Annotated in this window: 70 protein-coding genes (1 of these 70 running past the window's edge); 41 read left to right on the top strand and 29 right to left on the bottom strand. The window is 55.8% G+C overall.

The features are described from left to right. Positions 1-257 precede the first annotated feature (257 nt). The 3 genes from AO242_RS06205 to AO242_RS06195 form a co-directional block, all read right to left on the bottom strand. Positions 258-1,094 carry a 23S rRNA (adenine(2030)-N(6))-methyltransferase RlmJ gene (locus AO242_RS06205; protein ID WP_099268081.1) on the bottom strand — a complete coding sequence of 279 codons (837 nt, stop codon included), beginning with the start codon at positions 1,092-1,094 and terminating at the stop codon, positions 258-260. A gap of 75 nt (positions 1,095-1,169) precedes the next feature. Beyond that, positions 1,170-2,162 (bottom strand): hypothetical protein, encoded by a 993-nt coding sequence (locus AO242_RS06200; protein ID WP_099268080.1) that lies wholly within the window; start codon positions 2,160-2,162, stop codon positions 1,170-1,172. A 245-nt stretch (positions 2,163-2,407) separates the two neighbouring features. Next, a complete protein-coding gene (locus tag AO242_RS06195; RefSeq protein WP_099268079.1) occupies positions 2,408-2,755 on the bottom strand; it encodes a hypothetical protein in 348 nt (115 codons plus the stop codon). A 586-nt stretch (positions 2,756-3,341) separates the two neighbouring features. On the opposite strand from AO242_RS06195, the gene AO242_RS06190 reads away from it, so the two are divergent. Next, positions 3,342-3,854 carry a BRO-N domain-containing protein gene (locus AO242_RS06190; RefSeq protein WP_099268078.1) on the top strand — a complete coding sequence of 171 codons (513 nt, stop codon included), beginning with the start codon at positions 3,342-3,344 and terminating at the stop codon, positions 3,852-3,854. Positions 3,855-3,922: 68 nt separating this feature from the next. Here AO242_RS06190 and AO242_RS06185 read toward each other — a convergent pair whose 3' ends face one another. The 9 genes from AO242_RS06185 to AO242_RS06145 all read right to left on the bottom strand — a co-directional run bounded on the left by AO242_RS06185 (position 3,923) and on the right by AO242_RS06145 (position 16,874). Continuing rightward, positions 3,923-4,687, bottom strand: a complete 765-nt coding sequence (locus tag AO242_RS06185; protein WP_099268077.1) for a hypothetical protein — start codon at positions 4,685-4,687, stop codon at positions 3,923-3,925. A gap of 468 nt (positions 4,688-5,155) precedes the next feature. Further along, a complete protein-coding gene (locus AO242_RS06180; RefSeq protein ID WP_141562189.1) occupies positions 5,156-6,484 on the bottom strand; it encodes a hypothetical protein in 1,329 nt (442 codons plus the stop codon). 364 nt (positions 6,485-6,848) lie between these two features. Further along, the gene (locus AO242_RS06175) at positions 6,849-7,817 is read right to left on the bottom strand and encodes a hypothetical protein (protein ID WP_099268075.1); all 969 of its coding nucleotides are present in this window, start codon (positions 7,815-7,817) and stop codon (positions 6,849-6,851) included. Between the two features lie 251 nt (positions 7,818-8,068). Further along, on the bottom strand, positions 8,069-9,127 hold the full coding sequence (locus AO242_RS06170) for a hypothetical protein (RefSeq protein WP_099268074.1): 1,059 nt from the start codon (positions 9,125-9,127) through the stop codon (positions 8,069-8,071). 389 nt (positions 9,128-9,516) lie between these two features. Next, positions 9,517-10,218: a hypothetical protein gene (locus AO242_RS06165; protein ID WP_099268073.1), complete on the bottom strand. Its 702-nt coding sequence runs from the start codon at positions 10,216-10,218 to the stop codon at positions 9,517-9,519. A gap of 50 nt (positions 10,219-10,268) precedes the next feature. Beyond that, positions 10,269-11,240 (bottom strand): hypothetical protein, encoded by a 972-nt coding sequence (locus tag AO242_RS06160; RefSeq protein WP_099268072.1) that lies wholly within the window; start codon positions 11,238-11,240, stop codon positions 10,269-10,271. Positions 11,241-11,319: 79 nt separating this feature from the next. Then, positions 11,320-11,958 carry a hypothetical protein gene (locus AO242_RS06155; RefSeq protein WP_099268071.1) on the bottom strand — a complete coding sequence of 213 codons (639 nt, stop codon included), beginning with the start codon at positions 11,956-11,958 and terminating at the stop codon, positions 11,320-11,322. Between the two features lie 146 nt (positions 11,959-12,104). After that, positions 12,105-14,813 (bottom strand): hypothetical protein, encoded by a 2,709-nt coding sequence (locus AO242_RS06150; protein ID WP_099268070.1) that lies wholly within the window; start codon positions 14,811-14,813, stop codon positions 12,105-12,107. 105 nt (positions 14,814-14,918) lie between these two features. Beyond that, positions 14,919-16,874, bottom strand: coding sequence for a hypothetical protein (locus AO242_RS06145; protein ID WP_099268069.1), 1,956 nt, complete (start codon positions 16,872-16,874; stop codon positions 14,919-14,921). A gap of 642 nt (positions 16,875-17,516) precedes the next feature. Here AO242_RS06145 and AO242_RS06140 point away from each other — a divergent pair. From AO242_RS06140 to AO242_RS06120, 5 genes are all read left to right on the top strand, one after another. Beyond that, entirely contained in the window at positions 17,517-20,261 is a 2,745-nt protein-coding gene (locus tag AO242_RS06140; RefSeq protein WP_099268068.1) for an autotransporter outer membrane beta-barrel domain-containing protein, read from the top strand. Between the two features lie 704 nt (positions 20,262-20,965). Further along, on the top strand, positions 20,966-22,945 hold the full coding sequence (locus AO242_RS06135; RefSeq protein ID WP_176560577.1) for an autotransporter outer membrane beta-barrel domain-containing protein: 1,980 nt from the start codon (positions 20,966-20,968) through the stop codon (positions 22,943-22,945). A gap of 331 nt (positions 22,946-23,276) precedes the next feature. Then, positions 23,277-24,839, top strand: coding sequence for a hypothetical protein (locus tag AO242_RS06130; RefSeq protein WP_099268066.1), 1,563 nt, complete (start codon positions 23,277-23,279; stop codon positions 24,837-24,839). An 89-nt stretch (positions 24,840-24,928) separates the two neighbouring features. After that, on the top strand, positions 24,929-26,461 hold the full coding sequence (locus tag AO242_RS06125) for a hypothetical protein (RefSeq protein ID WP_141562188.1): 1,533 nt from the start codon (positions 24,929-24,931) through the stop codon (positions 26,459-26,461). A 120-nt stretch (positions 26,462-26,581) separates the two neighbouring features. Beyond that, a complete protein-coding gene (locus AO242_RS06120; RefSeq protein WP_099268064.1) occupies positions 26,582-26,842 on the top strand; it encodes a hypothetical protein in 261 nt (86 codons plus the stop codon). Positions 26,843-26,951: 109 nt separating this feature from the next. On the opposite strand, the gene AO242_RS06115 is transcribed toward AO242_RS06120, so the two are convergent. Together AO242_RS06115 and AO242_RS06110 are read right to left on the bottom strand one after the other, a co-directional pair. Next, positions 26,952-27,383: a hypothetical protein gene (locus tag AO242_RS06115; protein WP_099268063.1), complete on the bottom strand. Its 432-nt coding sequence runs from the start codon at positions 27,381-27,383 to the stop codon at positions 26,952-26,954. 241 nt (positions 27,384-27,624) lie between these two features. Further along, entirely contained in the window at positions 27,625-28,728 is a 1,104-nt protein-coding gene (locus AO242_RS06110; RefSeq protein ID WP_027899603.1) for a GlxA family transcriptional regulator, read from the bottom strand. A gap of 1,005 nt (positions 28,729-29,733) precedes the next feature. On the opposite strand from AO242_RS06110, the gene AO242_RS06105 reads away from it, so the two are divergent. The 12 genes from AO242_RS06105 (at position 29,734) to yccS (ending at position 47,183) form a co-directional block, all read left to right on the top strand. After that, positions 29,734-30,681, top strand: coding sequence for a choline ABC transporter substrate-binding protein (locus AO242_RS06105; protein WP_027899604.1), 948 nt, complete (start codon positions 29,734-29,736; stop codon positions 30,679-30,681). A gap of 67 nt (positions 30,682-30,748) precedes the next feature. Then, entirely contained in the window at positions 30,749-31,594 is an 846-nt protein-coding gene (choW, locus tag AO242_RS06100) for a choline ABC transporter permease subunit (protein WP_027899605.1), read from the top strand. Further along, positions 31,591-32,769: a choline ABC transporter ATP-binding protein gene (gene choV, locus AO242_RS06095; RefSeq protein ID WP_027899606.1), complete on the top strand. Its 1,179-nt coding sequence runs from the start codon at positions 31,591-31,593 to the stop codon at positions 32,767-32,769. The genes choW and choV overlap by 4 nt, the downstream gene beginning before the upstream one ends. 213 nt (positions 32,770-32,982) lie before the next feature. Next, the gene (gene betI, locus AO242_RS06090) at positions 32,983-33,576 is read left to right on the top strand and encodes a transcriptional regulator BetI (protein WP_027898231.1); all 594 of its coding nucleotides are present in this window, start codon (positions 32,983-32,985) and stop codon (positions 33,574-33,576) included. A 114-nt stretch (positions 33,577-33,690) separates the two neighbouring features. Further along, positions 33,691-35,163, top strand: a complete 1,473-nt coding sequence (betB, locus tag AO242_RS06085) for a betaine-aldehyde dehydrogenase (protein WP_099268062.1) — start codon at positions 33,691-33,693, stop codon at positions 35,161-35,163. Between the two features lie 195 nt (positions 35,164-35,358). Beyond that, positions 35,359-37,062: a choline dehydrogenase gene (gene betA, locus AO242_RS06080; RefSeq protein ID WP_099268061.1), complete on the top strand. Its 1,704-nt coding sequence runs from the start codon at positions 35,359-35,361 to the stop codon at positions 37,060-37,062. Positions 37,063-37,424: 362 nt separating this feature from the next. Next, complete coding sequence (locus AO242_RS06075; RefSeq protein ID WP_099268060.1) at positions 37,425-38,867, top strand: TldD/PmbA family protein; 1,443 nt, start codon at positions 37,425-37,427, stop codon at positions 38,865-38,867. Continuing rightward, positions 38,867-40,192: a TldD/PmbA family protein gene (locus AO242_RS06070; RefSeq protein ID WP_099268059.1), complete on the top strand. Its 1,326-nt coding sequence runs from the start codon at positions 38,867-38,869 to the stop codon at positions 40,190-40,192. The genes AO242_RS06075 and AO242_RS06070 overlap by 1 nt, the downstream gene beginning before the upstream one ends. Before the next feature lie 213 nt (positions 40,193-40,405). Further along, positions 40,406-41,824, top strand: a complete 1,419-nt coding sequence (gene mdtD, locus AO242_RS06065; protein WP_099268058.1) for a multidrug transporter subunit MdtD — start codon at positions 40,406-40,408, stop codon at positions 41,822-41,824. A gap of 164 nt (positions 41,825-41,988) precedes the next feature. Further along, entirely contained in the window at positions 41,989-43,368 is a 1,380-nt protein-coding gene (dbpA, locus tag AO242_RS06060) for an ATP-dependent RNA helicase DbpA (RefSeq protein ID WP_099268057.1), read from the top strand. Positions 43,369-43,474: 106 nt separating this feature from the next. Further along, entirely contained in the window at positions 43,475-44,653 is a 1,179-nt protein-coding gene (locus AO242_RS06055) for an NAD(P)/FAD-dependent oxidoreductase (RefSeq protein ID WP_099268056.1), read from the top strand. Positions 44,654-44,981: 328 nt separating this feature from the next. Further along, entirely contained in the window at positions 44,982-47,183 is a 2,202-nt protein-coding gene (gene yccS / locus AO242_RS06045) for a YccS family putative transporter (RefSeq protein WP_099268055.1), read from the top strand. Here the strand turns inward: yccS and AO242_RS06040 are convergent. Beyond that, the gene (locus AO242_RS06040) at positions 47,164-47,901 is read right to left on the bottom strand and encodes a substrate-binding periplasmic protein (RefSeq protein WP_099268089.1); all 738 of its coding nucleotides are present in this window, start codon (positions 47,899-47,901) and stop codon (positions 47,164-47,166) included. The two genes, yccS and AO242_RS06040, sit on opposite strands and share 20 nt — an antisense overlap. A gap of 267 nt (positions 47,902-48,168) precedes the next feature. Here AO242_RS06040 and AO242_RS06035 point away from each other — a divergent pair, with 267 nt between their 5' ends. Continuing rightward, positions 48,169-48,627 (top strand): GNAT family N-acetyltransferase, encoded by a 459-nt coding sequence (locus tag AO242_RS06035; protein ID WP_095092431.1) that lies wholly within the window; start codon positions 48,169-48,171, stop codon positions 48,625-48,627. Between the two features lie 3 nt (positions 48,628-48,630). Here the strand turns inward: AO242_RS06035 and AO242_RS06030 are convergent, their stop codons facing one another. The 3 genes from AO242_RS06030 to AO242_RS06020 all read right to left on the bottom strand — a co-directional run bounded on the left by AO242_RS06030 (position 48,631) and on the right by AO242_RS06020 (position 51,751). Continuing rightward, the gene (locus tag AO242_RS06030) at positions 48,631-48,927 is read right to left on the bottom strand and encodes a winged helix-turn-helix domain-containing protein (protein ID WP_099268054.1); all 297 of its coding nucleotides are present in this window, start codon (positions 48,925-48,927) and stop codon (positions 48,631-48,633) included. Between the two features lie 148 nt (positions 48,928-49,075). Beyond that, a complete protein-coding gene (locus AO242_RS06025) occupies positions 49,076-49,570 on the bottom strand; it encodes a M48 metallopeptidase family protein (protein WP_231666288.1) in 495 nt (164 codons plus the stop codon). A gap of 51 nt (positions 49,571-49,621) precedes the next feature. Beyond that, the gene (locus AO242_RS06020) at positions 49,622-51,751 is read right to left on the bottom strand and encodes a putative bifunctional diguanylate cyclase/phosphodiesterase (RefSeq protein WP_176560576.1); all 2,130 of its coding nucleotides are present in this window, start codon (positions 51,749-51,751) and stop codon (positions 49,622-49,624) included. Positions 51,752-52,063: 312 nt separating this feature from the next. On the opposite strand from AO242_RS06020, the gene AO242_RS06015 reads away from it, so the two are divergent. After that, positions 52,064-52,735 (top strand): polysaccharide lyase family 7 protein, encoded by a 672-nt coding sequence (locus AO242_RS06015; protein WP_099268051.1) that lies wholly within the window; start codon positions 52,064-52,066, stop codon positions 52,733-52,735. A 127-nt stretch (positions 52,736-52,862) separates the two neighbouring features. Here AO242_RS06015 and putP read toward each other — a convergent pair whose 3' ends face one another. Further along, the gene (putP, locus tag AO242_RS06010; protein ID WP_099268050.1) at positions 52,863-54,353 is read right to left on the bottom strand and encodes a sodium/proline symporter PutP; all 1,491 of its coding nucleotides are present in this window, start codon (positions 54,351-54,353) and stop codon (positions 52,863-52,865) included. A gap of 454 nt (positions 54,354-54,807) precedes the next feature. Here putP and putA point away from each other — a divergent pair, with 454 nt between their 5' ends. Both putA and AO242_RS06000 read left to right on the top strand, forming a co-directional pair. After that, on the top strand, positions 54,808-58,761 hold the full coding sequence (gene putA, locus AO242_RS06005; RefSeq protein WP_099268049.1) for a trifunctional transcriptional regulator/proline dehydrogenase/L-glutamate gamma-semialdehyde dehydrogenase: 3,954 nt from the start codon (positions 54,808-54,810) through the stop codon (positions 58,759-58,761). 270 nt (positions 58,762-59,031) lie between these two features. Next, positions 59,032-60,183 carry a hypothetical protein gene (locus AO242_RS06000; protein ID WP_099268048.1) on the top strand — a complete coding sequence of 384 codons (1,152 nt, stop codon included), beginning with the start codon at positions 59,032-59,034 and terminating at the stop codon, positions 60,181-60,183. 218 nt (positions 60,184-60,401) lie between these two features. Here AO242_RS06000 and AO242_RS05995 read toward each other — a convergent pair whose 3' ends face one another. Continuing rightward, a complete protein-coding gene (locus AO242_RS05995; protein WP_099268047.1) occupies positions 60,402-60,710 on the bottom strand; it encodes a hypothetical protein in 309 nt (102 codons plus the stop codon). 769 nt (positions 60,711-61,479) lie between these two features. Between AO242_RS05995 and AO242_RS05990 the strand changes: the two genes are divergently transcribed. Next, a complete protein-coding gene (locus AO242_RS05990) occupies positions 61,480-61,692 on the top strand; it encodes a DUF6124 family protein (protein ID WP_027901446.1) in 213 nt (70 codons plus the stop codon). Between the two features lie 309 nt (positions 61,693-62,001). Next, a complete protein-coding gene (locus tag AO242_RS05985; RefSeq protein WP_099268046.1) occupies positions 62,002-63,804 on the top strand; it encodes an acyl-CoA dehydrogenase in 1,803 nt (600 codons plus the stop codon). A 1-nt stretch (position 63,805) separates the two neighbouring features. On the opposite strand, the gene AO242_RS05980 is transcribed toward AO242_RS05985, so the two are convergent. Both AO242_RS05980 and AO242_RS05975 read right to left on the bottom strand, forming a co-directional pair. Further along, complete coding sequence (locus AO242_RS05980) at positions 63,806-66,472, bottom strand: dermonecrotic toxin domain-containing protein (protein ID WP_099268045.1); 2,667 nt, start codon at positions 66,470-66,472, stop codon at positions 63,806-63,808. Positions 66,473-66,640: 168 nt separating this feature from the next. After that, on the bottom strand, positions 66,641-67,093 hold the full coding sequence (locus AO242_RS05975; protein ID WP_099268044.1) for a hypothetical protein: 453 nt from the start codon (positions 67,091-67,093) through the stop codon (positions 66,641-66,643). A gap of 179 nt (positions 67,094-67,272) precedes the next feature. Between AO242_RS05975 and AO242_RS05970 the strand changes: the two genes are divergently transcribed. The 3 genes from AO242_RS05970 (at position 67,273) to AO242_RS05960 (ending at position 68,793) form a co-directional block, all read left to right on the top strand. Next, positions 67,273-67,896, top strand: a complete 624-nt coding sequence (locus AO242_RS05970) for an Imm43 family immunity protein (RefSeq protein ID WP_141562187.1) — start codon at positions 67,273-67,275, stop codon at positions 67,894-67,896. Further along, positions 67,874-68,236, top strand: coding sequence for a DUF7716 domain-containing protein (locus AO242_RS05965; protein WP_231666280.1), 363 nt, complete (start codon positions 67,874-67,876; stop codon positions 68,234-68,236). The genes AO242_RS05970 and AO242_RS05965 overlap by 23 nt, the downstream gene beginning before the upstream one ends. A 95-nt stretch (positions 68,237-68,331) precedes the next feature. After that, on the top strand, positions 68,332-68,793 hold the full coding sequence (locus AO242_RS05960) for a hypothetical protein (RefSeq protein WP_099268042.1): 462 nt from the start codon (positions 68,332-68,334) through the stop codon (positions 68,791-68,793). A 156-nt stretch (positions 68,794-68,949) separates the two neighbouring features. Here the strand turns inward: AO242_RS05960 and AO242_RS05955 are convergent, their stop codons facing one another. Then, on the bottom strand, positions 68,950-71,604 hold the full coding sequence (locus AO242_RS05955; RefSeq protein WP_257153382.1) for a dermonecrotic toxin domain-containing protein: 2,655 nt from the start codon (positions 71,602-71,604) through the stop codon (positions 68,950-68,952). Positions 71,605-72,186: 582 nt separating this feature from the next. On the opposite strand from AO242_RS05955, the gene AO242_RS05950 reads away from it, so the two are divergent. The 3 genes from AO242_RS05950 (at position 72,187) to selO (ending at position 78,979) form a co-directional block, all read left to right on the top strand. After that, on the top strand, positions 72,187-73,929 hold the full coding sequence (locus AO242_RS05950; protein WP_099268041.1) for a potassium/proton antiporter: 1,743 nt from the start codon (positions 72,187-72,189) through the stop codon (positions 73,927-73,929). A 35-nt stretch (positions 73,930-73,964) separates the two neighbouring features. Further along, positions 73,965-77,342, top strand: a complete 3,378-nt coding sequence (gene mscK / locus AO242_RS05945) for a mechanosensitive channel MscK (RefSeq protein ID WP_099268040.1) — start codon at positions 73,965-73,967, stop codon at positions 77,340-77,342. A gap of 173 nt (positions 77,343-77,515) precedes the next feature. Continuing rightward, complete coding sequence (selO, locus tag AO242_RS05940) at positions 77,516-78,979, top strand: protein adenylyltransferase SelO (protein WP_099268039.1); 1,464 nt, start codon at positions 77,516-77,518, stop codon at positions 78,977-78,979. Here selO and AO242_RS05935 read toward each other — a convergent pair. The 5 genes from AO242_RS05935 to AO242_RS05915 all read right to left on the bottom strand — a co-directional run bounded on the left by AO242_RS05935 (position 78,963) and on the right by AO242_RS05915 (position 82,667). Further along, positions 78,963-79,814, bottom strand: coding sequence for a hypothetical protein (locus AO242_RS05935; RefSeq protein ID WP_141562186.1), 852 nt, complete (start codon positions 79,812-79,814; stop codon positions 78,963-78,965). The genes selO and AO242_RS05935 overlap by 17 nt on opposite strands. A 33-nt stretch (positions 79,815-79,847) precedes the next feature. Beyond that, a complete protein-coding gene (locus tag AO242_RS05930; protein WP_099268037.1) occupies positions 79,848-80,711 on the bottom strand; it encodes a hypothetical protein in 864 nt (287 codons plus the stop codon). A gap of 483 nt (positions 80,712-81,194) precedes the next feature. Next, a complete protein-coding gene (locus AO242_RS05925) occupies positions 81,195-81,596 on the bottom strand; it encodes a helix-turn-helix domain-containing protein (protein ID WP_099268036.1) in 402 nt (133 codons plus the stop codon). 2 nt (positions 81,597-81,598) lie between these two features. After that, entirely contained in the window at positions 81,599-81,886 is a 288-nt protein-coding gene (locus AO242_RS05920; protein ID WP_099268035.1) for a type II toxin-antitoxin system HigB family toxin, read from the bottom strand. Positions 81,887-81,971: 85 nt separating this feature from the next. After that, entirely contained in the window at positions 81,972-82,667 is a 696-nt protein-coding gene (locus AO242_RS05915) for an aspartate/glutamate racemase family protein (RefSeq protein WP_099268034.1), read from the bottom strand. Positions 82,668-82,786: 119 nt separating this feature from the next. Here AO242_RS05915 and trxC point away from each other — a divergent pair, with 119 nt between their 5' ends. Next, positions 82,787-83,221 (top strand): thioredoxin TrxC, encoded by a 435-nt coding sequence (gene trxC / locus AO242_RS05910; protein WP_099268033.1) that lies wholly within the window; start codon positions 82,787-82,789, stop codon positions 83,219-83,221. 134 nt (positions 83,222-83,355) lie between these two features. Next, on the top strand, positions 83,356-83,754 hold the full coding sequence (locus AO242_RS05905) for a PAAR domain-containing protein (RefSeq protein WP_099268032.1): 399 nt from the start codon (positions 83,356-83,358) through the stop codon (positions 83,752-83,754). Between the two features lie 127 nt (positions 83,755-83,881). On the opposite strand, the gene AO242_RS05900 is transcribed toward AO242_RS05905, so the two are convergent. Then, positions 83,882-84,655, bottom strand: a complete 774-nt coding sequence (locus AO242_RS05900) for a ParA family protein (protein ID WP_099268031.1) — start codon at positions 84,653-84,655, stop codon at positions 83,882-83,884. A gap of 273 nt (positions 84,656-84,928) precedes the next feature. On the opposite strand from AO242_RS05900, the gene AO242_RS05895 reads away from it, so the two are divergent. From AO242_RS05895 to AO242_RS05850, 9 genes are all read left to right on the top strand, one after another. Then, on the top strand, positions 84,929-85,651 hold the full coding sequence (locus AO242_RS05895; RefSeq protein WP_099268030.1) for a beta-ketoacyl synthase chain length factor: 723 nt from the start codon (positions 84,929-84,931) through the stop codon (positions 85,649-85,651). Next, the gene (locus tag AO242_RS05890) at positions 85,627-86,439 is read left to right on the top strand and encodes a lysophospholipid acyltransferase family protein (protein ID WP_027901953.1); all 813 of its coding nucleotides are present in this window, start codon (positions 85,627-85,629) and stop codon (positions 86,437-86,439) included. Before AO242_RS05895 ends, AO242_RS05890 begins: the two co-directional genes overlap by 25 nt. After that, a complete protein-coding gene (locus AO242_RS05885; RefSeq protein WP_027901954.1) occupies positions 86,414-86,674 on the top strand; it encodes a phosphopantetheine-binding protein in 261 nt (86 codons plus the stop codon). The genes AO242_RS05890 and AO242_RS05885 overlap by 26 nt, the downstream gene beginning before the upstream one ends. Positions 86,675-86,683: 9 nt before the next feature. Beyond that, positions 86,684-86,938 carry an acyl carrier protein gene (locus tag AO242_RS05880; RefSeq protein WP_027901955.1) on the top strand — a complete coding sequence of 85 codons (255 nt, stop codon included), beginning with the start codon at positions 86,684-86,686 and terminating at the stop codon, positions 86,936-86,938. Beyond that, a complete protein-coding gene (locus AO242_RS05875) occupies positions 86,935-87,480 on the top strand; it encodes a hypothetical protein (RefSeq protein WP_099268029.1) in 546 nt (181 codons plus the stop codon). The genes AO242_RS05880 and AO242_RS05875 overlap by 4 nt, the downstream gene beginning before the upstream one ends. Before the next feature lie 19 nt (positions 87,481-87,499). Next, on the top strand, positions 87,500-89,185 hold the full coding sequence (locus AO242_RS05870) for an AMP-binding protein (RefSeq protein WP_373562197.1): 1,686 nt from the start codon (positions 87,500-87,502) through the stop codon (positions 89,183-89,185). A 197-nt stretch (positions 89,186-89,382) separates the two neighbouring features. Next, positions 89,383-90,117: a glycosyltransferase family 2 protein gene (locus tag AO242_RS05860; protein WP_027901958.1), complete on the top strand. Its 735-nt coding sequence runs from the start codon at positions 89,383-89,385 to the stop codon at positions 90,115-90,117. Positions 90,118-90,238: 121 nt separating this feature from the next. Next, positions 90,239-91,177, top strand: a complete 939-nt coding sequence (locus AO242_RS05855) for an LpxL/LpxP family acyltransferase (RefSeq protein WP_373562195.1) — start codon at positions 90,239-90,241, stop codon at positions 91,175-91,177. Next, positions 91,158-91,792: the 5' end (the start) of an HAL/PAL/TAL family ammonia-lyase gene (locus AO242_RS05850; protein WP_099268026.1), read on the top strand. 913 nt of this gene lie beyond the right edge of the window; 635 of the gene's 1,548 nt are visible here — the first part of the coding sequence; it begins with the start codon at positions 91,158-91,160; its stop codon lies off the right edge, out of view. The genes AO242_RS05855 and AO242_RS05850 overlap by 20 nt, the downstream gene beginning before the upstream one ends.

Genomic DNA, 91,792 nt, shown 5'->3' with positions numbered 1-91,792 from the left:
GGTGGTGTTGCAACGGACGCCCTCCCGGCTGAAGCCGGTCCTACGGATTTGTGATGTAAGCGGTCTTGCGGATGCCTGGTGTTCGCCGCCTCTCGTCGTAGGAGCGGCTTTAGCCGCGAGCAGCNGCAACGGACGCCCTCCCGGCTGAAGCCGGTCCTACGGATTTGTGATGTAAGCGGTCTTGCGGATGCCTGGTGTTCGCCGCCTCTCGTCGTAGGAGCGGCTTTAGCCGCGAGCAGCACCACTCAGATGCCCGATCACTCCGCAATCAACCAATCCATTTTCCAGTCACCCTTGGTCTGCCCCAGCTTTTGCGCCAGGTACGGCAGCAACTCGCGCAGTTCTTCTTCCAGACCCCAAGGCGGGTTGGCGATGGCCAGGCCTGAGCCGTTGAGGCTGGCGGGGGTGTCCAGCGGGTGGACGTACAACTCGACGCGCAACAACTTCGGCGCACCGGTCTCCGCGAGATCCTGATAAAAGCGCTTGAGCAGACGCTGATCCTTGATCGGATACCAGATGGCCGCCACCGTCTGGCGCATACGGCCGATGGTTTCCTTCAAGGCCACAGCGCAGCGCTTCATTTCATCGAGCTGTTCGAAAGGCGGATCGATCAGCAGCACCGCCCGTTTCTCGGCGACCGGCAACAACGCACGCGGCACATGCCAACCTTCGCCCAGATGCACCGCCACACGACGATCACCCTTCATGTTCTCTTTCAGCAAACGCCCGTCTTCCGGATGCTTCTCGTTGAGCAGCACACGGTCGTTGGCTCGGGTCGAGCGGCGGGCGATTTCCGGGGAGCCAGGGTAATAACGCAGCTCGCCGTTGGGGTTCATGTCGTGCAGCAGTTGCACGTAATCGGCCGCCAACGCAGGCAAGTCCGGCGCATCCCACAGGCGTGCAATGCCTTCCAGGTATTCGCCGGTGCGGCTGGCCTGATCGCCCTTGAGGTCATAAAGCCCCAGCCCGGCGTGGCTGTCGATATAGGCGAACGGCTGCTCCTTGCGCGCCATCAGGGCAAACAAGCGAGTCATGATCAGGTGTTTGAGCACATCGGCGTGGTTGCCGGCATGGAAGGCGTGGCGGTAATTCATGGCAGCTCCTCGAAGGCTGCGCAGTTTAGCAAAAGCCAGTGGTACAGATCAGGTCAAACGCTTCGGATGGAACAATCAGAAGAAACTGAAGTTATCCACATGGAACGCGGTTGTTCTCACATGCACCGTAAGCACCAGCGATGTAATCCTGCGATCGGGACTGACAACCTCATCCCAGACGGCATAATCCTCTCCGAAATACAGCTTACGTTCGAATATCAGTGCCTGGCTTTCATCGAAACATGACAGGTAAGGAGGTTCGACGCCAAAACCATCCGCCATGGCAAAAGCACCGAAGGTGATTTTGTTGACCGGTGATTTCAAATCAAAACGTACCACGCTGTCCTCAGCAATGGAGATAGCCTTCCCCGTCACAAAAGGCGCTGCAACGGAATCGTCTATCAAGCTGGCGTCTTTGTTGGGTGTGACGAACATCGCGGGGAATTCCAGTGCAATATTCGCGGGAATGGCACCCAGTGCGCCGGTTTCAAAATCCTCCCCCCGATAAATAACATTAAAAGCTCTTACGTCTGATTCCGGGATGCTGCCGTACAGACCTCGCGCCTTGAGGCTATAGCCTTTAAACGCCAGCAATGGCAGGTCAACCGCCCATCGCCCTCCCGTCGCCAGTACGCTGGCAATGATTTCTGCCCTGTCCAGAATCTCCACCCATTGATCAGCGGCCGCAGTACCTTCGAGGGTCACACGCTGATCAAAGGTGCTGCCGCCATCGACAACCTCGCCCTGAGAATCGCGCACGCTGATGATAGTCGGGGCCTGCGCAGCCATGACCACCGTCACCACCCAGGCATCGTCGGAGAAACGAACGGTGTAACTGTGCCTGCCTTCCTGCGCCGCCACTGACTTCATCCACTCGCCGTTTTCATTTACCAGAGCCAGCGCGATAGGGGTGTCGTTGTCAGCAATGATGACTCCGATATTGACCGTACCCACCCCCAAAAGGGTCAGCACCGTATCTTCGGTCGTTCCGTTATTGGGAATGGGATGATCTTCACTGTCCACAACGCCGGTAATGGCTGGCACCGCAGAAGTCTCATGGGTATGCATGGCACTTACCTTTAATCGATGCAGCCATTGAATGTAGCTACCGCGCAGTAAATAAACTTCATGCCCCAGACAGTACCGAGATCATTCAACCGACACACCTGACAGAAATGACAGTGTTTAAACCGATCGGCAATTAAGGGCTGCACTTCTATTCCGGCAACTGCGTCCCCCTGTAGGAGTGAATTTATTCACGAAGAGGGCCGATGCAACTCTGAATATTTGCAGTCAGGAACATCACTTCCCGGCTAAACCCGGTCCCACATGATCCCGTAATACTTCGGGGTCGACGCTACGACGGTGATATCCCAGGAAGGAGATACCGCTCCACTGCTGGTGCACACACTAAAGCAATGACTGCCCGTTTCGGCAGCAAGCCTTATCAGCCACGCGCCTCCAGAAGTAATCTCGGTAGTCTCCTGCAGTACGCCGTCGTCCAGAAAAAACATTTTGGCGTTGGTCGGCCCTCGCCCAAACACAACCAGATTGGGGTGAGTCGCCTTGCCGGGGTTTTCGAGGGAGTTGCACCTGTCGTCAACAACACGGGTGATCTCAAGCGCTGTAGAAATGGAAATCGGTTGGGAGTGAATGTCCATTGTGCACCTTGCATTTTTCTTATGTCAGCCTTCCTGACAACTGCATTATGTCAGCGCGAATATTGATAGGAAGTATCGCCAATGGAACGCTACTTCGCGACTCACAGATACGATATGGTTAGATTTATCGGCGATTAGCCGTGAACAAAGCGTTATCTTATGTTATCGCAAGCCTTCGATGACACCTCGTGAGACCGGCTTCAGCCGGAAAGAGGCCGGAATAGCTGCAACACCTCATCGCTAGAAACATCACCTTCCAGGCTAATGCCGACACCGCTGGCCAACCCGACTTCACCCCGGTCACATCCGCACACACGTGCCAGCATTTACGATGAAAACCGTCTGCCCAATCATGCGCGCCCTGAGCCTAAGAACTCTATCAAGCGTTACCCGCCACGACAGGAAGCGGTTTTTTTGTGCCCGCGATAAATTCGTTTATCGCGGGCGCATAATGCCTTCGCATGTCTGTTATGTCGGGAGTCGGCTAATACAAGACCCTTCGGGGGAATATGCCGGCACTTCTTGATGGTGTTCTTAGCTCCCGACGCCTTTGGTCCCTCAATAAAGCCAATACGGACAGACCGCAATGGAACAGCCTTTCGAACCCATGGTGTTCAACCGCCATAAATACCAACTGCACGCCCTGCTCATCGACCGTCAGGCGTGGTTTTGCGCCCGGGATCTGGGTCGCATGATGGGCCTGTTCCTTGAAGAACGCTTCACCCGCAAACTCGCCCCCGACCAACGCCGCAACGTGCTGATGAGCTATTACGGCCAAGCGAAAGAAACCCTGATGGTCAGCGAATCCGCCGTCTACGCCCTGCTCGTCTACCACCCCAACCCCGCCAACCTGCCCCTGCGCAAATGGCTGACCTACAGCGTGCTGCCAAGATTGCGCTACAGCACGGACGTGGAAGATCACAACAGCCCGACGCCGGGTGTTTTGGAGTGGCAGACGGGGGAGCTCAATGTTATGCATTGGCAGGATGAACCGTGGATACGGTTGCGGGATATGCCGTGTTTGTTGCCCAGGCGGGATGAGGTGGGGGGTGCAAGTGTTGGTGGGTGGTTGAGGAAAGGGTTGCAGCGGATACTTTAAGGGGGCCGAAATAGAAAAGCGGAGTTTGCGCATGCAAACTCCGCTAAAGCTGGATTACGGACGTGTTTTTATAGATACCAGGTTATTTTCCCAATGTGAATGCTCGAGGGTACTGGCGGATCTACCTCCAGTGACACAATCGCTGGCCCCGAAGGCGCGGTAAATGTTGCCTTCTGCACTGTAAAACTCCCCCCTGGCATTGGTAGCGTCTGCACTCCAACGACGCCCCCACTACCATCTGAATAAGTGACTTTGGCCTGCGTCGACGACGCGAACTGATACGCCCAGTCAAAATCCACTCGGCTAGCAGCTGACGGCAGCCTCATAATCACCTTTGGCTGAGTACCCGAAGGGCTATGAATAGTTACATCTATACGTCCTTTAAGAGGATTTATATCTGCATCACTTTTCCCGAAGTACACACCAAAATCCCCTGTCGGCGTTAAAATCAGCCCGGAGCGGCAGGTGTGCGGTTGCCCAGGCTCCAAAGGACCACGTGGTTCCTCTTCAAAATTCTCGACAAGCTGTGTTGAGCTTCCGCCAACCGTAAACTCAAAAACCTCAGATTCCAGCTGCCCGCCAACGTTAGCCGCTTTAATAAAATGCTTCGTCTCCGTCAATCCCGATAGCAACAATGTCCAGCTCCCATCACTTAGCGTCCGCACGGTTTCAACAGGATAAGAGTCGTCCAATATATCCAACTCAACTCCCGGACCTGCCGTTCCGAAAAATGTCAATAAGTTGTCTGGGGTTACGTCTCCGTTCTCGACATCGCCATTGGCGCCCGCCACTCTCGAGATGACAGGTCGCACTTCTGCAGCCTTTATATCCATTTTGATTCACCTTTTTGGTATGAATAACGAAACCAGTTCAACGCAACGTCAGAAAGCACTTCTGCAGAAGCGAATTCGTTCATGAAAGTAGCGCGTACGAACAACAGTTAGCGCGAGCACGCTTTCTTCGAGATCAAATTCGATCTGATTTTTTTCACTGCACTACTGCGCAATAGCGCGGAGCACGACTGTGGCGCCACCAACAACGCAGGATTGAATATGCTTTCTTATCGCCTCAGGAAAAGTATTGACCCCTTGCGCACCACTGGCAACTGTCAGAAGTAGCAGTATTGATACTCATTAGAAGCTTAAGCAGCATTTGAAATAGCGAAATCTGCAAGTACAGTCAGGCATGTCTCCTGCGAAGCGCAAGACAGTACAACAGAGACAAAACGTATTGAAAAATACTGACTAACAACTCAGTCGAAGGAGGCTTACTATCGAACGACCTTCAGACATCAACTGGAGCTAAAGTATCGCTCGTATACCAAAGGCATCCCCCGGTGACTCCCAAGGTATCAATTGCTCCTGACCCGTCGAAGGTACAAAGGCCCAACAGTTAGTCAGGTTCGGCCCGGGTGCCTGATCTCTAGACCAGCAATTAAGCGGTGTTAACTGTCCGGCTTCACTTCCATACGCGGCATAAAATAGACGCCACTCCGCCATTGAGGGCAGGTAGCCACCTAAATCCCTGACAGCCCAAGACGCCGAGGTGTGATTGGTGCGAAGTCCAGAACCAAAAAACTGGTACACATTCGACACTATGACTGTGAAGCTTGCGGTACTCCCCACACTATCGGCGACAACAATGGTGGTAAGCCCATTACCAGCTGAAACTACGCGCCCACTTTCATCCACCGTGGCGATAGCGGTGTCGCTAGAGGTGTAGCGATACGGTGGCCTCCCACCGCTGGCTGGCCTGTCCGTATACGTGCCTGCAGGCGGGAAAGGAGGTGCCGTCCAGGCGTGATACAGCAACCCGTTCAGGATGGCGGGTGATGTATCGATTATAAGACTCTCGACTACGTAACTAATTGTCCAGGGATAGGAAACGGCCTGACTGGCCAGGTCCTTCGCGACGAATACATGCCTTCCCGCGTGTAAATTCAGCGTCTTGTTCCAAAGGCCACTGATTGCGGGCGCTGTGCCCCAAGACGCGCCCTCACTTTCCACCTCAATGACTGCCCCAGGCTCGGCGGCTCCTGACAAAGTGATGCGAGGATCGAACGTGATGCCATCAGGAGCGATTGGCGCACCGAGTGAATCGACGACTGATTCAATATTCGGCAGTGCCGCCCCTGCGCTAACGATAAAGATCCTCGGATCCGATACCAGTACTCCACCTGCATTCTTCGCAGTAATCCGATGCTCAGCTTCCGTAAGCCCAGATAATGCCAACTTCCAGCTCCCGTCACTTTCCACGACAACTGTTTCAACGGGATAAGCGCCATCAAATACATCCAGCGTCAGGCCAACGCCCGCGGTTCCGGATATTGTCAATACGTTGTCGGGGGTTACCCCTCCGTCCTCGACATCGCCACTGGCGCCTGTCACTTTCAATATGCGAGGTTTAACTTCTGCGCTATCCGCCGTCACCGTCAGGTCGAGAATGATCGATAAACCAGGAGCGCCATTGCGCGCCACTGCATAAATAACCGGGATGGTGCGGCCAATGGCGGCATTTACTGCGGAGGCCGGGACGATGAAATCAACGGTACCGCTTGAGTTGCCATTTTGCTGGGGCACCAGATCATCACGGTTGTCCCACGCCAGGCCGATGATATCGGTGTCCTGCATGGCATACGTCACGCGCACAGTCGCACCGTTCACTGCGTCTTGAGGGTCGAGTACGCCACCTGGGGCTTCAACGACAGTGGGTTGTGGATAGTTTGCGTTCATTAGAATCACCTTCTCATCAGTAAAACTTCACTATCAGAATTGGAATGAACCCCAGGCAGGACACATGTTTACCGCACAATAAAGCAGTACCGCAAATATAGAACGACCGACGATAAAACTATTTTTCGACTGCCTAAAGGACATTATTTATCAATAGCGAATCATTGACCACTGTCAGAAATAACAGTGGTCATACGTATTAGAAGCTTCATTATTTTTTAATAGCGAAACCTTAGTATTCAGGCTATTAATGCGCATTCACTCACGGATAAGTGACCTGATCAGAAACGACATATTGAAATCGGCTGGTTGCTGCCGCGGTGAAATCCAGCCGAAGTATGGGTACGCGTTTGCCGGTATTCGCCATCTTCTGCTGAAAAATCCTGGCGTTCGCCAGACCTCCGGACTTTCGAACGTCATAGAAAAATGCCGTTACCCAGCTACGTAGGTAAGGGCTCGATTGAACTGTCACGCGTTCCAGGACTTCATTCCATGACTGCTCGTCGCTGAAATTTCTGCGGGACTCAATCATATTTCGCCAACCTTGAGGATTATCGGCCCCCCACGAACACTGTCTGTAGTTGACCTGTCCCTCTGAACTGAAATGGGTATTCCACTGAGCAACAGTAGAATATCCAAGCTTATTCTCACAGCTCCCCCACGAGCCATGTAGACCGGTCAGCCCGGTGCCTTCAAAATCACATCCGCCATGACTTCGATCCATTGTTCGGGTGGTCCACGCGTCAAAGGGGTATACGCATATCGCCTCGTCCACCGCTACAATCCCGGGCACATAGCTGTACATCGAGGCTTCAGGGCTCAACACTATAAAACCAGCAGGATGATAGAGATTGTTAATCCCCACATCATGCCTGATCCAGGAAAATGAAAGCCCCTTTAAGGTTAACGCGGCGGGGCTGGGTTCCCATGGATTGAAGCTACCATTATCCACCGCTCTCAAGAGTACACCGCTACAAAAATAGTGCCCTCGCGCTTGCCCGGTGACAGGCTGAGTGCAGGAAACATCCGAATCGTTATATTCGCTATTAAACCATCTCGCGAGCCCCGGACCATCGCTCAAATCTACCTTTATTGATGACGACCCAGCCTTTAGTTTCTCAAACCGCTGGACGGGGCTAGTGCGCTCCTGATTTAGACCGTCCGTACCAAGGGTAGAGCATCCCGCCAGAACATTTATTAAAAAAGCCAATATGTAAATTTGATTTTTCATTTTATAGAACCTTTCAGCGATCACTGCTGAAAACGTTGAAAAAAGGAACATTCGAGTGTTAAAACTTGAGCAGCAAAGCGTCGGGGAAATCGAGGCCAATCAGCGTAAAATTATCGACAGACCTGACACCGCCGCGATCAAACTCAGACCTACAGAAAAACACTCTAACTCAGGCCGTCATTTGATAATTGATGAGCGGCTTTAGCCAAGGCAATGCCCATCACAGGGATAGGCCTTGCCACACCCCCCTATCACTCTGACCAGTAAATGCTGTCTAACGCCAACTCACCCGTGAGCACATCATTTCCAAACTGTATAGAACTTATATAGTTACCCGACGGCGCATCGACTTTCACCAATTCGTCTCTATCCCGGCCAACAGGTACTATAAGAGTAGCAAAGCGAACGCCATCCCTGCCATGAAGGTACATATGTAAGTCCAAACCGTCACTTACAAATCTAGCGGCCCACGTTGTAAACTTAACGGTCGTTGGTGTTCCGGGGAACCGTAATGTACCGCCGTCGGCCATTGGGATGAAAAGATACTGGAAGCCGTGCTCGCCATGCTGGCTCGTTGCACGAACGATTGATGGCTCAGTTTTACTATGCCGGACTGTGCTTAATCTTAAACCTGAAGGAAAGTCTATATAGTCCGGGTCTCGAGGAACGGTGCCTGGCGCAATGGTCTCGAAATCTTCAAATCCGGAAGTGCTATTCATCACGGTGAAAGACCACGGATCAGATACCAACTGTCCTCTCACATTACCCACCGTAATAATATGCTCACTTTCCGTCAGCCCAGATAATGTTAATCTCCAGCTACCATCACTTTCTGCCAGAATAGTTTCGACAGGATAGTCCTTGTCAAAAACGTCCAGCGTGACGCCAGAGCCAGCCATTCCAGAAAGGGACAACAAACTGTCGCGGGTTATTTCTCCCTTATCTACAGGGCCACTGCCCCCCACCACTTTCAGAATGTGAGGCCTGACTTCTGCCCTCATCGCCTCTACCGTCAGGTCGAGGGCTGTCGATGGTTCAGCAGCACCCGAACGCATTACCGTATAGAAGACCTCAATGCTCTTGCCCGCCGCGTCGCTAACCGCAGCAAGAGGCACTAGAAAATCTATCGTTCCACTTGGACTGCCGTACTTGGGGGCGACTAAATCACCTCGATCATTCCAGGACAAAAGAATGAGATCACCCTCTTCCATGGTATAGGTCACGCGCACGGTCGCGCCGTTCACTGTGTTTGGGTCGAGTACACCACTGGGGGCTTCTACAACAGTGGGTTGTGAATAATTTGCGTTCATTAGAATCACCTTCTCATCAGTAAAACTTCACCATCAGAATTGGAATGAAATCCACCGGTAGGAGCGAATTTATTCGCGAGGGTTTATTACTAACAAGCACTTGGGCCTGACACACCGCCTCGCGAATGAAGCGGGCCCCTACAGGAGGGTATTTACTTCCGATATTACAGAAAGCAGCTTAGCCTCCCACTGACCACCGTCAGAAATGACAGTTTCATGCCCACTCTAAGCATCAACGCGCTTTTAAAGCTAAAACCCCTACACCTTGAATGTCGACAATGCAGCTTCGGCCGAGTGAGTTCTGAATAAGATTACTTAATTCAAGGTGCCGTTCCCCACGTCACGTTATCAACAAAAAAAGTCACTATAAACGCGCCAGTTACATCCACCTAAAACCACGCAACGGTTTCTCCCGGCGGCGCAGTGAAACTCGTCTTAACAACCTCAGCATCAGGCAACGGTAGAAGCTCATGCCCAATAGATCCGATAAGACGCGCTGCCGAGTTGTAATAGTTAATCAAGCACAGGCCGCCGCTTAGCACCGGTCGATAGGACCAGTCAAAGCTTGTATAAAGAGCAGCATTGGGCAAGTTGATTTGCACTACTTCCAGCTCCCCGCTAGACGTGAACTCAAGGCTGCGTCCCGACGGGAATGGCGTTGTGTTTGAACTTAATTTCAGGGACATCTCTGTCAAGGGAGTCACTATCACGCCGGATTTACACGTGTATGACGCCTCAATCAATCTGTCGCTCGGCTCCCCCTCAAAATCTTCGCTAGAGCCCTTTGTATTCCCCCTGACTTCAAACGGCCATGGATCTGAGATCAGCTGCCCTCCGACGTTCATCGCCGTAATGCTGTGCAACGTTGGAGCTAACCCGGTCAACTGAACTTCCCAAGCGCTCAGGCTTGTTGCCCGGGCTTTAGCGACAGACAGTAAGCCGTCCCAGATATCAAGCTCCGCGCCTGGCGCGGCATTGCCGATGACTTTAAGTGTTGTGTCAGTAGTTAGTGCATCGACAGGGACCGGACCGCTAGCACCGGTTACGGTGGTGATGTGGGGTTTTACTTCAGTGATGCTATTTTTGTTCATTTCAGACCACCTGCTTTTTTAACGAATACGACATTGAGAACAGTGCCCGGCTACTGCGGCACCACCTGATCCGCCGGATCATAAGCAAACCGACTGGCATCAGGCGCAAGAAAACTCAGTTTCAGAATAGGGACGACATAACCAGCGGCATTAAGCTTTCTTTGAAACGTCTGAGCAATCAACTTACCCGCCGGCAAACTGACATCATAAAAAAATGCGGCAATGTACTTCGGCAACCCGGCCCCGTTATCTGCTGGGTTATTCAACATAATTTCATTCCATACGGACGTATGGGTTGTGTACTTGGCATGTGAAGCGATCATGGCGGTCCAGCCTGCCTGGCTGTCGACGTTCCATGAGCACTGTCTCCCCCGGTTTTGCGCAACGCTCTCAAAATGTGCGTCCCACTGAGCGACGGTGATGATCCCCGAGGTCTCACAGGACCCCCACGCGTAGGCACTGTTGTTATGCCTTGGGTTATTTGTGGGGAAAGACACCCGGAGCGCCCTACGACCACAACCCTGATGCGTCTGGTCGGTCGCTGTACCCGCGTCAAAGGGGTAAAGACAGATAAATCCCGTCTCCAGTCCCGGCAAATTGCCCGCTATGGCCTCCGCTTTGTTACGCAATATGAAACCCGCTGGGTGATACAGACGGGTATTACGCACATCTTTTCGCATCCAGGCGTAAGAAGTTGCGCCGATGGCGATTGCATTAGGGCTGCTCATCCAGGGATCGAACGCGCCGTCATTCACCGTGCGCACTAATACACCGCTGCAGTAATAATGCCCTCTGGGCAGGTTGCTGCCACGCTCCAGACAGTTGTTTTGATTTTCGTTATAGTTGCGATTCATTGCTGCCAGAACCACGTCCGGGGGCTGTACCGCTTTGTTGGTATTATGCCCTTCCGTAACGGCCATTTCGCTGAGCGAAGGCATAGGCGGTTCAACGGAAAGAGGCTGGTTGACACAAGCCACGAGCAGCAAACTTGTCAGACAAATAAATAATTTATTCGCACGCATGGCTTATGCACTCCTCCACGGAGATTTTCACCCTGTCAGTCCATACCTGAAAGCGGCTCTTTAAGCCTCGCTTGACAAGTTAGGGGATATTCCTTCTGAGTATTTGCGAAAACTTCAATGCCGCGCCCCCTCGTCCGACGCTGTAGTTGATGAGTACCTCTCGCCCCCTGTTTTCCGTTACCCAGGCCGGTGGAATGCTGAACGTAATAACGCCCCCACCCGCCGGTGGAGTTTTAATCTCGGTGAAGTACTCAGAGCGGCCCTTCCAGCGTACCGCGACGGTATCGATGCTTTGACTGGTATAATTCACATAAACGGTTTGGTGATTGGCGGCAATTGTCGGCTCCAGCAAATTGGGCTCCTGCGGCTCGACGGTGAGCACCAATGCTTTTGACGGCAGGAGCGGGCTGTGCGGATCAACAACAACTGAATAATTCACATTGACGGCCACACCGATTGAGTCAATAACTTCGTCACGTGGAATAATGAAATCCATCGGACCGATAAGCGTGACAGGTTTAATATCGGTAACGTACTCCACTCGCCCCACCCAGCGGCCTCTTACTGTATGGCCGGGCTTCATATCTTTGTAGTAGACCCGCATGATAAGGTCTGTCCCCGCTGCCATTCGATAAAAATCCAGCCTGTTGGGGTTGCCTTGCCTGATAGCTTCTGGAACTTGTGGTGGAATAAGATCTAACACGGCTTTACTGTCCATGACGGGTGCCTATATTTATATTAGTTGACCGAAATTGCTCGCGGTCGTGGGTGTAGCCCGCCATAAAAAAGTTATGGCGGACTACTGTTTTTTTGCCATGAATAACGTACTCGCGACTACAACGACAACCCGATACCGCGGTTACCTCAGGGCATTACTTTTCTCAGTAGTTGCGAGAAGATCAAACGCGCATCCCCCACGCCTACGCTGTAATTAATAAGGACTTCTCTTCCTCTGTTTTCAGTGACCCACGCGGCGGGTATTGTGAATTGAGTGGTACCTCCGTTAGTCGGTGGATTCTGAATTGAGGTGTGGTGCTCAACCACTCCCTTCCAGCGTACAGCGATGGTATGGCTCGTCAGGCTTGCGCCATAGGCGACGGACACCGTTGTATTGGCTGCATTGATGGTCGGGGCAACAAGGTTAAGCGCCTGAGGCAATATCCTGAGCGGCAAGATTTTTGAGGGCAGCAGCGTACCGCCCGGTGTAAGCACGACCGAATAGTTGACGCTGACAGTGGACCCGATCGAATCAATGACTTCGTCTCTGGGGATGACAAAATCCATGGGGCCGACCAGGGTCACGTCCTTGATGTCAGTGGTGTACCTGACCCGACCGATCCACTGCCCTCTGACGGTCTGACCTCGGTCCATGCCGTCATAGTTGACACGCATAATCAGGTCGGTATTGTCCGGCAGCCTGGAAAAATCCAACACCTCGGGGTTACCTTGTGCAACGGCTGCCGGCACGGTTGGCCTGATGAGGTTCAATCCGGTCTGACTGTTAACAATAGTGATTGGTTGGGGCGGTGAAATGATGACGGGATCATCTCCTCGCCCATAGCTGTAGGTGACCGTCACCCCTTTATCGAGGTTCTCCTCAGCCCATAGAATGGGGATATCAAACTCAATAGGCTGTGGAGGGCTGCCCACGGTCTTGATGTTGGTGTTACGTTGACGCACTCCCAGCCAGCGCACCAACACCGTATCGCCTGTCACCATCTGATAGTCGGGAACCCGTACCGTCACTTTGGTCAGATTGGCGATATCAACCACGTGGGCAGCGTCATCTTCAAGGATGTCGGGCAGCGGCAGGATGGCTTTGATTTGCAGCGTGCGAACGTCAGACTTGGCCTCGCCACCCGCGTCACGGCGCACCTCATAGCGCACAGCCACTGTCCTGTGGCGATTGGACTCTATCAACGGAGGCAATATGGACCAGGAGAGATTCTGGTTGTCACTTGCGACGAGAAAGTCCTTGGTCGCACTGCCATTACCCGGTGCACCTGTCCAGTACGCAATGACTTCGTCCAGACGTTTGAGCCGAGCGGCAGTGCCATCAATGTGCACCACGGTGCGGTCATAGAGGTCGGGATCAATAATGTCCCCAGGGGCGTTGTCCACCGAAGGTTTGAGCAACAGCTGGGCAATGCCCGACACACTGTAGACCGAAGGCAGCGAAGGCCTGAGGTTGCCGGTAAACAGCTTTACTTTGTAAGAGAGCGTCAGGGTGCCATTGCGCAAAGGAACCAGATTGGCTTTAGGCACCAGGAATTCATAGTCATCGTCCTCTTCATCACGCCCGACATCGTAATCATCGGTGTAGGTGTAGGTTTGGCCATTCAACGCTTTGCCTTCCCAGGTCAGGTAGATCACGTCTCCTGGACCTTTGCCTGCATAGGGCTGGATGATGACATGCGCATCGACCAAGACATCTTCAGGGTCTATGACCGTACCGACAGCCTCATCCAGAATCGGTTTTGGCAACGGCGCCACATCACCGATCACCGTCACGGTGACGCTTTTTGAACGACGTGGTGAGCCGCCTGCAGCGGGTGCCACTCTGTAGTAAACCGTTGCCGAACCTCCTGCGATATCCGCCACAGATTTGTTCGGTACGTCGAAGGAAGGCCCGAAGCCAATGTTTTCAACGGGTTTGCCCGGGAGCACGGGCACCACCGGATTACCGTCAGCCGTTTGTCCTTCCCAATGCAGGGTGACGTCATCATTCAGCGCAATGCCTGTATAGGCGGGGGTATCGACTCTGGCGTCACGGGCGCCAAGCTTGTCCAGATCAATTTCCAGATTAACGTCAGCGTCAACCACCCTCGGCGCTGCCGGTGCGCTGGGATCTACTTGCACATTGGTGAAAGCGGGCAATGACAGCAGCGACCAGTTACCGACCAGGTCGCGGATGTCGTAATTGACCTGCAGCTTTTCGCTGTCACCGGCATCGATCAGGGTCTTTGAAGGCACCGTGACGATTTGTGGCTTACCGACCTCCCCTGCGGGTAAAGGCGGTTGTTTCATGGCAAAACGATTGCCCCCCCAATAGAGGGTTAGCACATCGCCTTCGGCCATCAACGGCCAGCGCGGAACAGTAACGTCCAAATTCCGGGCTGTATCGATAACGGGCGGAACCCCCTCAGGTTTTAACAGGTTCTCATTGATGGTCGGAGTGGTGTTGTCTGGATCGGGATCACCAGGCACCGAGCGTTTGACCCGAACTTCACGGACTGGCGAGTCCTCGGGATTAGCACCCAGGCCGAAATAAATACGGTAGAACACCTGAGCAGCAGGGTTATCCGGGAGTACTAAAGGGAGCGGGTTGAAGCTTATTCGCCCGCTGTCTATCTGGTCTTTAGTAATAGTGAAATCATCTACTACAACGCCATCCCAGTGAAGCTCGGCAAAGTCATTTTCGGCAGTGCCCGTCCCCAGGATGGCTAACATGGGCACACCTTTGATTGGGTCTGCAAGATCAGCGTTGCCCAGACCACCGCTGCCACTTATATCGATAGCGGGGATAATCAATGGGTTAAGTTCAATTCTTTCTTGTTGGGTGTTGATGTCCATTTCATTCACCGATGGGTGAGTAGCCGTGACAAGTGGTATAAGAAAGTGAACAACTTCCACACCTCTCATTTACGCTTTCTGCAATGCTTTATTGTCGATGCGCCGTCAAGGTCGGGGAGGAAAACAATAACCGCTGGCCCTTACGCTGATGATGACGGCGATCTTTGCAGACTCTGCCTCACCCTTACCGTTTATCGCGGTGTAAATAGCGGTCCCCAAGCCGTCACAAATGAACCTCAACTGGGGCTCTGTAATGATGAAATCGTAATACCTGTCATCAATGTCTTGTTGCAGAAGCTTATGTTCGAGTGTCACTTGGGAGCCAGGGATTTCGGGGCCATTGGGATCAGTAAAGCTGTAATGCCCGGCAAACTTCAGACGCAGTGAATCATCCACCGTCATGTTCACAATGGGGAGGATGATCCGGATAGGCGTGCCATCCATGCCCTCTTCCTTGTTGATCACGTTGGCGGTATCTTTTTCCGTGAAATTCGGGTCTACCAGATTCGCACCGCCGCCTGGGATTTCGGCAGAAGACACTACCCTGACATTAGTCGGTAAAGACTGAGCGATACCAAACTGAGGTGGATTCCCGACGCCAAGAGCGCGGCTGACGGTGTAGCTGACATCGAAAGCTCCGGTGGGACCTTTCTGGATGATGTCGTCGCTGTCGAGTGGAATAGCCAGATCGATCGCTGGGTTTATCACAGTGAACGGTATCTTCAAGTTAGACCCCCATGAAACTTCAACAGTGTCGGTGGCCACAAATACCTCACCACCATCTTCCCCCAGATGGTAAATGGTAATCACACCGTCTTTGTCGAAATCCGCCGCAGGAATAACGTTCTCCTGGCCGCTGGCACTAGTCACTTTCAGTAACTTCAGGTTTTCGTGCTCAGGGGTTTCCGGAAAAAGATCTTCGCCTCCCGGGATGGTGAGATTTACCAGAACAGTGGTATCAGGAGAGGGACCGAACTTATCGATCCCCCGCTCCACACGATAGGCGACCGCGACAGAGCCATCGCCCTCAGCAATGAGTTTTTTAATGTCCATTACCACTCTGATGATCGGATCTGGCAGCGGCGGAGGTACTGCTGGCAACTTCCCGATAGGAGCAGGAAACGCTTCTTGCATACCCCAGGTGACAACAATCATGTCACCTTCCGCGATATTGTCGTACGGCGAAATATCCACCAGAAGCGGCCCCTGAGCATCCGCCCAGGTCACAACTTCGTGATCATCGAAAGCGGGCACAGCAGGTGCCAAAAGATTGGAAGGGGGCGAACCTACCAAAGTCCGTAAACGCACTGCAGGCGCTCGTTGATCAGGAGGACGCACGTTACCGAGTTGATCAATGACATTCCAACTGAACGATTGCACGCCATCAACCGCGCTGAGATCGGCCCTTGGCAGTTTGAAGCTCAGCGGGGCGCCAACGGTGGTGACCGTCTCTTTGCTGTTTGGCAGCTGTAACCAGTCTGCGGGCAATGGAGCGGCCTTCGGGGCTATTTCAGGCGTGGCTACGTCGCCAGTCCCCTCCCCGTTCCAGTTTGGAATCTTTGCCTCCAATTCACCTGAAGCATTTAGATCTGACTCGGTGACCACCCCATCAACGGCCAGATTGAAAATCAAAGACCCCAGATCGCTGCCCCCTGGGGCAGTTCTGTCAATAATGAGCGTCAGCGGTACATTGGCCCTTGTCTCATTTTGACCAGCACTTAACCTCGTGACGTAATCGAGTTGATGCAGGCCTTCTGCGGAGTTGGTCATTATGTCCACGGGCAGCTCAAGCTCGTGTTCATTGATGTCAGCAGGGTTAAAATTATACCTTGAAAGCGGTACTTCGACGTTATCCCAGAACAACACTACATTGTCCCATGCCGGGTCAGTTAACTCACTGATCACGGGGATCACTACTTTCAAAGGAGCAGCCATTACAGCAAGGGGCAGCCTGCCATCCGGTAACATATCAGGCGCTTGTGGCTGCCTAAGCGCAGTGACTCCAATTGACGGCTTTACCCCATGACGAATGACGCGTGAGTATTTTTGTTTGTTAGACATGGCTTTATCTTCCTGACAAAAATTAAATACGGGTGGAAAATTCCAGGGTGGGGCAGATACACTTTCGAGCGGCTGTGCAGGTGGAGTGAGTATTAGCGTCGATCTCGTACCGTGCCACTGTCATAAATGACAGTGGTTGCGCTAAAAATGAGCTTTTAGTACCCAAAATCCAGAAAAGTTAATGCTTATCCTGCTGTTTTTCATGGCATTTATTAAAGGCGGTGCTAGATACCTCTACACACTCAAGCTCAGTAATTATTTCGAAGCCACGCCCCTTGCATTTGCTTCCAAATGGAATATCGCATGAATAGCAAATCGCAATAACGAAACAATTACTTATTTCCAATATCACGAACCGTAACACCGCCGTTACAGCCATACAGAGAAACAACCCTGATAATTGACAACTCTACCAAATAGAGCTTTACCTCTATAGCCATCCGCACCTTGGTACGGAAAGCTTATTTCTAATTTTCGTACTCAAGCGTTTGAGCGGCATAAGTGGGTGCGTAGTAAATCATTGCTCTCTTTGTTGAGTTGAAAAACTCAGGGGCCGTTCTTCCTGACGCGACAGCCCACCCCTCCGTTAGAAGTGCACACGCACTGTAAAGCGCACATGCATCATCCACAGGGAGATACGTTATGAATATCAACTGTTTGTGCAAATGCTACCTCATACCCTCCGTATTGACCGTGGCCTGCGCCAGCCCCTTACAGGCGAGGGTGCTTGGGCCCGGGGAATCAGAAACCGTCAATGCCGGAACACCAGCAGAAAGCTGGACGCTGACAGGCGCCACATTGACCGTGACACCGGGCGCAATCACACAAAGTATCGCCGGGGGTACTGCCTCCACGTTGATCATGGACGGAGCGACGACAGACAGCACCGTCACCAAAGGCGTGTCCCTCAGCAATAGCACAGCCACCATTGCAGGGTCGACCATCACCTCCAGTGTCAACTTTGGTCTGGAGTTGATCACCAATAACGTAACGCCTGGGACAGGCAATACCGCGGCGGTCTCCAGCACAGTAATCACCGGTGCTGTACGCGGCGTCAACTTGACGTTCAGAAGTCAACTGGACCTGACAGACTCTCAGGTCATAGGCACTGGATCGGGCACCGGCGGCCCGAGTTCAGGGGGCCTCGGCATGACCGTCGTGGGCGCGACCGCCAACCTGAAAAACAGCTCGGTTACCGGCGCTAACCGAGGTGTAATACTGGTGACAGATCAATTCGCTGGCTCCAATCTGCCGGTACTCACTCTGGATAATTCTTCTGTGGTCGGCACCAACGGCGACGCTATTCTGGTGGTCGGTGATGCGGCGATCACCACCGCGTCGATAACGGTGCAGAACGGCTCGACGCTAACAGCGGGCAACGGCATTATTCTCAATGTGGCTGCCAATGCATTAGCAGACCTTATCGTCGATAACAGCCAGTTGAACGGCGACGTGTCAGCCGTGGCGGCGTCCACCACCAACATCACCTTGCGCAACAGCGCCAGCCTGACCGGCAACCTGAGCAATATCAGTAGCGTCAACATGGACAATAGCTCGGTAACCGGAGACGTCACGGTGCCAGCCGCAAGCACCGCATCTATAGCGATGACTAACAATTCCAGCTGGAACGGGCAACTGACCAACATCGCCAGCCTGAACATGAACAGCAGTAGCCTGACCGGCAACCTGAGCAATATCAGTAGCGTCAACATGGACAACAGCACGGTAACCGGAGACGTCACGGTGCCAGCCGCAAGCACCGCATCTGTAGCGATGACTAACAATTCCAGCTGGAACGGGCAACTGACTAATATCGGCAGCTTGACTCTGGACAACAGTACCCTCACCGGAGGCGTTAACCAGGACAGCGGCTCGATTGCCAGTGTTACGCTGACCAACAATGCTGTGATCACCGGGCAACTGAACAACATAGGTGCACTCAACATCAACAGCAGCACAATGACGGGTGACATCGTGCAGGATGCGTCCACCCCGGCAACGATCACCCTTGCCAACACGGGCGTATTGAGCGGCACCGTCACCAACGCTCAAGCGATGAACATTGACAGCACCTCGGTCTGGAACATGACCAACAGTTCAAGCTTGGGCAGCCTGGCCATTGCTGGCGGGACGGTAAATTTGCGCGGGGGTAATCCGGCATTCAAGACGCTGACCCTGGGCAGCCTGTCAGGCAGCGGCAACTTTGCACTTGGTACGGACTTGGCGGCGCATCAAAGTGACCTGATCAACATCACGGGTAATGCAACCGGCAGCCACGTCCTGCAAGTCCAGAACACTGGCGTTGACCCGGTCCAGGAGACTTACGCGCAGCAGCTTGTGCACACGGGCAGCGGCGACGCAGCGTTTGCGGTTCAGGGCGACACTGTGGATGCAGGGGCATTTACGTATCAACTGGAACAGCGCGGCACGGACTGGTTTCTGGTGCAGGCGCAAGATGATGCTGGCGAGCCCATCCCGACGCCAAGTGCGCAAACCGTTGTCGCCCTGTTCAGCGCCGCACCCACCGTGTGGTATGGCGAACTGTCCACCCTGCGCAGCCGCATGGGCGAACTGCGCAATGGTCATGATCAAGGCGGCGCCTGGGCGCGGACTTACGGCAACAGGTTCAATATCGCAACGAGCGATGGTGTTGATTATTCGCAGAACCAGAGTGGGATCTCCCTGGGTGTCGACACTGCACTGCCCTCCTCTAACGGACAATGGTTAATAGGTGTAATGGCCGGTTATAGCCATTCAGACCTGAACCTGCGGCGCGGCTCGACGGGCGACGTGGACAGTTACTATGCCGGCTTATACAGCACCTGGTTGTCGACCTCGGGTTATTACGTTGATGCGGTGCTCAAGGCTAACCGATTCAGTAATAAAGCCGATGCTCGCATGAGTGATGGCGAACGGTCGGAAGGCGATTACGACACATATGGCGTGGGCGCTTCAGTGGAAACAGGTAAACACATCCAACTGGCTGACCGTTGGTTCGTCGAGCCCTACGCTCAGGTATCCGCCTTGTGGGTAGAAGGCGAGGATTACCGTCTGGACAATGGCCTGGAGGCTGACAGTAATAGGGCGGATTCTTTTTTGGGCAAGGTCGGGACCCATTTTGGCCGTACGTTCCCTCTCACAAAAGGAGGGTTTGTGCAGCCTTATGCAAAGGTCGCAATAGCGCAGGAGTTTGCCAAAAACAACAAGGTCAATGTTAACGACAACACCTTCAATAACGATTTGTCCGGTACACGTGGTGAAGTGGGCATCGGGGTGGTAGCGCAACTGACCAGCGTCCTTCAGTTGCACGCCGATATCGATCACAGCAATGGTGACAACATCGAACAACCGTGGGGGGTGAATGCAGGTCTGCGCTATTCGTGGTAGGAACGCGTCGCGTCCGTGAACAAAAAGGCTGTGGCCCGAGTGGCGCTCGCCAGTGAAGGATTCTACGTCTGCCCGCAAGCTTGATCCGACTCGCAGGACTGGCTTTCGCCGGGAGGAGCCCGGGCCAGTCGCTGATTAATAAGTCGTCAGAAATACCGCTTCCCGGTCTAAAGACGGTTCCACCACGGGCCTCCATCGCAGCCCTGACTGATAACAATTCAACCCGTTACCATTCGCGTCCCCCCCCTGCAAGTGTCGGGCTATTCAGACCGCCTACCCTAAAGTTCCTAAAATAGCCTCTACAAACATAAATAAGGAAATTTCCTACAAGATTAAAGGAATGTCCTCAGATATTTCTGTAGTCCATTTCTATTAAATGGCGCCTCTTTTAAACAAGCAGCATTGTTTTCAATGCAAGGTGTCGTTACATGTGTATTACCAAGTTTGCTCTTCGCAAACCTTCTACCTCTCTAGCGCTGGCAATTGGCCTTGCTTTCGCGACCATTGATCCCGCTGGAGCCGCAGCGCTAGCCCCTGGTGAATCGGCAACTGTTAATGATGGCGACACCGTAGAAGACTGGTCCCTCCGTAGCGCTACCCTGGTAATCACGCCGGGTGGAAAGACCGATGCTATCCAGGCTACTACCGGCTCTAATATCACTATTGACGGAGGTTCCGTAACAACATCGACAACGAGCGGTATATTGCTGACAGACAGCGATGTAACGCTGACCAACACCAATGTCACCTCTACTGCTTCTTACGGGATTATTGGCGTCACAGATATCAACGGCCTCTTGACCGGATCGAAAATCACTGCCGTCAATAGTGTGATCCAGGGTGTAACGCGTGGTGTATCAGCTTCATTCAACAGCATCGTCACGCTGGACGGAACTTCGGTTTATGGCACTGGCACGGGTATCGATGGCGCTATTGACGGCGGCGTAGGTATGGTCCTGGTAGGGGCGACGGCTAACGTACAAAACGGCAGTAGCATCACGGGCGACAATCGTGGCATCGTGATGCTCTCCGACCAGTTCGCGAACTCCGAAAAGAGCACCCTGAAGCTGGACAACTCATCGGTTACCGGCAAAACCGGCAGCGCCATTTTTGTTTCGGAAGGTACCAGGCCGAATTCGGTTGCAGCCATCGACGTCAACAATGGCTCGACCCTGACGGGTGGCAACGGCGTGATTCTCGAAGTCGAGAAGAATTCCACCGTCCAGTTCAACGTCAACAACAGCCGTTTGATCGGCGATGTATTGGTCGAGAGTGGGTCGGTTGTAGATCTGGATCTGAAAAACCATGCGAGCCTGACCGGCACCATCACCAACGCCACTTCACTGACCATCGACGATTCGTCGCGCTGGGTCATGGAAGGCAATTCAACCGTAGGCAAACTTAGCCTGAACGATGGTCTGGTTGATCTGCGCGGCACCGATGGCAACGCCAGTTTTCATCAACTGGATGTCACCGAACTGAACGGTAGCGGCACCTTCGCACTGGGCACCGATCTGGCTGCCAATGCAGGCGACCAACTTAATGTGTCCGGAACAGCAACTGGCAACCACAAGTTGCTGGTCGAAAACACGGGTGCCAACCCAAAAGCGGGGGATGCGGATCGCCAATTGGTGCATATCGAAGGCGGCGACGCGCAATTTGCAGTCGACAGCGAAGACGGTCTCGTGGATACCGGCACTTACGCCTACGCACTGGAACAACGTGCGAACGGTACGGGCGGCAATGACTGGTTCCTGGTACAAACCGGTGAGATATCAAAAAGCACAGAAGTCGCCATCGGCTTGTTCAGCGCAGCGCCTACTGTCTGGTACGGCGAGTCTGCCACACTGCGTAGCCGTATGGGCGAACTGCGTATCGGCAGCAACGAAGGTGGCGGCTGGATGCGCACCTATGGCAACAAATACAACATGTCGGCCGGCAGTGGCGTTGAATACTCCCAGCAACAGCAAGGCATTTCGTTTGGTGCCGACATGCCAGTCGCCAGCAGCAATGGTCAGTGGCTGGTAGGTCTGATGGGCGGTTACAGCAAGTCCAATCTGGACCTCAAGCAGGGTAACAAGGGCAAGATCGACAGTTACTACGTGGGTGCTTACAGCACCTGGCTACTGGATAACGGCTTCTACATTGATGCGTTGATCAAAGCCAACCGCTTTCAAAACTCCGCCGATGTGACGATGCGCGACGGAGCAAAAACCAAAGGTGATTACACCAACCACGGCGTGGGCGGTTCGGTTGAAGCCGGTAAGCACATCAGCTTTGATGATGGCTGGTTTGTTGAGCCTTATGCACAAGTGTCGACGCTGTGGGTCAGTGGTGAAGACTACACGCTGGATAACGGTATGGACGCCAGCAGCAACCAGGCTGACTCGGTGCTCGGCAAAGTCGGTAGCCACGCAGGCCGCAAATTTGCCTTGAAAGAGGGCGGTTTTGTACAGCCTTATGTCAAGGCCGCCGTGGCCCGTGAGTTTGTGACCTCCAACAAGGTGACGATCAACGAGTCCCGGTTTCATAACGACCTGTCGGGTACCCGTGTGGAACTGGGTGCAGGGGTTGCGGCGCAATTGACGGATGTACTGCAAGTGCATGCAGACTTTGATTACATGAAAGGCAATAACATCGAACAGCCGTGGGGCGTTAATGTGGGTGTGCGCTACAACTGGTAATCGTTGAGATTTTTTGAAAGGCCCTTTGCGGGCCTTTTTTACGCATGACAGTTAACGCTAAGAACCCATATCTCATTTTGCTATAGCGGACTAACACTAAAACAAAAAAACTTCACAAGCCTGCAACAGCGTCGCCATTCAACTTACTATTTGGCATCAAAAAAAACATTACCATCGCGATTCATTTTATGAACTTGAATGATATCAATGGACAACTATTTAACGAGGACCTAACCTAAAATTCAGGCAAACAACAATTAGCTCGCCTTAACCCCCCTTCAAGTCCGCCAGCTTTATAAGGTGCCCACTGCTGTAGGCATGGAAGCCCAAGATGATTATCAACGCCCGTGTGGCCGCCTTACTGTTTATAGGTCTGCTCATCCATGGTTGCGCCTCTGATCTGCCGGACCCGCCTGATAAAAATGGTCAAACCACAACGTCACAAGGGCAACTACACCCCCTTGCTCTGGATCTGCCAAAAGCCACCATGACAGAAGCCCCCAATGGGGAGTTGGTGCTAGAAAATCTGGGGGTCAATGCCAACGTTACGTTCACTTATCCCGCGATTGCCAACACCCACGACGTAGGACTTCGCTGGACAGGTAAAACCACCTATAACGCACCCCATAAACCCGTAGGGACAGCTCGCCCGGTAGCGTTCACCATTCCAAAAACAACCCTTGCGCTGGATGCCGGTGGTACAGGTGTAATCACCTATAGCGTGAAGGTCGGCGACAATCCGTTTGAGTTTTCGCAACCGCTTTCAATCCGGGTCATTGGCACACCTGTTCCCAATCCTGACTATCCCCCCCCAACCGTGCCCTCCGCTCCCAACGGCAAGCTTGATCTGGCCACGGCGGGGGAAACGGTAACCATCACCGCAACCTACCCGTCCATCACCAATGGGCACACGGTCGGGATGCGGTGGACGGGCAAGGCCATTTATGACATTCGCCCTATTCAGACAGTTGGCGCCACCCGGCCGCTGGTCTTTGTCATTCCCAAGGCAGAAATCGCAAAAGATCTGGGTGGCACAGGGGTTTTTACCTATAGCGTCGGCGTTGGTGATGACCCACTGAAATTCTCCAACCCGCGGCCTATCGAAGTCGTGAATGCACTGCCCTCCGATGGCGCAGCCATCGCGGAGGCAATTAATACCCGGTATCGCAACACGGCAACCAGTTGCGCTGGCAACACCCCGTCTTTTTACTGCAACGGTGTCATTATTCGTTCCACAATTAATGGCAATTACAACGTTTGGGACCCCGCCCCCAGTGCAATCACACTAGGCGGCGTATCTTTTTCATACATGAGAGCCGATGCGCGCATCGTGACGCTTTATCACCATAGTGGTTTTATTTTTTCAGCTCAGGCTGATGCCATCGCCGCCAACAAACCAGTGGACTATGTCTGCATTTACGCCAACGATGCGGCAACACTGAGTGGAGGCCGCACGGACAAGGGCTGCGGCATTAGAGTGCGAAGTATCTCCGCTGTGGACTTGAGTTCGTGCGCTGCTGTGAATGTGCGAACACTGGAACAGTGGATCGCTTATACCACCCCCAAACCGGGCCCGTCATATCAATGCTCATTGAGCACCCAGGATCCGGCTCAGTTTCAAGTCAGCATTGCAGCGCGCCAAACTCAGGTCTGGCCGACCAATTGGAACGAAATAATGGTTGCCACCTGGCCACAGAGTTACGGCGCCAGACTGCCACTTGAAGCGTTCTTCTGGAAGACCGGCGTTCCGGCATCGCTGGAAGAAGCCAAAATCTATCAAACCAAATTCAAAACCAACACCGGGCTTTGGGTGCCCGTCATCCGCCTCGACTTCACGCAGATAAATGCCAAACCGTTTAGCTATCAATCGGCGGATCAAGCGGTTCAGCCTTAAGTGAAACCCATCCAATGAAGCGTTGATTCTGGTGGGTTGCTTGCCAGGAACGCCTGCAACTTAGCCCAGCCGTTCAACTCGAGGTCACCATGACTGCACATACACATAAAACAACCGCCTTATGCCTGTGCCTGCTGATAAGCAGCTGCTCCGTAGTGCAGCAATTATCGGTGACCGATGAGCAATTACATCCACGAGCTCTGGACCTTCCTCCAGCCACGGTAACTGAAGCGCCCAATGGCGAACTTGTACTTCAGAATCTTGGAGCTAATGCCAACGTTAAAGTTACGTACCCCGCAATCAATAACGGTCATAACGTTGGGCTTCGATGGACAGGTAAAACTACCTACAATGCCCCCGTGCAGACGGTCGGCGCGACCCGCCCATTAGCGTTCACCATTCCAAAGACCACCATCGCCCAAGATGCTGGCGGCACCGGTGTGTTGACCTACAGTGTGGGAGTGGGCGACAACCCGCTTGAGATATCACAACCCCGGCCTATCAAAGTCATCGGCACCCCGGCACCGGGCGGTGATTATCCAAAGCCTGCCATGCCAGCAGCACCTAACGGCAAGCTGGATCTGGCAACGATGGGTGCGACGGTGTCCGTCACCGCTACCTATCCAGGCATTACTAACGGCCACAACGTCGGCATGCGCTGGAAGGGTAAATCCCAGTATGACGCTCCGCTGCAGACGGTAGGCGCTACCCGCCCGCTGACATTTGAAATTCCAAAAACAGAGGTAGCCAAGGAGGTAGGAAGCACGGCTGTTTTGACCTACAGCGTGGGTATCGGTAATGATCCGCTCAAGATTTCAGATCCGCTTGCGATCGAGGTAATAAATGCGCTCCCTTCCGATGGCGCAGCAATAGCGGCAGCGCTTAATGCCCGGTATACCGACACTCGGGCAAGTTGCCCGGGCAATACGCCGGCGTATTACTGCAATGGGGTAGTAATACGCGGAACAGACAACGGCAACTTTGACCCTTGGAATCCATCTGCTGGCGCTATCGCCTTGGGCGGCACCTCTTTTTCATACATGAGAGTCGACGCCCATGTTACGCCTGCACGCAATAGCGGATTGATATTTACCTCCCAGGAAAAAGCGATCGCGGCCAATAAGATCGTCGAGTACCTGTGCATCTATGTTCACAACGCCTCAACCAATACAAATCCGCGGGACAAGGGTTGCGGCCTGAGACCGAGAAGCAATATTGCTGCGGATTTGAGCTCATGCGCGAGTGTTAATGTTCGAACTTTAGCGCAGTGGAATGCCTACGCGGCGACCCTGCCAGCTGGGTGGTATCAATGCTCATTGAGTACTCAAGATGCCGGGCAGTTCCTGGTGAGCATTCAAGCCCGCGCCAACATAAACATTTCGTATAGAACGCTATGGAATGAGGTAATGGTGAGCACGTGGGCACCCGACATCGGGAACAAGCTGCCGATTGAAGCCTTCTGGTGGAATACAGCGCAAGCGTCAGTGGCTGACGCAAAGGCTTATCAAACCAAGTTCAAGAATAAGACAGGCCTTTGGGTGCCAGTCATAAGGGTCGACGTTGCGCAACTCAACGGCAGACCTTTCAGCTACAACGCAGCGGATCAAGCGGTTCAGCCTTGATCAATGTTGATATCCAGCCAAAAACGACCTGTTCGTAGCCATGCCGGACAACGTCTCTTGTCGAGAAGCCTGCCCGCTACCAGAATCGCTCCATACCCGACAGGAAATGGAGCACCCGACATGATGCACGCGGACTTGATTGACCAGGAAGATCTGATCAGCCAGTTACGATCAATTGGCTTCGAAGTGCCTGCTGGCGCAACTGCCGAGCAGGCCTGCGCGCAAGTTGTATGCGGCCTGACGGAAGACCGCGCCACTGCATTGCGTCGGCTGGTGGAACAAATGCTGACCGGCAGCGCGACCATCTTGCCTGCGGTCAGACAGGCGATTGATAAACAGCTGTTGCCGGGGCTGGTGGAGTACAAGCAGGGCCGTGGTTAAGCGTTTTGTGGGAGAGAGCTCATTCACGAAGAGGTCGGTACATCCGCGAATGAATTCTCTCCTACAAGTGTTCAAAACATCACACGCTTACCTATGCGACTCCCCAGCTTCAATGCCTACGTCTCCGCTCATCTCTGAGGGAAACACTTCCCACCAAAACCTCCTTGGCAAATCGAGGCTCAACCAATACCTCAATGTTATTGGTAGTCGCTAAGTTGGAGACAAACAAGTCGAACGTAGTGGTTGCCCAGTCATCCGACACCGCAGGATAATACGTCCTGAACAGGGCATTCGATGACCAGAGCAAGTGCACTTGCCCTTTATCCTCCTCAGTACCATTGATCACTTTCAATTCAACGGAGAGTAAGAAACGCCGTGGTTGTACGTCTGCGATTCGAACGTTCTGGTTCAACTTGTCACTGTCGCCCAGTACCGCATGGTAGCGACCATCCTCTTCTCCAATCTCGATTGTGGAACCTGCCACCGGCCGCCAAGGGTCGAGCTTCCCGGTGCTAAAATCACTATTTACTATATATTCCATGATCTGACTCCCTGAGAAAAAACCTCAATCCCTGTAATAAGCAAATGCCTCCAACTCGCCAAATACTGAACATGCCGTGCAGGGTTAAAGAGCTGAAGGCCATCCTTCAGACCAGGACACTGTGAGACGAAAAAAACAGGGCGTCTACTGTCAGAACTTACAGTCCGTTGATCACCGCGAAGGATGAAACCGGGGACTCATCGGCATCAGGCAAAACCCTGTGGGATATCAACAACCTCTGTTACAACCTCACGCTCGCAAACGTCGACTCATTCCTGGCCTGGCTCAATGCCGACAATGGGCCGGACAGCGGTGCGAGGACCATGGCTTGCGGGATTGGCATCATGGCGACTTGCTGGGTGGTGTTGGAACCTACGCGCTCGTCACGCGGCGGAATGCCGAAGTATTCGCGGTAGCACTTGGAGAAGTGCGGGGTGGAAACAAAACCGCACACCGAGGCAACTTCAATGATCGACATCGGCGTTTGCTTAAGCAGCTGCCGGGCACGGATCAGGCGCAATTTGAGGTAATAGCGCGACGGCGAGCAGTGCAGGTACTTCTGGAACAAGCGCTCCAGCTGACGCCTGGAAACAGCGACATAAACCGCCAGTTCATCAAGGTCGATGGGCTCTTCTAGGTTGGCTTCCATCAGCGCAACGATTTCCTGCAGCTTCGGCTGATTGGTGCCCAGCATGTGCTTGAGCGGCACGCGCTGGTGGTCCTGCTCGTTACGAATGCGCTCGTAGACGAACATTTCAGAAATGGCGGCCGACAGTTCACGACCATGGTCACGGCTGATCAGGTGCAGCATCATGTCCAGTGGCGCGGTGCCGCCGGAGCTGGTGAAGCGGTTACGATCCAGGGTAAACAGGCGAGTGCTCATGGCCACGCGGGGGAAGGCTTCCTGCATCGAGGCCAGACACTCCCAGTGCACGCTGCAATCGAAGCCATCGAGCAGACCCGCACACGCCAGCGCCCAACTGCCAGTGCATACGGCGCCGAGACGCTTGGACTGACGCGCCTGGCTCTGCAGCCAGCTGACGTGTTCACGAGTCACCGTGCGCTGAATGCCCACGCCGCCGCAGACAATCACCGTGTCCATCGCCGGAGCCTTGTGCATGGCCGCATCGGGAGTGATTTGCAGGCCATCGCTGGCCCAGACCTGACCGCCGTCGGCGCTCAGTGTGGTCCAGCGATACAATTCGCGACCTGACAACTGGTTTGCCATACGCAGGGGCTCAACCGCTGATGCGAGGGATATCAGAGTGAAGTTATCCAGCAGCAGAAAGCCGATGGATTGTGGTGCGCGATTCTGGGGTTGGGCCCCGGAGTTGAACGATGTCATCACAGTATCTCCTCACTAAGCGGTTGGAGGCCTCAGGCGGAGGCTCTTGTTATTGCCCCATACGAAGCAGGGCTTTGTGATGACAACGCAAATGCCATGCCTAAAGTTGAATGGCTATTCAATAACCCCTGAAAACGACGTCGCGATGCGTCTAGTCAGCAGCGACCTGAGTTGTCGATTAGCGACGTCCACACTTGTTGCGACCCGCGCTGTGCATGGCAGTTGAGCAATTCGGTAGCACTTGTGTGCCGGGATCCAAGAGGCATGTATCAGGATGTCACTCAACGCACGGCACAGCACAGATCCAGTGCCGACGAGACGTAGCACTGCGCCATGTTTAAGGGCTTGCGCGCCAAAAGGTGGCGGTCATCGGGGTGGGTGTTCGATAAGTGCGCACCTTTCAATCCAGCCCCATCGTATGCCTTTGCGGGAACTGTAGAAGGCTGCGAATGGATTGTCATTCCGACAGCTGTTTCGCAGCCTTCGGCAGCTCCTACAGAGACTGATAAGCGTCGGCTGGGGAACATAACACCCAAATGAACATCCAAAACCACCGTGATGAGTGGTTTAAGGGCTAACGGCAAGCGCTGCTGCGGCTGCTACGCTCTTGCTGTTACCTGCCGTGGTGCGCACATCATCAGGCATTTGCAACGCCTGTGGCACCCCGTAACGACACGCACATCCCCACCAACGTCGCCCGTGATTCCCTGAGTCCCGGTGCGATGGCTTATGCCGGTTTTAGCTGCGTTTGCGCGGCAAAAGAGACCTTACGGCATGGAAAAAACCTGTAAGCGACGTCACCGACACTGGATACGACGCCCTGTGTACTGGTTACGACGCCCCCTGTAGGCGTTTGATTTTTGCTGTTACATGATCGGTATCGACTCGTTCGCCAGCGCAGTGGAAGAGCCTTGATCAAACGCCTTGTACTTCAGCCGAAAAAAACACCAACCGTGTCAGCTCGCGAAGCTGATGACGAGAAAAAAACACCAAGGGAGTCCATATATGAAAGGTTCTAAATCGTTGCTACTGGCTGTTGCGCTGGGCTTACCAATGCTGGCGCAAGCCGCCGAGCCCGAGCAGTGCAGTACGGTCAACTTTTCGGATGTCGGCTGGACAGACATCACTGTCACCACCGCCGTCACCAGCGCCGTTCTCGAATCCCTCGGCTACAAAACCAAAACCACGATGATTTCCGTGCCCGTGACCTACAAGTCCCTGGCCGATGGCAAGAACATGGACGTGTTCCTTGGCAACTGGATGCCGACCATGGAAAACGACATCAAGCCTTATCGTGATGCAGGCACCGTCGAGACCATTCGCGCCAACCTCGAGGGCGCCAAATACACCCTCGCCGTCCCTGAAGAGCTATATAACAAAGGCCTGAAAGATTTCGCCGATATTGCCAAGTTCAAGAAAGAACTGGACGGCAAAATCTATGGCATCGAGCCTGGCAACGACGGCAATCGTCTGATCCAGAGCATGATCGACAAGAATGCTTTCGGCCTGAAAGACGCCGGTTTCAAAGTCGTTGAATCCAGCGAAGCAGGCATGCTCTCCCAGGTTGACCGCGCCCAACGCCGCAAGACCGCCGTGGTCTTCCTGGGCTGGGAGCCGCACCCGATGAACAACCGTTTCAAGATGAAGTACCTGACGGGTGGCGACGAGTATTTTGGTCCTAACTTCGGTCAGGCCACCATCTTCACCAACACCCGCAAGGGCTACGCCCAGGAATGCAGCAACGTTGGCCAACTGCTGAAAAACCTGTCGTTCACCCTCGACATGGAAAGCACGCTGATGGGCAAGGTTCTGGACGACAAGCAGAAGCCTGACGCCGCCGCCAAAGCCTGGCTCAAAGCCAACCCGCAAGTGCTCGATACCTGGCTGGCTGGCGTGACCACCATCGACGGCAAGCCTGGCCTGGAGGCAGCAAAAGCCAAGCTGACAAAGTAAGCAGACAGGCAGGCGGGTACGCCCGCCTGTTGTCCCCCTTTCCCCCCGCAAGCGGACAATCGATACCATGCTGACAGATCATAAAATCCCCTTAGGCGAGTACATCGCGGCCTTCGTAGACTGGCTGACCCAACACGGCGCCAGCACTTTCGATGCAATCGCGTCATCGCTTGAAACCATGATCCACGGCCTGACGTTTGCGCTGACTTGGTTCAACCCCTTCGTGCTGATCGGCCTGATCGCCCTCCTAGCGCACTTCATCCAGCGCAAATGGGGCCTGACCGCGTTCGTCGTCGCGTCGTTTCTGCTGATCCTCAATCTGGGCTACTGGGATCAAACCCTGGAGACCCTGGCACAAGTGCTGTTCGCGACCTTCGTCTGCGTCATCATCGGCGTGCCGCTGGGCATTGTTGCCGCGCACAAACCAATGTTCTACACCGTGATGCGACCGGTGCTGGATTTGATGCAAACCGTACCGACCTTTGTTTACCTGATCCCTACCCTGACGCTGTTCGGCCTGGGCGTAGTGCCCGGTCTGATTTCAACGGTGGTCTTCGCCATTGCTGCGCCGATCCGCCTGACGTATCTGGGTATCCGTGATGTACCCCATGAATTGCTCGATGCCGGTAAAGCCTTTGGCTCGTCGCGTCGTCAACTGCTGACGCGTATCGAACTGCCTTACGCCATGCCTAGCATCGCCGCCGGTATTACCCAGTGCATCATGCTGTCGTTGTCGATGGTGGTGATTGCCGCACTGGTGGGCGCCGATGGGCTGGGCAAACCCGTGGTCAACGCATTGAATACTGCTGACATCTCCCAAGGCTTCGAAGCAGGCCTGGCGATCGTATTGCTGGCAATCATGCTCGACCGTATCTGCAAACAACCCGAAGCAAAAGTGAGGGCTGACGCATGAGCATTATCAAATTCGATAACGTCGACGTTATCTTTGCCAATGATCCTCGCGAGGCACTCAAGCTGCTGGATGAAGGCTTGACCCGTGATCAGATCCTGAAGAAAACCGGCCTGATCGTCGGTGTCGAAAAAGCCAGCCTGGACATCGAGAAAGGCGAAATCTGTGTATTGATGGGCCTGTCCGGTTCGGGCAAATCCAGCCTGCTGCGCTGCATCAACGGCCTCAACACCGTGAGCCGTGGCGCACTGTATGTCGAGCACGAAGGCTCGCAAATCAACATCGCTAACTGCACACCGGCAGAGCTGAAACTGATGCGCACCAAACGCATCGCCATGGTCTTCCAGAAGTTCGCCCTGATGCCTTGGCTGACGGTGCGCGAGAACATCAGCTTTGGTCTGGAAATGCAGGGCCGACCCGAGAAAGAACGCCGCAAGCTGGTGGACGAAAAACTCGAACTGGTTGGCCTGACCCAGTGGCGCAACAAGAAGCCCGACGAACTCTCTGGCGGCATGCAGCAACGCGTTGGCCTGGCCCGTGCGCTGGCAATGGATGCCGACATTCTGTTGATGGACGAGCCGTTTTCGGCCCTCGACCCGCTGATCCGCCAAGGCTTGCAGGATGAGCTGCTGGCCCTGCAGAGCAAGCTGAATAAAACTATCGTGTTCGTCAGCCACGATCTGGACGAAGCGCTCAAGCTGGGCAGCCGGATCGCGATCATGAAAGACGGGCGCATCGTGCAGTACAGCGTGCCGGAGCAGATCGTGCTCAACCCTGCCGATGAGTACGTGCGTACCTTCGTCGCCCACACCAACCCGCTCAACGTGCTGTGCGGCCGCAGCCTCATGCGCACGCTGGATAACTGCACCCGGGTCAATGGCTCGGTGTGTCTGGACCCAAGCGTGGATTCGTGGCTCGAACTGGCCGAAGGCAACACCATCAAAGGTGCACGCCAGGGTGCCGGTCAACTCGACCTGCAAAACTGGGCACCGGGCCAACCGATGGACACCCTGGACCGCAAACCGACGCTGGTGCACTCCAACATCGGCATGCGCGACGCCCTGCAGATTCGTTATCAGACGGGTAACAAGCTGGTGCTGCAGGATGGCAACCAGGTGGTCGGGATTCTGGGAGATAGCGAGCTGTATCACGCGTTGCTCGGCAAGAATCTAGGCTGAGAGCAAATCTGTTGGAGCGAGGCTTGCCCGCGAAGAACGATGACGCGGTGTGCCAGGCATACCGTGGCGACTGATTCGCGGGCAAGCCTCGCTCCAACAGGGCTAAACACGCCCATCATTTTTTATTGATTGAACGTTCAATAAAAAATCTTTAGACTGGCTGAGCCTTTTCAGGGCAGAGCGATCAGTCAGGCGAATCAGGAGATTTAGTGAATGCCCAAGGTCGGTATGCAACCCATACGCCGTCAGCAGTTGATCCAGGCCACGCTTACTGCGGTCGATCAAGTCGGTATGGGCGACGCCAGCATTGCGCTGATTGCTCGTCTGGCAGGCGTCTCGAACGGCATCATCAGCCACTACTTTCAGGACAAGAACGGCCTGATCGCAGCCACCATGCGCCACCTGATGAATGCCTTGATCGTGAACGTACGTGAACGTCGTCACGCACTCACCGATGACAGCCCAAGGGCGCATCTGCAAGTGATCATCGAGGGCAACTTCGACGCCAGCCAGGTCAACGGCCCGGCAATGAAAACCTGGCTGGCCTTCTGGGCTACCAGCATGCATCACCCGTCATTGCACAGGTTGCAGCGGATCAACGATCACCGCCTGTATTCGAACCTGTGCTGTCAGTTCCGCCGCGTACTGGCACCGGAGCAAGCGCGTAGCGCGGCCCGCGGTCTCGCGGCACTGATCGACGGTTTATGGCTACGCGGCGCGCTATCGGGCGATGAGTTCGACACCGATCAGGCGCTGCAGATTGCCTACGAATACATGGATTTCCAACTGGCGAAAGCGGTGAGCTGAAACGTTTCACATTTGATGAGGCGAGCACCGAACGACTGCAACACGGCGTTGCCCAATCCGACACGGCAACCTGACGTCAGTCATCGCCAGCCACTCTGAATTTGCGAGGACTTTATGGCCCGTTTCGAACAGCAAAAACTTTACATCCACGGCGGCTATGTAGACGCCACCAGCAATGCGACCTTCGACGCCATCAACCCGGCCAACGGTGAGCTTTTGGCTCAGGTCCAGCGCGCCTCGAAAGAAGACGTTGAACGCGCCGTGGTCAGCGCCGAAAAAGGCCAGAAGATCTGGGCCGAAATGACCGCCATGGAGCGCTCACGCATCCTGCGCCGTGCCGTGGATATCCTGCGCGAACGCAACGATGAGCTGGCTGCACTGGAAACCCTGGACACCGGCAAAGCCTTCTCCGAAACCAAATACGTCGACATCGTGACCGGTGCCGATGTGCTGGAATATTACGCAGGCCTGGTACCCGCCATCGAAGGCGAGCAGATTCCGCTGCGCACTTCCTCGTTCGTTTACACCCGCCGCGAGCCGTTGGGCGTGGTTGCCGGTATCGGCGCCTGGAACTACCCGATCCAGATCGCTTTGTGGAAGTCCGCTCCGGCACTGGCTGCCGGTAATGCGATGATCTTCAAGCCGAGCGAAGTCACTTCGCTGACCACCTTGAAGCTGGCCGAAATCTACACCGAGGCAGGCGTGCCGGATGGCGTGTTCAACGTACTGCCAGGCACCGGCGCTGAAGTCGGCAGCTGGCTGACCGAGCACCCGCGCATCGAGAAAATCTCGTTCACCGGCGGCGTGCAAACCGGCAAGAAAGTCATGGCCAGCGCTTCGGGTTCGTCCCTGAAAGAAGTGACCATGGAACTGGGCGGCAAATCGCCGCTGATCATCTTCGACGACGCCGATCTGGATCGCGCTGCCGACGTTGCGATGATGGCCAACTTCTACAGCTCCGGCCAGGTCTGCACCAACGGCACTAGGGTCTTCGTACCCAACGCGTTGAAGAGCGCGTTTGAAGCAAAAATCCTGGAGCGCGTGAAGCGCATCCGTGTCGGTGACCCGGAAGACGAAAATACCAATTTCGGCCCGCTGGTCAGCTTCGCCCACATGGAAAACGTACTGGGCTACATCGCTTCCGGCAAAGAGCAAGGCGCACGCCTGCTGGCCGGTGGCGAGCGACTGACCGAAGGTGAACTGGCCAAGGGCGCTTATGTCGCGCCAACGGTTTTCACTGATTGCACTGACGACATGAAAATCGTCCAGGAAGAAATCTTCGGCCCGGTGATGAGCATCCTGGGTTATGACAATGAAGAAGAAGTCATCCGCCGCGCCAACGACACTGATTTCGGTCTGGCGGCAGGCATCGTCACCAAAGACCTGAACCGCGCTCACCGCGTGATTCACCAGCTTGAAGCCGGCATTTGCTGGATCAACGCCTGGGGCGAGTCCGACGCAAAAATGCCGGTGGGCGGCTACAAGCAGTCCGGTGTAGGTCGCGAAAACGGCATCAGCTCGCTGGCGCAGTACACGCGGATCAAGTCCGTTCAGGTTGAGTTGGGCGATTACGCTTCGGTGTTCTAGGAGCGCTCCCATCGGGCGGCGATTCAGTAGCCGCCCGAGAATCGGTAGGAGCGAACTTGTTCGCGATAAAGTCGGAACGACTTTCCTGCGGTGGTGTGTTCACCACCTTTTGCGACTGCTGCGCAGCCGATCGCGAACAAGTTCGCTCCTACCGGGACCGCGTAAACGTCAAACATTTTTTCAGAGGGTGCAGTAATGTCCCAGGAATTCGATTACATCATCATCGGCGCAGGTTCGGCCGGTAACACCTTGGCAGCCCGTCTCACCGAGGACGCAGGCGTCACCGTTCTGCTGCTGGAAGCCGGTGGCCCGGACTATCGTCTGGATTTCCGTACACAAATGCCGGCTGCTCTGGCATTCCCGCTTCAGGGCCGTCGCTACAACTGGGCCTACGAAACCGATCCAGAGCCACACATGGGCGGTCGTCGTATGGAATGCGGTCGCGGCAAAGGCCTCGGCGGCTCTTCGCTGATCAACGGCATGTGCTACATCCGCGGCAACGCGATGGACTACGATGGCTGGGCGAAGAACCCGGGTCTCGAAGACTGGACCTACGCTGACTGCCTGCCGTATTTCCGCAAGGCAGAAACTCGTGACATCGGCGCCAACGACTACCATGGCGGCGACGGTCCGGTCAGTGTAACCACGCCAAAAGCCGGCAACAATCCACTGTTCCACGCCATGGTAGAAGCCGGTGTGCAAGCCGGTTACCCGCGCACCGATGACCTCAACGGCTATCAGCAGGAAGGCTTTGGTCCAATGGACCGCACCGTAACGCCTAAAGGCCGCCGCGCCAGCACCGCTCGCGGTTATCTGGATGAAGCCAAGAAGCGTTCGACCCTGACCATCGTCACTCACGCGCTGACTGATCGAATCCTGTTCGACGGCAAGAAAGCCGTGGGCGTGAGCTACCTGGTCGGCGACAGCGATGCACGCATCGAAGCTAAAGCGCGTAAAGAAGTCTTGCTGTGCAGCGGCGCAATTGCTTCGCCTCAGATTCTGCAACGCTCCGGCGTAGGCCCGGCTGAAGTCCTGAACGCGCTGGATATCCCTGTGGTTCATGACCTGCCGGGCGTCGGTCAGAATCTTCAGGATCACTTGGAAATGTACCTGCAATATGCGTGCACTCAGCCAGTGTCGCTGTACCCATCGCTGCAGTGGTGGAACCAGCCTGCCATTGGTGCAGAGTGGATGTTCCTCGGCACCGGCATCGGCGCCAGCAACCAGTTCGAAGCGGGCGGTTTCATCCGTTCCAGCGAAGAATTCGAATGGCCGAATATTCAGTACCACTTTCTGCCGGTAGCGATTAACTACAACGGCACCAAGGGCGTTCAGGAGCATGGTTTCCAGGCTCACGTAGGCTCCATGCGTTCGCCAAGTCGCGGTCGTGTGCAGGTCAAATCGAAGAACCCGCGTGACTACCCGAGCATCCTGTTCAACTACATGGCCAGCGAGCAGGACTGGCAGGAATTCCGTGACGGCATTCGCCTGACCCGGGAAATCATGCAGCAGCCTGCACTTGATCAATACCGTGGCCGCGAAATCAGCCCCGGCATTGAAGTTCAGTCCGATGAAGACCTCGACACGTTCATCCGTGAACACGCCGAGACGGCATATCACCCATCCTGCTCGTGCAAAATGGGCAACGATGAAATGGCCGTGGTCGATGGCGAAGGTCGCGTGCATGGCATGCAGAGCCTGCGCGTCGTTGATGCGTCGATCATGCCGCTGATTACCACCGGCAACCTGAATGCACCAACGATCATGATCGCTGAGAAAATCGCCGACAAGATCCGTGGCCGCGCGCCACTGCCTCGCAGCACTGCGGACTACTTCGTAGCAGGTGACAAGCCAGCACGTGGCAAGCCGGTGCGGGAAGTGAGCCGTACTGCGCAGTAAAACCTGAAATACGTTACTTGTGGGAGACTCCATGTCTCCCCATGAAACTCAGTGACACCGCAGCCGATCCCACTGGATGGCTCAGAACCTGTGGGAGCTGGGCTTGCCCGCGATAAGAACGCCGCGATCTGAAGTGTGAACCGCGTCAGCCTTATCGCGAGCAAGCTCAGCTCCCACAACATCGCCCTTCCCCGCGCTTGATCCCGACATGGCCACAGGCCTAATCTAGCGCCATCCTGCATTGTTGCGGCTCGCGGCTGAAGCCGCTCCTACGACGAATGCAGAACCCGTAGGAGCGGCTTCAGCCGCGAGCCGCAACAACGCCCAAATCCCCCGCTCCACCCGAACAAGGATGATTCTGCATGTTCGATTTTTCCGCTCAGCTCAAGCAGCGGTTTACCGCCTTGCAGAGCCGCGCCCAGTTCTTTTCCGTGCGTTACGTCCGCCAGACCAGCCAGCACCTGTGCGTGCGCAAGAACGTCGCGGAACCGCCGCATTTGAGTTCCGACGAAGGCGCGATGCTGACCGTGCGCCTCAATGGCGTCGAAGCTTACGCCGCAACCCGGGATATTTCCCAACGGGGTCTGCAAGCCGCCCTGGAACAGGCCGAAGCCCACGCCCGCAGGCTCGCCCCTCACGCACTTCTGAACCTCAGCGATCAGCCCGTTGCGACCGCGCAGGCTGACTACTTGTCGCCACATTTGCAGGACGCCTTCCCGCCCCTGAGCGATTGCCTGCAGCTGCTGATGAGCGAATCCGGCGCCGTGCCCAAAGACGAGCGACTGGTGAACTGGCAAGTCACGCTGGGTCTGGAAAACGTCGAGCAGATTTACCTGAACAACGCAGGCGCACAGATTCGTCGGGCGCAGCGTTTTGTCTATCCGGGCATGACCGTCACCGCCTATGACGGCAGTGACAGCCAGACCCGCAGCCTGGGCCGGGACAACTTCGGCCAGCAAGGCGGCGCTGAGGTGATCGCCAACTGCGGACTGGTAGGCGCGGCCAGCAAAGTCGCCGACCAGGCACTGCAACTGATCATGGCTCCCAACACACCTAACGGCCCTCGCGACCTTCTGTTGACGCCCGACCAGATGATTCTGCAAATCCATGAGTCCATCGGCCACCCGCTGGAGTTGGACCGCATCCTCGGTGACGAGCGCAATTACGCTGGCACCAGCTTCGTCAAAGCCAGTGATTTCGGCCATCTGCAATACGGTTCTGAATTGCTCAACGTGACCTTCGACCCGGACATCCCCGAGCAGTTGGCGAGCTACAGCCATGACGACGACGGCACGCCCGCCAGCAAGCAGTTCCTGATTCGCAAAGGTGTGCTGGAAAGACCGTTGGGCGGCGCACTGTCGCAATACCGCGCTGACTTGCCAGGCGTTGCCAACAGCCGCGCGTGCAACTGGAATCGTCCGCCGATTGATCGTATGGCCAACCTCAACATCGAGCCTGGGGATAAGTCCCTCGACCAGTTGATCGGCAACATCGAGCACGGCGTGCTGATGTCCACCAACCGCTCGTGGTCCATCGACGACGCGCGCAACAAATTCCAGTTCGGTTGTGAGTGGGGCCAGTTGATCGAGAACGGCGAGCTCAAGGGCGTGGTGAAGAACCCGAATTACCGGGCGATTTCCGCGCAGTTCTGGAAAAACCTCAGCGCCGTGGGCGACGCCAGCACCTTCAAAGTGTTGGGCACGCCCAACTGCGGCAAAGGCGAACCCAATCAAGTGGTACGCGTGGGCCATGCCTCGCCCGCCTGTGTGTTCAAGCAAGTCGATGTATTCGGAGGGGATGCCTGATGTCGCATCAACAGCAGTTTCAGGCACTGATCGCAACGCTCAACGGCGCCATCAGCGATCAAGAACGCTTCACCCTCGTCTACAACGCCGAGGAGTCGGACTTCATCCGTTTCAATCACGCCAAGGTGCGTCAGGTCGGCCACGTGCAGCAGGCCAGCGTGACCCTCAAACTGATCGACGACGAGCGCCACGCCGACTTGCAACTGACCCTCAACGGCGACGGTCAACTGGATCGTCAGCGTTTGAGCGAGGCACTGCAGCAGTTACGGGAAACCGTGGCGCTGTTGCCGAAAGATCCGTACCTCAAACCCAACACCGAAGCCTGGCAAAGCACCAATGTTCAAGACGTGCCCTTGCCGGACAGTGAGCATGTGGTCGGTCAAATTGCTGAGCTTGGTGAAGGTCTTGATCTGGTCGGGTTCTATGCCGCGGGTCCGCTGTATCGCGGTTTCGCCAGTTCATGGGGCGCGTTTGGCTGGCATGAGGCGAACAGCTTCAATTTCGACTGGAGTCTGTTTCACGAAAACGGTCAGGCGGTCAAAGCCAACTATGCGGGGCATGACTGGAGCGACGAAGGTTTCGCGCGTCGTTTCGAGCTGGCTCGTGAGCAACTGGATCTTCTCGGCAGACCTCTGAAAACCCTCGCGCCGGGTCAATACCGTGCGTATCTGGCTCCGGCCGCCATGGATGAAATCATGGGCATGCTGTGTTGGGGCGGTTTCTCTGCGCAGTCGCTGGCGAATAAAACCAGCCCGCTGCAACGGCTGTACAGCGGCGATGCTCAGTTCAGCCCGCTGGTGAGCCTCGACGAGCAGGTCAGCGGTTCATTGTCGCCTGCGTTTTCCGGCGAAGGCTATCCACGTCGGGACCTGACGTTGATTCGTGAAGGCAAAGGCGTCGATCAGTTGGTAGGTTCTGCCAGTGCGGCCGAATATGGCTTGACGGCCAACGGCGCGGAGCCCTGGGAAGCGCCGAACTCGCTGAGCATGGCGGCAGGTAGCCTGGAACTGGAGCAGGTTCTGGAGAAGATCGGCACCGGGCTGTACATCGGCAACCTCTGGTACTTGAACTACTCCGACCAGCCTGCTGCGCGCCTGACCGGCATGACGCGCTTTGCGACGTTCTGGGTCGAAGACGGCAAGATCCAGGCGCCAGTCAGCACCATGCGTTTTGACGACAGCGCCTACAGCCTGCTGGGCAGCGCACTGGAAGATTTGACTAAAGAGCGGGAACTGATTCTGTCCACAAGTACCTATAGTGAGCGCCAGACAGCTTCCAGCCAGCTACCCGGTGCGTTAATCAGCAAGTTGACGTTGACGCTGTAACACCGCCGTCATCGCGCACCCCGCGACCTCGTAGGACCGGCTTTAGCCGGGAGGAGGTCCAAACAGACGAAAGCTTGTCGGCGCCTGTTGATCAGCCCTCCCGGCTAAAGCCGGTCCTACAAGATAGCGCGCCCCTGTGAGAGCAGAGCTTGGCCTGCTCTCACAGGCAACATTGATCAGCCCTAGGATCGTTTCCGACAACAGAGGACCCACATGCCGACCACAACCCCGCTTCTGGATGAAAAAACCCTGCGCTGGCTGCCTTGGGTAGTCGCTATCGCGTTCTTCATGCAGAGCCTGGACGGCACGATTCTCAATACCGCGCTGCCCTCCATGGCGCGCTCGCTCGCAGAAGATCCGCTGCGCATGCAATCGGTGGTCATCGCTTACATGCTGACCATCGCCTTGTTGATTCCTGCCTCAGGCTGGATCGCTGACCGGTTTGGTATCAAGCAGATTTTCTTCAGTGCGATCCTGCTCTTCAGCTTTGGCTCGCTGCTGTGCGCCATTTCCAACTCATTGGGCATGCTGGTGGGCGCACGGATTATTCAAGGTCTGGGCGGCGCGCTGATGCTGCCCATCGGACGCTTGATCGTATTACGCGCCTACCCACGTTCCGAGCTGGTGAGGATCATGAGCTTCATCACCCTGCCCGGCCTGCTGGGCCCGCTGATGGGTCCGACCATGGGCGGCTGGATGGTTGAATACATGAGCTGGCACTGGATCTTCCTGATCAACATTCCGGTAGGCATCCTCGGTTGCTGGGCGGTGCACCATTTCATCCCTGACCTGCCCGGCGGCGGACGTACGAAGTTTGACGGTATCGGCTTCGCGCTGTTTGGCTCGTCGATGGTGTTGATCACGATTGCCCTGGAGGGCCTTGGCGAATTGCATCTGCCGCACTTGCGGGTGGTGCTGCTGTTGTTCGCAGGCTTCGGTTGTCTGGCCGCGTATTGGCTGCGCGCCGGGCACGTGGAGTCGCCACTCTTCTCGCCCTCACTGTTTCGCACCCGTACCTTCGCGGTAGGCATTCTCGGCAACCTGTTCGCCCGACTGGGCAGCGGAGCCCTGCCGTTTCTCATGCCCCTGTTGCTGCAAGTGGCGCTGGGTTATTCGCCGTCACAAGCGGGGATGAGCATGCTGCCGCTGGCCGCTGCCGCGATGTTCGCCAAGTCGGTGGCCCGCTGGCTGATCGAGCGGCTGGGTTATCGAATGATCCTCACTGGCAACACGTTGATGCTGGGGATTCTGCTGTCGAGCATCGCCCTTGTGGACGCGCAAACGCCTTACTGGTTACTGCTGGTACATCTGGGTCTGCTGGGCGCGGTGAACTCGTTGCAATTCACCGCGATGAACACCGTCACTCTGATCGATCTGGATGACGCAAGCGCCGCCAGCGGCAACAGCTTACTGTCGGTGGTGGCGCAGTTATCCCTGAGCTTCGGCGTGGCGTGCGCGGCAGCGTTGCTGGGCGGCTTTACCGAACAGGTATCGACCGGCGAAGTGAGCAGCGTGCTGGGCGCGTTCCAGCTGACCTTCCTGACCGTAGGGGTGATGGCGATGCTGGCGGCGGGGATATTTCTGCAGTTGCCGTCGCGTGAGGTGAAAGCCAAGGCCCAACCTGACCGGTAGGAGCGAACTTGTTCGCGAGACGTCTGCCCTGCGTAAGCCGATCCATCCCTCGCGAACAAGTTCGCTCCTACCCGGGATTGCATTACTGCCACCCGGCGGGAGCGCGCCTGATGGCCACGTGACCTGATACACTGCGCGACATTTTGTTTTGCAGGCTCTTTACCGTGACTAACACCGCTTTCAATACTTTGCCCCTGTCCGCCCCCATGTTGGCTAACCTGGAGTCCCTTGGTTATGCCGAAATGACGCCGATTCAGGCGCAGAGCCTGCCGGTGATTCTCAAGGGTATGGACCTGATCGCTCAGGCCAAAACCGGTAGCGGCAAGACCGCTGCGTTCGGTATCGGCCTGCTTAACCCGATCAACCCGCGCTATTTCGGCTGTCAGGCGCTGGTGCTGTGCCCGACCCGTGAACTGGCTGACCAGGTCGCCAAGGAAATCCGTCGTCTGGCCCGCTCGGAAGACAACATAAAGGTCCTGACCCTGTGTGGCGGCGTGCCCTTTGGCCCGCAGATCGGCTCGCTGGAGCACGGCGCGCACATCATCGTTGGCACGCCGGGTCGTATTCAGCAGCACTTGCGCAAAGGCTCGCTGGTGCTGGATGGCCTGAACACGCTGATCCTCGATGAAGCCGACCGCATGCTGGACATGGGCTTCTACGACGCCATCGCCGACATCATCGAGCAGACTCCGAAGAAGCGTCAGACCCTGCTGTTCTCCGCAACTTACCCGGTGGGCATCAAGCAGCTGTCGTCCAAGTTCATGCGCGACCCGCAGACCGTCAAGGTCGAAGCGCTGCATGCTGACAGCCAGATCGAGCAGATTTTCTACGAAATTTCCCCGGAAGATCGTCTCGACGCCGTCGTGAAAGTCCTCGGTCATTTCCGTCCGCAATCCTGCGTTGCCTTCTGCTTCACCAAGCAGCAGTGCCAGGAAGTGGTCGATCACCTGACTGCCAAAGGTATTTCCGCCGTCGGCCTGCATGGCGACCTGGAACAGCGTGACCGCGATCAGGTGCTGGCGATGTTCGCCAACCGCAGTACGTCGGTGCTGGTTGCGACTGACGTTGCAGCCCGTGGTCTGGACATTGATGCGCTGGACATGGTGATCAACGTCGAACTGGCGCGTGATTCGGAAATGCACATTCACCGCGTCGGCCGTACCGGTCGTGCGGGTGAAAAAGGTGTTGCGGTCAGCCTTGTCGCCCCATCGGAAAGCCAGCGCGCGCGCGCCATTGAAGAACTCCAGAAAGCTTCGTTGCGCTGGGAACAGCTCGACAGCCTGAAGAACGCTGGCGGCTCGCAACTGATCCCGACCATGAGCACGCTGTGCATCGGTTCGGGCCGCAAGGACAAGCTGCGTCCGGGCGACATTCTGGGGGCACTGACGGGCGAAGCCGGTATTCCGGGTGCCCAGGTGGGCAAGATCGCGATCTTTGATTTCCAGGCCTATGTGGCCGTTGAACGCAGCGTCGCCAAGCAAGCGCTGGAGCGCTTGAACAACGGCAAGATCAAAGGCAAATCGCTGCGCGTCCGGATTTTGTAAGCTCATCACAAAACCTCGCGGCTAAAGCCGCTCCTACGGGAGACGATGTACCCGTAGGAGCGGCTTTAGCCGCGAGGCGTCACTTCAGACACCCGAGGAAATCGCTTTGCCCGTTACTGACGTTGTGATCATTGGCGCTGGCGCCGCAGGTTTGATGTGCGCGCTCACCGCTGCTGGCCGTGGCCGCAAGGTGATGCTGATCGATCATGCCAACAAGCCCGGCAAGAAAATCCTCATGTCCGGTGGTGGGCGCTGTAATTTCACCAACATGTACACCGAGCCGAGCAACTTCCTCTCGCAGAACCCGCACTTCTGCAAATCGGCGCTGGCGCGTTACACCCAGTGGGATTTCATCGGGCTGGTGGGCAAACACGGCGTGCCGTATCACGAGAAAAAGCTCGGGCAGTTGTTCTGCGACAACAAGTCCAGCGACATCCTCGAAATGCTCCTCGACGAATGCAAACAGGCCGGTGCCAGCCTGCACATGGACACGTCCGTGCAGCAGATCGAGAAAACCGAAACGGGTTATACGCTGACCACGACACTGGGCACGATCAACTGTGAATCGCTGGTCATCGCCACCGGCGGGCTGTCGATCCCGACCTTGGGCGCGACAGGCTTTGGTTATCAGGTAGGCAAGCAGTTCGGCCATACCTTGCTGCCAACGCGCGCCGGGCTGGTGCCGTTCACCATCACCGACCAGCTCAAAGAGCTGTGCACCGAGCTGTCCGGCACGTCGGTGGATTGCCTGGTCAGTTGCAACGACACGAGCTTCCGCGAAAACATCCTGTTCACCCACCGTGGTCTCAGCGGCCCGGCGATTTTGCAGATTTCTTCGTTCTGGCATCCCGGTGACGCGGTGGAAATCAATCTGCTGCCCGACCACGATGTCCCGAGCTGGCTAAACGAGCAACAAGCCGAGCGGCCCAACAGCGAATTGAAAACCCTGCTGGGGGAGATCTTCACCAAGAAGATGGCCAACTTGATTGCCGAGCAGTGGTTTGTGTCCAAGCCTATGAAGCAATACACCCATGCCGAACTGGCCGACATCGCGACAAAGCTGGCGTCCTGGCAGGTTGTACCGGCCGGGACGGAAGGCTATCGCACCGCAGAGGTAACGCTGGGCGGGATCGATACGCGGGAAGTGTCCTCCAAGACGATGGAATCCCTGAAGTCACCGGGGCTGTATTTTATCGGTGAGGTGCTGGACGTCAGCGGTCATCTGGGCGGCTTCAACTTCCAGTGGGCCTGGGCCTCGGGGTATGCGGCTGCGCAGTTTGTTTAATGACCGATTAATACCCATTCCGTTGGAGCGAGGCTTGCCCGCGAAGAACGATAACGCGGTGTGTCTGCAAAACCGCGTCGACTGATTCGCGGGCAAGCCTCGCGCCCACAGGATCTACGCTATCTCGTAGGACCGGCTTTAGCCGGGAGGGCGTCATTCCAGTCAAAGAAATTTTGCGGCTGTACCGGCCTCCTCCCGGCTAAAGCCGGTCCTACGACGCAGATGGCGCGCCCCTTCACCTAATAAATCTCGCCAACCGGATGTACAGATGCGGCCAAGGCCTGTACATATCCAGTTCAGCATTGATCAATCGTGAAACAGCTCCTTTATGGCATCGAAATCTCTTCGTCATACCTTCCGCCGTCTGTGGGCGCTGGATAAGTTCAGTTACAGCGTTCGCGTCTTCATTGCGCTGACCGGCAGCATGGCGCTGTGCTGGTATCAGAATGAAATGGGCTTGCTGATTCCGCTGTTTCTGGGAATTATCGCCTGCGCCCTGGCCGAGACCGATGACAGCTGGCAAGGCCGTCTCAACGCACTGGCGGTGACGCTGGTGTGTTTCAGCATTGCCGCCATGGCCGTTGAGTTGTTGTTTCCTTATCCGTGGATCTTTGCCATATCACTGGCGATTGCCAGTTTTGCGCTGACCATGCTCGGCGCGCTGGGCGAGCGTTATAGCGCGATTGCCTACGGCACTTTGATTCTCTCCGTTTACACCATGATTGGCGTCGATCAGCGGGGCGGCGAAGTGCTGGACTTCTGGCACGAACCGATGCTGCTGGTCGCGGGCGCAGCGTGGTATGGCTTGCTGTCGGTGTTGTGGCAAATGCTGTTTTCCAACCAGCCGGTGCAACAGGCCCTGGCGCGGCTGTTTCGCGAACTGGGTCAGTACTTGAAATTGAAGTCGAGCCTCTTCGAGCCGATTCGCCAACTGGACGTCGAAGCTCGCCGTCTGGAACTGGCCCAGCAAAACGGTCGGGTCGTGGCGGCACTGAACGCCACCAAGGAAATCATTCTGCATCGGGTGGGCAACGGTCGGCCCGGTTCGAAAGTCAGCCGTTACCTGAAGCTGTATTTCATCGCTCAGGACATCCACGAGCGCGCCAGTTCATCGCACTACCCTTACAACTCACTGGCCGAAGCCTTTTTCCACAGCGACGTTCTATTCCGCTGTCAGCGCCTCCTGCGGCAGCAGGGCTCGGCCTGTCAGGCCTTGTCAGAGTCGATCCAGCTACGTCAGCCATTCGTCTACAACGACAGCTTCGCCTATGCGATGGAAGACTTGCGCGCCTCGCTGGAGCATTTGCGCATTCAGAGCAACCCGGCATGGCGCGGCCTGCTGCGCTCGCTGCGTGCGTTGGCGAACAATCTGGAAACCCTGGACAGGCTGCTCAGCGATGCCAGCAATCCCGATGCCGTGGCCGACGCGACCGACAGCTCCCTGCTGGACCGCTCGCCGCGGACCTTCAAGGACGCCTGGACCCGACTGCGCCTGCAAATGACCCCGACGTCCTTACTGTTCCGCCATGCTTTACGCCTGCCGCTGGCGCTGGTAGTCGGCTACGCAATGGTGCATTTGATTCATCCGTCGCAAGGCTACTGGATCATCCTCACCACGGTGTTTGTCTGCCAGCCAAGTTACGGCGCAACACGCCGCAAGCTGGGCCAGCGAATCATTGGCACCGCCATTGGCCTGACCATCGGCTGGGCGCTGTTTGATCTGGTCACCAGCCCGATCCTGCAATCGATGTGTGCGGTGCTGGCGGGCGTGGTGTTCTTCGTCAATCGCACCACGCGTTACACGCTCTCTACGGCGGCAATCACCATCATGGTGTTGTTCTGCTTCAATCAGGTCGGCGACGGCTATGGGCTGTTCCTGCCACGCCTGTTCGATACCCTGCTGGGCAGCCTGATCGCAGGGCTTGCGGTGTTCCTGTTCCTGCCGGACTGGCAAGGTCGAAGGCTGAACAAAGTGCTTGCCAATACTCTGACCTGCAACAGCATTTATCTGCGCCAGATCATGCAGCAATATGCCAAAGGCAAGAGCGACGACCTGGCTTATCGCCTAGCCCGACGTAACGCCCACAACGCCGACGCAGCGCTGTCCACCACACTGGCCAACATGCTGATGGAACCAGGCCATTTCCGTAAGGAAGCAGACGTAGGTTTTCGTTTTCTGGTGCTCTCGCACACCTTGTTGAGCTATCTGTCAGGGCTGGGCGCGCACCGTGAAACGCAGCTACCGGCCGAAGTCCACGAGCACTTGATCAACGGCGCGGGTACGACGCTGGCGGCCAGTATCGATGAAATCGCCCAAGGCCTCGCCGAGAAGCAGCCGGTGGCGATTCACAGCGACACTGAAGAGGCGCTGGCCACTGAACTTGAGCAAATGCCTGATGAGCTGGATGAAAGTCAACGCTTGGTGCAGACCCAACTGGCGCTGATCTGCCGTCAACTGGGGCCGTTGCGGACCTTGGCGGCGCATTTGATCAAGGTGCCGGAGCCTGTTACTACAGACCATGTCGCTTGAAGATTTCCGCGTAGCTGCCATCGGCTTTCATGGCGGCAATTTCCCGATTGAAGTCAGCAACGATCCCCTGATGTTTCGGGTTCTTGTGACTGACCAGAATATGCAGGCTGTTTTCGCTCAGTGATTTAGGCAGAAACTGCAACTTGTCACGGGTGCTCTGGGGCTCGGCCGCCAGGTAATAACGCGCGACATATTCGTCTTCCACGGCCAGATCAACACGCCCCGCCACGACCATGCGCAGCGCCATGGAAAAGTTGTTCACCGGCACCTTTTCCAGCAGATCGTCGTTATCGAACTCGGCGGAATAGCTGTAGCCCCTGACGACTGCAATGGGCCGCTCGTACAACTGGCTCAGATCCTGAAACTGCACGCTGGAGCGGGCGCGCTTGAGGAAGCGAACGCGATTGAGCAAGTACTCCTCCGAGAAGTCACCGATGCGGGTGCGCTCTTCGCTGAACCAGGCGTTGATCAGCACGTCATAACGCCCCTCCTCGACCCCGAGCAACGCGCGCGCCCATGGCACCTGTTCGTACTCGGTGCTGTATCCGGCACGTTGCAATGCGGTGCTGACCAGATCACTTGCCAGGCCATTATTGAGTAATGAAGCGTCCGTAAAAGGCGGCCAGGCATCGGCCACCAAGCGCAATCTCTCGTCTGCGCTGGCCTGAGCCATCAACAGCAATCCCAGCAAAGCTATGGCTCGAAGCACACACGACATGCTCATCTCCCTGAGACGGGCAACGCCCGGATAATTGCAGCCAATGACCGGGAAAACCGGTGATGGCATGTAGCCTCATTGAAGCTGCATAAAGCCCTTTTCACAACTCACGTTCAGATGACATTACGTGCGGCGCTCCGCAAAAACCCTTGAAGGGTTATCGGCAACCCGCACGAAACATTCACAGGCTATTCGTTGCAGGGTTTCATTGGGTATCTGACCGGATGAGTTAGTATTCGCTCAACGTTTCTTCACCGAGTCAGTGACATGCCAATTAACTGGATCTGCAAACACCACACCGATCTGAGCAAGGAGCAGCTTTACGCCATCCTGCAATTACGCGCGGAGGTGTTCGTGGTCGAGCAGCAATGCGTTTATCTGGATGTCGACGGCCAGGATCTGATGGGTGATACCTGCCATTTGATGGCTTGGCAGGAAGACAGGCTGGTTGCCTATTTGCGCTTGCTCGATCCTATCCAGCAAGGTGGTGACGTGACCATTGGCCGCGTTGTGACGGCACCCTCGATACGCAGCCGTGGCATTGGTCATGAGCTGATGGAGCAGGCGCTGGAAAACGCAGAGAAAACCTGGCCCGACCAGCCGATCTATCTGTCAGCTCAGGCGCACTTGCAGGGCTATTACGCCCGTTACGGCTTCGAGCCGGTGGGCGATGTGTATCTGGAGGACGAAATTCCCCACATCGGGATGCGCCGCGATCTCGAGTAAGCCTCAGGGGTAACCGAGTACTGCCTTGATCTGTGCCAGATTGCCCGCAATCCAGTTTTTGTCGATCGCACCCCAATCACGTATCCGGTATTGCCCGGCGTGATTGCGGGCGCCATCGAGCTGCTCGAACTCACACTCGATATCCAGATCCGCCAACGCAGCAATCGTGTCCTGCGCGGTACGACGTGGCATGCCCGTCGCGTCGACCAATGCCGGGACGTTACTGGCCAGTTCGCTGTCGATCAGATACGCCACGTACAGGCGGCGATAGAAGCTGGATTTGGTTTTGCTGACGTCCATTGGGTAGCCTTTCAATATTTGATACCTCAAACACCCGTAGGACCGGCTTTAGCCGGGAGGGCAGTATTTCTGGCGAAGAAGGTTTAGCAAATGTTCCGACGCCCTCCCGGCTGAAGCCGGTCCTACCGGATTGAGTTGACTCTGGGTGCTACTGCATATCCCGCCAGGTCAGATAAACCCGCAGATCGAACTCCAGCTGGTGATAGCCGGGCTGCATGTGCTCGCACAGTTTGTAGAACGCCTTGTTGTGGTCCGATTCCTTGAAGTGCGCCAGCTCGTGTACGACGATCATCTTCAGGAATTCCGGGGGCGCTTCCTTGAAGAGCGAGGCGACACGGATTTCCTTCTTGGCTTTGAGCTTGCCGCCCTGCACCCGTGAAATAGTCGTGTGCAGGCCCAATGCGCGATGAGTCAGATCGAGGCGGTTATCGAACAGCACCTTGTCGATGTTCGGCGCATTGCGCAGGTATTCCTGCTTGAGCCCCAGCGCGTAGGCGTACAACGCCTTGTCACTTTGCACGTCATGACGCTCAGGGTAGCGCTGCTGCAGGTAGTCGCCCAGTTTGTTCATGGCGATGAGCTGCCGGACCTGATCCTGAAGTGCTGCCGGATAGGCCTGAAGGTATTTGAGTGGAGCAGTCACCGATGCAGTCATGAGCCGTAACGCAGATCTGAAAAGGCGCCAGTGTACAACTCAATGGTGTTTTAGGCTCTCCCAGTCAAACACCTTCGGAAAGCTCAATGCCTCATCGGCCAACATCGGTCGCGCTACCAGATAACCCTGAATCAACTGACAACCGTTGTCGGCCAGCCACTGATATTGCTCAAGGGTCTCGACACCTTCGGCGATCACCAGCACGTTCAGGTTACGACATAGGTCAATGATGCTGCGCGCCACTGCGGTATCGCGCGGTGTGGTGAGCATACCGGCGATAAAATGCCGGTCGATCTTCAGGGTGTCGATGTCCAGATTGCGCAAATGAGCCAGTGAACACTCGCCTACACCGAAATCATCCAGCGCAACACTTACGCCAATGTCATGCAAGTGACGGATCTGATTACGGCTGTGCGCCAGATTTTGCACCAACGACGCCTCGGTGAGCTCGACTTCAAGTTGCCCCGGCTTTAGGTCATAGCGCTGCATGGCGCGGCGCAACTCGGCGGCAAGGTTAGGCATGCAGAACTGGGTAGGGCTGACACTGATACTCAGCACCAGATCATCGTCGAAGACATCAATGCAGCGGCCACGATGTTCGGCACCCTGCTCGAATATCCAGCCGCCGAGCTTGTTGATCAAGCGGGTCTCTTCAAGCAGAGGAATGAACACGCCCGGCGGTACATCACCAGCGCTCGGATGCTGCCAGCGCAACAATGCCTCGAAACCTCGCAATCGCCCATCGGCAATAGAAACCTGAGGCTGATAGACCATAGAGAAATCGTGACCATCGATGGCGGTACGCACGCTGTCTTCAAGCATCAGCCTAGAGCGGGCGCGACCGTTCATTTCCTGATCGTAGAAGCGATACTGCTGACGACCTGCGCGCTTCGCCTCGTACATGGCGATGTCTGCGGCGCGTAGCAGCCCGTCAAGATTGGAGCCACAGTCCGGGAAGGTCGCGATACCAATACTGGCACCCAGCGTGACGTCCAGACCATCGATCTGCCTGCGAACAGAAACCCGCTCGATGAGTTTCTCCGCTACTTTGGCGGCCTGCTCGGGGAAGTCCAGGCCGTCGATGACCACAGTGAATTCATCACCACCCATGCGGGCCAGAACGTCGTAGGGCCGCATGCAGTCCTTGAGTTGCTGGGACACCCAAAGCAGTACCTGATCCCCGGCGTCGTGGCCAAGGGAATCGTTGACCCGTTTGAAACCGTCCAGATCCAGATACAACAGCACCAGGAAGCGGCCCGGCTGGTCATTGCGCAACAATAAGCCTTCGACCGCCTGGTAGAAGCCGCGCCTGTTGAGCAATCCGGTCAAGGCATCGGTAACCGCTTGTTGCTCCAGTTGCTGATAAAGATCGCGCACCACCGACATGTCCAGAATGCTGAACACCATGGATTTCTGCTCGGCCGGCAATGGCGCGCAGGACAATGCCACCGGCAGTTTCCGGCCTTCACTGGTCCGCAAAACCGCATCGTGCAGGCGATAGATTTCGGCATTGCGATAATGGCGATAGAACCCGGATTGCGCCCAATCGACGACCTCCGGTTCAATCAGGTAATCAATCACGCTGGTCCCGCCCAGTGTCTCGGCACTGGCACCCAACAGGCGACAGATTGCAGGGTTGGCGAAGTTGATCAGCCCGGCCTCGTTGACGACCAGAATGCCTTCATCAATGTTATCCAGTACCGAAGCGTTAAAGGCTCTGGCAGATTCCAGCTCTCGGGAAATTCGCTGCAGGGCGCGCTGATTCTGCTGTTGCTCCAGCAACACCTGAACCTTGGGCCTGAGAACGTTGGGATCAAACGGTTTGAAGAGGTAATCAATCGCGCCACTGGCGTAGCCGCGATGCACAGCATCCTGAGATTGCTCGTTGGCAGTCAGGAAAATAATCGGGGTCAGCCGCGTTCGCTGGCTGCCGCGCATCAAGCGGGCAACTTCGAAACCATCCATCCCGGGCATCTGAACATCGAGCAGGACCAGATCAACTTCGCGCTCCAGAAGCACTGTCAACGCCTCGATCCCCGAGCTCGCCGTGACAATGCACCAGTCCTGCCTTTGCAGCACCGCACGCATAGTCACCAGGTTCTCTGGATAGTCATCCACCACCAACAAAACAGAACAGCCATCACTCGGCTTGGTTTGCGCGCATTCCATGCAACTTCTCTTATGTGGCACGACATCCAGGGACAGTCGTTTTAGATTTCCAATCGCGTAACTCTAGTCGGCTCTGACGGAAACTGAAGATAGCTTTGTGACCGCCCTCACTAAAGTTCACATTTAACCGACTAACGGTCGTCTCCTACAGGCCACACGGCGCAGGCCCTACAGCCAATGTGACAGCACTTTGACGTCATCCGTTCGGCAATTAATTATTAACAGTTTGTTATTGAGAACGTATAACAACAACCCGGAAAGGCTTGACCTAGACAGCCCTTACTGGCAAAGCGACATATTGGAAAACAACTTATGGTAGATATGGCTTCGTGGAATCTGAGTATTCCTGTGGGTTCGCCCCCCAAAACAATCGAAACGTCCCAGTTGAAAAAAGGCTATGACGGTAAGTATTTTCGTTCAGAGTCGGGCTACATCTTCTTCTGGTCACCCGTCACCGGATCAAAAACCGAAAACGCCAAGTACCCGCGAAGTGAACTGCGCGAAACCTGGTCCGACGGTACCCTGCACAACTGGATGTATCCGCAAGCCGATAACAAGCTCGACGCCACACTTGAAGTCAATCAGGTGCCCTCCTCGGGCAAAATCGTGATTGGTCAGATACACGCCTACGAAAGCACCGAGCCGATGCTCAAGGTTGAGTATCAGTACAAGGAAGACACCAAGTCGGGAAATATAGTTGCGAAGTTCCGAAAGCGCTATGACGACAAAGAAAGCCGCGTCTATCAGATTGCCGAAGGCGTGCCGCTGAACGAGCGCTTCAATTACAAGATCCACCTCAGCCCCGGAGGAGATCTAAGCGTCAGCACGAGAGGGAAGAACTGGACCAGCCCGGTCAGCGCCACCTGGCGTGACAAGCCGCTGTACTTCAAGGCAGGGGTTTACGTGCAGGACAACAAGGGCTACAGCAGCGAAGGCGGCAAAGCCACCTTCTATAAGCTGGATATTGATCACAACAAGACGTAGGGCTGAATCCCTGTTGCCCCAGCTCTCTGTAGCTCACGAGCAACGCGAGGCAGCGATAGCGTTCTGCCTGATACACCGCCATCGCGGCCTCGCGTTGCTCGTGCGCTCCTACAGAATCATTTTTAATTCAATGGCTCGCTGCCTTGAACTCTTTCTCGGCCAACTCAAAACGCGCCTGCATACCCGCCGAAGGACCTTTGCCCAACAGGCTGAACACCACGATAGCGATGCTGGCGAACAGGAAGCCGGGGATGATTTCGTACAGGCCCCATATGCCCAGCTGCTTCCAGACAATCACAGTAATTGCGCCGACCAGTACACCCGCCAGCGCGCCGTTACGGGTCATGCCTTTCCACAGTACCGAAATCAACACGACCGGACCAAACGCAGCGCCGAATCCTGCCCAGGCATAACTCACCAGGCCCAACACGCGATTATTCGGATCAGCAGCCAGCACGATGGAGATAATCGCAATCAGCAGGACCATGCCGCGGCCGACCCAGACCAGTTCTTTCTGGGAAGCGTGTTTACGCAGGAAAGCTTTATAAAAATCCTCAGTCAGCGCACTCGAACACACCAGCAGCTGACAGCTCAAGGTACTCATCACTGCCGCCAGAATCGCCGAGAGCAGCACACCGGTCACCCACGGGTTGAACAGCAGTTTGGCCAATTCGATGAACACCCTCTCTGGGTTTTCAGTGACAGGCCCTGCTACTTCCGGATGCGCCGAGAAGTAGGCAATCCCGAAAAAGCCCGCAGCAACCGTACCGCCCAGACACAGGATCATCCAGGTCATGGAAATGCGCCGGGCACTGGCAATCGACTTCACAGAGTCTGCCGCCATGAAGCGCGCCAGAATGTGCGGCTGGCCGAAATAACCCAGGCCCCAGCCCATCAACGAGATGATGCCGATGATGCTGGTGTTGTGGAACATGTCGAAATTGGCAGGATCCTTGGCTTCGATGGCCAGGAAGGTTGCATCAACACCGCCGGTCGCCAGCAGCACGATGATCGGCGTAAGGATCAATGCGAAGATCATCAGCGTTGCCTGAACCGTGTCCGTCCAGCTTACCGCCAGGAAACCACCCACAAACGTGTAGGCGATGGTTGCGGCAGCACCGGCCCACAGTGCGGTTTCGTAAGACATACCGAAGGTGCTTTCAAACAAACGTGCACCGGCAACAATGCCCGATGCGCAATAAATGGTGAAGAACACCAGAATCACCACGGCGGATATCACCCGCAGCAAGCCACTTTTGTCTTCGAATCGGCTGGGGGAGTAATCCGGGAGGGGCAAAGCATCGCCGTTGTGCTCGGTCTGCACCCGCAGACGCCCTGCCACAAACAACCAGTTCAGATACGCACCGACGATCAGGCCGATGGCAATCCAGCTTTCCGACAGGCCAGACATATAAATGGCACCCGGCAGGCCCATCAATAGCCAGCCGCTCATGTCCGATGCACCTGCCGACAACGCCGTAACAACGCTGCCCAGGCTACGACCGCCAAGAATGTAATCAGAGAGATTATTGGTTGAGCGATAAGCCATCAGGCCGATCAGCACCATTGCTGCGATGTAGATCACGAAGGTGATCAGGGTGGGATTGCTGACACTCATTGGTATTTCGCCTTGGCATTGTTTTTATTAAGCGAGGTCGACTTGACCGGGAGATTAATAGCCAAGGCGCAGAAAGAAAGCGGCAGATTTTCTGGCCCCACTCCCAGCCGAAGCCAGTCCCGCGAGAACAATTCTTGGTCGCACATGCGACATCGCGACGCATCCTATTCAACAAATCATCAGCGGTGCAACCCATTTACGGCCAAAAAGTTGCACCTCAACGTCATCGATGCTCATTTTTTGCGAAGTTTGCCCCGTTCCAGAGCATGCGCTGCCTTTCATCCGTACATCAGCACTGCGGCTGTGCACCCTTGAATATCAAAGCAGGACCGGCTGGCAGATCCCCGAAATATTCATCAAAAAAAGGGTTGCACCCGGTTGCACCCCACCCGACTCATGGCTAATCTTGTCCGACAACCAAGGCCACGTTGCAGTGGCACGATGAGGACAGCACATGGCGACCACCACCCTGGGTGTCAAACTTGACGACCCGACCCGCGAGCGATTGAAAGCAGCCGCTCAGTCCATTGACCGGACTCCGCACTGGCTCATCAAACAGGCGATTTTCAATTACCTGGAAAAGCTCGAAGGTGGCGCAACCCTCTCCGAACTCAATGGCTCAGCCAGCAAAGACGGCGATGACCATGGCGAATTGCCGGTGGACACCACTCACCAGTGCTTCCTTGAGTTCGCTGAAAGCATCCTGCCGCAATCGGTACTCCGCGCTGCAATCACCGCCGCTTACCGCCGTCCTGAACCGGAGGTGGTGCCGATGCTCATTGAACAGGCACGCCTGCCTGTAGCCATGGCAGAAGTGACCAACAAGCTCGCCGCGACCATTGCCGAGAAACTGCGCAATCAGAAAAGCGCTGGCGGTCGCGCGGGAATCGTTCAGGGCCTGCTGCAGGAATTTTCGCTGTCGTCTCAGGAAGGCGTGGCACTGATGTGCCTGGCCGAAGCGCTGCTGCGCATCCCGGACAAAGGCACGCGCGACGCATTGATCCGCGACAAGATCAGCACCGGCAACTGGCATCCGCACCTGGGTAACAGTCCTTCGCTGTTCGTTAACGCTGCGACCTGGGGTTTGCTGCTGACCGGCAAGCTGGTGTCGACCCACAACGAAGCCGGGCTGACCTCTTCCCTGAGCCGTATCATCGGCAAGAGCGGCGAGCCCATGATCCGCAAGGGTGTGGACATGGCTATGCGCTTGATGGGCGAGCAGTTCGTCACCGGTGAAACCATCGGCGAAGCGCTGGCCAACGCCAGCCGCTTTGAAGCCAAAGGCTTCCGTTACTCCTACGACATGCTCGGCGAAGCCGCACTGACCGAGCACGACGCACAGAAATACCTGGCCTCCTACGAGCAGGCGATCCACTCCATCGGCAAGGCGTCCCATGGCCGTGGTATCTACGAAGGTCCGGGCATCTCGATCAAGCTGTCGGCGCTGCATCCACGTTACAGCCGCGCCCAGTACGAACGCGTGATGGAAGAGCTGTACCCGCGCCTGCTGTCGCTGACCCTGCTGGCCAAGCAATACGATATCGGCCTGAACATCGACGCCGAAGAAGCCGACCGTCTTGAGCTGTCACTGGATCTGCTTGAGCGCCTGTGCTTCGAGCCGCAACTGACCGGCTGGAACGGCATCGGCTTTGTGATCCAGGCTTACCAGAAGCGCTGCCCGTATGTGATCGACTACGTGATTGATCTGGCCCGCCGCAGCCGCCACCGCCTGATGATTCGCCTGGTGAAAGGCGCGTACTGGGACAGCGAAATCAAGCGCGCCCAGGTCGAAGGTCTGGAAGGTTATCCGGTCTATACCCGCAAGGTGTACACCGACGTTTCCTACATCGCTTGTGCACGCAAACTGCTGTCGGTGCCGGAAGTCATCTACCCGCAATTCGCAACGCACAACGCTCACACCCTGTCGGCCATTTACCACATCGCCGGTCAGAACTATTACCCCGGCCAGTACGAATTCCAGTGCCTGCACGGCATGGGCGAACCGCTTTACGAGCAAGTCGTGGGCAAGGTCGCCGATGGCAAGCTTAACCGACCGTGCCGCGTATATGCGCCGGTAGGCACCCACGAAACACTGCTGGCCTATCTGGTGCGTCGCCTGCTGGAAAACGGGGCGAACACTTCGTTCGTTAACCGGATTGCCGATCAGTCGATTTCCATTCAGGAACTGGTGGCTGATCCAGTGGCCAGCATCGAGCGCATGGCGACTCAGGAAGGCGGCTTCGGCCTGCCACACCCGCGTATTCCATTGCCGCGTGATCTGTATGGTGCCGAGCGCGCCAACTCCAGCGGTATTGACCTGGCGAACGAACATCGTCTGGGCTCGTTGTCTTCCGCTCTGCTGGCTACTGCTCATAACGACTGGAAGGCCGTGCCAATGCTCGGATGCCCAGCCAGTGAAGGCGCTGCTACCCCGCTGCTCAACCCCTCTGATCTGCGTGACGTCGTCGGCCATATGCATGAGGCCAGCCTGGAAGATGTCGACAATGCCCTGCTCTGCGCCCTGAGCTCCGGTCCGATCTGGCAAGCCACTCCGCCGGCCGAACGCGCGGCTATCCTGGAGCGTGCCGCCGACCTGATGGAAGCCGAGATTCAGCCGCTGATGGGGCTGCTGGCTCGCGAAGCGGGCAAGACCTTCGCCAACGCTATCGCTGAAGTCCGCGAAGCGGTGGACTTCCTGCGCTACTACGCGGTGCAGGCGCGCAATGATTTCAGCAATGACGCGCACCGTCCGCTGGGCCCGGTGGTCTGCATCAGCCCGTGGAACTTCCCGCTGGCGATCTTCAGCGGTCAAGTCGCCGCTGCCCTCGCCGCCGGTAATCCGGTGCTGGCCAAACCGGCTGAACAAACGCCACTGATTGCCGCACAAGCTGTTCGTATTCTGCTCGAAGCGGGCATCCCTGAAGGTGTGCTGCAATTGCTGCCGGGACGCGGTGAAACGGTGGGTGCGCGACTGGTGGGTGATGAGCGAGTCAAAGGCGTGATGTTCACCGGCTCCACTGAAGTTGCTCGTCTGTTGCAACGCAACATTGCCGGTCGCCTTGACGCTCAAGGTCGCCCGATCCCGTTGATCGCGGAAACCGGTGGCCAGAACGCCATGATCGTCGATTCCTCGGCGCTCACCGAGCAAGTGGTTATCGACGTAGTATCTTCCGCGTTCGACAGCGCCGGTCAGCGTTGCTCGGCCCTGCGCGTGCTGTGCCTGCAGGAAGACTCTGCCGACCGCGTCATCGAAATGCTCAAAGGTGCCATGGCTGAATGCCGCCTCGGCAACCCGGAACGTTTGTCTGTAGACATCGGCCCGGTGATCGATGCTGAAGCCAAGGCGGGTATCGACAAACACATTCAGGGCATGCGCGACAAAGGCCGTACGGTCTACCAGGTTGCAATCGCCGACGGCGAAGAAATCAAGCGCGGCACCTACGTGATGCCGACACTGATCGAGCTGGAAAGCTTTGACGAACTGCAACGTGAAATCTTCGGCCCGGTGCTGCACGTGGTTCGCTACAAGCGCAAGGAACTGGACACGCTGATCGGCCAGATCAACGCCTCCGGTTACGGCCTGACGCTCGGCGTACACACGCGCATCGATGAGACGATTGCCAAAGTCATCGACAACGTCAACGCGGGCAACGTTTACGTTAACCGCAACATCGTCGGTGCCGTGGTAGGTGTGCAACCGTTCGGTGGCGAAGGTCTGTCGGGCACAGGCCCCAAAGCTGGTGGTCCGCTGTATCTGTATCGCCTGCTCTCCACCCGTCCCGTCGACGCCATCGAGCAATCGTTCGTGCGTGGCGATGCGCTGGCGACACCGGATACCCGGATGCGCGAAGCGTTGAGCAAGCCTTTGCAGGCACTGAAAACCTGGGCAACCAGCAACCAGCAACCTGAGCTGGATCAGCTGTGCAGCCAGTTCGCATTGCAATCACAAAGCGGTATCACTCGTCTGCTGGCAGGCCCGACTGGCGAGCGCAACAGCTACAGCATCCTGCCGCGCGAACACGTGCTGTGCCTTGCTGAAGCGGAAAGCGACCTGCTGATTCAACTGGCCGCGGTTCTGGCGGTTGGCAGCAGTGCGATCTGGCCGGACAACGCGTTGAGCAAACCACTGCGTGCCCGCCTGCCGAAAGAAGTACAGGCGCGTATCAAGCTGGTAGCTGACTGGACGAAAGACGAGGTGCTGATCGAGGCCGTTCTGCACCACGGCGACTCGGATCAACTGCGCGCTGTTTGCGAGCAAGTGGCCCAGCGTCCGGGTGCAATCGTCGGTGTCAACGGCTTGTCCCATGGCGAAACCAACGTTGCACTGGAGCGTCTGGTGATTGAACGCGCACTGAGCGTCAATACCGCAGCTGCGGGTGGCAATGCGAGCTTGATGACCATCGGTTGATGGGCTGACTGGCAATTAAAAGAGAGAGCTTCGGCTCTCTTTTTTATTGCCAAAACTTTAAAACATTGACAACTAAGCCACTTATTGATTCGCTATAGAAATAGATTTAAACCATGCAGAATAATAGCACTATATACCTCACCCATACGCCTGCAATGCGACACTAAAAAAATTCATTGCACTCTCTAATACTCTGTGATTAAACGCCTCTATCGACTGATTATTTAATCTTTCGAAAACTATATAATTAACGCAATTAGAGTTTAGAGAATGACTATCTTACAAAATCAAAGAATTGAGTTTGATCCTGCCTTTGGTGTCAATGGCAAACTTGACGTCCGTCCGCCTGGCAACTTCCGTAATGACTTGTCGAACCTGGCTACGGATGCGTCCGGCCTGCGTTTAATGATCTACGGGGCCTACGAACGCGAAACACCGAACTTGTCCATTCCGGGCGTTGCCTCCCTCTACCTCAACGGTACCTTCGACACCCGCTTCGGGGACAGACAGGACGGCCTGACCATCGCGCCACCCAGCATCCTGGCACAGAGCGCCAGCGGTTTCGCCAGGCTGAACGATGGATCGTTCTTCATCACCGGATCAGCGTCCCAACAACTTCCGCTCCTCCGGTATGATCACGAAGGGCGACTCATGTACATCATGGATCTTGCCGAAGGTCCGCAATATTCCACTCCACGATTACTCGGGATGGATGAAGCCGTCTTGTTGGCCAGCTCCGACCGTAACGGCGGCGTGATTTATTGCCGTAATTACGAGACAGAAGAACCCTATTTCGGCATTGGCGGTAAAGCAACTTTCCTCACCGGCAATAGTTATGTATCTACCTTGCACATGGCGCGCGGTAGTGATGACTCATTTTATCTGGCCGGGGAAGTAGGCAATGATGGCTACATTCTGCGTATGACCCGTACAGGCGAACTGGATCAAGGATTTGCCGACGGCGGTGTGTACAAAGTCCGGATGGTGGATGCCCGTTACAACGCGTGTCGCAGAGTAATCGCCCTCTCTGATGGCAAAGTTCTTGCGCTGATCAACAGCTCCGGCTCCGATCTCGGCGCAGGCAGCCACATGATTCGCCTGACCGCCACCGGGCGAATCGACACTACATTCAATCGCGGCGAACCCTTGAGCATCCCAGGCGAAGTCGGCGAAGACATGACACTGCAGGCAGGTGGCAGAATCCTGGTGGCTAATCGCGGTGTGATGACTGGCAACCAGCTGACTCGCTACCTACCTGATGGCTTGATGGACATCGAATTCGGCAACGAAGGGACAGGCTCAATCACGTTTACCAATGAACAGATCGGTTTCGTGAAAGCCGTGATGGTTCAGCCTGACGGCAAGATACTTATTGGCGGAACATCCGGGTCGACCACTACGCTGTTGAGGTTGCTGGCGTAAGACCTGACAGATAGCTTTAATGGATTGAAATGCATTTTGTGTAGGAGCTGCCGAAGGCTGCGAAGCATTTCTTTTGATACACCGCGATCGCAGCCTTCGGCAGCTCCTACAGGTCCAATGTTTGCTTCGCGACAGCGCTGTGTCAGGCCACAAAGCAATCTCCTATAGATCGGAAAACTACACAACAGACGATTCACACAGTCCAGTTACAGGACGAATCAGGTCTGCATATAAGTCAGCCCCGATAGGAAATAAGAATCGGTACTGGTGATTGAGTACTGAAATTGCAATAACGACCCGGCGTTTGCATCAAGTAGATTCTGAGGTATGGGTTCTCTCAGCGGAAAAACCGGACTTCTAATGAATTTAGTAAACTCCGGGCTAAAAAAACCTCTAATATATATTCCCACATCGTCAGGATAAGGGTAGTTAATCACCAACGTGACTCCTCCCGAGGAAGGAAACTCCAGCCCCGGCGGATCAATATCATAGGTTCGTGCCTTTTTTATATCTCCAATACTTGCCATGATCAAACTCCTGTAACGTTCACGCTGGATTATCCGAACGCATCTTGAGCATAACTTAGGAAGCCTTAATGTGCAAAAAACAGGCAAGCCCGACTTTCAGACATAAACCTCTTAGATAACAACCAGCTAGCCATCATTTAGAAGAATTAGCTACTTAACTGATGCCAAACTAATCTATGGCTCAGAAGACTAGTCGCTCACCATCAATAAAAATACCGGTTAACAAAAGCCACGATTTATTTCAGGTTACTTACGCCCTTTAGAAGCTCCAAGAACGGCGTTTCTTGCACCTGCCTCTCTTTTTCCATACATCGACGGGACACTGGCTTTAGCATGGAAGGCAATTCCTCTGACACCCTGACATCTGCGACTGCGCCGGACTGAAGCCGGTCCCACGACGGCATGTGGGTGGAATGCGGGAATATCCGACAGCAACCCGGTTACTTTCGCTAACGAAACGCCCTGAAAATTGGGCGTTTCCGACAGGCTTGTCCCTTTCTTCTGCGTGAAACTTCCTAGAGACTCCTGACCCCGTTGCGTGGGTGTTCTTGCCTCTCTAGGCTGCGTCGGTCACTGCTCATCAGTGATCGGGTTTAGCAGCCTGATGAACGCTTACCACGCAAGATACGACGCTATGGCGGCTTTGCGTGGGGCACTTTCGAGTGCGCCGGTTTTGGTAAGTGTTTCCCGGTCTGCTAACCCGCGACAAAGCCGCCACCCTCAATCGTTTAGCAGCGATTGTCCGGTGGACCAATGAGGAACACTTACGATGACAACAGTAACGCCAGCTCCACCGCAGCTCACGCTCGAACAATCCCTTCTCCACATCTCCGAACTCCTGCGTTGCGCAGCCGCCACCGCCTACGAATCCGGCGACAGCCTCAACGGCCCGAAACGCGACCTGGCCTTTTCCGTCGTTCACCTGATCGGCATGGCCCGGACCGAACTGGATCGCTCATTAGCGGGAGTTGAAGCTCGATAAATTCCAGCCAGACAAGCCGTCTCGGCAACAAGTTGCCTCCTACCTGACACGGCGCTGTCTCGCAGCAAACACTGGGCTTGTAGGAGCTGCCGAAGGCTGCGATCGCGGTGTATCAGGAGAAATGCTTCGCAGCCTTCGGCAGCTCCTACAGAAAAGCATTCCAGATCAGGTGATTACATTTTTTTGATGAGCAGCACCTGCAAGCAGCCTCACGCCTGCTTTCCCCCACCATCACCCAAATCAATCATCCTGTGCAGCTCAAAAACACGCGCCTAGACTCAACCCACTTCAACAACAAGGTACAGGGTCATGTCCGAGTCGCTGCTCAGTTCCCGCAATCTGGCGTTCGAGCTTTACGAAGTGCTGGACGCCGAAGCGCTGACCCGGCGTGAGCGGTTTGCCGAGCACAATCGGGAGACGTTCGATGCCGCGATTGGCACGGCGCGCACCATCGCTGAAAAGTATTTCGCGCCACACAACCGCAAAGCTGATGAAAACGAGCCACGCTATGAAAATGGCGAAGCTGTTCTGATTCCTGAGGTCAAGCCTGCGGTTGATGCGTTTCTCGAAGCGGGCTTTCTGAATGCAGCACGCAGCTTTGAAGACGGCGGCATGCAGTTACCGACGCTTTTATCCCAAGCCTGCTTCGCTCACTTTCAGGCTGCGAATGCAGGCTCTACGGCTTACCCGTTCCTGACCATGGGCGCGGCAAACCTGATCGAAAGTTTCGGCAGCGAAGAGCAGAAAAGGCGCTTCCTGCAACCGATGATCGAAGGGCGCTTCTTCGGCACCATGGCCTTGACGGAGCCCCACGCAGGCTCATCACTTTCAGACATTCGCACCCGTGCCGAGCCGGCCGCCGACGGCAGCTATCGCCTGCGGGGCAACAAGATTTTTATCTCAGGCGGCGATCATCAGTTGTCGGAAAACATCGTGCACATGGTGCTCGCCAAGCTGCCGGATGCACCTGCAGGGGTGAAAGGTATTTCACTGTTTATCGTGCCCAAGTTTCTGGTCAACGAAGACGGCAGCCTCGGGCCGCGTAACGATGTGGTTCTGGCCGGGCTGTTCCACAAGATGGGCTGGCGCGGCACCACCTCAACAGCCCTTAACTTCGGTGATAACGGGCGATGCGTTGGCTACCTTGTGGGCAAGCCGCATCAGGGCCTGAACTGCATGTTTCAGATGATGAACGAGGCGCGTATTGGCGTGGGCATGGGTGCGGTCATGCTGGGTTACGCGGGTTATCTGTATTCGCTTGATTACGCTCGCGAACGGCCACAAGGACGTCTGCCTGACAGCAAGAGCCCGGAAAGCGCTCCGGTGCCGATCATCCAGCACGCCGACGTCAAGCGCATGCTGCTCACCCAAAAAGCTTACGTGGAAGGGGCGTTCGATCTGGGCCTGTATGCGGCGCGACTGTTCGATGACACCACCACCGGAGAAACCGAAGAGGCGCGTCAGAGTGCCCAACAGTTGCTGGACTTGCTCACGCCGGTCGTCAAAGCCTGGCCGTCGGAGTTTTGCCTGAAAGCCAACGAACTGGCGATTCAGATTCTGGGAGGCCATGGCTACACCCGGGAATACCCGGTGGAGCAGTATTACCGCGACAACCGCCTGAACCCGATTCACGAAGGCACCAACGGTATTCAGTCGCTGGATCTGCTGGGCCGCAAGCTGGCGCAAAACGGCGGTACGGGCCTCAAGCAATTATTGCGGCTGATTGCCGAAACCTCGCAACGCGCTCGGGCACATGAAGCACTGACCGAACTGCGCCAGCCACTGGAGCAACTGGTGGCGCGCCTGCAAGCCGTGACACTCAGCCTGCTGGGCGATCTGGCGCAGGGAAAAGTGAACACGACCCTGGCCAATTCGGCGCTTTACCTCAAGGTCTTCGGTCATACAGTGATCGGCTGGCGCTGGCTGGAACAGGCCATTCGCGCACAACAAGGCCTCGCCAATGGCAGCGAGGCCGATAGGGGCTTCTATCAGGGCAAACTGCAGGCCGCCCGGTACTTCCTGACGTGGGAGGTACCGGGCTGCCATCACGAGCTGGCGATTCTTGAAGCGCGTGATGATCTATGCCTGGCCATGCAGAATGAATGGTTCTGAATCAGGTCGCCGACGGGAAGAACATATCCAGCAGCGCTGCCCCTTGCGGCCCGAGTTTCGCCGAGTACTGCTCACGACTGAATGGCTCGCCCGTGCGCAGATCAAAAATACGGCCTGCAGGCTCACCGGTACGATGACGACCGGCTGGACTTTCGCTCAAGCGCACTTTGATGAATTTAAAATGCTCGCCCACAACCTCCTCAATGTTTTCGATCTTGAAAAAGGTACCGGGCTTGAAGACTGATTCGGCCTCCTCCCAATCACCCGAAAAAGGCGCAATTGGGGTTGCCGTGCGATAGGCCTTGGCCGGAAGTTCGAAAACGATGGAGGTATCGTCGAACCTGATCACCGCACCGTCGGTGATGTGCAGCTGAAAAATATGCGATTGCACGCCGCCCTGGCTACTGGAAAAGATACGCGCCACATACGGGTTTTCGCTGAACGAGGTGAAGTCAGTGTTGACCAGAATATCCCCCACCTTAATCTTGCCGCTGCGAAACGTAATACCCGACGTACTGCGATGGCCGCTGCCACCTCGATACAGGTCCACGTCGTTGTTGCAGCCGATGCTGTCGATATCTTCGGCAAGCTCTTCGATCATTTCGATCTGATTGGGAAGTGTCGATTCGCCGGTGCGCAGGTAAACGTTGAAATCTTCGTCGCGCGCGGTGTAATCAGATACACGACCACCAATGTACTCATCCTCGGTTTTGAACAGCCGATGCTCGTCGCCCCAAGCGTCAACCAATAGCCGGTTGCCGTGTTCATCGGTGCTGATGAATCCACCCGTGTCCATTTCCGAGTCGAAATCCGAAGCAGGGTCGTATTCCCGAACGCAGTCATCCACCACCGCCTTCTGTCGCGCGAGGGCTATTTTGGAGAGCTGCTCCTCTTCGAGCAGATCGAAGCGCATGTAGGTGTCCCAGAATGCGGATCGGGTCGGGATCAGTGGCTGTAGCTGGGACCCAGTGGATGACGTTACGCCTTCAACTGCATCTATCGGGGAACCGCCACCCAGGCGCGGTGGAGCCAGTAACTCCCACTCTCCCACAGCATTGAGCCGTACCGGTTTGAAGCCAAAGAAAGCGAACGGATTTTGAGGGTTGACGATGGCCCAGGTTCGCAAGGAGCTGTTGTATGAAACACGATAAGGCAGGTTGCGGATTTCAATCCACGTTTCACCATTGGTTAGCACCCTGATGCCTTGCATGTGCCCGGACGCATCAGCAATGTCTTCATCCAGAATCACGTTACCGCGCATTTCGGCCAGAAACGCATCGCTATTTTGAGCAGGCACCCAGTCATCCACCGTTTCAATTGCAGCGCCCGTTTCCGACAACGCGGCGCCCGCCCCCGCCAGGTCCGGCAGGTTGAACACCACAAAAACCGAATTGAGAATAGCGCTGATCACCCCGGCCTTGCGCAGCCTTGAAGTGTTGCCGTTAAGGGCCTGATCAATGCTTAAACCGACATTGGTGAGTGCGGCCCCCACGAGCGTAAGGGTCAACGGCCATGCCAATGGGGCGATCCCGTCGAACACCTGAGTGAAGGCGTTCAGATAGCCCATCATCATTTGCTTGCGCAGGTCGGAGTTCGAAGTGAGCAGCAGATACGCCTGCGCCTGCATGTTGGCCTGGGCACGTTCACGCAGATGCTCGAACACGTCTGTGACAATCTGCTGATCGATGCGATTGATGACTTTCTGATCGGCCCACTCATGCCTTTGCAATTGCCCGATCCAACTGTCAAACACTCCGCTGTCCTGCTCCTTGGCGGCTTGTGAGGAAAAGAAATGCAACGTAAAGGCCGATCGCGACGCGTCAGTCGCGCATTGCTCCAACACCCAGGCTTGCAACGCAGCATCACTGGCAAAGAAATGAAACGCAGGCCGCTGAGAAGGCACATATAGGATCTGGCCTCCCTTGCCATCGACAATTCGAATAATGTCGTGGGCGACATACTCTCCGATATCGAAACTGCGAAACGTGATGCCGGACTGAGGAACGACACGCGCACGGAGCACCGCGCGGGTCATGACCTCCGGCACTGAGGCGGCTACGGCATGAATGACCGTCTGGTAGTGCTCATCCAGCAACCTGCCGGCACGTTTCGCATTCGCGGCAGCGGCGAGAAAATGCGCTTTGGCAAGGGTGCGAAAATTTTCGCCATGGGCGGCCCAGAAGTGCGACACGGCGCCTGTGTAGATCGCCGCGAAGTCCGCAGCCCAGAAATCATTCAGCACATCCCGGGGCAAAAGCGCGACTTCGTTATGCTCGTTGAAAACCCGGCACTCTGGCCCATCGGTGTAAAAGCCACCCGTCTGTTGCAGCGTACCGGGCGTCGCGTCCTGATCCTCGGCGCTGAAGCGATGCATGACCAGCTCCACCAGCGTCATTGATTCGGCGGGCTGACCAACATGTTCCCACCCAGTGAATGTCCGCGGGCTGGAGCGGGTGCCGTCAGTAAAACGATGCCAGTAAATCCTGTCCGGGTTGAGATGTCCGGCGGAATGTTTTTTCAGGATCCTGCGTGCCTGAACATACGCCAGCCCATGAATATCGGGGTAATCCTCCGAGAACCAGCGCGCCATCCTTTTGAGCCGGGACTCATCGCTGGAACGACGCTGGTGAAGAGCTGTATGGTCAAAGCCGGTTGTTTTAGACGCCATTTTTATCCATTCCTTTGGATGTAGTGAGGCCTTATCCAATCAGCAAAGGAAGGAGGATGTGCAGTAATTAATTACCTACCTGCGATGAGCACCGCCGCTACTATTCGATGACTGGACTGTGTAAGAAAAGTCGACGCGGGTAGAAATTGCCTTCAAACATACCCGTCGTTAAAGGGGGAGCCTTGCACGAATCCATTCGAGACGTGTGGGAGGCATCGTAATTGTGTGGTCTTTCTGCTCCTTGTCATCTTGATAGATAATACTGTTTACGGAAATCTTAAGCGGTTCATGTCCGGGCTGGCCGCCCCAGAAAACCTTATAATATCTCCTCACTAACAGCTCGCCTTGATCATCGAAAATAGTCAATCGAACCCTTTCCATACCATCGCCATCAAAAAGACTATTATTTACTCCGGCCCCGCAAATATTTATCATAAACGCTTTATTGCCAATTTCCTTCGCACCGCCATTTAACGTTTCCGTGTAGTTATAGCCTTGACAATTAGAATTGTCGAACAGATTGAATGCAGCGGAGTAAACGGCCAAAACAAGCAACGTAAAAATAAAGAAGGAAAAAGAGCCGAAGTATTTTTTTCCTACAGGGGTTCTGAGAGGTTGCATACTGCATCCAGCCTTATGAAAATAGGCTTTTTTAGCTTGTGGTTTTTTGGTGTACTGTAGATCATAACTCGCCACCCTGGCATTCTTTACTATTCATTATAATAGACAGGTGGCGAGCGAATACTCAAGGTAGAATGTAAAACTCAACGATATCAGAACGCAATGCCAAGGGGGCGATGGTGTTTTTGATCCAATATAAACCGGGCGATAAAGGCTGTCCTGGCGGCGGGATTGATGGAGAGTTTCAACGCTATGGCTGGAACTCGAATGACTTTTCGGATGCCAGATTCCCTCAGCCAGGAACCCTCCTCGATTTCCTTGCCAGGCACAAAGCCTTGGATACTGATTTCTTTTATTTCGGTAGCGAATTCATCTGTTCTGAAAAACTGCTGAACATAATCAGACTTTTCCGCTATGGCAGAATGGATACCATAGAAGTCCGCGTCCATCTTCAGGGACACAAATCATCGACAACACCCAAAAAATATTTTCTTTTATGCAGCCGGGAAATCAGGAGCCTGCTAGACAAAAAGAACGCTGTTTATGAAATCAGAAAAGACCCGACCACACACCTGCCTGAACAAGACAACTATCATGATGGCAGAGACATTTACGACTCGATAACACGATTTGTTGTTGAGAAAAAGGATATTGATTTAGACTTTTTTATTTGCAGCGAAATGCTCATGAATGAATATGTGTTTTCGTCAAGACTAAAGCAAGCCATCGAGTCAGAAAACTTAAAAGGCATGAGCTTCATTGATATCGAGGAAAGTATTTATGATGCGAAACTTGAATTCTAGCCTTCGCCTTGGCGAACCCATCACAGTCGTAGATTTGATTAATTTTTTAAAATCCGGACCAGCAGTCCTGGACGATGTATGCTTGTATACAGAGGAAGAAACAGAGCTCATAACGCCTGAAACAATCTGTTATCTGGATCGTTACCCAGAGGTTATAAACGACGAAGATGTTCACAGTGAATTTGTAACCTCTCACGGACTTGAACTCCTGTATTACGGAGAGCAATTCAATGATGTGCTACGCAATATATACGAACAGAAACAAACAGCAGACGTGGATATTGTCATACGCGCGCTGAATCACTATATGGATAATGATGATTTTTTAGACATCGCCTGACCCAGCGCTCTGAATTTAACGCTATGAGCGCACGAGGCGCCGACCAACTCATGCATGCAGGACAGGTTCGTAAACATGATTAAGGGAGTCGATACATGGTAAGCCTGCAAGATGTTCGACACTGGATTGAGGGGGAAATATATTCGAACCTCCTTGAACAACTGGTTCAAAATCCGAAACTGGCGACGAATGACAAAATCGTCCCTGACGCATTACTGGGGTATGACATTGAGGACATTAATGCAGCCGGTGTCACGGTAAAGGACCTTGAAGAAGTCGCCAGCGACAAGCTTTTTTGCCAGAAGTACGTGCTTGAAAAATTGAAAAGCATTGAGGGGACTGAGAATCAGCAGGAAGGAAAGCATAGTGAAGATGAAGATGACGTTCTACTAGAGACGCTCCCATTTTATAAAAACTTCCTGAACATTTATCTGATTGAACTGCACCTCCTGAAAACCAAACCGGAAATGCTGGATTCTTACCTGAAGAAAATCAGGATACCAAACGCTAAACAGTACGCTAAGCAACTGCGATCTGTTTATGAGTCGATACGTTAGGCTTTTGATGCAGCGGAACATCATTGAATGGATGTTCCGCTGGCCAAGAGCTTCGTAGCTATGGAGACCTTGGCCTGCACACCACGTTGTATACGGGAGTACCTTCGTACAAAACCCGGCGGCAGGCACTCAACAATCAGAAATGGCGAAATCCGGCTAGACGCTCAATGCCTCATCAGGCGCAGGGAAGAAACGATCAACCAGCGGTTTACCCTGGTCACCCAGCTTCACCGCGTATTGCTCGCGACTGAAAGGCTCGCCGGTGCGCATATCAAGCAGCACGTGCCAGCTCCTGGGCTCAGGGATTTCAGTCAGCTGGACCTTCATGAACTTGAAGTTGAGGCCTGTTATCTCCTGGATGCCATCAATCAGGAAGTAATGCCCGGGCATGAAGATAGACTCGGCCTCCTGCGGAGTCTCCGAAAAAAGAGCCACGGGCGTGGCCCCCAAGTGATGTTTTGCTGGCAATTCAAAGACGACTGCGCTGTCGTCGAAGGTGATCTGCTCGTTGGTCAGCGCGAAAGCGGCCGAATCTTGCCCCGCCTGGCTGCTGCAGAAGACTCTCGCAATGAAAGGGTTCTCGCTGAATGAGCTGATATCAGTGGTTACCAACACATTCCCGGCCTTGATCTGACCACTGCGGAAAAAGCTGCCCGAAGTACCGCGCGACGCGCTGCCCCCACGATAAAGGCTTACATCATTGTTTCGCCCCACTTCAAGCAGGTCATCAGCAAGATACTCGATCAGCCCCGCCTGCCCCTCACCGAGGGAGGAGCCCGTACGCAGGAACTGATTGAACATTGAATCCCTCACGCTGTAAGGCTTGATGCGATCCCCCACAAAATCCCCGTCCGCAGTTTTGAATACCCAATGCTCATTACCACTGCTGTCTATCATCACCCGTGCGCCACTCGGTGTTTGCAGCATCAAGTCATCGGCGTCTACCGCACGCAAATTGATCACCGCTTCCTGTCGCGCCAGCGCCATTTGAGAGAAACGTTCCTCTTCCGGCAGATTGAACTGCATGTGGAGGTCCCAAAAAGCCGAGCGCACCGTCGCGTAGGGTTTTATGAGGGACAGCTGACTTACTGTGGGCAGCATTGCGGAGTCCTGCGGCGGCTGCGCCAATTCCCACTCCTGCAAAGCATTCAGGCGCACTGCCCTAACTGCGCCGCCATCAGTGATGTTGGCGGGGTCGACGATGTGCCAGCTACCGAGCTCATCGCTGTAGAGCACCCGATAAGGCATGTCATTGAGATTGATCCAGGTTTCACCGTTGGCCAGTTGCTGAATGCCTTGCATTCGCCCCACCGCTGCTGGCGTATCGGCCGCCAGTACTACGTTGCCTTCGAGCCCTGCCAGTGGGTCGCGAATTTCCACTAACGGGATCATCTCGTTGGAAGGCGTTACACCGCTACTTTCCGTCACGGACTGAAGCACGCCAGTGGGCTCGCTGACCGGCCTGATGCTCGCTGCCCTGCTAAGCCCGGCCAGCACTGGCAGGTTGAAGAGCAGGAAAATCGAATTGAATATTGCACCGACAAGCCCGGCCTTACGTTCCCTGGCAGTTTTGCCATTGATGGCCTGATCGGCCCGCAAGCCGATGTTGGCGATTCCGGCTCCTACCAATGTCAACGCCATGGGCCAGCCCAACGGGGCAAAACTTCCAAAGACGCTGATGAACGCATCCAGATACCCCATCCACATGCGTTTGCGCAGGTCCGAGTTGGAGGTCAGCAAAATCTGTGCGTCGTCACGCAACTGCTGCCTGGCAAGATCGCGCAAGTATTCGAATACATCTCCGGTAATAGTCCGGTTCCTGGAGTCGATAAGGCGCTGCCCGGAAACCCAGGGTGTCTGGAGAATTTGTCGCACAGTGGCATCGAACTGCGCTTGATGCTGTTGGCGTGCCGTATGGGTGCGCAGAAACAGCGACTCAAACGCAGCACGGGTTGACGGCTGACTCAGGCGACCTTGTACCCAGCGGTATAGCTCCGCCTGCGAAGCGAATACTTGAAATACCTGATCCTCAGCGGGCAGATAAAGAATCTGCCAGCCACTGGCACTGACCACACGAAAACTTTCGCTGCACTCGTAACCGCCGATATCAAATGAGCGCAAGGTAATACCCGGCGCCATACTGACCCTGGTGTGCAATGTATTGAGGGTCATGACGGGCTCCAGTTTGCCAACCACGGTCCCCGTCAGGGTTTTGAATTGCGCCAGGGTCAGCCTGCCCGCTCGAAGCTGCTGTCCGGCAGCCGCGAGAAAACGTGTACGCGCCAAGGTGCAAAAGTTTTCCCCATGCTGCGCCCAGAAGCTGTCCATTCGGGCCTGAAATAAGGCACTGAAATCCAGCGCCCAGAAATCGTTCATCGCCTGCATGGGCAGCAAGCTGACTTCGTTGCGCTCATCGAACACAACATGCTTGGGCCCGTCAGTATAAAAGCCGCCGTAAAGCTGAAGCTCATCGCTGGCCAGTTGATCGTGCGCGGTAAAGCGCCGCAGCAGTAGCTCCACAAACGTCATCGACTCATAGGGCGCCCCCGAATGTCTCCAGCCGGTAAAGGTTCTTGGGCTGCTTACGGCATTGTGAAACCGATGCCAGTAGACTTTTTCGGGATCAAGCCGCTTACCCATATGCGTGAATAACAGCTTGCTCGCCTGGGCGTATGCCATGCCGTGGATGTCCGGGTAGTCTTCGACAAATTGCCGTGCAATCTCCTTGAGCTGCTGTTCATCCGTGACGTAGCGAGCGTCGGCGGTGCCTTGGGTGAAACTAAACGCGGGTTCAACAGGTGGGCGATGCATGTGGCTTTCCTTGTATGAGAAAAGCATGCACGTGATCAGGTTTGATGCGGAGGGTTGCGGTAGGTATGTATTGCAGCCTGCGGTTTCTGGCTCAACTGACGAGTACGCCGCCATCCCCAAGTGGGAGATTCTATGTTTGCCTGCAAGCCCTGATCCCGCTTCGTAGGAATGGCTTTAGCCGGGAGGGCAGTATTTCAGGCGAAGTATATTTAGCGAATGCTCGGACAGCCTCCCGGCTGAAGCCGGTCCTACGGGATACCGCGGTATATGTGTGCGAATTCATTCGCGAAGAGGCCCTTACATTCAATGCATATACGTCGCCTGTACCGCCGCCTTCGCGGATGAATCCGCTCCTACCGGGTATGTGTCTGCCTCGGTTGATGCCCCGCGCGAATTCATTCGCGAAGGGGACGTTACATCCGCAGCCCGTGTATCGACATAAACACCGCTGTTCAGTCAATCAACAGCAATGCTTTGACAGCCAACCAATTCAACAGGTTAGAATCCGTTGGCACGGTGACTGCATGGTCATAACGTACTGCCCTTCTTTTCTTATCGACTTTTCTGCATGGAGAAACGCCCTTGGATGCCACGACCATCAACAGCCTGTTCTTGATCGGCGCGTTGCTGGTGGGTGCAAGCATTCTGGTCAGTTCGATTTCGTCACGTCTGGGCATCCCTATCCTGGTGATCATCCTGGCGGTCGGCATGGTCGCGGGCGTGGATGGCGGCGGGATTATTTTCGACAACTACGCCACCGCGTATCTGGTGGGCAACCTTGCGCTGGCAGTCATTCTGCTTGATGGCGGCTTGCGAACGCGGGTCTCCAGTTTCCGGGTGGCGCTGTGGCCCGCGCTGTCGCTGGCAACCATCGGAGTCCTTATTACGACGGCTCTGACAGGCATGGTCGCAGCCTGGCTGTTTAATCTGAACATGATTCAGGGCTTGTTGATCGGCGCTATCGTCGGATCAACGGACGCGGCGGCGGTGTTCTCCCTGTTAGGCGGCAAAGGCCTGAATGAGCGAGTAACCGCCAGCCTTGAAATCGAATCCGGCAGTAACGACCCGATGGCGGTGTTCCTCACCGTGACCCTGATCGGCATGCTCGCCAATGGCCAGACCAATCTGGAATGGAGTCTGCTGGCCCATCTCATTCGCGAATTCGGTATCGGCGGCGTGATTGGTCTGGGCGGTGGCTGGCTCATGTTGCAGTTGGTCAACCGCATTAATCTGGCGACCGGGCTGTATCCGATTCTCGTGATTTCTGGCGGTTTGGCGGTGTTTGCCCTGACCAACGCCATCCACGGCAGCGGTTTTCTGGCGGTTTACCTGTGTGGGCTGGTGATGGGCAACCGTCCGATTCGCAGCCGTCACGGTATTTTGCACATGCTTGATGGCATGGCCTGGCTGGCGCAGATCGGTATGTTTCTGGTCTTGGGCCTGCTGGTCACGCCTCACGATCTACTGCCGATTGCGATCCCGGCACTGGGCCTGGCGCTGTGGATGATCCTCGTCGCACGCCCGCTTTCGGTCATGGTAGGGCTGCTGCCGTTCAAAGCCTTCCACGGACGTGAAAAGGCGTTTATTGCCTGGGTGGGCTTGCGCGGTGCAGTACCAATCATTCTGGCGGTGTTCCCACTGATGGCCAACCTGCCCAATGCACAGCTGTACTTCAATCTGGCGTTCTTTATCGTGCTGGTTTCGCTGTTGGTACAGGGCACCAGCCTGCCGTGGGTGGCCAAGCTGCTCAAAGTGACTGTCCCGCCCGAGCCTGCGCCGATTTCCCGCGCACCTCTGGAAGTCCACGTCACCAGCGAGTGGGAGTTGTTCGTATACCGTCTCGGTGCAGAAAAGTGGTGTATCGGTGCCGCCCTGCGCGAACTGAAAATGCCCGCAGGCACGCGCATCGCCGCCCTGTTCCGCGGCCAGCAACTGCTTCACCCGTCGGGCAGTACAACACTGGAAGTCGATGACCTGCTGTGTGTCATCGGCCACGAACATGACCTGCCCGCCTTGGGCAAACTGTTCAGCCAGGCGCCTCAACGCGGCCTGGACCTGCGTTTCTTCGGCGACTTCGTACTGGAGGGCGACGCTCAACTGAGCGCAGTTGCCGCCTTGTACGGTCTGAAACTGGACGGTCAGGACGGCAACATGCCGCTGAGCCAGTTCATTGTGCAGAAGAATCGTGGCGAGCCGATTGTTGGCGATCAGATCGAATGGAATGGAACTATTTGGACAGTTGCTGTGATGGAGGGGAACAAGATCCTCAAAGTCGGCGTCAGATTCCCGGAAGGAAGCAACCCAGGTCCTGGTTTGTTCCTCTAAACTGCCCTTCTATTCGATCAGCTCGACCGGTGTCTATGTTGCCCCTGCGTAATTTCTTTGCTGCCATCCTGCTCGGCTTTTGCCTCTCGTCTTTCCCGGTACTGGCTGCCGATCCACCCACGCGCGAGGCCGTGCAGCAGAGCCTGGACAAGATCGCCGACCGCAAACTGCCCGATGCAGACCAAAAAGCCCTGCAGCAGGTGCTGGAACAGACCCTGGGCTTTATCGACAGCAAAAGCGATAACGAGAAAAAGCTCACTGCGCTCAAGCAGCAACTGAACGACGCGCAGAAGCAGATCTCGGAAAACCAGCGGGAACTGACGCGCCTCAAAGGCAGCAAAATCATCCCCGTCGCCCAGCGCTACGGCAGTCTTGACGTGCCGCAGCTGGAAAACATGCTGAGCGAGCGCAGTACCCTGCAAGGTGAGTTGCAAAAAGCCTTGAGCGATGCCAGCAGCATGGTCATTACTGCCCAGACTCGTCCTGAACGCGCCCAAGCTGAAATCAGTAACAACCAGAACCGCATCCAGCAAATCAACAGCATTCTCAAGCTGGGTAAAGACAACGGTAAAACCCTCAGCGCTGAACAACGTACTCAGCTCAATGCTGAGCTGGCGTCAATCAATGCCTTGAATGTATTGCGCCGTCAGGAACTGGCAGGCAACAGCCAGTTGCAGGATCTGGGCAACAGCCAGCATGACCTGCTGGTAGAGAAAGTCAGCCGTCAGGAGCAGGAAATTCAGGAACTGCAAAACCTGATCAACGAAAAGCGCCGCGCCCAGTCCCAGCAGACGGTGACGCAACTGTCTCTGGAAGCGCAGAAAGCCGGGAGCAGCAGCCTGCTGGCGACCGAAAGCGCCGCCAACCTCAAGCTCTCCGACTACTTACTGCGCGGCACCGATCGCCTCAACGAACTGACCCAACAGAACCTCAAGACCAAACAACAGCTGGATAACCTGACCCAGACTGATCAGGCGCTGGACGAGCAGATCAACGTGCTGCGCGGCAGCCTGTTGCTGTCGAAGATTCTCTACAAACAGAAGCAATCGCTGCCACATCTGCAACTGGACAAAGGCCTGGCAGACGAAATCGCCGACATCCGCCTGTATCAGTTCGAGGTCAATCAGCAGCGTGAGGCGATGAGCAGCCCGGTGGCCTACGTTGAAAAGCTGCTGGCTACTCAGCAGCCAGCGGACATCACTCCACAGTTGCGCAAAACCTTGCTGGACCTGGCCGTGACCCGCAGCGATCTGCTTGAACGTCTGAACCGCGAACTCAGCGCGCTGCTCAATGAATCCATCACCTTGCAGCTCAATCAGAAGCAGTTGGTCAGCACCGCCATCAGCCTGCGCGAGACGCTGGATGAGCAGATGTTCTGGATCCCCAGCAACAAGCCCCTCGATGTGGAGTGGTTCCAGGGCATCTGGCCACGTCTGCAAAAACAGGTGGCGACGCTGCCGATAGCCTCCAGCGCCAGCGAGCTGAGTGATGGCCTGACCCAGCGCCCCTTGTTATTCCTGCCGCTGCTGCTGTTGATCGGCGTGCTGACGTGGAGACGCAAAGCGCTCTACAACAAACTCAACAAGCTGCATGCCGATATCGGCCACTTCAAACGTGACAGCCAGTTGCAGACGCCGCTGGCGATTCTGATCAATATCCTGCTGGCAATGCCGGTTGCCTTGGCGCTGGCCTTGTGTGGTTATGCCCTGCAAATTGACGCACGCGGGCAAAACGCCAACCTGGGCGAAGCACTGCTGCAAATCGCACTGGCGTGGCTGGTGTTCTACACCGCCTACCGGATCCTTGCGCCGGGCGGCGTGGCACAACTACATTTCCGCTGGGAAAAGGCGCAGGTCGAATTCCTTCAGGGCTGGATGCGCAAGCTTGGCCTGGTCGTACTGGCGCTGGTCGCGGTTGTGGCGGTGGCCGAACATCAACCTGCCGCACTCGCCGACGACGTGCTGGGCATTGGCGTGGTACTGACCTGCTATGCGCTGATGGCATGGTTGCTTGGCCGTCTGCTGCTGACCAGCCCAAGCAATCACAACGCTTCGCTGTTCCGCAAAACCATGGGCATGGCGTTTACTGCGCTGCCTATCGCCCTGTTTGTCGCGGTGTGCTTCGGCTACTACTACACCGCGCTGAAACTCAGTGATCGTCTGATCGACACCTTGTACCTGATGATGCTCTGGCTCGTGATCGAGGCAGCGTTCGTGCGCGGTCTGAGCGTTGCTGCACGACGTCTGGCCTATCAGCGGGCACTGGCCAAGCGTCAGGCAGCCAAAGAAGCGGGCGATGGTGATGCGGTGGTCGAAGAGCCGACGCTCGACATCGAACAGGTCAACCAGCAATCGCTGCGCCTGATTCGTCTGGCACTGCTGGCCGGGTTCGTGGCGGCGCTGTACTGGGTGTGGTCGGATCTGATCACCGTGTTCTCGTACCTGGACAACATCACCCTGTACGAATACACCAGCGGCACTGGCGCCACCATGAGCATGGTGCCGATCAGTCTCGGCGACATGATCGGCGCGCTGGTGATCATTGGCATTACGTTCGTGTTGGCGGGTAACCTGCCCGGCTTGCTGGAAGTGCTGGTGTTGTCACGCTTGAGCCTTGCCCAGGGCAGTGCTTATGCGACCACCACCCTGCTCTCTTACGCCATTGCCGGTATCGGCTTCGTGTCGACGCTATCGGCGCTCGGCGTGAGCTGGGACAAGCTGCAATGGCTGGTAGCGGCGTTGTCGGTGGGCCTTGGTTTCGGGATGCAGGAGATCTTCGCGAACTTTATCTCGGGCATCATGATCCTGTTTGAGCGTCCGGTGCGGATTGGCGACACCATCACCATCGGCAACCTGTCGGGTACGGTCAGCAAAATCCGCATCCGCGCCACGACCATTACCGACTTTGACCGCAAGGACATTATTGTCCCGAACAAGACGTTCATTACCGGGCAACTGATCAACTGGTCGCTGACCGACACCATCACTCGTGTGACTCTAAAACTCGGCGTGGATTACGGCTCTGACCTGGATCTGGTTCGCACGTTACTGCTCAAGGCTGCCCGGGATAACCCGCGCGTGCTCAAGGATCCGGAGCCGATTGTGTACTTCCTGAATTTCGGCGAAAGCACGCTGGATCACGAGCTGCGCATGCACGTGCGCGATCTCGGCGACCGCAATCCGGTGCTCGACGAGATCAACCGCTTCATCAACAAAGAGTTCAAGAAGCAGCACATCAACATCTCGTTCCGGCAGATGGAGGTCTACCTCAAGAACCTGCAAGGCCAGGAATACAAGCTGGTGCCGACGGACGAAGAGCCAAAGCCGACCGGCCCGCTCAAGCTTGAATCTGCGGAGCCGGTGAAACCTGCGCCGAAGGATCAGCCGGAGCCGCCAGAGCTGCGGCTGGATTAAAGCAAATACCGACCCGTTGGAGCGAGGCTTGCCCGCGAACCTGGCGCCTCGGTAGGCCAGACAAATCGCATTATCGTTCTTCGCGGGCAAGCCTCGCTCCAACAAACCTGGGAGCGCTGGACGCATCCGGACCAACCCAGCAGAATGCTCGGACATTCTGCTGGAGAAGGCCTGTGAAAGCCCTCGACGAACTCACCTTCGACAATCGTTTTGCTCGCCTGGGCGATGCGTTCTCCACTTCGGTTCTGCCTGAACCCATTGCCGAGCCCCGGCTGGTAGTCGCCAGCGATGCCGCACTGGCACTGCTTGACCTTGATCCCGCCCAGGCCGAACTGCCGTTGTTCGCTGAAATCTTCAGCGGGCACAAACTCTGGGCCGATGCCGATCCACGGGCGATGGTCTATTCAGGTCATCAATTCGGCTCCTACAACCCGCGCTTGGGCGACGGTCGAGGATTGCTGCTGGGCGAGGTGTATAACGCGGCTGGCGAACACTGGGACCTGCATCTCAAAGGCGCCGGGCAGACGCCCTACTCCCGAATGGGCGACGGGCGCGCGGTGTTGCGCTCATCGATCCGCGAGTTTCTGGCCTCTGAAGCACTGTACGCGTTGGGTATTCCGAGCAGTCGCGCAGGTTGCGTCATCGGCTCCAGCACGCCGGTATGGCGCGAGAAACAGGAACGCGCCGCGATGGTGCTGCGTCTGGCACAAAGTCATGTGCGCTTTGGCAGCTTCGAATACTTCTACTACACCAAGCAACCTGAGCAGCTAAAGGAACTGGGCGAACACGTGCTGGCGATGCACTTCCCGCAATGTCTGGAACAGACCGAGCCGTACCTGGCAATGTTCAAGGAGATTGTCGAGCGCAACGCCGAGCTGATCGCCAAATGGCAAGCCTACGGCTTCTGCCACGGGGTGATGAACACCGACAACATGTCGATTCTGGGCATCACTTTCGATTTCGGGCCGTTCGCGTTTCTTGATGACTTCGACCAGAACTTCATCTGCAACCACTCCGATCATGAAGGCCGCTATGCCTTCAGCAATCAGGTACCCATTGCCCAATGGAACCTCAGCGCGTTGGCTCAGGCATTGACGCCATTCATCAGCGTCGACGCCTTGCGCGAGACCATAGGGCTGTTTCTGCCGCTCTATGAGGCCCACTATCAGGACCTGATGCGCCGTCGTCTGGGCTTGACCAGCGCCGAAAACGACGACGGAGAACTGATCAGCGGATTACTCAAACTGATGCAGAACAGCGGCATCGATTACACACTGTTCTTCCGCCGCCTCGGTAACGACCCCGCCGCACAGGCATTGCAGTTACTGCGTGACGACTTCGTCGACATCAAAGGCTTCGACAACTGGGCCGAACGCTATCTGGCGCGGATCAGTCGCGAGGACAACGGCACCGACCAGCAACGCCAGACGCGTATGCACGCGGTCAACCCGCTCTACATACTGCGCAACTATCTGGCACAACAAGCCATCGACGCCGCCGAGAACGGCGACTACGAAGAAGTACGCCGCCTGCATAAAGTGCTCAGTGATCCGTTCAACGAGCAGCCGGGCATGGCTGGCTACGCCCAGCGTCCACCTGATTGGGGGAAGCATCTGGAGATCAGTTGTTCGTCTTGATTGCAGGCTGTGGTTGAGCTGACGCTGGCGTGTCAACGCCCACCAAGGGCGACACGCCTTGCGTCGTAGCTTTGTTGCCCTTGCCAAAGGCGTATTTGTACTTGGCCATGACCTCAAACAGGGTCAGAACGCGGAACTCCTTTTCCTTGGCAGGGGCTGGGCCACTTTGCTCAGTCACCAGACGCGCGAGTCGCGTTTCGTAGTTATCAGGGTATTGAACTTGCTCGATGAGTGGCAGGGTCCTGTAGTGGGACAGTATCTCAGCATAGAATTTGGGCGTTCGGCCATTGTTAGCGGCAGACTCCTGTCGCTCCGGCCCCCAGAGTGATTTGTTCCATTTGTCTTCAATACTGTTCACAGCACTACGAGCCGCATTTCTTTCGTGCAGCGTGTAGGGGCCGTATTCATCGTAGATGATCAGATTCAACTGATCCCTGGAAAGACTAGCAAAAGGGTTTTTCGCCTGGAGGTTACCTAACATATAACGACCTGCATATTCTGTGGCTTGCCGAGCTCTTTCCAGTAATTCCGGGTCAGTCGTATCGGGATACTCGGTAACATAGCCAGTTTCATCTGATCGCCAACCGTATTCAACCAAACCTGTCCGGATTCGGATGCTCTCAATTCCTAGTTGATGACGATCCATGCTTTTATCCCGAGTCTCTGCGCGGGCAGCGCTTTCTGCCAGTTGGCGAGAGAGTATGGATAACGTTGGCTGAGTTCTCGTTGTATCAGAAGCGACGGAGGTTGTTTTCTGCACAGCCGTCGAGGAAACGTTATTAATCTGCGAAGTTTTGCCGACTGCGGCACTTGCGCTGGAGACAGCGTTAATCATGGATTGACCTCTAAGCTGACTAAGCGATGAAGATCAGTTAACTTTGTTTGCGGCAGGAAGCGGCTTAAGAGCCGTCACAGCTGGCTGTACGGCTTCGACAATATTCTTTACAGCTTCGGGTTTATTCTTAGCCGGTACCGGCTGCTCTTTTTTCTTTTCTGGCAACTGAATACCCGCGAGGATTTCGTATAAGTTCAACGTTCGCTCACTGGACTTGCGCGAACCGCCGTGTTCCGTGATGCTGGTTTCAAGCCGACTTTCATAACCTTTATCGTAGCGAGCGCGCTCAATGGCGGGCAGGGCTTTGTAATGTTCGAGGCATTCGGTCATGAACTTGGGATTCTTGCCGCAGTTGCTATATTCCTGTCCTGCACGGGCTATTGATCCTGCTCGCCATTGTTGCTCCAGACTCGAACTGCGCGACCAGGCGGCCTGTCTTTCATTGACCGTGTACGAGCCTTTGTCGTCGTACGCAATAAGAACCGCCTGCTCAAGGGTTAGGTCCGCAAATGGGTTTTTCGCAGTAGGGTCCTGGGCCACAGATTTATTGACGTAGATCGTCGCCAACCTGGCTCGCTCAATCAGCACGGGATCGTCGGTCTTCGGCACTTCTGCGTCGTGCCGGGCTTTGTTGACAACGTACGACTCACCCAAAATATGATCTACCGTTTTTTTCGCAAATTCTCCCAATTGCTCACGCGTCATGCTCTTCTCGCGGGCTTCAGCACGTACAGCACTTTCACCGAGTTGGCGAGAGAGCGTAGAGACGCTGGCGGTATCCGTTTTACTTGAGATGTCCTGGACGGGCTTATCAATGCCGGTGGTATTAGAGTACCCGCTCTTGATAGTGGAGCTTGTAGCTATTGGGGAAGAAGACAGATTAACATTAGAAACCATACAAACTCTCCAACGGTTAATAATAAAACCCAAACAAAAACCAACACAAAGAAAGAACCACACATGTGATCACTCAGACAGCCACCATTAAAACCAACACCAACGGCGCAAGAACATAAATTTTTTCATTAAAATACCTTAAATAAAAATCAAACTTGCTTTGTTTTTAAACTTGAGAAAACGGTAGCGCCTTACAAAAAAACTTACAACTATCCAAACGACTACATCACAGGCAATAGCCCGTAACCACTGGACAAAGCAGCCTTATAAAAAGCAAATTTTCAGAGGAATCTTTATTTACTGTAAGAAACACCCTACAGCAGGGGCTAATATGACGGCGTTTTTATAACTATGTAACGCGCAGAACAGGGAGGGAATAAACGAAGCACAGTCAGTAAAGCGCGATCATTATTGGGGCCGGATAGCCTCTATCCACTCCACAGTTTTCGTCATTCAGAAAAGCGTCAGAGGCAGTTCCCCCACTTAAAAAAACACATCAGCAGGAACGCCAAACCGCTCGGACAGGTAACGTATCTGACGCACATTGAGCTGCCGCTTGCCGCTCAAGATTTCAGAAATGACCGATTGGGTTCCGACTTCAGGCAAATCTCCTTGATTCAACCCGTGCTCACCCATCAGGTACCGCAGAGTCTCAACGCCTGAAACCGTAGGCATGGGGCGATGTTTGTGGTCATAAGCCTCAATGAAGTCGCCAACCAGAAGCACAAGACTGTTTAGCGGGTGTGACTCATCATCGCCGATAAGGGCTAACAATTCGTCCAGCGAATCCACCAGCGCATCGTAATCGGCTTCGTCCTGAGGCCTTCGCAATAGAGGAGAGACAAAAGGCCAATGTTCTGCCGCCTGCTTGATGAGAGCGCTCATGATTAATCCTTCCACTTACCTTTGTCATACTCGGAGTGATCGAGTACGTGCTTAATGTAGATCCGCTGTGCTGAATAACTAACCCACGCGATCAGTCTTAGCTTGTTGCCGCCGATATCAAAAACATGCAGCGGGCCGACCTTGTCGATGCTTGGGAAAATCGCCCTCATGGCTGCAAAGTCTGTGGGACGGCATGCTTTAACCAATCGGTACCATGCGTCCAACGCGCTGGCAGATCGCGGCCATTTCTCCTTCGCTTCCCATATCCGCTTTTCAGTGATTACCCGCATCAGCCATCCCAAGTCGTATTTCACGAGAGGATGTTAATCACGAAATCAGATATCGCAAACTGCGATACTCAAAAATAGACCAATCCTACAGCTCAAGCAACCACCGCAACCCCATCGCCACATGCTGCTCGGTACTGTCGATCAACGGCAGCGGGCTTTTTACTCCCTCAAGCAACAATCCGATTTCGGTACAGCCCAGAATTGCCGCCTCCGCGCCCTGATCGCGAAACTGCTCAAGCACATTCAGGTAGTGGTCCCGTGCCGGTTGATTGAATTGGCCCAGGCACAATTCGGCGAAGATCACTCGGTCGATCTCGATCATGCTTTGAGCATCAGGCAACAGGACTTCGATACCGAAGCGTTCGGCGAGACGGTTGCGGTAGAAGTCTTCCTGCATGGTGAAGCGCGTGCCCAGCAGTGCGGCACGGGATACACCGCTGGCTTGCAGAGCCTGGCCCACCGCATCGCCGATGTGCAGCAGCGGGATGTCTACCGCAGCCTCAATGGTGAGTGCGACTTTGTGCATGGTGTTCGTGGCCAGCAACAGCGCGCCTGCACCGGCTCGCTGCAAGCCCTGCGCAACCTGTGCCAGTTGCTCACCTGCAACATGCCACTCACCGGTTTTTTGCAACGCAGCAATGCCTGCGAAGTCGACTGAATGCAGGAGAACCGGCGCGGAATGCAGGCCGCCGAGTGCGTCACGAACACCTTCGTTGAGCAACTTGTAGTAAGTGGCCGTGGATTCCCAGCTCATGCCGCCTATAACGCCGAGGGTTTTCATGCTTTGCTCCGTCACTGAACCGTTGAACCCAGCCTAGGGGCATTAATCACCCCAAACCAGTTACAGCCAGGCGGGAACCGAGCAGTACAATCTGCACGTCATTAGATTTTGGAGGCCTCATGTCAGAACCGATGCTGATCCCCTGCCCGCATTGCAACGGGCTTAATCGAATCCCCAATGAGCGCTTGGGCGACCAGCCCAAATGTGGCCGCTGCAAGCAACAGGTGTTGCTGCGCGCGCCGTTCAACCTCACCCAAGGTGATTACGCCAGCCAGATCAAAGGCGACTTGCCACTGTTGGTGGACGTCTGGGCCGAGTGGTGCGGTCCGTGTAAGTCCTTCGCGCCGATCTTCGAACAGGCGGCCGGTGAATTGGCTGGACGCTGTCGACTGGCCAAGCTGGACAGTGAGGCTAACCCGCAGTTGTCAGGACAGTTGGGTATTCGGTCGATCCCCAGCCTGATTCTGTTCCGCAATGGTCAGGAAGTTGCCCGTCAAAGCGGTGCTTTCCCGTTGCAGCAATTACTGGCGTGGTTGAAAAGCCAGGGCATCTGAGTCGTTCCGGGGAAGCCTGTGCGTTCGCTTTGCTGATTTTTCCGTAGGGCCTTTCCGAAACAGCGATTTGTCGCTCCCGACTTCGTTATTCAGACCTAGGATTTGCTTCCGACTCGCTTAACGGAAGTACATCCATGTCATACGTAGTCAGGGAAGACGATCCAACCACGACCGGTGGATTTGTATTGAGTGCATCGGCGACTCAACTCATGGACCTGCGCAGACTCGCGCGGATGGGCGACCCGGTGTGGTGTCCGGCCTGCGAGACCGTTGGCTACATCGCTCAGGGCAACCCGACGTTCATTGATGAATACATTGCCGTTGCAACGCACGGTCATAACGTCAAGTGCGAGTGCGACGTTGGCAGTCATCAGTTGATCGCGACCCAGCAAACCCTGGCGGCAGACATGGATGCAGCCATTGATATCCCCAAGGGCCTGGCCAAACGGGCGCGGCTGGTGGTGGACAAGATGAATGCTGCAGTGAAGGAGGGAATAAGGCCCTGCGACCTTCGCTCAGCAAGCAAAACGTAGTCGCTCAGACCAATACACTTTCTGTAGGAGCTGCCGAAGGCTGCGATGGTGGTCTGTCTGACACTCCGCTTCGCGACCGTCGTAACCTCCGATGGCTCCTACAAGTCATGACTGCCAATGCATCAAACTAAGCATTGGTCTCCAACCAATGATGCAGCTCCACGAACTGCTGAGTCAGTTTGTGGCGCGGCTCAAGGTAGATCAGGGGTTTGCTGGCCTCGTGCGATTCACGCATCTTCACCGAGGCGTTCAAATACACCGGCAATACAGGCAACCCCTCGGCGATAAGCTCGTCAAGCATCTGCTGCGGCAGGCTGGCGCGTGGCTGGAACTGGTTGACGATGATCCCTTCTACTTGCAGGTCTTCGTTGTGATCTTCCCGCAGCTCTTCAACTTCCTTGATCAGGCCGTACAGCGCCTGACGCGAGAAGCTGTCGCAATCGAAAGGGATCAACACTCGATCAGCGGCGATCAGCGCCGAAACCGCATAAAAATTGAGCGCTGGCGGCGTATCCAGGTAAATCCGCTCATAGTCCTCGCTCAGTTCGTCCAGCAACTTTCTGAGCTTGTTGATCTTGTGTTTGGCTTCCAGCTTGGGCTGCAGATCCGCCAATTCCGGGGTCGCGGTCACGACATGCAGGTTGTCGAAAGGTGTTTCATAGATATCGACGTGATTTTTCTTCGCAAAAGGCGCGGACGACAGGGTCTGCTTGAAGAATTCCGCGATGCCCATGGGGATGTCATCCCCCGTCAGACCGGTAAGGTACTGAGTCGAATTGGCCTGCGCATCAAGATCGATCAATAGCGTCCGATACCCTTCATGAGCACTGACCGCTGCCAGGTTGCAGGCGATGCTGGACTTGCCAACGCCACCCTTCTGATTGAAAACCACCCGACGCATGAGTTGACCTCCGTGATGCCTGGATTGAGTACAGGGAAATGGTTGGTGACTGGAGTCTATGCAATGCACGTTACAACGGCGAGCGCTTCAACCACACACGACAAAATCCCACCGGAAAAGTGTCAAATTTCGACATATTTGTTTTTAACAAATTGCTACTGTTCACCCTCATCGGGATAATGCCCGACGTTTGACCGGAAACAAGCGAGTTCCGGGCAGATCGCCAGCGATATCGCAGTAAGCAGTAGCCCGCAGGGGCGGGAAGATAATCCATTGATCACGTTCAACATCGCACAATGGCGCGCCTGGGCACCGGGGTTGACTCACGTCGACGACTGGCAGCAATGGAGTCGGCATCCGACACCTTTGCAGCGTAGCGATGAGGCTCCTGATGTGTCGTTCCTGCCTGCCATGCAGCGCCGCCGCCTGGGTCGTCTGGCCCGCATGGCATTTGCCGTGGGCTGGCCGCTGGCTGATGGCCACGAGCGGCTGCCGCTGGTCTTTGTCTCGCGCCACGGTGAAACACCACGCACCTTCGAAATTCTGCGTGATGTCGCTGATAGCCAGCCCTTGTCGCCGACCCAGTTCAGCCTGTCCGTGCACAACGCGGTCATTGGCTTGTGGTCGATCATGCGCGGTGAAACCAGCGAAATGACGGCTCTGGCTGCGGCGGGCGACGGTCTGGAGCATGGCGCGTTCGAAGCGGCCGCACTGTTGGCAGAAGGTGCCCCTGCGGTGCTGCTGATCGTGACCGAAGAACAGCCGCCCCTCGCCTATGCAGACTGGATAAACGACGTGCCCTTCCCGTACGCCGTTGGCCTGCTGCTGACCCCGGGAACGGACTGGCAGTTGACCTTGCAGCCGGCCAGCGCAGAGGAACTGCCTTGTAGCGAATGGCCCCACGCGCTGAATCTGCTGCGAACGCTCAACACTGAACAACACACTTGCCGACACGCCTGGAAGAACCGGTTATGGAACTGGCAACGCAACCACTGAAAAAGCGTCAGGACGCCTATTACTGGCGCCTGTTCGCTACCGCGATGTGCTTTGCCCTGTTCGGGTTGGGCGGGCTGTGCCTGCGCTTGCTGTATTTCCCGCTACTGCGCTGCTTGCCAGGCGATCAGGCTAAAAAGCGCCAGCGGGCCAGGCGCACCATTAGCCGCCTGTTCTGGGTGTTCATCCAGCGTATGGCGAGAAACGGCGTACTGACTTACGAAATAGAAGGCGCAGAACGCCTGGGTCGCCCAGGCCAGATGATCATCGCCAATCACCCGTCACTGATTGATGTGGTGTTTCTGATCGGGCTGGTGCGCGACGCCAACTGCGTCGTCAAACACAGCCTGTGGGAAAACCCCTTTACCTGTGGACCGGTGCGTTCCACCGGTTACATCAGCAACGACGGCAGCGCCGAGATGCTCGACACCGCCGCTGACGCCCTGCGCGATGGCCAGACCCTGATCGTATTCCCGGAAGGCACCCGGACACAGCCCGGTTGCGCGCCGCAATTTCATCGCGGCGCGGCGGCCATTGCCTTGCGTGGTGCCTCGGTGATCACTCCGGTCGTCATTCAGGTCAGCCCGACGACGCTGACCAAGGCCGAACCCTGGTATCGCATCCCTTTACGGCGTGTGCACTTCAGTTTGCGCGTTGGCGCCGATATAGACCCACAAGCCTTTGCTGCGCTAGGCCCGGCGCCTGTTGCGTCGCGCAAGCTCAACGACCACCTGCATCACTACTTCATCAGGGAGCTCGCCTTGGATGAGCGTTCTACATCAAGACATTAAGCAGCTGATCATCGACGCCCTGGGCCTCGAAGACATCAGCACTCACGACATTGGCAACGACCAGATCCTCTTCGGTGAGGGGCTGGGTCTTGATTCCGTAGATGCCCTGGAACTGGGGCTGGCGATCCAGAAGCGTTACGGCATCAAGATCGATGCGGACGCCAAAGACACCCGTGACCATTTCACCAGCGTCGACAGCCTTGCGGCTTTTGTCAGCGCACGACAAGCGGCCTGAGGATTTGACATGCAAACCCGTGAAGACATCTTCGAAATCCTGCGCGACGCGCTGGTAGAGCTGTTCGAACTTGAGCCTGAGCGAGTCACTCTGCAAGCCAATCTTTATCAGGATCTGGAAATTGACAGCATTGACGCCGTGGACCTGATCGACCACATCAAACGCAAGACCGGCACCAAAATCGCTGCCGAAGAGTTCAAGGCGGTACGCACCGTCAACGACGTCGTCGAGGCGGTTTACCGTCTAGCCAACACCGCAGCATGAAGCGGCTGATCGGTCTGGGTCTATTGCTGGCGGGCGTGCTGTACCCGTTCGCGGTTTACTACGGCACCGAACACTTCGCGCCCTGGCAGTTTGCGTTGCTGCTGGGTGTCTTGTGGCTGGGACGCGCGCTGACCGCGCGCAAGCGGCCCGCCACACTGATCACGGCACTGATCGCCATTGGCTTCTGCCTGCTGCTGGGTCTGCTCGACAGCGCTGAATTGCTGCGTTGGTACCCGGTATTGATCAGCGCCTCAATGCTGAGCCTGTTTGGCATGAGCCTGGTTTACGGCCCTCCGATCGTCGAACGCATGGCGCGTTTGGGTAATCCGCAATTGTCGGAAAAGGCTATCCGCTACACACGCCAGGTCACGGTGGTGTGGTGCTGTTTTTTTCTGGCCAACGGACTGATCGCAGCGGGTTTGACACTCTGGGCTCCGCTGTCCTGGTGGGCGTTGTACACCGGACTTGTTTCATACGGATTGATGGGCCTGCTGTTTGCAGGCGAATGGCTGGTCCGCCGCCGAGTCAGAGGCGCGGCATGAAATGGAATGCATGAACCGGATGGTTGTTGACTGGATTAAACCCGAACGCCTGTTGCTGGACCCGCAGTCAGCCCGTGAGCTGACGCAGGCTCCGGCGCTAAGCCACGAGCAATTCTGCGAGCAGGCACTGAGCGTCGCGGCGGGCCTGCAAGCACAAGGCATCAAGCGACTGGCCGTGCATCTGGAAGATGCTGGCGAGCTTGCAGTTGCGCTATTTGCAGCCTGGCGCGCGGGCATCAGCGTATTGCTGCCCGCCGACCTGCAAGCCCAGACCCGCGAGCGCTGGTCCGGTCATGTAGATGCCTGGCTGACTGATTTACCCGGTGATCGCAAGCTGCATGAACTGCACGCCGAGCCATTGCCGCCTGCGCTGCTGGATCTGGATGAATGCTGCCTGAGCCTTTGTACTTCCGGCTCCAGCGGGGAACCCAAGCTGATCGAAAAGCACTTGCGGCAACTGGCCAATGAAGTCGATGCGCTGGAACAGCTGTGGGGCGCAGAACTGGGCGCGGCCTGCATCATCGGCAGCGTGGCGACTCAGCACATCTATGGTTTGCTGTTTCGCGTGCTGTGGCCTTTGAGCGCGGGTCGTTGCTTCGTTCGCAAACAGCTGCCCTTCCCGGAAGACTTGCAGCGCGCCAGTCGCGAATTCCCGCATTTCGCCTGGGTGGCCAGCCCCGCATTGCTCAAGCGCATGGGCGACAACCTCGACTGGCCGAGTCTGGGCAAGGTGCGCCGGGTGTTTTCCTCTGGCGGCGCACTGCCTGCAGAGGCATCTGCAAGCCTGCATCAGCGCCTGGGCCAGTGGCCGACTGAAATTCTGGGCAGCTCGGAAACCGGCGGTATCGGCTGGCGTCAGGGTGACAACCTCTGGCAGGCCTTCTCCGGCGTGGAACTGGGCCAGGATGCCGACGGTGCCTTGCGCATCAGCTCGACCTATATGCCGACAGGTCACATCGAACAAACCGCCGATGCAGTGCGCATGGCCGACGACGGTCGTTTTGAACTGCTTGGCCGGCTGGATCGCATCGTCAAACTCGAAGAGAAGCGCATCTCCCTGCCGCTATTGGAGCAGGCACTGGTCAGCCATGAATGGGTCAGTGAAGCGCGTCTCGGCGTGGTGCAGGAGAATCGTGCCTCGCTGGGCGCATTGGTGGTGCTCAGCGCGGCAGGCTTACACGCCCTGCGCAATCAGGGCCGACGCAATCTGACGCAAACCCTGCGCCAGCACTTGAGCGGCCATTGCGAAGCCATCGCCCTGCCCCGTCGCTGGCGCATGCTGCGTCAACTGCCGCTCAACGCACAGGGCAAACTGCCTCAAGCCGAGGCTCAGGCGCTGTTGATGGCTCCTCGCGGAAAAGAACCGGAAGTCCTGGCGCAACAGAACATTGATGGCGAGTGGCATCTGCAATTGAGCGTGCCGCCGGATCTGGCGTACTTCAGCGGGCACTTCCCAACAGCTCCGGTATTGCCGGGTGTGGTTCAAGTGAACTGGGCCATGGCGCTGGGTCAGCGCCTGCTCGATATGCCGCCGAAATTTGCCGGTATGGAAGTTCTCAAGTTTCAGCAACTGATCCGCCCCGGCGACCAGATCAGCCTGACCCTGCGCTTCGACGCCGAGCGCGGCAAGCTGTACTTTGCCTTCCGCAACGGCGACGCGCCGTGCTCCAGTGGCCGGATATTGCTGGAGGTGGGGGATGTTTGATTTAAAAGCGGCCACGGACGCTTTCATGCCGCTGCACTGTCACGCGACAAACATCAACTCTGTAGGAGCGAATTCATTCGCGAAAGCGGTGTGTCAGGCAAAGATGCTTTTCAGTTCGGCCTTCTTCGCGAATGAATTCGCTCCCACAGAATCCCCAACGCATTCGCGGGCAAGCCTCGCTCCAACAGGGAGTAAGCATGCATAACCCCTGCGCCATCATCCCGGTGTTTGATCATGAACTGGCGGTGCCTGCGGTAGTTCAGGCGGTGCTCGCCGCTGGTTTGCCGTGTGTGTTGGTGGATGACGCCAGCAGCCCGTCCTGCGCTGCGGTGCTGCGTGAACTGGCGCAAGGCGACAACGTTTATCTGGTCACGCTACCGGTCAATCAGGGTAAAGGCGGCGCGGTCATGGCGGGCTTCCGTGAAGCCCAGCGTCTGGGCTTCAGCCATGCACTGCAAGTCGATGCAGACGGTCAGCATGATCTGTCTGACATCAACCTGTTCCTTGAGGCATCACGCCAGCAGCCCAATGCGTTGATCTGCGGTTATCCGCAATACGATGCCAGCGTGCCCAAAGGCCGTTTGTATGCCCGTTACCTCACGCACTTCTGGGTATGGGTCAACAGCCTGTCCCTGCAGATCAAAGACTCAATGTGCGGCTTTCGGGTTTATCCGTTGGCGCCGGTGCTTCATCTGATCAACACCGTGCAGCTCGGCAAACGCATGGATTTCGACTCGGAAATCCTGGTTCGCCTGTCGTGGTTGAATCAACCCATGCACTGGCTGCCAACCAAGGTGCATTACCCGCAGGACGGCCTGTCGCACTTCCGCATGTTCCACGACAACGCATTGATCTCGAAAATGCACACCAAACTGTTCTTCGGCATGTTGGGGCGTTTTCCGTTGATCCTGTGGCGGCGGTGGTTGCCATGATCACTGTGTTTGCCGGAAATCCGGTAGGAGCGAACTTGTTCGCGAAAGCAGGGGTGCATCCGACGCATGATTGGCGCTCGATAAATTGTCTTCGCGAACAAGTTCGCTCCTACCGGGAGGTATGGCGATGAGCGACAAGCACTGGGCGAAGAATGAGGAGCGCGGCAGTTTCCTGCTGATGAAGCTCACCGCGTGGGGCGTACGCCACCTGGGTCGTCGGGTGCTGAGCCCGGTGCTGCATGGCATCGTGCTGTATTTCTTTCTGTTCGGCCGCCAGGCGCGCAAAAGTGCCTGGGAGTATCAGCGACGCCTGTCCGAATGGGGCGCCAGACCAGAGCTGATGCCCACTCACAAACGGGTGTTCGGCCAGTTCATGGCCTTTGCTGATTCGCTGCTGGATAAACTCGACGTCTGGAACGGCAAGCTGCGTCTTGAGCAAATCGAGATTGTTGACCCGGCGCTGCTGCGCACTCAGTTGCGTGGCGAACGCGGCCAAATGCTGGTGGGCGCGCATCTGGGCAACCTCGAAGTCTGCCGGGCGCTGGCTGAACTGGGCGAAAAGGTCACCATGAACGTGTTGGTTCACACCAAGCACGCCGAGCGTTTCAACCGGCTGCTGGGCGAAGCAGGCGCGACCAACTTGCGCCTGATTCAGGTCAGCGAGCTGGACCCGTCCGTCATGCTGCAACTAAGCCAGCGCCTGGACGACGGTGAATGGCTGGCCATCGCCGGTGACCGCGTCGCGTTGCATGGCGGGCGTAACGCGCGGGTCGATTTCCTCGGTGCCAAGGCAGCGTTTCCACAAGGCCCGTGGCTGCTGGCCGGATTATTGAAATGCCCGATCAATCTGATTTTCTGCCTCAAGCGCCCAAGCGGTTATCAAGTGACGCTTGAGCCTTTTGCCGACGCCATCGAATGGCGACGCAGCGACCGGCAACAAGTGATTGCCGATCACGCCCAGCGCTATGCCGACCGCCTCGGCCACTACTGCCTGCAAGCTCCGCAGCAGTGGTTCAATTTCTACCCTTTCTGGAAGTCCGATGACGAATCAAGTTCTTGAGCCGGTCACCTTCGGCGAGCGCGCGTTGCAGATCGAAGACGTGCTGGCCTTGGCCAATCGCCAAGTGCCGACCGCTCTGCAAGCCGACAGCGCCTACCGTCAGCGCATCGCCAAAGGCGCGCAGTTCCTCGATTCGTTGCTGGACAAGGAAGGCGTGATCTACGGCGTGACCACCGGCTACGGCGATTCCTGCGTGGTGGCGGTGCCGCTGCAACATGTGGAAGCCTTGCCGCGTCATCTGTACACGTTCCACGGTTGTGGGCTGGGCAAACTGCTCGACGCTCAAGCCACTCGTGCCGTCCTGGCTGCGCGCTTGCAGTCGCTGTGCCACGGGGTTTCCGGTGTCCGCGTTGAGCTGCTGGAGCGACTGCAAGCGTTTCTTGAGCAGGACGTGCTGCCGCTGATTCCAGAAGAGGGCTCAGTGGGCGCCAGCGGTGATCTGACGCCGCTGTCTTATGTGGCAGCGACCTTGTCCGGCGAGCGCGAAGTGATGTTCCGCGGCGAACGCCGTCAGTCCAGCGATGTGCATCGTGAGCTTGGTTGGGAACCCTTGGTGCTGCGCCCCAAGGAAGCTTTGGCCTTGATGAACGGCACAGCGGTGATGACCGGCCTCGC

It is taken from the genome of Pseudomonas sp. ICMP 561, from assembly GCF_002699985.1.
In the GTDB taxonomy this organism is placed as follows: domain Bacteria; phylum Pseudomonadota; class Gammaproteobacteria; order Pseudomonadales; family Pseudomonadaceae; genus Aquipseudomonas; species Aquipseudomonas quasicaspiana.
The sequence above is the reverse complement of the archived record's forward strand: the minus strand, read 5'-3'. Positions and strand labels throughout refer to the sequence as shown.

What these genes read in the sequence shown, in the direction of transcription:
- AO242_RS06205 (WP_099268081.1), bottom strand. Translation starts at nt 1,094, where the DNA reads ATGAATTACCGCCACGCCTTCCATGCCGGCAACCACGCCGATGTGCTC.
- AO242_RS06170 (WP_099268074.1), bottom strand. Translation starts at nt 9,127, where the DNA reads ATGAACGCAAATTATTCACAACCCACTGTTGTAGAAGCCCCCAGTGGT.
- AO242_RS06185 (WP_099268077.1), bottom strand. Translation starts at nt 4,687, where the DNA reads ATGGATATAAAGGCTGCAGAAGTGCGACCTGTCATCTCGAGAGTGGCG.
- AO242_RS05980 (WP_099268045.1), bottom strand. Translation starts at nt 66,472, where the DNA reads ATGGCGTCTAAAACAACCGGCTTTGACCATACAGCTCTTCACCAGCGT.
- AO242_RS06200 (WP_099268080.1), bottom strand. Translation starts at nt 2,162, where the DNA reads ATGCATACCCATGAGACTTCTGCGGTGCCAGCCATTACCGGCGTTGTG.
- AO242_RS06190 (WP_099268078.1), top strand. Translation starts at nt 3,342, where the DNA reads ATGGAACAGCCTTTCGAACCCATGGTGTTCAACCGCCATAAATACCAA.
- putA (WP_099268049.1), top strand. Translation starts at nt 54,808, where the DNA reads ATGGCGACCACCACCCTGGGTGTCAAACTTGACGACCCGACCCGCGAG.
- AO242_RS06015 (WP_099268051.1), top strand. Translation starts at nt 52,064, where the DNA reads ATGGTAGATATGGCTTCGTGGAATCTGAGTATTCCTGTGGGTTCGCCC.
- AO242_RS05955 (WP_257153382.1), bottom strand. Translation starts at nt 71,604, where the DNA reads ATGCATCGCCCACCTGTTGAACCCGCGTTTAGTTTCACCCAAGGCACC.
- AO242_RS05885 (WP_027901954.1), top strand. Translation starts at nt 86,414, where the DNA reads ATGAGCGTTCTACATCAAGACATTAAGCAGCTGATCATCGACGCCCTG.
- AO242_RS06110 (WP_027899603.1), bottom strand. Translation starts at nt 28,728, where the DNA reads ATGACATCGTTCAACTCCGGGGCCCAACCCCAGAATCGCGCACCACAA.
- AO242_RS06140 (WP_099268068.1), top strand. Translation starts at nt 17,517, where the DNA reads ATGAATATCAACTGTTTGTGCAAATGCTACCTCATACCCTCCGTATTG.
- AO242_RS06145 (WP_099268069.1), bottom strand. Translation starts at nt 16,874, where the DNA reads ATGTCTAACAAACAAAAATACTCACGCGTCATTCGTCATGGGGTAAAG.
- AO242_RS06035 (WP_095092431.1), top strand. Translation starts at nt 48,169, where the DNA reads ATGCCAATTAACTGGATCTGCAAACACCACACCGATCTGAGCAAGGAG.
- choW (WP_027899605.1), top strand. Translation starts at nt 30,749, where the DNA reads ATGCTGACAGATCATAAAATCCCCTTAGGCGAGTACATCGCGGCCTTC.
- AO242_RS06070 (WP_099268059.1), top strand. Translation starts at nt 38,867, where the DNA reads ATGTCGCATCAACAGCAGTTTCAGGCACTGATCGCAACGCTCAACGGC.
- AO242_RS05960 (WP_099268042.1), top strand. Translation starts at nt 68,332, where the DNA reads ATGGTAAGCCTGCAAGATGTTCGACACTGGATTGAGGGGGAAATATAT.
- AO242_RS05990 (WP_027901446.1), top strand. Translation starts at nt 61,480, where the DNA reads ATGACAACAGTAACGCCAGCTCCACCGCAGCTCACGCTCGAACAATCC.
- AO242_RS05915 (WP_099268034.1), bottom strand. Translation starts at nt 82,667, where the DNA reads ATGAAAACCCTCGGCGTTATAGGCGGCATGAGCTGGGAATCCACGGCC.
- AO242_RS06165 (WP_099268073.1), bottom strand. Translation starts at nt 10,218, where the DNA reads ATGAACAAAAATAGCATCACTGAAGTAAAACCCCACATCACCACCGTA.
- mscK (WP_099268040.1), top strand. Translation starts at nt 73,965, where the DNA reads ATGTTGCCCCTGCGTAATTTCTTTGCTGCCATCCTGCTCGGCTTTTGC.
- AO242_RS06040 (WP_099268089.1), bottom strand. Translation starts at nt 47,901, where the DNA reads ATGTCGTGTGTGCTTCGAGCCATAGCTTTGCTGGGATTGCTGTTGATG.
- AO242_RS05875 (WP_099268029.1), top strand. Translation starts at nt 86,935, where the DNA reads ATGAAGCGGCTGATCGGTCTGGGTCTATTGCTGGCGGGCGTGCTGTAC.
- choV (WP_027899606.1), top strand. Translation starts at nt 31,591, where the DNA reads ATGAGCATTATCAAATTCGATAACGTCGACGTTATCTTTGCCAATGAT.
- betA (WP_099268061.1), top strand. Translation starts at nt 35,359, where the DNA reads ATGTCCCAGGAATTCGATTACATCATCATCGGCGCAGGTTCGGCCGGT.
- AO242_RS06020 (WP_176560576.1), bottom strand. Translation starts at nt 51,751, where the DNA reads ATGGAATGCGCGCAAACCAAGCCGAGTGATGGCTGTTCTGTTTTGTTG.
- AO242_RS06120 (WP_099268064.1), top strand. Translation starts at nt 26,582, where the DNA reads ATGATGCACGCGGACTTGATTGACCAGGAAGATCTGATCAGCCAGTTA.
- AO242_RS06155 (WP_099268071.1), bottom strand. Translation starts at nt 11,958, where the DNA reads ATGGACAGTAAAGCCGTGTTAGATCTTATTCCACCACAAGTTCCAGAA.
- AO242_RS05975 (WP_099268044.1), bottom strand. Translation starts at nt 67,093, where the DNA reads ATGCAACCTCTCAGAACCCCTGTAGGAAAAAAATACTTCGGCTCTTTT.
- AO242_RS06030 (WP_099268054.1), bottom strand. Translation starts at nt 48,927, where the DNA reads ATGGACGTCAGCAAAACCAAATCCAGCTTCTATCGCCGCCTGTACGTG.
- putP (WP_099268050.1), bottom strand. Translation starts at nt 54,353, where the DNA reads ATGAGTGTCAGCAATCCCACCCTGATCACCTTCGTGATCTACATCGCA.
- AO242_RS05985 (WP_099268046.1), top strand. Translation starts at nt 62,002, where the DNA reads ATGTCCGAGTCGCTGCTCAGTTCCCGCAATCTGGCGTTCGAGCTTTAC.
- AO242_RS06160 (WP_099268072.1), bottom strand. Translation starts at nt 11,240, where the DNA reads ATGCGTGCGAATAAATTATTTATTTGTCTGACAAGTTTGCTGCTCGTG.
- AO242_RS05925 (WP_099268036.1), bottom strand. Translation starts at nt 81,596, where the DNA reads ATGAGCGCTCTCATCAAGCAGGCGGCAGAACATTGGCCTTTTGTCTCT.
- AO242_RS05880 (WP_027901955.1), top strand. Translation starts at nt 86,684, where the DNA reads ATGCAAACCCGTGAAGACATCTTCGAAATCCTGCGCGACGCGCTGGTA.
- AO242_RS05920 (WP_099268035.1), bottom strand. Translation starts at nt 81,886, where the DNA reads ATGCGGGTAATCACTGAAAAGCGGATATGGGAAGCGAAGGAGAAATGG.
- AO242_RS06075 (WP_099268060.1), top strand. Translation starts at nt 37,425, where the DNA reads ATGTTCGATTTTTCCGCTCAGCTCAAGCAGCGGTTTACCGCCTTGCAG.
- AO242_RS06195 (WP_099268079.1), bottom strand. Translation starts at nt 2,755, where the DNA reads ATGGACATTCACTCCCAACCGATTTCCATTTCTACAGCGCTTGAGATC.
- AO242_RS05965 (WP_231666280.1), top strand. Translation starts at nt 67,874, where the DNA reads ATGATGCGAAACTTGAATTCTAGCCTTCGCCTTGGCGAACCCATCACA.
- AO242_RS06130 (WP_099268066.1), top strand. Translation starts at nt 23,277, where the DNA reads ATGATTATCAACGCCCGTGTGGCCGCCTTACTGTTTATAGGTCTGCTC.
- AO242_RS06000 (WP_099268048.1), top strand. Translation starts at nt 59,032, where the DNA reads ATGACTATCTTACAAAATCAAAGAATTGAGTTTGATCCTGCCTTTGGT.
- AO242_RS05870 (WP_373562197.1), top strand. Translation starts at nt 87,500, where the DNA reads ATGGTTGTTGACTGGATTAAACCCGAACGCCTGTTGCTGGACCCGCAG.
- AO242_RS05995 (WP_099268047.1), bottom strand. Translation starts at nt 60,710, where the DNA reads ATGGCAAGTATTGGAGATATAAAAAAGGCACGAACCTATGATATTGAT.
- AO242_RS06105 (WP_027899604.1), top strand. Translation starts at nt 29,734, where the DNA reads ATGAAAGGTTCTAAATCGTTGCTACTGGCTGTTGCGCTGGGCTTACCA.
- betB (WP_099268062.1), top strand. Translation starts at nt 33,691, where the DNA reads ATGGCCCGTTTCGAACAGCAAAAACTTTACATCCACGGCGGCTATGTA.
- AO242_RS06125 (WP_141562188.1), top strand. Translation starts at nt 24,929, where the DNA reads ATGACTGCACATACACATAAAACAACCGCCTTATGCCTGTGCCTGCTG.
- AO242_RS05860 (WP_027901958.1), top strand. Translation starts at nt 89,383, where the DNA reads ATGCATAACCCCTGCGCCATCATCCCGGTGTTTGATCATGAACTGGCG.
- AO242_RS05905 (WP_099268032.1), top strand. Translation starts at nt 83,356, where the DNA reads ATGTCATACGTAGTCAGGGAAGACGATCCAACCACGACCGGTGGATTT.
- AO242_RS06175 (WP_099268075.1), bottom strand. Translation starts at nt 7,817, where the DNA reads ATGAAAAATCAAATTTACATATTGGCTTTTTTAATAAATGTTCTGGCG.
- AO242_RS05900 (WP_099268031.1), bottom strand. Translation starts at nt 84,655, where the DNA reads ATGCGTCGGGTGGTTTTCAATCAGAAGGGTGGCGTTGGCAAGTCCAGC.
- mdtD (WP_099268058.1), top strand. Translation starts at nt 40,406, where the DNA reads ATGCCGACCACAACCCCGCTTCTGGATGAAAAAACCCTGCGCTGGCTG.
- AO242_RS05855 (WP_373562195.1), top strand. Translation starts at nt 90,239, where the DNA reads ATGGCGATGAGCGACAAGCACTGGGCGAAGAATGAGGAGCGCGGCAGT.
- yccS (WP_099268055.1), top strand. Translation starts at nt 44,982, where the DNA reads ATGGCATCGAAATCTCTTCGTCATACCTTCCGCCGTCTGTGGGCGCTG.
- AO242_RS06115 (WP_099268063.1), bottom strand. Translation starts at nt 27,383, where the DNA reads ATGGAATATATAGTAAATAGTGATTTTAGCACCGGGAAGCTCGACCCT.
- AO242_RS05930 (WP_099268037.1), bottom strand. Translation starts at nt 80,711, where the DNA reads ATGGTTTCTAATGTTAATCTGTCTTCTTCCCCAATAGCTACAAGCTCC.
- AO242_RS05890 (WP_027901953.1), top strand. Translation starts at nt 85,627, where the DNA reads ATGGAACTGGCAACGCAACCACTGAAAAAGCGTCAGGACGCCTATTAC.
- AO242_RS06150 (WP_099268070.1), bottom strand. Translation starts at nt 14,813, where the DNA reads ATGGACATCAACACCCAACAAGAAAGAATTGAACTTAACCCATTGATT.
- AO242_RS05935 (WP_141562186.1), bottom strand. Translation starts at nt 79,814, where the DNA reads ATGATTAACGCTGTCTCCAGCGCAAGTGCCGCAGTCGGCAAAACTTCG.
- trxC (WP_099268033.1), top strand. Translation starts at nt 82,787, where the DNA reads ATGTCAGAACCGATGCTGATCCCCTGCCCGCATTGCAACGGGCTTAAT.
- betI (WP_027898231.1), top strand. Translation starts at nt 32,983, where the DNA reads ATGCCCAAGGTCGGTATGCAACCCATACGCCGTCAGCAGTTGATCCAG.
- AO242_RS06180 (WP_141562189.1), bottom strand. Translation starts at nt 6,484, where the DNA reads ATGCAGGACACCGATATCATCGGCCTGGCGTGGGACAACCGTGATGAT.